92 protein-coding genes and 2 pseudogenes are annotated in these 88,045 nt (G+C 61.7%); 60 read left to right on the plus strand and 34 right to left on the minus strand.

Annotated elements, in window-relative coordinates; translation table 11 throughout:
* Positions 1 to 608: 608 nt before the first annotated feature.
* From ACVW0Y_RS17375 to ACVW0Y_RS17385, 3 genes are all read right to left on the minus strand, one after another.
* Complete coding sequence (locus ACVW0Y_RS17375) at positions 609 to 989, minus strand: hypothetical protein (protein WP_457439870.1); 381 nt, start codon at positions 987 to 989, stop codon at positions 609 to 611.
* A 113-nt stretch (positions 990 to 1,102) separates the two neighbouring features.
* Positions 1,103 to 1,483: a hypothetical protein gene (locus ACVW0Y_RS17380; protein ID WP_457439872.1), complete on the minus strand. Its 381-nt coding sequence runs from the start codon at positions 1,481 to 1,483 to the stop codon at positions 1,103 to 1,105.
* Between the two features lie 71 nt (positions 1,484 to 1,554).
* Entirely contained in the window at positions 1,555 to 1,992 is a 438-nt protein-coding gene (locus ACVW0Y_RS17385; protein ID WP_457439874.1) for a GNAT family N-acetyltransferase, read from the minus strand.
* Between the two features lie 140 nt (positions 1,993 to 2,132).
* Between ACVW0Y_RS17385 and ACVW0Y_RS17390 the strand changes: the two genes are divergently transcribed.
* Positions 2,133 to 3,008 carry a crotonase/enoyl-CoA hydratase family protein gene (locus ACVW0Y_RS17390; protein ID WP_457439876.1) on the plus strand — a complete coding sequence of 292 codons (876 nt, stop codon included), beginning with the start codon at positions 2,133 to 2,135 and terminating at the stop codon, positions 3,006 to 3,008.
* 6 nt (positions 3,009 to 3,014) lie between these two features.
* Here ACVW0Y_RS17390 and ACVW0Y_RS17395 read toward each other — a convergent pair whose 3' ends face one another.
* Positions 3,015 to 3,800 (minus strand): TOBE domain-containing protein, encoded by a 786-nt coding sequence (locus ACVW0Y_RS17395; protein WP_457439878.1) that lies wholly within the window; start codon positions 3,798 to 3,800, stop codon positions 3,015 to 3,017.
* 305 nt (positions 3,801 to 4,105) lie between these two features.
* Between ACVW0Y_RS17395 and modA the strand changes: the two genes are divergently transcribed.
* The 4 genes from modA (at position 4,106) to ACVW0Y_RS17415 (ending at position 7,017) form a co-directional block, all read left to right on the plus strand.
* Positions 4,106 to 4,861: a molybdate ABC transporter substrate-binding protein gene (gene modA, locus ACVW0Y_RS17400; RefSeq protein WP_457439880.1), complete on the plus strand. Its 756-nt coding sequence runs from the start codon at positions 4,106 to 4,108 to the stop codon at positions 4,859 to 4,861.
* A 26-nt stretch (positions 4,862 to 4,887) separates the two neighbouring features.
* Complete coding sequence (gene modB, locus ACVW0Y_RS17405) at positions 4,888 to 5,568, plus strand: molybdate ABC transporter permease subunit (protein ID WP_457439882.1); 681 nt, start codon at positions 4,888 to 4,890, stop codon at positions 5,566 to 5,568.
* A gap of 8 nt (positions 5,569 to 5,576) precedes the next feature.
* The gene (modC, locus tag ACVW0Y_RS17410) at positions 5,577 to 6,656 is read left to right on the plus strand and encodes a molybdenum ABC transporter ATP-binding protein (RefSeq protein WP_457440021.1); all 1,080 of its coding nucleotides are present in this window, start codon (positions 5,577 to 5,579) and stop codon (positions 6,654 to 6,656) included.
* 61 nt (positions 6,657 to 6,717) lie between these two features.
* On the plus strand, positions 6,718 to 7,017 hold the full coding sequence (locus ACVW0Y_RS17415; protein ID WP_457439884.1) for a hypothetical protein: 300 nt from the start codon (positions 6,718 to 6,720) through the stop codon (positions 7,015 to 7,017).
* Here ACVW0Y_RS17415 and ACVW0Y_RS17420 read toward each other — a convergent pair.
* From ACVW0Y_RS17420 to ACVW0Y_RS17430, 3 genes are all read right to left on the minus strand, one after another.
* Positions 6,999 to 7,409 (minus strand): DUF3010 family protein, encoded by a 411-nt coding sequence (locus ACVW0Y_RS17420; protein ID WP_457440023.1) that lies wholly within the window; start codon positions 7,407 to 7,409, stop codon positions 6,999 to 7,001. The genes ACVW0Y_RS17415 and ACVW0Y_RS17420 overlap by 19 nt on opposite strands.
* A 5-nt stretch (positions 7,410 to 7,414) precedes the next feature.
* A complete protein-coding gene (locus tag ACVW0Y_RS17425; protein ID WP_457439886.1) occupies positions 7,415 to 7,627 on the minus strand; it encodes a hypothetical protein in 213 nt (70 codons plus the stop codon).
* A gap of 135 nt (positions 7,628 to 7,762) precedes the next feature.
* On the minus strand, positions 7,763 to 8,464 hold the full coding sequence (locus ACVW0Y_RS17430; RefSeq protein WP_457439887.1) for a YebC/PmpR family DNA-binding transcriptional regulator: 702 nt from the start codon (positions 8,462 to 8,464) through the stop codon (positions 7,763 to 7,765).
* Positions 8,465 to 8,736: 272 nt separating this feature from the next.
* Between ACVW0Y_RS17430 and ACVW0Y_RS17435 the strand changes: the two genes are divergently transcribed.
* The 4 genes from ACVW0Y_RS17435 to ACVW0Y_RS17450 all read left to right on the plus strand — a co-directional run bounded on the left by ACVW0Y_RS17435 (position 8,737) and on the right by ACVW0Y_RS17450 (position 12,894).
* Positions 8,737 to 9,531 (plus strand): Stp1/IreP family PP2C-type Ser/Thr phosphatase, encoded by a 795-nt coding sequence (locus tag ACVW0Y_RS17435; RefSeq protein WP_457439889.1) that lies wholly within the window; start codon positions 8,737 to 8,739, stop codon positions 9,529 to 9,531.
* Between the two features lie 158 nt (positions 9,532 to 9,689).
* Positions 9,690 to 11,318, plus strand: coding sequence for a serine/threonine protein kinase (locus tag ACVW0Y_RS17440; protein ID WP_457439890.1), 1,629 nt, complete (start codon positions 9,690 to 9,692; stop codon positions 11,316 to 11,318).
* A gap of 97 nt (positions 11,319 to 11,415) precedes the next feature.
* Complete coding sequence (locus tag ACVW0Y_RS17445) at positions 11,416 to 12,264, plus strand: FHA domain-containing protein (protein WP_457439892.1); 849 nt, start codon at positions 11,416 to 11,418, stop codon at positions 12,262 to 12,264.
* Between the two features lie 216 nt (positions 12,265 to 12,480).
* Complete coding sequence (locus ACVW0Y_RS17450) at positions 12,481 to 12,894, plus strand: phage infection protein (RefSeq protein WP_457439893.1); 414 nt, start codon at positions 12,481 to 12,483, stop codon at positions 12,892 to 12,894.
* Positions 12,895 to 12,964: 70 nt separating this feature from the next.
* Here ACVW0Y_RS17450 and ACVW0Y_RS17455 read toward each other — a convergent pair whose 3' ends face one another.
* The 4 genes and pseudogenes from ACVW0Y_RS17455 to ACVW0Y_RS17470 all read right to left on the minus strand — a co-directional run bounded on the left by ACVW0Y_RS17455 (position 12,965) and on the right by ACVW0Y_RS17470 (position 15,014).
* Positions 12,965 to 13,363 (minus strand): VOC family protein, encoded by a 399-nt coding sequence (locus tag ACVW0Y_RS17455; RefSeq protein ID WP_457439895.1) that lies wholly within the window; start codon positions 13,361 to 13,363, stop codon positions 12,965 to 12,967.
* Between the two features lie 206 nt (positions 13,364 to 13,569).
* Positions 13,570 to 13,887 (minus strand): annotated as a pseudogene (locus ACVW0Y_RS17460) (DUF2025 family protein); the annotation flags it as partial.
* 263 nt (positions 13,888 to 14,150) lie between these two features.
* A complete protein-coding gene (locus ACVW0Y_RS17465) occupies positions 14,151 to 14,432 on the minus strand; it encodes a peptidylprolyl isomerase (RefSeq protein ID WP_108097253.1) in 282 nt (93 codons plus the stop codon).
* Between the two features lie 72 nt (positions 14,433 to 14,504).
* Positions 14,505 to 15,014 carry an ankyrin repeat domain-containing protein gene (locus ACVW0Y_RS17470; protein ID WP_457439897.1) on the minus strand — a complete coding sequence of 170 codons (510 nt, stop codon included), beginning with the start codon at positions 15,012 to 15,014 and terminating at the stop codon, positions 14,505 to 14,507.
* A 240-nt stretch (positions 15,015 to 15,254) separates the two neighbouring features.
* Here ACVW0Y_RS17470 and ACVW0Y_RS17475 point away from each other — a divergent pair, with 240 nt between their 5' ends.
* A complete protein-coding gene (locus tag ACVW0Y_RS17475) occupies positions 15,255 to 15,689 on the plus strand; it encodes a hypothetical protein (protein WP_457439899.1) in 435 nt (144 codons plus the stop codon).
* A gap of 253 nt (positions 15,690 to 15,942) precedes the next feature.
* Positions 15,943 to 16,296 carry a PilZ domain-containing protein gene (locus tag ACVW0Y_RS17480; RefSeq protein WP_457439901.1) on the plus strand — a complete coding sequence of 118 codons (354 nt, stop codon included), beginning with the start codon at positions 15,943 to 15,945 and terminating at the stop codon, positions 16,294 to 16,296.
* Positions 16,297 to 16,390: 94 nt separating this feature from the next.
* On the opposite strand, the gene ACVW0Y_RS17485 is transcribed toward ACVW0Y_RS17480, so the two are convergent.
* The 7 genes from ACVW0Y_RS17485 to ACVW0Y_RS17515 are packed head-to-tail and all read right to left on the minus strand — an operon-like array spanning position 16,391 to position 22,663.
* Entirely contained in the window at positions 16,391 to 18,487 is a 2,097-nt protein-coding gene (locus ACVW0Y_RS17485) for a flagellar biosynthesis protein FlhA (protein ID WP_457439903.1), read from the minus strand.
* Positions 18,488 to 18,489: 2 nt separating this feature from the next.
* Complete coding sequence (flhB, locus tag ACVW0Y_RS17490) at positions 18,490 to 19,623, minus strand: flagellar type III secretion system protein FlhB (RefSeq protein WP_457439905.1); 1,134 nt, start codon at positions 19,621 to 19,623, stop codon at positions 18,490 to 18,492.
* Positions 19,616 to 20,416, minus strand: coding sequence for a flagellar biosynthetic protein FliR (gene fliR, locus ACVW0Y_RS17495; RefSeq protein WP_457439907.1), 801 nt, complete (start codon positions 20,414 to 20,416; stop codon positions 19,616 to 19,618). The genes flhB and fliR overlap by 8 nt, the downstream gene beginning before the upstream one ends.
* 5 nt (positions 20,417 to 20,421) lie before the next feature.
* The gene (locus tag ACVW0Y_RS17500) at positions 20,422 to 20,694 is read right to left on the minus strand and encodes a flagellar biosynthetic protein FliQ (protein ID WP_108097245.1); all 273 of its coding nucleotides are present in this window, start codon (positions 20,692 to 20,694) and stop codon (positions 20,422 to 20,424) included.
* A 9-nt stretch (positions 20,695 to 20,703) separates the two neighbouring features.
* Entirely contained in the window at positions 20,704 to 21,459 is a 756-nt protein-coding gene (gene fliP, locus ACVW0Y_RS17505) for a flagellar type III secretion system pore protein FliP (RefSeq protein ID WP_457439909.1), read from the minus strand.
* Positions 21,456 to 21,827 carry a flagellar motor switch protein FliN gene (gene fliN, locus ACVW0Y_RS17510; RefSeq protein WP_457439911.1) on the minus strand — a complete coding sequence of 124 codons (372 nt, stop codon included), beginning with the start codon at positions 21,825 to 21,827 and terminating at the stop codon, positions 21,456 to 21,458. The genes fliP and fliN overlap by 4 nt, the downstream gene beginning before the upstream one ends.
* A complete protein-coding gene (locus tag ACVW0Y_RS17515; protein WP_457439913.1) occupies positions 21,824 to 22,663 on the minus strand; it encodes a FliM/FliN family flagellar motor C-terminal domain-containing protein in 840 nt (279 codons plus the stop codon). Before ACVW0Y_RS17515 ends, fliN begins: the two co-directional genes overlap by 4 nt.
* Before the next feature lie 492 nt (positions 22,664 to 23,155).
* On the opposite strand from ACVW0Y_RS17515, the gene ACVW0Y_RS17520 reads away from it, so the two are divergent.
* From ACVW0Y_RS17520 to ACVW0Y_RS17600, 17 genes are all read left to right on the plus strand, one after another.
* Complete coding sequence (locus ACVW0Y_RS17520; protein WP_457439915.1) at positions 23,156 to 24,571, plus strand: sigma 54-interacting transcriptional regulator; 1,416 nt, start codon at positions 23,156 to 23,158, stop codon at positions 24,569 to 24,571.
* A 19-nt stretch (positions 24,572 to 24,590) separates the two neighbouring features.
* Complete coding sequence (locus tag ACVW0Y_RS17525) at positions 24,591 to 24,926, plus strand: flagellar hook-basal body complex protein FliE (RefSeq protein ID WP_457439916.1); 336 nt, start codon at positions 24,591 to 24,593, stop codon at positions 24,924 to 24,926.
* 19 nt (positions 24,927 to 24,945) lie between these two features.
* Complete coding sequence (fliF, locus tag ACVW0Y_RS17530; RefSeq protein ID WP_457439918.1) at positions 24,946 to 26,640, plus strand: flagellar basal-body MS-ring/collar protein FliF; 1,695 nt, start codon at positions 24,946 to 24,948, stop codon at positions 26,638 to 26,640.
* Positions 26,615 to 27,646, plus strand: coding sequence for a FliG C-terminal domain-containing protein (locus ACVW0Y_RS17535; protein WP_457439920.1), 1,032 nt, complete (start codon positions 26,615 to 26,617; stop codon positions 27,644 to 27,646). Before fliF ends, ACVW0Y_RS17535 begins: the two co-directional genes overlap by 26 nt.
* A gap of 11 nt (positions 27,647 to 27,657) precedes the next feature.
* Complete coding sequence (gene fliH / locus ACVW0Y_RS17540) at positions 27,658 to 28,350, plus strand: flagellar assembly protein FliH (RefSeq protein WP_457439921.1); 693 nt, start codon at positions 27,658 to 27,660, stop codon at positions 28,348 to 28,350.
* A gap of 2 nt (positions 28,351 to 28,352) precedes the next feature.
* Entirely contained in the window at positions 28,353 to 29,678 is a 1,326-nt protein-coding gene (gene fliI, locus ACVW0Y_RS17545; RefSeq protein WP_457439923.1) for a flagellar protein export ATPase FliI, read from the plus strand.
* A 19-nt stretch (positions 29,679 to 29,697) separates the two neighbouring features.
* Complete coding sequence (locus ACVW0Y_RS17550) at positions 29,698 to 30,123, plus strand: flagellar export protein FliJ (protein ID WP_457439925.1); 426 nt, start codon at positions 29,698 to 29,700, stop codon at positions 30,121 to 30,123.
* Positions 30,124 to 30,215: 92 nt separating this feature from the next.
* The gene (gene flgM / locus ACVW0Y_RS17555; RefSeq protein WP_457439926.1) at positions 30,216 to 30,494 is read left to right on the plus strand and encodes a flagellar biosynthesis anti-sigma factor FlgM; all 279 of its coding nucleotides are present in this window, start codon (positions 30,216 to 30,218) and stop codon (positions 30,492 to 30,494) included.
* A complete protein-coding gene (locus ACVW0Y_RS17560; RefSeq protein ID WP_457439928.1) occupies positions 30,491 to 30,934 on the plus strand; it encodes a flagella synthesis protein FlgN in 444 nt (147 codons plus the stop codon). Before flgM ends, ACVW0Y_RS17560 begins: the two co-directional genes overlap by 4 nt.
* A gap of 372 nt (positions 30,935 to 31,306) precedes the next feature.
* Positions 31,307 to 32,611, plus strand: coding sequence for a flagellar filament capping protein FliD (gene fliD, locus ACVW0Y_RS17565; protein WP_457439930.1), 1,305 nt, complete (start codon positions 31,307 to 31,309; stop codon positions 32,609 to 32,611).
* Positions 32,608 to 33,003 carry a flagellar export chaperone FliS gene (fliS, locus tag ACVW0Y_RS17570; protein ID WP_457439932.1) on the plus strand — a complete coding sequence of 132 codons (396 nt, stop codon included), beginning with the start codon at positions 32,608 to 32,610 and terminating at the stop codon, positions 33,001 to 33,003. Before fliD ends, fliS begins: the two co-directional genes overlap by 4 nt.
* A complete protein-coding gene (locus ACVW0Y_RS17575; RefSeq protein WP_457439933.1) occupies positions 32,990 to 33,289 on the plus strand; it encodes a hypothetical protein in 300 nt (99 codons plus the stop codon). The genes fliS and ACVW0Y_RS17575 overlap by 14 nt, the downstream gene beginning before the upstream one ends.
* A gap of 3 nt (positions 33,290 to 33,292) precedes the next feature.
* On the plus strand, positions 33,293 to 34,393 hold the full coding sequence (locus ACVW0Y_RS17580) for a flagellar hook-length control protein FliK (protein ID WP_457439935.1): 1,101 nt from the start codon (positions 33,293 to 33,295) through the stop codon (positions 34,391 to 34,393).
* Positions 34,394 to 34,462: 69 nt separating this feature from the next.
* Complete coding sequence (locus ACVW0Y_RS17585) at positions 34,463 to 34,984, plus strand: flagellar basal body-associated FliL family protein (protein WP_457439936.1); 522 nt, start codon at positions 34,463 to 34,465, stop codon at positions 34,982 to 34,984.
* A gap of 6 nt (positions 34,985 to 34,990) precedes the next feature.
* The gene (locus tag ACVW0Y_RS17590) at positions 34,991 to 35,710 is read left to right on the plus strand and encodes a FliA/WhiG family RNA polymerase sigma factor (protein WP_457439938.1); all 720 of its coding nucleotides are present in this window, start codon (positions 34,991 to 34,993) and stop codon (positions 35,708 to 35,710) included.
* Positions 35,711 to 35,718: 8 nt separating this feature from the next.
* Positions 35,719 to 36,591, plus strand: a complete 873-nt coding sequence (gene motA, locus ACVW0Y_RS17595) for a flagellar motor stator protein MotA (protein WP_457439940.1) — start codon at positions 35,719 to 35,721, stop codon at positions 36,589 to 36,591.
* The gene (locus ACVW0Y_RS17600) at positions 36,588 to 37,529 is read left to right on the plus strand and encodes an OmpA family protein (RefSeq protein WP_457439942.1); all 942 of its coding nucleotides are present in this window, start codon (positions 36,588 to 36,590) and stop codon (positions 37,527 to 37,529) included. The genes motA and ACVW0Y_RS17600 overlap by 4 nt, the downstream gene beginning before the upstream one ends.
* A gap of 86 nt (positions 37,530 to 37,615) precedes the next feature.
* On the opposite strand, the gene ACVW0Y_RS17605 is transcribed toward ACVW0Y_RS17600, so the two are convergent.
* From ACVW0Y_RS17605 to flgA, 4 genes are all read right to left on the minus strand, one after another.
* Positions 37,616 to 38,068, minus strand: a complete 453-nt coding sequence (locus ACVW0Y_RS17605) for a hypothetical protein (protein WP_457439944.1) — start codon at positions 38,066 to 38,068, stop codon at positions 37,616 to 37,618.
* Positions 38,065 to 38,883, minus strand: a complete 819-nt coding sequence (locus ACVW0Y_RS17610; protein ID WP_457439946.1) for a winged helix-turn-helix domain-containing protein — start codon at positions 38,881 to 38,883, stop codon at positions 38,065 to 38,067. The genes ACVW0Y_RS17605 and ACVW0Y_RS17610 overlap by 4 nt, the downstream gene beginning before the upstream one ends.
* A gap of 271 nt (positions 38,884 to 39,154) precedes the next feature.
* Positions 39,155 to 40,063 (minus strand): lateral flagellin LafA, encoded by a 909-nt coding sequence (lafA, locus tag ACVW0Y_RS17615; RefSeq protein ID WP_457439948.1) that lies wholly within the window; start codon positions 40,061 to 40,063, stop codon positions 39,155 to 39,157.
* A 538-nt stretch (positions 40,064 to 40,601) separates the two neighbouring features.
* Positions 40,602 to 41,213: a flagellar basal body P-ring formation chaperone FlgA gene (flgA, locus tag ACVW0Y_RS17620; RefSeq protein WP_457439950.1), complete on the minus strand. Its 612-nt coding sequence runs from the start codon at positions 41,211 to 41,213 to the stop codon at positions 40,602 to 40,604.
* Between the two features lie 273 nt (positions 41,214 to 41,486).
* On the opposite strand from flgA, the gene flgB reads away from it, so the two are divergent.
* The 13 genes from flgB to ACVW0Y_RS17685 all read left to right on the plus strand — a co-directional run bounded on the left by flgB (position 41,487) and on the right by ACVW0Y_RS17685 (position 52,718).
* Complete coding sequence (gene flgB, locus ACVW0Y_RS17625; RefSeq protein ID WP_457439952.1) at positions 41,487 to 41,858, plus strand: flagellar basal body rod protein FlgB; 372 nt, start codon at positions 41,487 to 41,489, stop codon at positions 41,856 to 41,858.
* A 4-nt stretch (positions 41,859 to 41,862) separates the two neighbouring features.
* Complete coding sequence (flgC, locus tag ACVW0Y_RS17630) at positions 41,863 to 42,291, plus strand: flagellar basal body rod protein FlgC (protein ID WP_457439954.1); 429 nt, start codon at positions 41,863 to 41,865, stop codon at positions 42,289 to 42,291.
* Positions 42,291 to 42,962 carry a flagellar hook capping FlgD N-terminal domain-containing protein gene (locus ACVW0Y_RS17635; protein ID WP_457439956.1) on the plus strand — a complete coding sequence of 224 codons (672 nt, stop codon included), beginning with the start codon at positions 42,291 to 42,293 and terminating at the stop codon, positions 42,960 to 42,962. The genes flgC and ACVW0Y_RS17635 overlap by 1 nt, the downstream gene beginning before the upstream one ends.
* Positions 42,963 to 42,993: 31 nt before the next feature.
* Entirely contained in the window at positions 42,994 to 44,181 is a 1,188-nt protein-coding gene (gene flgE, locus ACVW0Y_RS17640) for a flagellar hook protein FlgE (RefSeq protein ID WP_457439958.1), read from the plus strand.
* Between the two features lie 9 nt (positions 44,182 to 44,190).
* Entirely contained in the window at positions 44,191 to 44,916 is a 726-nt protein-coding gene (locus ACVW0Y_RS17645; protein ID WP_457439960.1) for a flagellar basal body rod protein FlgF, read from the plus strand.
* A 12-nt stretch (positions 44,917 to 44,928) separates the two neighbouring features.
* Positions 44,929 to 45,714 (plus strand): flagellar basal-body rod protein FlgG, encoded by a 786-nt coding sequence (flgG, locus tag ACVW0Y_RS17650; protein ID WP_457439962.1) that lies wholly within the window; start codon positions 44,929 to 44,931, stop codon positions 45,712 to 45,714.
* A gap of 5 nt (positions 45,715 to 45,719) precedes the next feature.
* Positions 45,720 to 46,391 (plus strand): flagellar basal body L-ring protein FlgH, encoded by a 672-nt coding sequence (flgH, locus tag ACVW0Y_RS17655; protein ID WP_457439964.1) that lies wholly within the window; start codon positions 45,720 to 45,722, stop codon positions 46,389 to 46,391.
* Between the two features lie 11 nt (positions 46,392 to 46,402).
* Entirely contained in the window at positions 46,403 to 47,506 is a 1,104-nt protein-coding gene (locus ACVW0Y_RS17660; RefSeq protein ID WP_457439966.1) for a flagellar basal body P-ring protein FlgI, read from the plus strand.
* A gap of 18 nt (positions 47,507 to 47,524) precedes the next feature.
* Positions 47,525 to 48,640, plus strand: coding sequence for a lytic transglycosylase domain-containing protein (locus ACVW0Y_RS17665; RefSeq protein WP_457439968.1), 1,116 nt, complete (start codon positions 47,525 to 47,527; stop codon positions 48,638 to 48,640).
* A gap of 39 nt (positions 48,641 to 48,679) precedes the next feature.
* The gene (gene flgK, locus ACVW0Y_RS17670) at positions 48,680 to 50,044 is read left to right on the plus strand and encodes a flagellar hook-associated protein FlgK (protein ID WP_457439969.1); all 1,365 of its coding nucleotides are present in this window, start codon (positions 48,680 to 48,682) and stop codon (positions 50,042 to 50,044) included.
* 83 nt (positions 50,045 to 50,127) lie between these two features.
* Positions 50,128 to 51,042, plus strand: a complete 915-nt coding sequence (flgL, locus tag ACVW0Y_RS17675; protein WP_457439971.1) for a flagellar hook-associated protein FlgL — start codon at positions 50,128 to 50,130, stop codon at positions 51,040 to 51,042.
* A 23-nt stretch (positions 51,043 to 51,065) separates the two neighbouring features.
* A complete protein-coding gene (locus ACVW0Y_RS17680; RefSeq protein WP_457439973.1) occupies positions 51,066 to 52,106 on the plus strand; it encodes a hypothetical protein in 1,041 nt (346 codons plus the stop codon).
* A 285-nt stretch (positions 52,107 to 52,391) separates the two neighbouring features.
* A complete protein-coding gene (locus ACVW0Y_RS17685) occupies positions 52,392 to 52,718 on the plus strand; it encodes a tryptophan synthase subunit beta (protein WP_108096954.1) in 327 nt (108 codons plus the stop codon).
* A gap of 7 nt (positions 52,719 to 52,725) precedes the next feature.
* Here the strand turns inward: ACVW0Y_RS17685 and ACVW0Y_RS17690 are convergent, their stop codons facing one another.
* The 3 genes from ACVW0Y_RS17690 to ACVW0Y_RS17700 form a co-directional block, all read right to left on the minus strand.
* Entirely contained in the window at positions 52,726 to 53,874 is a 1,149-nt protein-coding gene (locus tag ACVW0Y_RS17690) for a glycerate kinase (RefSeq protein ID WP_457439975.1), read from the minus strand.
* Positions 53,875 to 54,322: 448 nt separating this feature from the next.
* Positions 54,323 to 54,910, minus strand: a complete 588-nt coding sequence (locus tag ACVW0Y_RS17695) for an MFS transporter permease (protein ID WP_457439977.1) — start codon at positions 54,908 to 54,910, stop codon at positions 54,323 to 54,325.
* 165 nt (positions 54,911 to 55,075) lie between these two features.
* Positions 55,076 to 55,381 carry a cupin domain-containing protein gene (locus ACVW0Y_RS17700; protein WP_457440025.1) on the minus strand — a complete coding sequence of 102 codons (306 nt, stop codon included), beginning with the start codon at positions 55,379 to 55,381 and terminating at the stop codon, positions 55,076 to 55,078.
* Between the two features lie 217 nt (positions 55,382 to 55,598).
* Between ACVW0Y_RS17700 and ACVW0Y_RS17705 the strand changes: the two genes are divergently transcribed.
* The 8 genes from ACVW0Y_RS17705 to ACVW0Y_RS17740 all read left to right on the plus strand — a co-directional run bounded on the left by ACVW0Y_RS17705 (position 55,599) and on the right by ACVW0Y_RS17740 (position 64,875).
* A complete protein-coding gene (locus ACVW0Y_RS17705; protein WP_457439978.1) occupies positions 55,599 to 55,913 on the plus strand; it encodes a DUF7693 family protein in 315 nt (104 codons plus the stop codon).
* 115 nt (positions 55,914 to 56,028) lie between these two features.
* Positions 56,029 to 56,538 carry a sigma-70 family RNA polymerase sigma factor gene (locus ACVW0Y_RS17710; RefSeq protein ID WP_457439980.1) on the plus strand — a complete coding sequence of 170 codons (510 nt, stop codon included), beginning with the start codon at positions 56,029 to 56,031 and terminating at the stop codon, positions 56,536 to 56,538.
* Complete coding sequence (locus ACVW0Y_RS17715) at positions 56,535 to 57,518, plus strand: FecR domain-containing protein (RefSeq protein WP_457439982.1); 984 nt, start codon at positions 56,535 to 56,537, stop codon at positions 57,516 to 57,518. The genes ACVW0Y_RS17710 and ACVW0Y_RS17715 overlap by 4 nt, the downstream gene beginning before the upstream one ends.
* Before the next feature lie 91 nt (positions 57,519 to 57,609).
* Entirely contained in the window at positions 57,610 to 59,973 is a 2,364-nt protein-coding gene (locus ACVW0Y_RS17720) for a TonB-dependent siderophore receptor (protein WP_457439984.1), read from the plus strand.
* Positions 59,970 to 60,815 carry an alpha/beta hydrolase gene (locus tag ACVW0Y_RS17725; protein WP_457439986.1) on the plus strand — a complete coding sequence of 282 codons (846 nt, stop codon included), beginning with the start codon at positions 59,970 to 59,972 and terminating at the stop codon, positions 60,813 to 60,815. The genes ACVW0Y_RS17720 and ACVW0Y_RS17725 overlap by 4 nt, the downstream gene beginning before the upstream one ends.
* A gap of 115 nt (positions 60,816 to 60,930) precedes the next feature.
* Positions 60,931 to 61,440 (plus strand): sigma-70 family RNA polymerase sigma factor, encoded by a 510-nt coding sequence (locus ACVW0Y_RS17730; RefSeq protein WP_457439987.1) that lies wholly within the window; start codon positions 60,931 to 60,933, stop codon positions 61,438 to 61,440.
* Entirely contained in the window at positions 61,440 to 62,387 is a 948-nt protein-coding gene (locus tag ACVW0Y_RS17735; protein ID WP_457439988.1) for a FecR domain-containing protein, read from the plus strand. Before ACVW0Y_RS17730 ends, ACVW0Y_RS17735 begins: the two co-directional genes overlap by 1 nt.
* 67 nt (positions 62,388 to 62,454) lie before the next feature.
* Entirely contained in the window at positions 62,455 to 64,875 is a 2,421-nt protein-coding gene (locus ACVW0Y_RS17740; RefSeq protein ID WP_457439990.1) for a TonB-dependent siderophore receptor, read from the plus strand.
* A 213-nt stretch (positions 64,876 to 65,088) separates the two neighbouring features.
* Here ACVW0Y_RS17740 and ACVW0Y_RS17745 read toward each other — a convergent pair whose 3' ends face one another.
* Positions 65,089 to 67,860, minus strand: a complete 2,772-nt coding sequence (locus ACVW0Y_RS17745) for an insulinase family protein (RefSeq protein ID WP_457439991.1) — start codon at positions 67,858 to 67,860, stop codon at positions 65,089 to 65,091.
* A 290-nt stretch (positions 67,861 to 68,150) separates the two neighbouring features.
* Between ACVW0Y_RS17745 and ACVW0Y_RS17750 the strand changes: the two genes are divergently transcribed.
* Complete coding sequence (locus ACVW0Y_RS17750) at positions 68,151 to 68,687, plus strand: AAA family ATPase (RefSeq protein WP_457439993.1); 537 nt, start codon at positions 68,151 to 68,153, stop codon at positions 68,685 to 68,687.
* Positions 68,688 to 68,802: 115 nt separating this feature from the next.
* Here the strand turns inward: ACVW0Y_RS17750 and ACVW0Y_RS17755 are convergent.
* The 5 genes and pseudogenes from ACVW0Y_RS17755 to ACVW0Y_RS17775 all read right to left on the minus strand — a co-directional run.
* Positions 68,803 to 68,889 (minus strand): annotated as a pseudogene (locus tag ACVW0Y_RS17755) (NADP oxidoreductase); the annotation flags it as partial.
* The gene (locus ACVW0Y_RS17760) at positions 68,889 to 69,440 is read right to left on the minus strand and encodes a GNAT family N-acetyltransferase (protein WP_457439995.1); all 552 of its coding nucleotides are present in this window, start codon (positions 69,438 to 69,440) and stop codon (positions 68,889 to 68,891) included. The gene ACVW0Y_RS17760 and the pseudogene ACVW0Y_RS17755, both read right to left, overlap by 1 nt.
* 93 nt (positions 69,441 to 69,533) lie before the next feature.
* Entirely contained in the window at positions 69,534 to 70,724 is a 1,191-nt protein-coding gene (locus ACVW0Y_RS17765; RefSeq protein ID WP_457439997.1) for a GGDEF domain-containing protein, read from the minus strand.
* A 185-nt stretch (positions 70,725 to 70,909) separates the two neighbouring features.
* A complete protein-coding gene (locus tag ACVW0Y_RS17770; RefSeq protein ID WP_457439999.1) occupies positions 70,910 to 72,634 on the minus strand; it encodes a hypothetical protein in 1,725 nt (574 codons plus the stop codon).
* A 325-nt stretch (positions 72,635 to 72,959) separates the two neighbouring features.
* The gene (locus tag ACVW0Y_RS17775) at positions 72,960 to 73,361 is read right to left on the minus strand and encodes a hypothetical protein (protein WP_457440001.1); all 402 of its coding nucleotides are present in this window, start codon (positions 73,359 to 73,361) and stop codon (positions 72,960 to 72,962) included.
* 414 nt (positions 73,362 to 73,775) lie between these two features.
* Between ACVW0Y_RS17775 and ACVW0Y_RS17780 the strand changes: the two genes are divergently transcribed.
* The 3 genes from ACVW0Y_RS17780 to ACVW0Y_RS17790 all read left to right on the plus strand — a co-directional run bounded on the left by ACVW0Y_RS17780 (position 73,776) and on the right by ACVW0Y_RS17790 (position 77,753).
* A complete protein-coding gene (locus ACVW0Y_RS17780; protein ID WP_457440003.1) occupies positions 73,776 to 75,113 on the plus strand; it encodes an MFS transporter in 1,338 nt (445 codons plus the stop codon).
* Between the two features lie 24 nt (positions 75,114 to 75,137).
* On the plus strand, positions 75,138 to 76,403 hold the full coding sequence (locus ACVW0Y_RS17785) for a gallate dioxygenase (protein WP_457440005.1): 1,266 nt from the start codon (positions 75,138 to 75,140) through the stop codon (positions 76,401 to 76,403).
* A 102-nt stretch (positions 76,404 to 76,505) separates the two neighbouring features.
* On the plus strand, positions 76,506 to 77,753 hold the full coding sequence (locus tag ACVW0Y_RS17790) for an OprD family porin (RefSeq protein WP_457440007.1): 1,248 nt from the start codon (positions 76,506 to 76,508) through the stop codon (positions 77,751 to 77,753).
* 21 nt (positions 77,754 to 77,774) lie between these two features.
* On the opposite strand, the gene ACVW0Y_RS17795 is transcribed toward ACVW0Y_RS17790, so the two are convergent.
* Positions 77,775 to 78,974 (minus strand): LysR family transcriptional regulator, encoded by a 1,200-nt coding sequence (locus ACVW0Y_RS17795; protein WP_457440008.1) that lies wholly within the window; start codon positions 78,972 to 78,974, stop codon positions 77,775 to 77,777.
* Positions 78,975 to 79,148: 174 nt separating this feature from the next.
* On the opposite strand from ACVW0Y_RS17795, the gene galB reads away from it, so the two are divergent.
* The 4 genes from galB to ACVW0Y_RS17815 are packed head-to-tail and all read left to right on the plus strand — an operon-like array spanning position 79,149 to position 82,604.
* Positions 79,149 to 79,892: a 4-oxalmesaconate hydratase gene (gene galB / locus ACVW0Y_RS17800; RefSeq protein WP_457440010.1), complete on the plus strand. Its 744-nt coding sequence runs from the start codon at positions 79,149 to 79,151 to the stop codon at positions 79,890 to 79,892.
* An 11-nt stretch (positions 79,893 to 79,903) separates the two neighbouring features.
* Positions 79,904 to 80,620 (plus strand): 4-carboxy-4-hydroxy-2-oxoadipate aldolase/oxaloacetate decarboxylase, encoded by a 717-nt coding sequence (locus tag ACVW0Y_RS17805; RefSeq protein ID WP_457440027.1) that lies wholly within the window; start codon positions 79,904 to 79,906, stop codon positions 80,618 to 80,620.
* A gap of 2 nt (positions 80,621 to 80,622) precedes the next feature.
* Positions 80,623 to 81,720 carry a 4-oxalomesaconate tautomerase gene (locus tag ACVW0Y_RS17810; RefSeq protein ID WP_457440012.1) on the plus strand — a complete coding sequence of 366 codons (1,098 nt, stop codon included), beginning with the start codon at positions 80,623 to 80,625 and terminating at the stop codon, positions 81,718 to 81,720.
* Complete coding sequence (locus tag ACVW0Y_RS17815; protein WP_457440014.1) at positions 81,717 to 82,604, plus strand: DUF1932 domain-containing protein; 888 nt, start codon at positions 81,717 to 81,719, stop codon at positions 82,602 to 82,604. The genes ACVW0Y_RS17810 and ACVW0Y_RS17815 overlap by 4 nt, the downstream gene beginning before the upstream one ends.
* Before the next feature lie 251 nt (positions 82,605 to 82,855).
* Here the strand turns inward: ACVW0Y_RS17815 and ACVW0Y_RS17820 are convergent, their stop codons facing one another.
* Positions 82,856 to 83,353 (minus strand): hypothetical protein, encoded by a 498-nt coding sequence (locus ACVW0Y_RS17820; protein ID WP_457440029.1) that lies wholly within the window; start codon positions 83,351 to 83,353, stop codon positions 82,856 to 82,858.
* A 238-nt stretch (positions 83,354 to 83,591) separates the two neighbouring features.
* Here ACVW0Y_RS17820 and ACVW0Y_RS17825 point away from each other — a divergent pair, with 238 nt between their 5' ends.
* A complete protein-coding gene (locus ACVW0Y_RS17825; protein WP_457440016.1) occupies positions 83,592 to 84,764 on the plus strand; it encodes a hydroxymethylglutaryl-CoA reductase in 1,173 nt (390 codons plus the stop codon).
* On the opposite strand, the gene ACVW0Y_RS17830 is transcribed toward ACVW0Y_RS17825, so the two are convergent.
* Entirely contained in the window at positions 84,730 to 85,314 is a 585-nt protein-coding gene (locus tag ACVW0Y_RS17830; protein WP_457440031.1) for a nucleotidyltransferase family protein, read from the minus strand. The two genes, ACVW0Y_RS17825 and ACVW0Y_RS17830, sit on opposite strands and share 35 nt — an antisense overlap.
* 297 nt (positions 85,315 to 85,611) lie before the next feature.
* Between ACVW0Y_RS17830 and ACVW0Y_RS17835 the strand changes: the two genes are divergently transcribed.
* Positions 85,612 to 86,916, plus strand: coding sequence for a DUF3300 domain-containing protein (locus tag ACVW0Y_RS17835; protein ID WP_457440017.1), 1,305 nt, complete (start codon positions 85,612 to 85,614; stop codon positions 86,914 to 86,916).
* A 14-nt stretch (positions 86,917 to 86,930) separates the two neighbouring features.
* On the plus strand, positions 86,931 to 87,833 hold the full coding sequence (locus ACVW0Y_RS17840) for a DUF2950 domain-containing protein (protein WP_457440019.1): 903 nt from the start codon (positions 86,931 to 86,933) through the stop codon (positions 87,831 to 87,833).
* Positions 87,834 to 88,045 lie beyond the last annotated feature (212 nt).

Consider the following 88,045-nt stretch of genomic DNA (forward strand, 5'->3'; position numbering starts at 1 on the left):
GTATTGCGCGGTAATTGTGAATATTTCGTGAAGACGCTGAATAAATTTCCCAGTCATTAGTGGGCGATCTTATTGGGCTGCACCCAGACAAACAAAAGCCCACACTCGCGGGCCCTGGCTGGATTCAACCAGGTTGAATCAAGGCTCCTGCAACAACAGCGCAGCCCCTGGCACCATGGCGGCTAGTCTCGTTGCATCCGAAATTCTGGGTCCCAGCCTGCGCTGGGACGACGGAGTTTTTACCGCCACCACCGTCGTCCCAGCGCAGGCTGGGACCTAGATTCTTGAAGCAAACTGAAACCTTCGCTGCTAATAAAACCCCAGACAAACAAAAGCTCACACTCGCGGGCCCTTGCTCGATTCAACCAAGTTGAATCAAGGCTTATGCAACAACAGCGCAGCCCCTGGCACCATGGCGGCTTGTCTTGTTGCATCCGAAATTCTGGGTCCCAGCCTGCGCTGGGACGACGGAGTTTTTACCGCCACCACCGTCGTCCCAGCGAAGGCTGGGACCCAGGCTCTTGAAGCAAACTGAAACCTTCGCTGCTAGTAAAACCCAGCCCCCAGACGAGAAAAAGCCCATCTATCCGATGGGCTTTTCCTGGGGCTTACCAGCGACCGCCGTGACCATGGCCAGGGCCATAACCATAACCCCGTGGCTCGTAATACACCGGCCGTGGGGGTGGCGGGGCGTAGTAGCGGGGGCCGTAATAACGCGGCGCTTCCACTACTACCGGTTGGTAGTACACCGGTTGGGCATACACCGGCTGCGCATATACCGGCTGTGGTGGTGGGTAGTAAGCAACGGGTGGCGGCGGTGGGGCCTGGACGTAAACCGGGGCGCGCCGCGAAGCAACCACTGCGCCGCCTACTACAGCACCGACAACTGCACCGAGCACAAAGGGTCCACCGTCTCCACCGTGGGCGGAGGCCTGGCCGGCGAGGGCCAGGCTGCCGAGCAACAGCGCAACTTTGGGCAGACTTAACATGTTGGTCTCCTGATACCCGGTGAGGTTGATGCCGGGTTATCTGTAAGACGCTCGTTACACAGTGAAGTGCCGAGGCAGGGTGTAAAGGTTATGTAAGGGGGGCAGCTCTGGCGTTAGGCCTGCACAAACTCGGCGAAGCGCACGCCAGTGCCGGTGGGCCGTACATCCTGAAACAGCGAGTCGCGGTCGGCTGACAGTTCGAGGCTGACGGTGGCGTTGCGGCTGCCTTTGTTGCGGGTGACCAGGCCGTCTTCGTGGGTGCGCAGATACAGGGTCGGTACACGCAGGTGGTGCAGTTCATCGGTGACGTGGTTGTGCATCAGCAGGTGCACCCATTCGTACTGGCCGATTTTCAGGCGGCCCACCGGGATGTCGAACCACCAGATGTTCTTGTTCAGATTGATCGTCGCGAAGTGCGTGTTGTTGACGCCGAGCACTGCGCTGCCGAGTTGTTGGTTACGGCGGGCAATGGCGGTTTTTTTGTCGATTTTCATGCTGTTCCTGACACGCAAACGGGGTGGGGCGGAAACGGCGGCCTGGGCGGCGCCGGCGCGTAGTGTAGCAGTCAGGCGGGGCCGGCCAAAGGCTGGCCATCGCGCTGCAGGGCGATCAGTGTCTTGCTGCGCTGGTAGCGCGCCAGGCGTTCGGCCAGAGCCGGCGGCAGATTACCGGCCGGAACAAAACCCAGGCGGGCATAGAAACCGAGCAGCTGCGGATGACAAAACAACCACACCGGTTGCGCCGCGTGTTCGCAGGCCTTTTGTACCAACTGGCTGGCGATCCGTTGCTGGCGCAGGGTCGGGGCTACAAACAGGCTGGTCAGCCAGCAACCGGCGCTTTGCCCAAGCGGACGCAAGCACAGGCCGGCGACGATCTCGGCGTCTTTCGCCACCCACAACTGATCGTCGGCAGTAGCGCGCATGGGCGAGTGGTGGGCGCGGTAGAACTTGTTCAGCAGTGGCCGCATAACAGCGGGCAGGGTGCCGAAGTGAAGAGGTGGCATAGGCATTCTGGGTCGAAAAAACGCCGCCATTAAATCACTTACCGCGCCAGCCTTGGCAGATTTGCCCTACTAATCGGCGGGGCGCGGCAAGGTCGGCTAGGCATGATAGGAATCCCAATGGTTTTTGCCAGGAGCGGCCCATGTCCTACAGCACCCTCAGCTATCAGGTGAACGAGCAGATTCTGACCCTGACCCTAAATCGTCCCGAGCAGTTGAATGCCTTCACGGTGGAGATGGCCCACGAGCTGATCGATGCCTTCAACCGCGCCAGTGACGATGAGGAGGTCCGCGCCATTGTCGTCACCGGTGCCGGCCGGGCGTTCTGCGCGGGCATGGATCTGTCGGTGGGCGGCAACGTGTTTGGCCTGGATGAAAGCCAGCAGCCAACCCTGCAGGACTTGCAGGAGCGCCTCGACGACCCGGCCATTCGCGACGGTGTGCGCGATACCGGCGGGCGTGTAACCCTGGCGATTTTCGAGTGCAAGAAACCGGTGATCGCGGCCATCAACGGTGCCGCGGTGGGTATCGGTGCCAGCATGACCTGCGCCATGGATATCCGCCTGGCCTCGGAGCACGCGCGGATCGGCTTTGTCTTCAACAAGATCGGCATAGTGCCGGAAGCCTGCTCCAGCTGGTTTCTGCCGCGTATCGTGGGCATTTCCCAGGCGCTGGAGTGGGTGTACAGCGGCGATATTCTCAAGCCGGAAGAAGCCCTGCAGGGACGCTTTGTCAAAGCCCTGGTGCCGGCCGACCAGTTGCTGGAAGAGGCCTACAGGATTGCCCGGCGCATCACCCAGCACAACCCGGTGGCCATCGCCCTGACGCGGCAGATGATGTACCGCAACGCCGCTCAGGCGCATCCGCTGGAGGCGCATAAGGTCGATTCCCTGGGCATGTTCTACACCAGCACCGGCGGCGGAAAGGAAGGCGTGCAGGCGTTTCTCGACAAACGTCCGGCCGACTACAGTGCGCAGTCGGCCAATGCCATGCCGAGCTTTTATCCGTGGTGGAAATAACTTCGGCTAAAAACGCCCGAGGATCATATGCGCGGCCTTGACCAAGGCCGCCACTGGTTTGTCGATGGTCAGCTCCAGGCGATCGGCCTGGGCGTTGCTCAACACGGCCACCAGGGTGGTGCCGCCGGTTAATTCCATGGCGATTTCGGTTTCCGCCGAACCCCGGGTGATCTGCCGCACTGCGCCGCGCAGCAGGTTGTCGCTGGTTTCATCACTGCGGTAGTCCACGGCCACCAACTGCACCCACGAGGCCTTGATCAACGCATACAGCGCCGCGCCTGGTTTCAGTTCCAGGCGTGCGGTGCTGTCGTGGGTGATGGAGGCGGTAAGGCGGTCGCCGGTGTTGAGCTGGAATTCCACCTGGTCGTTGACTTCGCCGTTGTGAATGGCCAGCACGGTGCCAAACAGCTGATTGCGCGCGCTGGTTTTCATCCGCAGGCGTTCCATAAATTCCAGCAAGGTGGAAACACCGGCGTCGTCGCCCAGGCGTTGCAGAAACAGCCCATGTTCCTGCTGATAGCGCTGGTAAGCGGCGATCAGCGCATGGCCGGCATCGGTCAACCGGGTGCCACCGCCGCCCTTGCCGCCGGCGCTGCGTTGCACCAGGGGGCTGCCGGAAGCACCGTTCATGGCGTCGATGGAGTCCCAGGCAAACTTGTAGCTGATACCCACCGCCTTGGCCGCCTGGCTGATCGAGCCGGTGCTCTCGATGGCGCGCAGCAGGGCGATGCGGCCTTCGCCGGCGACGTCGTTACCGTTGTGGGTGATCCAGAATTGGCCTTCGAGTTTCATGGATGGCTGTCTGCGGAAGGGACGGGCATGTTAGCAGCGGGTAGCTGGTGCAACCACAGCGTCTGCCGTGCATAACGGCATAACTTGACTTTAGGGTCAGATATTTTCAAGATGCGGCCCATCGCCGATCAGGGCAACAGTCAGATCGGTTTCCCGTGGCTTCAAGTTGGATTCAGTCCCAGTGTGCGGGCTTTTAATCGTCGTGCTGTTCGTTGTCATGCCTAGCGCTATATATTTGTAAATATAGCGAATGAGCTGGCGATCAGACTTTCCTCATCGCTACACAATCAAACAAGGAGCTGTCCATGATTCATCGCATGTCTCGCCTGGTTGTAGCCTTATCCGCCACCTTCGCCCTGAGTAGCGCCATTGCTGATGAAGTGCAGGTGGCCGTGGCAGCCAACTTCACCGCACCAATCCAGGCTCTGGCTGCTGATTTCGAGAAAGACACTGGCCACAAGCTGGTCGCCTCCTACGGTGCCACCGGCCAGTTCTATACCCAGATCAAAAATGGCGCGCCGTTCGAAGTGTTCCTGGCGGCTGACGACAGCACGCCGGCCAAGCTGGAAAGCGAAGGCGAGACGGTCAAAGGGTCGCAGTTTACTTACGCCATCGGTTCGCTGGCGCTGTGGTCGGCCAAGGAAGGTTATGTGGATGACCAAGGCGAGGTGCTGAAGACAAACGCCTTCGCCCATCTGGCTATCGCCAACCCGAAAGCCGCGCCCTATGGCCTGGCTGCCACCCAGGTGCTGGAAAAGCTCGGCCTCAGCGCTGCCGTACAACCGAAGATTGTCGAAGGCCAGAACATCACCCAGGCCCTGCAATTTATCTCCACCGGCAACGCCGAGCTGGGGTTTGTTGCGCTGTCGCAGGTGTACAAAGACGGCAAGATCACCAGCGGTTCCGCCTGGTTGGTGCCCGCCAGCCTGCATGAGCCGATCAAGCAGGACGCGGTGATCCTCAACAAAGGCCAAGACAGCGCCGCGGCCAAGGCTCTGGTGGAATACCTGCACGGTGCCAAGGCGGCGGCTGTGATTAAATCCTACGGCTACCAATTGTAAGGAATGGCTCTTGAGGAACGCTTGCGATGTCATTGACCAGCGCTGATTTCGCGGCGATCTGCTTGACCCTGCAATTGGCGTCACTGACCACCGTGCTCTTGCTGGTCATCGGCACGCCCATCGCCTGGTGGCTGGCGCGTACCCGTTCGCGGCTCAAGGGCCCGGTGGCGGCGGTAGTGGCTTTGCCGCTGGTGCTGCCACCGACGGTGATCGGCTTCTACCTGCTGATCACCCTCGGTCCCCACGGTTTTATCGGGCAGATCACCCAGAGCCTTGGCCTGGGGATCTTGCCGTTCAGTTTTGCCGGCTTAGTGGTCGGCTCGGTGTTCTACTCCATGCCCTTTGTGGTGCAGCCGATTCAGAACGCTTTCGAGGCCATCGGCGAGCGGCCGCTGGAAGTGGCGGCGACCTTGCGCGCCAGCCCCCTCGACAGTTTTTTCAGCGTGGCCCTGCCAATGGCGCGGCCAGGCTTTCTCACTGCCGCCATTCTCGGCTTCGCCCACACCATTGGTGAGTTCGGCGTGGTGCTGATGATTGGCGGCAATATCCCGGATAAAACCCGCGTGGTGTCAGTGCAGATTTTCGATCACGTCGAGGCCATGGAATACGCTCAGGCCCATTGGCTGGCCGGTGGCATGCTGGTGTTCTCCTTCGTCATTCTCTTGGTGCTGCAGGCCAAGGGCCGCACCAAGGCGCTAGTGCGATGAGCGAGGCGATGATCGAGGCGCGCTTCAAGGTCGACTATGCGGACTTTGCGCTGGACGTCGATCTGCAGATTCCCGGCCGAGGCGTCACCGCGTTGTTTGGTGATTCCGGCTCCGGCAAGACCACCTGCCTGCGCTGCATCGCCGGCCTGGAGCGAGCCAAACACGGCTATCTGCGGGTCAATGGCGAACTGTGGCAAGACAGCGCAAAAGGCTTTTTTCTGCCCACCCACCAACGTGCTTTGGGTTATGTGTTCCAGGAAGCCAGCCTGTTCGCGCACCTGTCGGTGCAGCGCAATCTGCAGTTTGGCTTCAAGCGAATTGGTGGCGCGGCACAACGGGTGAAACTGGCCCAGGCGGTGGAGCTGCTGGGTATCGGGCACCTGCTGGAGCGTATGCCGGAACATCTCTCCGGCGGCGAGCGCCAGCGCGTCGGCATTGCCCGCGCCTTGCTCACCAGCCCGCGCCTGCTGCTGATGGACGAACCCCTGGCGGCGCTCGATCACAAGCGCAAAAACGAAATCCTGCCGTACCTGGAACGCCTGCACGACGAGCTGGAAATTCCGCTGCTCTACGTCAGCCATGCGCCAGATGAAGTGGCGCGCCTGGCCGATCACCTGGTGTTGCTCGACCAAGGCCGCGCCCGTGCCAGTGGGCCGCTGGGCGAGTTGCTGGCGCGCCTGGATTTGCCTATGGCGCAGAGCGATGACGCCGGCGTGGTGCTGCAGGCGCAGGTGTGCGACTACAACGCCGACTATCAATTGCTGAGCCTGGGGTTTTCCGATACCGAACTGCGTATTCAGGTGGCCCATGGGCCGCTGGTGCAAGGCCAACAGATGCGCTTCAAAGTGCAGGCCCGGGATGTCAGCCTGGCCCTGGAAAAACCGGCGCACAGCAGCATTCTCAATGTGCTGCCGGTGACGGTGGTGGCTGAAGTGGCTGCCGAAAACCATGCCCATGTGCTGGTGCAATTGGATATGCACGGCTCGCCGCTGCTGGCGCGAATTACCCGTTTCTCCCGGGATCAGCTTGAATTGAAGGTCGGGCAGCGACTGTGGGCGCAAGTGAAGTCTGTCGCCGTATTGGCTTGATCGCTGCGCCTCACTGCCAACCTCTCGCTCAGGCGGGACATTCGAAATCGTAGGAGGGGCAATGCTGGAGCATCTCGACACCTGCCGAGCCTTGGAAGAGCAACTCTGCGCCGGCCAGCACTGGCCGCCGGAGCTACGTGCCGCGCTGCATGAGCTGTTGGAGAAAATTACCCTGGCCGGCCATGAGATCAACCTGCTGAGCCTGGGCCTGTTTCTCGCCGACTTCGTGCCTCGGCATAGCCTGGACCGCGCCGAGGAATGGCAGGAGCGGGCGGCAAAGCGCTGGTTGAGCCATAGCAAACCGCTGCTGATCGAACGCCTGGCGGACTTTTTTATTCCGGCCTACAGCAGGCCTTCGTAAGCCAGGTCGTAGGCCTTGCCCAGATCGATGGTGGTCGGTTTTTGCGCTTTGCTGTCACCGGCTTTGCGCTCGGTGGCTTTCATGGTCGCCGGGTGAGCGAAGTCCACTGGGATCAGCGCGCTTGCCAGCACCACGCCTTCCAGTAGAAAAGTGCCCGCGCCGCCAGCACCCTGGCCCGCCGTGGCACGGCGATTGAGCATCAACTTGTCGACCTTATTGGCCGTGCAAAAGCTGCTCAAGGCCCGCACAAAGGCGGCCACGTCTTCCTGCGTGGGATTTTTTGGCACGGCCAGCTTGTTGAATTTCTCCGCCACCAGGCTGTGGCTGGCGCGCGTGCCGCTCAGGGTGACGATGCGTGCTTCATTGGCCTTCAACAGCAGGCCGGCGACCACGCTACTCAACGTTTGCCCATCGAGCGGCGGGTGCCATTCGGGGCGCGGCCGGGCTTTTTATCGTGGTTGGACTTGTCCATGGGCTTGTAGCCCAGCTGGGATTTGTCCTGGGTGCCTTTGGCGAAGGCCGAGAAGGGAAAGCTGAAACCGGCTTTTTTCTCGGTAGCGTCGGTGGTGGTGTCCACGTCGCTCGGTTGTTCGGGTAGGTCGGTGCTCATGGGGGCGTCCGCAGGGAAATAGAAAGAGAGGAAACGGTATTTCCAGGGATCGCGGCACCAGCCGCTCCTACGGATTGTGCGACCGCGTAGGAGCGGCTGGTCCGGCACTCCGGTCAGCCGCGATGCTCTAAGGGCTTAGCCAGACAACCCGACGTACACATTCTGCACGTCGTCATGGTTGTCCAGGGCTTCGAGGAAGGCTTCGACTTCTTCCATCTGTGCTTCGGTCAGCGAGGTCACCGGGTTTTTCGGGCGGTAGCCGAGGCTCGCCGAGTTCACGGTAAAACCGTGTTCAGGCAGGGCGCGGCTGACGGCGTCGAGGTCGGTGGCTTCGGTGATAAACAGTGTGGCACCTTCTTCAGCCGGCTCGAAATCCTGCGCGCCGGCTTCGATGGCGGCTTCTTCCGGATCGGCAGCGCCTTCCGGGCTGGCTTCGATCAGGCCAACGTGGTCGAAGTCCCAGGTTACCGAACCGGAAGCGCCCATCTGGCCCTTGCGGAACAGCACGCGGATTTCGGCCACGGTGCGGTTGATGTTGTCGGTCAGGCATTCAATGATCACCGGCACTTGGTGCGGGGCGAAGCCTTCATAGGTGGCGGAGTGAAAGGTCACGGTGTCGCCCAACAGGCCAGCGCCTTTCTTGATCGCGCGCTCCAGGGTGTCTTTGGGCATCGAGGCCTTTTTCGACTGGTGGATGGCCAACCGCAGCTTGGGGTTCAGATCCGGGTCGGCGCCGTTGCGGGCAGCGATCATGATTTCTTTAACCAAGCGACCAAAAATCTTGCCTCTGGCGTTGGCGGCGGCTTCTTTAGGTTTGGCTTTCCACTGTGCGCCCATGCTGGCTCTCTTGCTCTGACTGGTTGGTAAGCGGTTCGTGGCGCGGTCTACAGGGCCGGTAAGGGGCTGTTAAACCGGGGCGACGAAATAAGGCTGCCGATTTTAGTCGCTCTGCCGCGCGCTGGCACCCCCTCAAATCGAGTTGCCTGTCGCACGGTCAAGGCTCGACTGTTTAACAGTTTTGCGTAAAAGCGATGACAGCGCTGTAGCAGGGTCGCATCATTCAGCGTCCTTTTACCCCCAGTCACCCCAAACCGGTCCGTCAACGGCTTATGCCCACACCTTTCGCTTCAGTCTCGCTCGGCTATGCCTCGCTCTCGGTCAGTGGCCGGGTGCGCTCGCACAACGAGGACGCGGTGCTGTGTTGCCCAGCCCTGAATCTATGGGCCGTGGCCGATGGCATGGGCGGTCACCAGCGCGGTGAGGTGGCCAGCGCCCTGGCTCTGGATACTCTGCTGGAAACGCTGCAACAGGGCGAATCCCTGGAAGGTGCCGTGCACAGCGCCAATACGGCGATCATTGCCGCCGGCGAGCAAGACCCGGATTCCGCCGGCATGGGCACCACGCTGGTGGCGGTGCGCTTTCACAATGCCCAGTTCGAGTTGGCCTGGGTCGGCGACAGCCGCGCCTATCGGGTGAGTGCCCAGGGCATTCAACAAGTCAGCCGCGACCATAGCCTGGTGCAAGACCTGGTGGACGCCGGTCAGCTCAGCGCCGAAGAGGCGCGCAACCATCCGCGGCGCAATGTGGTCACCCGCTGCCTGGGCCAGGCTGAACTGCCTCTGGAGGTCAGCCTGGTGCAAGGCACTCTGGCACCCGGGGAGTTGCTGCTGCTGTGCAGCGATGGTCTGAGCGGTGAAGTGCGCGATGAGCAGATTCAGCAGCTGTGTGCCTCGGCGGCCACTCTGGACGAGCTGGTCGAGCAGTTGATTGGCAGCGCCAACCAGGCCGGCGGGCGCGACAATATTTCCTGCATCGTGATCGGCCTCGCAGTCGTGGAACAAATCGGCGTGAATCAGCGCCCACAAAGTTTCCTCAGGAAACTTTTGAATTTGGGAAAACTCTGACAATTTGTTGGAGAATGGCCGGCTATTTCATAGGCTGGCCCCTCCGGCGCGGCGAATCTTCGCAAAGAGAGTCGCGCAATCAGCGGGCGGTACTGCCGAATAATCTTCCGCCCCACGACCTAGAGCCTGCGGGCCGATAACTACAACGACGCCTTCTTATGAATGACAGCTTGCTAGAAATTCCTGGATACCTGGTGCATGGCCGGTTGGGCAAAGGCGGCATGGCCGAGGTGTACCTGGCGACCCAGGAGTCGTTGCATCGCCAGGTGGCGATCAAGGTGCTGCTGAGCGCCGACGACGAAGCCTTCAGCAAGCGCTTTATCAAAGAGGGGCATATCGTCGCCTCCCTGCATCACCCCTCGATCATCACCATCCACGATATCGACCAGTTGCCCGACGGCCGCTACTACCTGGCCATGGAGTTCGTCGCCGGTGGTGACCTGGCCCAGCACAAAGGCGAAAAGTTCGAGGCCCAGCGTGCGCTGACCGTGGTCCGACAGATCGCCAGCGGCCTGGCCGTGGTGCATGACAAAGGCATGGTGCACCGCGATATCAAGCCGGCCAATATCCTCTTCCGCGCCGATGGCACGGCGGTGATCACCGACTTTGGCATCGCCAAGGAACTGGACCTCAACAGCGAGCTGACCCACTTCAATATTGCCGTTGGCAGCCCGGCTTACAGCAGCCCAGAACAAGCCCAGTGCGAACCCCTGGATGCGCGCAGCGATATCTACAGCCTCGGCGTGATCCTGCTGGAGATGCTTACCGGCACCAACCCGTTCAAGGGCTCCAGCTACACCCAGACGGTGATGAACCATGTGCAACTCGAGGCCCCTGAGCTGCCCGATCATCTGCGTCAGTACCAGCACTTGCTCAACCGCATGCTGGCGAAGAATCCCGAAGAGCGTTTTGCCGACTGCCATGTGCTGCTGGCCAGCCTGGCCGAACTGAATGAGCAGGATCTCGACCACACCCGCATCGCCCCGGCGATTGCCATCCATCCGAACCAGCCGCAGCGTGTGGCCAGATTGGCGAGCGTCAAGGACGCCACTGTCAAGGTGCCGAAGACGCAGCAGGGCAGGTCGAAATTGTGGATGGTCGCCCTCGGTCTGCTGCTGATCGTTGGCGGTGCTGGTCTTGGCGGCTACTACTACCAGCAGCAACAGAAGATCGCCGAGTTCCTCACCCAGGGTGAGCTGAGTCTGAACGAAGGCCAGTTGGTCGACCCACCCGAGCACAACGCCGATTACTTCTATCGTCAGGTGCTGCTGATCGACAAGAACAATACCGAGGCCCTGGATGGCCTGCAGCGGGTCTTGCAGGCGCGCATTGCCAACAGCCTGAACCTGGCGCAGAAGGCCGCCAACGAAGACAAGTTGCTACAGCCTGAAGGCGATAACGCGGTGTTCTATTACCAGCAAGTGCTGGGCTGGGCGCCGGGTAACGAGCAGGCGCTGACCGGTCTGCAGGCGGTGGCCGAACGTTTCCTCGATCTCAGCGAAGTGGCCTACGACAAGCTGCAATTCGACCAAGCCCTGCAACTGATCAAAAGCGGCCTGGAAGCCCAGCCCGACAACGAGAAATTGCTGAAAGGCCTGGATGGCCACGACGAACGCGTGCGCAATACCCAAGCGGCCATCGCCGCCCGCGCCGCAGCGAAGAAAAAAGCCGCGGCAGCGGCCGTCGCCTCGAGCCGTACCACCCCCACCAGTACCACCTCGGCAGAGCCTGGCGAAGAAAAAAATCCGAATGTAGTCAAACGCTTGTGGAATAAACTCTTTAACTAGTGGCAAAGTGATACTTCTGTTGCGCGAGGCTCCGGCGGGCCTCGCCTCAGGGATTATTCGCCTCCGCTGGCTGTCATTTCTCAAGGTCGTGCCGAACATGCTCAGGATTCATTTCAGCGACAACCGTCAGGCCCCCATCTGGTTGGTCGACGAGCGTTTCACCATCGGCCAGGACAGCCGCAACAACCTGGTACTGACCGACACCGATATCAGCCCCTTCCATGCGGAAATCCGCCAGGATCACGGCCTCTACTACCTCACCGATTGCGGCACCGCCGCCGGCACCTTCGTCAATGGCGAACGGGTGGGTGCCCGCTATCAGCTGCGCTCCGAAGACAAGGTGCGCCTGGGCGGCCTGGAGCTGACCCTGATCGACCCGGCCAAAAGCAAACCGAAAGCGGCCAACGCGCCGCGCTGGTTTCTGCAGGTGATCACCGGGGAGCAGCACCAGGGGCATAAATTCCACGTCACCGGCTCAATGACCTTCGGCCGCTCAGTGAAGTGCGAAATGTGCTTTAGCGATCTGGAACTGTCCCGTCGCCACGCCGAATTCTTCCTCAAGGACGAAGTGCTGGAGATCAAGGACCTGGCGTCCGCCAATGGTGTGTATGTCAACCACCAGAAAGTCGGCATGGCCGTACTGCAGCCCGGCGACCAGGTGCGCATGGGCTCGGTGACCCTGCTGGTGATCGGCCCGAAAGTGGAAGTTGCCCAGGCCGACGATGAAGATGCCACCCTGTTTATGCCGGTGGTAAACGTGGCCAAACCGGCAACTGCCCGACCTATTGTTCAGGCAGCCACCGTCAATCCGCTGAAAGTAGCGGCGGCCAACGCGACCCAGCAAGACGCCGTGCCCCAGGCGCGACCGGTGAACAAAGTGCTGCTTAGTGCCTTGGCTTTTGTATTGGCCATTGGTGCAGCGTTTGCGGCCAAGACCTTGCTCTGAGAGCTTGCCGTTCGGCTCAAAAACATCGCGGCATTCCGTTTAGCCGCGATGCTTTTTGCTACCGAAATTCTTTAACCTAATGATAGTTAAGCTATTTCACCGCTATCATTCCTATCGATGACAGCTATCGCGAGCGTTCACTTTTTAATCAGCTGGCGATCCGTAAGATTGGCCCCGTACTCACTTACGCCACCCCAATCTTCTGGAGCAACCATCATGAAATCTCAAGCATTCGCCGCACTGTTCGTCGCAAGCCTGTTCACCCTGCCAGCCGCTCACGCCGAAGGTGGTGCTGATCGCCAGCAAGACAAACGCATCGCTTACGAAGGTAGCTACATGGTTCTTGACCGTGTTGCCGAAGGTGGTGCAGAACACACCAACCGTGTTGCCGAAGGTGGTGCAGAACACACCAACCGTGTTGCCGAAGGTGGTGCAGAACACACCAACCGTGTTGCCGAAGGCGGTGCAGAACACACCAACCGTGTCGCCGAAGGCGGTGCAGAACACACCAACCGTGTCGCCGAAGGCGGTGCAGAACACACCAACCGTGTTGCCGAAGGTGGTGCAGAACACACCAACCGTGTTGCCGAAGGTGGTGCTGATCATCTGCAAGCTCGCACTCTGGCCTGATCCCAGGCCAGGTTGTACCTCTTTCAAAGCCCGGCACTGGCCGGGCTTTTTGTTGCCTGGCATTTCGCTCTTACGCTGCTTCGTCCTGCATGGCCACCAGCTCCCAGATATGCCCGTCCAGGTCTTCGAAGCCGTGCTGGTACATAAAGCCGTAATCCTTGGGTTCGCTAATGGTGCGCCCGCCAGCGGCCAGCGCCTTGCTCACCAGGCTATCCACCGTTTGCCGATCGGCCACCGACAGGCAGGTCAGCACTTCGCTGTGGGTCTTGGCATTGCACAGAAGCTTGGGGGTGAAACCTTGGAATTTTTCTTCGGTCAGCAGCATCGCGTAGATGTGCTCGCCAAGAATCATGCAGGTGGCGGTGTCATCGGTGTATTGCGGGTTGAAGGTAAAGCCCAGTTCGGTAAAGAAGGCGATGGCCTTGGGCAGATGCTTGACCGGCAGATTGACGAAAATATCGCGGACCATGGGGAATCACTCCTGTGCTGGCGGGTCGCTGGAAGCAGCGACTACACCCCTGGTCGAATGCCAACTCGGCAAATCGACAGGGCGCAGCCATTTATTTAGTCCAAGAGTGCTTACAGCAGGGTGGTGGTGGGTAACCGTTGGGCGTTTTCCCCATGCTTGTGGCCGTTTTTGCAGGTGCCGTTCTGGCACTCGCCATTGCAGGTTTTCTGCAACCGGCGCTCGGCGCGGATTTCCGCCAGGTCGCGGCGGCGCATATACACATGCAGGGCCGGGGCGAGGTTGAGGCGGTCGTCGATATTCTGCTCCAGCAGCAGTTGCAGGCAGTCGCGGCTGAGGGTCATCAGGTCGCCGTCGACCTGTACCCAGACAAACTCGCTGGTGGGGGTAATGCTGCTTTGCACCACGTCGAGACCGAAGGAGTCCTCGCTGAAACGCACCAGGTGCTGGCCGGTTTTGCTGTTGAAGCCGACGAAACCTTTCAGCTCGTCGGCGGCGGCGCAGATGCTTGCGGATGTGATGTTCATGCTCAACCTCATGGGCAAGAAAGCGCTGCTCCAGACGAGGGCTGCCAGCGCGGGTCGCACCGTTATACGGCGGCCCGGACGGCTCGTTCTTGCTTCAGGTCAATGGGTTCTCAATGAGAACGCCTTGCATTAAATCATTGGTCATCCGGCTCCGGCGGCGGGCTTTGTGGCCGCCATTGGCAGGGATAGGCGAGCGGGCCAGGCGAGAACAGCAGAAACAAAAACGCCCCGAGCGCATGGGCACCCGGGGCGTTGCGGCAGGATCAGTCCTGGCGGCTGGTGACTTCCAGCAGGTGGTAGCCGAACTGGGTTTTCACCGGGCCCTGCACCACGTTTACCGGGGCGCTGAATACCACGGTGTCGAACTCTTTAACCATCTGGCCCGGGCCGAAGGAGCCGAGGTTACCGCCGTCACGGCTGGACGGGCAGCTGGAGTTGTCTTTGGCCACCTGGGCGAAGTCGGCACCGCCTTCGATGGCAGCTTTCAGTTCATTGCACTTGGCTTCGGTGGAAACCAGGATATGGCGGGCGGTGGCTTTAGGCATGGCAGAACTCCTTTTAGGAAAGGTCACGAGCCTACCCGAATTGCCACCGTATTCAAGGCTGGCGCACCGGCATCAGACCGTTTGCAAGCGCTCGATGGCCAGCGGGGTATTCATCCGCAGGGCCAGGTCCAGCGCACTCAGGCCTCCCTGTTCACGGGCGTCGCGGTTGGCACCATAGGCCAGCAGCAGATCAATGGCCGTGCCCTGATTGAACATCGCCGCCATCATCAACGCGGTTTTGCCATCCGGCGTAGCGCCTTCCACATCCGCGCCCTTGCTCAGCAACAGTTCCAGCATTGGCAGGTTGCCCTTGAACACGGCACCGGCCAGCGGTGTTTGGCCGTTGTTATTGCGTAGGTCGGCATCGGCACCCTGGTCCAGCAACATGGCTACGGTGTCGAGATGGCCGTGGTAGCTGGCCAGCATCAGCAGGCTGTCGCCCTTGTGGTTGCGCAGATTGGCCGGCAGGCCCTGGCCCAGCAGCGCCTGCAACTCGGCCGTGGCACCGTTACGGGCGGCATCGAATACACGTTCGGCAAAGGCCAGGGTTTGATCATCGAGGGCGGGGGCATTGGTGGTCATGGCGGTGCTCCGTGCAAAGGCGGGTGATAGCAGACGGATCGCAGCTTAGCCGCCGATACGGGCGTCGGCTTATTGAGATTGTTGATAGTGCCGATGGGTAGTTCCCGGCGTGAATGTCCGCTGCTTATTGCACGGACGTTCCTATATAGTTGGCCGCGCTACGGATGGCACTTTGCCGGGGGTTAACCACACCTCTGGAGGGCTACCCCGTAGCCTTCTAACAATAAAAGGGACTTAACCATGCTCCAACGTTTGCTGCTCACCGCGCTTACCGTCTCGGTGTTGAGCGCCTGCACCGCCACCACTTCGCTGCGCGCCACCGACCCGGAACTGGCCCTGGCCATCAACAAAGACGCCGACGTCACCCTCGACTCGCCCGTCCACCGCACCTACGACACCACCAGTTTCGGCCAGTACCAGTTCAAAGCCAGCAAGCCCGGCATGGAACCCATGTATGGCCTGGTGCCGTTGAAATTCAACGGTGGCTACCTGACAGCCGACATCCTGCTCTTCGCCCCGGCGCTGTTCTTCAACCTGCGCGAGGTCTACCCCATCTATGAATTCGACGTGGCCCAGGGTGTGGTGCGCTACAAGAAAAACGAGAGCGACCAGTGGATGAGCTACAAGCCCAGCAGCGCAGAGGCAGAGCGGGCCAAGCAGTATTTCGTCAAGTAAAGGCTCGGGCCGACGGGCCATCTTTGGGTGGCCTGTCGGCTTTGGCACTGTTCATCTGGCAGCTCCGCTACAAAATCGAAAAATAATTCAGCGCATCCCTTAATTTCCCCACGGAGAGGGTCGTCTTCTACCCTGTGGCCTGTTGTTTCGCGCAGGCCGCCTGGGTTGTACCCCGCAGGCTGCGGGGTGTGGTCGAAGACTGCCGTTCGGTGCTGCCAGGAAGGCGGGCCGCTGGGAAATATAAGAACCAAGCATGCGCCAACACACTCGCGTCACCTTTCGCCCTGCCAACCGTATGCAGGTGCTGCTTCGCGACACCGAAGATTCGCTGGGCCTGATCGCCGATATTTCTGCCGGTGGCTTTCGGCTGATGTCGGAGCTGCCGATTCTGGTGGGCCAGGTTTATGCGATCAGCATTGAAGTGCCGATCAGCGCATCGCGCTTTCGCCGGGTGGATGTGGCGGTGGTCTGCCAATGGTCACGCAAGACCGGACGCTCGGGGCGCTTTGAGCAAGGCTTTGCGCTGGAAGCGCCCACGCAGGCCTATACCGATCTGGTGGATTCGTTGAAGGCGACGTTGGTGCTATCGAGAAGCCAGAAGGTGTAAGGCGTAGGGCGAATATCGCCATGGGCGATAGCCGCCGATACACCGATACCGAACGGCGGATATCCGCGTTGCGGATATTCGCCCTACGCCTCGTTTAACCGAGGCTTCCGAGAATATTCACCGCCACCTTCTCCGGAATCTCATTCTGCGAAAGCACATGCAGCCCCGGGCTGAACACCCGTGCATAACGCGCCAGCAACGGTCGCAATTGCGGCATCACGGTCAGAATCGGTGGGTGGCCATCCTTGCGCAGTTTTTCCTTCACCACTGGCATGGCGTTCTGCAGCTGATTGAGCAAGTTCGGCTCCACCGGAATATTGTCCAGGCTCACCGGCCCGGCCTGCTGAGCAATGCTCAACGCACTGAGCAAGGTGTTCTCCAGCGCGTTTTCCAGCACAAACACCGACAGTTCACGCCGCTCACCGGCAATGCCGCCGACAATGCTGCGGCGCAGTGCATAGCGCACGTCGGAGGCCAGTAAGATCGGGTCTTTGGTGGTTTCGCTGCCTTCGAGCAAGGTGGTGGCGATGGTGACGATATCTTTCAGCGGCACTTCTTCCAGCAGCAGTTGGCGGTACACCTTGTGTTGCTGGGTAAAGCTCAGTGCGCCTTTCAAGTGTTCAGCCAGTTTTGGTGCCTGCACTGCCAGGCGCTGCATCAGATGCTCGACGTCATCGTGTTTGAAAATATCCGGTAGGTGTTCGCGCACCACTTTGTTCAGGTGCGTGGCGATCACGCTGGCGCAGTCGATCACCTGGTAACCGAGGTTCAACGCGCGCGGTTTGTCGTTGGGCAGAATCCACACCACCTGCATGCGGTAGGCCGGATCGGTGCCGAGAATACCGTCGATTTCGCCGTAGAGTTCCGGGCCGGGAATGGCCATCAAGCGATCCGCGTGCAGCTCGGCACCGTCGATGCGTTCGCCATTGATATGGATGTTGTACTGCGCCGCCTTGAGCCGCAGGCTGTCGCGGATCTGCACTTCCGGCAGGAGGAAACCGAGGCTCTCCGACAAGGTCTGCCGCACCCCGCGCACGCGTTGCGGCAGGGGCGAGCCGGAGGCTTCGTTGACCAGTCCGACCAGCTTGTAGCCCAGAGAAATCGACAGCCGTTCCACCAGCGGAATATCTTCCCAGGCCAGGTTCTGTGTGCGCTCCTGGTCCATGGCCTTGTTGATGGCTTCGGTCTGTTCCAGGGTCGCCGCTTCCATGGGCGGCTCGTCACGGGCGACCCGCCAGGCGATAAAACCGATCAGTGCGGCGAAGCCGATAAAGGCGAGATGCGGCATGCCCGGCACCAGGCCGAGGATCAGCACAATGCCGGCCACTGTGTACAGCAGCGGTGGCGAGGCGAGCATCTGCTTGTGCACCAGGCTGGTGATTTCCGCCGACTCGTTCACCCGGGTGACGATAATCGCCGCGGCGGTGGACAACAGCAGCGCCGGAATCTGCCCGGCCAGGCCGTCACCGATGGTCAGCAAGGCGTATTGGCGGAAGGCTTCGCCGGCCGGCAGGTCGTACATCAGCACGCCAATGGCGACACCGCCGAACAGGTTGATCAGCAGAATCAGAATGCCCGCCACTGCATCGCCACGGACGAACTTCGAGGCTCCGTCCATGGCACCGTAGAAGTCGGCTTCCTTGGACACATCGGCGCGCCGCTGTTTGGCTTCGTCCTGGGTGATCAGGCCGGCGTTAAGGTCGGCATCGATGGCCATCTGTTTGCCGGGCAGGGCGTCGAGGGTGAAGCGCGCGGTCACTTCCGAGATGCGCTCGCCACCCTTGGTGATCACCATAAAGTTGATGATCATCAGGATCACGAAAACGATCATGCCGACGATAAAGTTGCCGCCGATCACCACTTCACCGAACGCCTCGATCACCTTACCGGCGGCGTCGGTGCCGGTGTGCCCGCTGAGCAATACAACCCGCGTGGAGGCCACGTTCAGGCACAGGCGCAGCAAGGTGGTGACCAGAATCACCGTCGGCAGCAGGGAGAAATCCAGCGGCCGACGTGACGATACGCTGATCAGCAGCACCAGAATCGCCAGGCCGATGTTGAAGGTGAACAACACATCCAGCAGCAGCGGTGGCAGCGGCAGAATGATCATCGCCAACACGGCCAGCACCAGCATGGGAATGGCGATACGGCCGCTGCGCAGGGTGAGGGACAGTTGCTGCAGTAGGTTCATGGTCAGACTCGGCTCAGCAATTCATCGGGGATTTCAAGGTTGCGCGCCAGTACCGGCGCGCTGCGGCGGCCCTGGCGGTGCGCCTTGAGCTGCAGGATGTAGGTCAGTACGTGGGCCACGGCCTTATACAACTGGGCCGGGATCTGTTGGTTGACCTGGGTGGTGAAGTAAATCGCCCGCGCCAGCGGCGGCGCTTCGATCACGTCCAGCTGGTGGGCCTTGGCCATCTTGCGGATATACAGCGCGGTTTCGTCCAGCCCCTTGGCCAGCACAAAGGGTGCCTGGGCCTTTTTCGGGTCGTACTTGAGCACCACGGCAAAGTGCACCGGGTTGACGATCACCACGTCGGCCTTCTTGATCACGCGGTTGATCTGGCGCTGCGCCAGTTGCCGCTGTACCTGTTTGATCCGCGCCTTGACCTCGGGGCGACCCTCCTGGGTTTTGTGCTCTTCCTTGCGCTCCTGCTTGGTCATGCGCAGCTTTTTCCGGAAGAAGAAAAACTGCAGGGGGATGTCGATCACTGCGAACAAAATGAACACCGCCATCAGCACCAAAATCAGGTCGTAGGTCATGCTGAAGGCGCTGCCGATGGCCGTTGGCAGATCGCTGCGTTGCAGGGCGATCAGCTTGGGCACGGCATGAATGATCTGCAGGTACGCCACCGTCACCAGCACGGCGATCTTGGCCAGCGACTTGAGCAGCTCCACCCAGTTCTGCATGCCGAACATACGGCCCAGCCCGGAGATCGGATTGAGCTTGCTGAGCTTGGGGCTGAAGTTTTTTGCCGAGAATACCCAGCCACCCGGCACCAGGCTGAACAGCACCACCAACACCGGGGTAAGCAGCAGCGGCAGAAGGATTTTTATAAACAGCAACAGGTTGTGGGTGAGGATCAGGTCCAGGTCATCCAGGCCCATTTCGCTGTGGCGCAGGTCCAGGTAGGCGAGGGAAAAGCTCTGGCGGATGCCTTCATAGAAATACATAGCGCTGAACTTCAGCACCACCAGGGTCACCAGCAGCGAGATGGTGGTGGAGAGGTCTTTGGAGCGGGCGCTCTGACCGTCCTGCTTGCTCTTTTTAAGCTTCTGCTGGGACGCGTCTTCGGTCTTTTCCTGGGCGCTGTTCTGCTCAGACACGGGCACCTCCGCGCAGCAGCTGGCCGATATTGTTGAGCAGGTCGCGGGACAGGTGCAGGTAACTGTCGGGCAGGTTGGGCAGGGTCAGATAGATGCACAGCAGGCCCACCAGAATCGACATCGGAAAGCCCAGGGAGAACAGGTTGAGGGTCGGCGACACGCGGTTCAGCAGGCCGAAGCAGAACTGCACCAGCACCATGCAGAACACCAGCGGCAGGGTGATCAGCACCGCCGCCGCGAGCACCCAGGACAGCGCGTAGATCACCGTTTCGAAACCGTCGTAATGCAGGCCACTGCCCACTGGCCAGTAGATAAAACTCTGGTACAGCACGCTGACTGCCAGCAGATGGCCGTCGATAGCGAAAAACAGAAAGACCAGCAGCACAAAGTACAGCTGGAACATGATCGAGGACGACGACACACCATTGATGGGGTCGTTGAACACCGCCATGCTCAGGCCCAACTGGGTGGAAACCACGTCACCGACCAGGGTGAATACGGTGAACACCAACTGCAGCGATACGCCGAGCAGAATGCCGATGGCGATCTGTTCCAGGGCGGTAAGCAGGCCTTTGGCCGACAGCGGGTCGATGCTCTCCATGGTTGGCAGCGCGGTGGCCAGCGCCAGGGTTACGGCCAGCGCCAGCAGAATGCGCACCTGCTTGGGCAAGGCTTTATGGCTGAAGATCGGTGCCATGCTGAACAGCGCCAGAATCCGGCAGAACGGCCACCAGTACACCTGCATCTGCTGCAGGTACTGGCCGGCCTGAAAGATCGATTCGCTGGCAGGCATGGCAGTCAGCCGACCATCCCGCCAGCGTTTTTGAAGGTCTGAATAAACAGGTCGCAAAGGGTGCGCACAATCCAGTGACCGGCAAACACCAGCATGCCCAGGGTGATCAACAGGCGCGGCAGAAAGCTGAGCATCTGCTCGTTGATCTGGGTGGCGGCCTGGAACACGCTGACGATCAACCCGCCAATCAGGCTCGGCACCACCAGCACGCAAACGATCAGCGCGACTATATGTACGGCGTTGGCGACGATTTCCACGGCGCTTTCAGGCGTGATCATGCTCGGCCCCTAAAACGGCTGGACGCTGGACGACAGCGTGCCCATGGTTAATGCCCAGCCATCGACCAGAACAAAGATCATCAGCTTGAACGGCAGCGAGATCATCATCGGCGACAGCATCATCATGCCCATGGCCATCAACACACTGGCCACCACCAGATCGATGACCAGGAACGGGATAAAGATCATAAAGCCCAGCTGAAAGGCGGTTTTCAGCTCACTGAGCACGAAGGAGGGCAGCAACAGGCTGAAGTCCAGGGTGCTGAGATCATCTGGCAGGGTTTCCCCGGCGAGGGCGACCATGGTGTCCAGCGCGCTCTTGCTGGTTTGCGCCAACATGAATTTCGACAGGGTGGTTTTGCCGGCTTCCAGGCCCTGGGTGAGGGTGATCTGATCCGCCTCGAACGGCACATAGGCGGTGCTGTATATCTCCTGCCACACCGGGCGCATCACCAGCATGGTCAGGCACAGGGCGATGCCGATCAGTACATTGTTCGGTGGGCTCTGCTGCAGGCCGATGGCCTGGCGCAAAAGCGCCAGTACGATGATGAAGCGGGTGAAGCAGGTCATCATCATCAGCATGGCCGGGAGAAAGCCGAGCAAGGTCATGACGATCAGAATCTGCAGCTTGACGCTGACTTCCTGGCCGTTGGCCGTGTCATTCAGGCTCAGCAGCGAAATCTCGCCCCCGGCCGCCTGTGCCGCCAATGGGCACAGGCCGGTCAGCAGCAGACCGAGCAGGGCGAGCGTGCGACCGGCTGTCATGGCTTGATGTCGCTGATGCCGTTGCCGCACAGCTCGACGATGCGCAGGCCATAGTTGCCATTCATCACCACCACCTCGGCCTTGGCAAACAGCGCGCCATTGACCTTCACATCCAGCGGTTCACCGGCCAGCTTGTCGAGCACGATCACGCTGCTGGCATCGACATCCATCAGCTCCTTCAGGGAGATCTCGGTGGACGCCACTTCCAGGGTGACATTCACCGGGATGCGGCCGAAGAAGCTCAGGTCCTGCTGCGGCAGTTGCGCGCTGTGCTCCTGGCTGTTGGTGTCGACGGCGGAGCTGGTTACGGTCAGATCGTCGTCGTTGATCAAAGACTCGAATTCGTTATCGGAAAGTTGGCCGTTCATGGGTTTTTCACACTCTCAAGCGAGGTAACAAAGAGGGAGCCGTCTTCTTCGAAGAGGGTGCCGCGGAAGAGTTTGTGCTGGTTGATGCGCACCTCGGTGTGCTCCAGCAGGCGCACCATAAGGATGTCGTTGACCTGCAGGGCGAGCACCTGGGACAGCGGCATCTGCACCGCCGCCACCACACATTCCAGACGCACCGGCAGGTGCTGAATATGCTTGGCCGGGTTGCCGGTCAGGCTGGTGCTGGCCGGGCCGCTGAGGCGCGCGGTCAGCTCGTCGACCAACTGGTTATCCAGATAAAGGAAGATCGACGACTGGCTGCCGGACAGGTGGCTGATGTATTTGAACTCGGCGACGTACTCCCACACGGCGGGGTCGAAGTCGTTTTCATGGGGGGTGAGATTGCCGAAGGTCGAACCGGACAGCAGGGCGCGGGCGAAGATCTGGGTGATATCGACACCCAGGCGATTGCGCATGCGTTGCTCGGAGGTGCTGATCGGCGGTGCCTCTTCGCTGGGCAGCCCGGTACCGCCGTAATAACACTCCAGCGCTTCGGTCAGCAGCGGCCGATCAATGGCAAAACCAACTTTGCCGTAGATCGACTTATAAATGCAGTCCGGATCAGTGGCGCGCTCTTCCAATACCTCGACCTTGGATAACTCGAGGTTGATTCGATAGTTGCGCAGAAAGTAGTCGCCAATAATACGAGGGTATTTACTGGCCACTTCTTTAATGTGCTGGGGGATCTTGTGGTAATGCCGCCCAAGCTTCTGCGGTTTTAGCCGCGTGACACTGTCCGCTGGCACGCGGTGATGAACTTTAGAATGACCAGTCATATTGATGCCGTATTCCTGGATAACCCGCAGAACCCGCTGCAAAGATTTCAGGGGGACTGATGCGTCGCTGCCGATGAGTTCGGCGGCGAAAACGCGACATAGCCGTGCTGACCCCGTGGGGACGGCTTTGGCATGGGGCGGAGTCTGGCGTGGCGAGGGCGAAAATTTAAATCAATAGAAATCAAATGCTGTTTTTGACAGGCATTGCGCCGGCTTGATTTTAATTAAGCACAAGTAATTTCGTGATTCAGGTCACGGCTGTGTAGGATTTTTCCTACGAGCTGATCTGCGACTTTCGTGCGGCGTTTATACGAGCCTGCGAGTGCCGCGAAAGTTCAAACGAACAAATAGAAAAGTTTTGTTGCTGGTGTAAAAGGCGACCCTGATTGCAGTTGTATTAAGGGGTCATGAGAAAAATATTTCGTGCTACCCGTTCACACTTGCCGGCTGGGTATAAACAGCAACAAGTGCATGAGCGACGACCACAGGTAAATGACCTTGAACAGTCTTAGCCCCGCGAAGAATTACACTGCACAAGTGCACTTCGAAGCGCCCTCGGCCGCCGGCCAAGTGGTGGTAATAGGTCATGGCGACGAAGCCAGTTATGCCCTGTTGCGTCAACAGTTGGCCCACCAGGGTTGCCGTATTCGGCGCTGCAGCAGCTTTATGGAACTGGATGCGTCGCTGCTGGCCAGTGCGCGTCTGGTGTTCGTATTTGTCAGCAGCCAGGCCGCCGCCGACCTGTATGCCCAAGCCAGCGCCTTGCTGCGCCAGGCCGGGCAGATCAGCCTGGTGCCGATCGTGGAATACGCCGACCAGGAAAAGGCCGCTGCTCTATTAGAGCTGGGCTGCGTCGATTACCTGTTGGCACCGTTCAGCGAAACCCAGGTGGCTGCCTTGTTGCGCCGCCAGGAGCACGCCAGTAATGCCGAAGAAGGCTTTGTTTCCTGCTCCCAGGCTGGCCGTCGTTTGCTGGCCATGGCCCAGCGCGTGGCGCTGACCCGCGCGCCCATTCTGATTACCGGCGAGACCGGCACCGGCAAGGAGTTGATGGCGCGTTATATCCATCGCTTCTCGACCGCCACCGGCGACGCCCCGTTTATTGCCGTCAACTGCGCCGCCATTCCGGAGCAGATGCTCGAGTCCATTCTTTTTGGTCACGAGCGCGGCGCTTTTACCGGTGCCGTCACGGCACAACCGGGCAAATTCGAACTGGCCAACGGCGGCACTCTGCTGCTGGATGAAATCGGCGAATTGCCCCTCGGCCTGCAAGCCAAGTTGCTGCGCGTGCTGCAAGAGCAGCGGGTGGAGCGCTTGGGCGGGCGCAAGGAAATTGAACTGAATGTGCGCATCGTCGCCGCCACCAACCGCGACCTGCAGGCCGAAGTGGCCGCCGGGCGCTTCCGTGCCGACCTGATGTTCCGCCTCGATGTTCTGCCGCTGCATATCAGCCCGCTGCGCGAGCGCAAAGAGGATGTGCTGCCCCTGGCGCGGCGTTTTATCCGCAAGTACGCGCCCCAGGAAAGCAGCGACAACCTGCTCACCGCCGAGGCCTGTCAGGCGCTGCTCAGCCATGACTGGCCGGGCAATGCGCGGGAACTGGAAAACACCCTGCAACGCGCCCTGGTGCTGCGCAATGGTCTGTTTATTCAGCCGCGCGACCTGGGTTTGAGCATCGACACCCTGCCGATTGCCGAGCCGCTGTTGGCCATTCTGCCTCCCGGCGAAGGTGGCAAGGCGGCGCTGCGTGCCAGTGGCAAGTGGGCCGAGTACCAGCATGTGATCGACACCATCCGCCGTTGCGGCGGGCATAAAACCCGTGCCGCCGAATGCCTCGGCATGACCACCCGCGCGTTGCGCTATCGCCTCAATGCCATGCGTGAGCAGGGCGTGCAGGTGCCTGTTTAACAGTTCAGGGAGAAACAGCATGAGTGCCATCAATACGGTTCAACAGGGCTTGCTCAGCCAGCTCAATCAGCTCAGTCAGATTGCCGGAGGTGAGGCAATCAAGCCGGCCATGCAGTTGCCTGGAACCCTCCAGCAACCCGCTATCGGTGCCTCGTTCGAGCAGGCGCTGCGCGCCGTGGATGCCGACCAGGTGAAAGCCAGTGAATCGATGGCCGCCGTGGACAGCGGCGAAAGCGAAAACCTGGTGGGTGCCATGATCGACAGCCAGAAAGCCAGCCTGTCCTTCACCGCCTTGCTGCAGGTGCGCAACAAGCTCAGCGGTGCTTTCGACGACATCATGAGAATGCCCCTTTAACGGGGTGGGATAAGCCAACGTGCTAGCGCAAATCAAAAGCCGGCTACCAGCCAATTTCAAACTCGATCCACGCCTCTCGCTACTGGGCATGGCCGCACTGGCGGCGGTGATTGCTGTGGCCGTGGTCTACTCGCTGTGGCGTGACAACGATTCCTTCCGCCCGCTGTACGGCACCGGCGAAGGCTTTCCCGCCGCCGAAGCCATGCAGGTGCTGGATGCCGAGGCCTTGCCTTATCACCTGCACCCGCAGAGCGGGCAGATTCTGGTGCGTGAGCAGGACCTGGCGCGGGCGCGCATGCTGCTCGCCGCCAAGGGCGTGAAGGTGGCGGTACCCGCCGGTTACGAACTGTTCGATAAAGAGGAGCCATTGGGCACCAGCCAGTTCGTTCAGGACGTGCGCCTGAAACGCAGCCTGGAAGGCGAACTGGCGAAAACCGTCATGGCCCTCAAAGGTATCGAACAGGCCCGTGTGCACCTGGCCCTGGAAGAAAGCAGCTCCTTTGTGGTCAGCCACCGCGCGCCGGCCAAGGCCTCGGTGATGCTGCAGCTGGACCCTGGCTACAAACTCAAGCCGGAGCAGGTGGCGGCCATCGTCAACCTGGTGGCGGCCAGCGTGCCGCAGCTCAAACCCGAAGATGTCAGCGTGGTCGACCAGCACGGTGCTTTGCTGTCCCGCGGTATCGGCGCCTGGAGCGGGCCGTCGCAGAACTGGGAAGTGGTCGACGACTACCAGCAGAAAGCCGTGGCCAACATCGAGCAGGTGCTGGCACCGATTCTCGGTAACGACAACTACCGCATCAGCGTGGCGGCCGATATCGACTTCAGCCAGAAGGAAGAAACCTTCCAGGCCTATGGCGAGGCACCGCGTCTGCGCAGTGAAGTGTTGCGCGAGGAAACCACCCTCGACCAGCTGGCCCTCGGCGTGCCCGGTTCCCTGAGCAACCGTCCGGCTCCGACGCCGCCAGCCAATCCGCCGGCCGCTACCGACCCCAAGGCGGCAAACACCGCCGAAGCGCTGAAAACCGAAAACAAGGCGGCCACCTCGACGCGCAACGAAAGCACCCGCAACAACGACTTCGACCAGAGCGTCACCCATATCAAGTACCCGGCCTTCGCCCTGCGTCAGCAGAGCGTGGCGGTGGTGCTGAATGCTGCCAACGCCCCTGAAGGCGGCTGGACCGACAAGGCCCGTGGCGATCTGGAAGCAATGATCAAAAGCGCCGTCGGCTTCAACGAAAAACGCGGCGATAGCGTCACCCTCAGCGTGTTCCCCTTCACTCAGGGCGAGCTGACCCCGACTGAAGACCTGCCGTGGTGGGAGAAGGACTCGGTACTGGCGCTGATCAAGTTGGGTGTGTTCGGCCTGATCAGCCTGCTGCTGTTGCTGATGGTGGTGCGCCCCGTGGTGCGCAACCTGACCCAGCGCAGCCAGCTGCCGGCCTTGCCGCAAGCCATCGACGCTGATCTGGCGGCGGCCAAGGAGGCCGAGCGCCGCTTGCACCTCAGCCCCACCCAGCGTGGCGAAGAGATACCTGGCATGAACATTCTCGGCGAGCTCAATCCGCTCTCGGAAATTCGCCTGCCGGCACCGGGCTCCGGCCTGGAAATGCAGGTGGAACATTTGCAGATGCTGGCGCAAAACGACCCCGAGCGCGTCTCGGAAGTGATCAAACACTGGATAGGCCGAAATGACCGAGATCTCAAACCCGCCTAAACCGCGTGCTGCCACCCGTGCGATCAATTCCATGGAGCAGGCGGCGATTCTGATGCTGAGCATGGGCGACGATATTTCCGCCGGGGTGCTCAAGCACCTGACCCGTGAGGAAATCATCGGCATCAGCCAGGCCATGGCGCGCTTGTCGAACATCAAGCAGCCGATGGTTTCCGATGTGATCGGGCGCTTTTTCGAAGACTACAAAGAGCAGAGCAGCATCAAGGGTGCCTCGCGCAACTACCTCTCGGGCATGCTCGGCAAGGCATTGGGTAGCGACATTACCCGCAACCTGCTGGACAGCATCTACGGCGAAGAGATTCGCGCCAAGATGGCCAAGATGGAGTGGATCGACCCGCGCCAGTTCGCCGCCCTGATCGCCAAGGAACATGCGCAGATGCAGGCGGTGTTTCTCGCCTTTCTGCCGCCGGGCATGGCCACCGATGTGCTCGAGTGCATGCCGGTCGACCGTCAGGATGAGCTGCTGTACCGCATCGCCAACCTGAGCGAAGTGAATAGCGATGTGATCGCCGAGCTGGAACAGTTGATCGACCGCAGCCTCAGCGTGTTGTCCACCCAGGGCTCGCAAGTGCGGGGAGTGAAGCAGGCGGCGGACATCATGAACCGCTTCAAGGGCGACCGGAACCAGATGTTCGAACTGCTGCGTGCGCATAACGAAGGCCTGGTGACGCGCATCGAAGACGAGATGTACGACTTTTTCATCCTCTCGCGGCAGAACCAGGACGTGCTTCAGGTGCTGCTGGAAACCATCCCTCTGGAAGAGTGGGTGGTCGCCCTCAAAGGCGCCGAGCCAGCGCTGGTCAAAGCCATTCAGGGTGCCTTGCCCAAGCGCCAGGCCCAGCAGATGGAATCCATCAGCCGCCGTCAGGGCCCGGTGCCGCTAAGCCGTGTCGAGCAGGTGCGCAAAGACATCATGGCCGTGGTGCGGGAAATGTCTGCCGAAGGCGAGCTGCAAGTGCAGCTGTTCCGTGAGGCCACCGTCGAATGAGGCCGCCACTGATGAACGTCAAAGTGCTCAAGGCCGACGCCCGCAGCTGGCGGCCGTTCCGCTTTCCGCCGCGCTGCAACGTGCTGCCGGCCGGCAACTGGAGTGGCGACCCGGCGCAAGTGCAGCGGGCGGTGGCCGATGGTTTTCAGCAGGGCCTGGAAAAGGGCTATCTGGAGGGTCTGCAACAAGGTCAGGACGCCGGGCAGCGTGAAGGCTTTGAGCTGGGGCGACAGGACGGTTTGCGCAATGGTCGTGAAGAGGGCCGCAATGACGGCCGTCAGGCTTTCGATGCTGCTGCGCGACCCCTGGATGTCGTGGCTGCCGAGTTCCGCCGCTTTGCCCAGGACTTCGAGCGCTCGCGCCAACAGCAGTTGCTTGAGCTGGTGGAAAAGGTCGCCAAGCAGGTGATCCGCTGCGAGTTGACCCTGCACCCGACCCAACTCCTAAGCCTGGCCGAAGAAGCCCTGGCGGCGATGCCGGGCGAGCAGGGCGAGGTACAGATTCTGCTTAACCCGGAAGAATGTGCGCGAATCAAGGAACTGGCCCCCGAGCGCATCAGTGCCTGGCGCCTGATTCCCGATGAGCGCCTGGGGCTGGGCGAGTGCCGGGTGATCACCGCCCAGGCCGAAGCCGATATCGGCTGCCAGCAGCGCCTGGACAGCTGCATGGAAACCCTCGCTGAACATGTGCAGAGCGAGGGCTGAACATGGCCCTGGGCGAAGCCTTCAAACTCGACGCAGCCCTGCGCTCGCTGGACTCGGTGCAGCTGGCCAAAGTCAGCGGCCGTCTGGTGCGGGTGTCGGGCATGCTCCTGGAAAGCCTCGGCTGCCGGCGCATGACCGGCCAGCGCTGCATGGTCGAACAAGCCGACGGCAGCCTGCTGGAAGCCCAGGTGGTGGGCTTCAACCGCGATATCACCTACCTGATGCCATTCAAGAAACCCATGGGCCTGACTGCCGGCTCGCGGGTATTTCCCGCCGAAGAAGAAACCGCCCTGCGGATCGATGAGTCCTGGCTGGGGCGGGTTGTCAATGGCCTCGGTGAACCGCTGGATGAACTGGGCAAACTCACTGGGCGCGATCCGCTGCCCACCGAATTGCCACGGGTCAATCCGCTCAAGCGTCGCCCGGTCACCGAAGCCCTGGATGTCGGCGTGCGGGCCATCAATGCCTTGCTCACCGTTGGCAAAGGTCAGCGTGTCGGCCTGTTCGCCGGCAGCGGCGTGGGCAAAAGCGTGCTGCTCGGCATGATCACCCGGCAGACCAAGGCCGATGTGGTGGTGGTGGGTTTGATCGGCGAGCGTGGCCGCGAGGTGCAGGAATTTATCCTTCACGCTTTGGGCGAGGAGGGCCTGCGCAAGGCCGTGGTGGTGGTGGCCCCGGCCAATGAATCACCGCTGATGCGCCTCAAGGCCGCCGAGCTGTGCCATAGCATCGCCGCCTACTTTCGCGACCAGGGCAACGATGTCTTGCTGCTGGTGGATTCCCTTACCCGTTACGCCATGGCCCAGCGCGAAATCGCCCTGGCCCTGGGCGAGCCGCCAGCCACCAAAGGTTATCCGCCGTCGGTATTCGGCATGCTCCCGGAACTGGTGGAAAGCGCCGGCAATGGTGCCGATGCCCGTGGCAGTCTGAGCGCGCTGTACACCGTATTGGCCGAGGGCGATGACCAGCAGGACCCGATTGTCGACTGCGCCCGCGCCATTCTCGATGGCCATATTGTGTTGTCGCGACGTCTGGCCGATGTCGGCCATTACCCGGCCATCGATATCAGCGCCTCGGTGAGTCGCTGCATGACCCAGGTCAGCGCGCTGCCGCAGCAACGTGCGGCGCGTAATTTCAAAGAGTTCTACAGCACCTTTGAAAAGATCAAAGAGCTGATTCCTCTGGGTGGTTACACCCCGGGCATGGACAGCAAAACCGATCGCTCGGTGCAACTGGCCCCCGCCCTGGAGCGCTTTCTGCGCCAGGAAGTGGGCGAGGGCAGCGAGCTGGGCGTGAGCATCGCCACCTTGCAGAGCATCCTCAAGTAGCCATGGGGCCTGAACCGCTATGAAGCAACAGATCGATGTACTCGCGCGCCTGGCCAGTTTGCGTGGCAGCAAGGTGCAGGAAGTGATGGGCCGGGTGAACTACCAGCGCAACCTGTGCCAGCGCTACCGCAACAACATCACCGGGCTCAGCCGCCTGTGCGGTTTCAGTGTGCCGGTGACCACCTCGTTGCAATGCAGCAACCAGCAGCAGTACAAAGCCACACTGTTCAAGATGCTCGAACTGCAGCGCCGCGAGCTGGGCGTGGCGGAAGAGTTTCTCGGGCGTATTCAGGCCGACCTGCTGCGCGCCATGCGCAATGAAAAGGTCATCATCCAGCTGATCGACAGCAAGATGAGCCAGTGGCAAGACCTGCTGGCGCGCCAGGAGCAGAAAATCCAGGATGGGCTGGCGGCGCAGGCGTGGTGGCGGGCGCAAGTTTCGTAATTCAAGTTTTATAAAAAAACCTACAGATCGATTTAAGTGGTGCCTGCAAACGGTCGCCTGTTGCTCTGTAACCACCTTTGTTGGACGCAATCATGGAAATTACTCGGCAGTTCAAGCCCGTCGTCGCCACCCAGAGCGAAGCCCCCGTTGTGGCTTCCGGCAAGGCGGCGCAAAAGAAAACCGTCAGCACCCAGGCCGGCAGCGACAGCCTGCCCCTGGAGCAGCTGCAGGACGCCCTCGGCAGCTTGCCGGAAATCGATATGGACAAGGTCCAGCAGATCAAGGCCGCCCTGCAACGTGGCGAAATCAACCTGGATCTGGGTGCCCTGTCGCGCAGCATGCTGGCCTATCACAGCGGCAGTGATACGTGAGCGATAAACGCGAACAACTGCTGAGCCTGATCGAGGGCGATATTCAGCAGGACTGCGCCGACTACCTGCGCCTGCGCGGCCTGATGCAGGAGCTCTACGAGTTTCTGCTGAGCCGCGATATGCCGCGCATTGATGTGATCAACCAGCAGGTCAGCGCCCTGGTTGAAGACACCCGCCTGCGCGCCGAACGCCGCAGCAAAGCCCTTGGCGCTTTGCGTTTACAGGCCGATGCCGCCGGCATGTACCGCCTGTTCGAACTCTACCCCGGCACCCGCCGCACCCAGCTGCAACAGTACTGGAGCGAGCTGGGGCAACTCACCAGCCAGTGCCAGCGCCTCAACCAGCGCAACGGCCAGCTGCTGGCCATGCACAACGACATCCTTACCCAGCTGCTCAGTCAGCAAGGCGAAAGCGGGCTTTACGGCCAGCAAACGTATTGACGTCGGGGTTGGCGAATCGGCAGATATCGCCGATGGCGATATTCGCCCTACATACCCAAAACATCGCGGCTGAAGCCGCTCCCACAGCGGAAATCCGATCCCTTGTGGGAGCGGCTTCAGCCGCGATTGGCCGGACCTGAAAACACCGTTCTGCGCCGCAAACCCAGCTTAATAAATCCCTCTCAACAGTCGCCTGTTTTACCCCGTGGGTCTGTGTGCGATCCCTAGGCGGAAACGGGCTTTCCCCGTAGTCGTCAACGTCGCCCAGGCGGAAGTTTTTCTTCTCCATTAATTCTGGCTAATTCTATGTAAATCAATGATTTATAGGGTTGGCATTGAACTTGCTCAATGGAATTCAGAGGGGTACTAAACATGGCAATTGATTCCGACTACGTGCAACAGATGGCAACGCAACTGGCTCAGTACGACGTCCAGGCCGGGCAGGCGCGCGCCAAACGCAGCGAGACCAAATACAACGCCGAGTTGAAGGCGGTCGGCGATCTGAAAACCGCCCTGAGTACCTTTGCCTCCGCCGCCAAGGCGCTGAAGAGCACCAGCAGCAGCGCCGACAGCATGCTGATCAACAGCGCCAAGTTCAGTACCGAAGGCGTGGCCACGGCCAGCGTCGGTGCCAGCGCGGTGAGCGGCAGTTATGAATTCTTCGTCAAGCAGTTGGCCAGCAAGGACCAGGTGGCCTTGCAAGGGCTGACCGATGCCGACCTGGGCAGCGGCAGCCTGACCTTTGGCCAGGGCGGCGAAACCTTTTCCGTGGACATGAGCAGCATCACCACCCTCGATGGCCTGGCCACGGCGATCAACAACGCCAGCGATAACACCGGCCTGAAAGCCACCCTGGTGCGCAGCAATGGCCAGGTGAACCTGGTGCTGACCAGCGACAAAACCGGTGCCGATCAGGCCATCAGCGTCTCCAGCGACAACACCGCGGTGCAAACCTCGATCGATGCGCGCAAGCAGCTGTCCACCGCCAAGGACGCCATCGTCTATCTGGGCGGCGAGGGCGGGGTGGAGCTGACCAACAGCAGCAACACTTTCGATGCCGCCATCACCGGCGTGAGCCTGACCTTCAACAAGGTCACCGGCCCCGACGACGAGCTGCTCACCGTGGATATCGGCCAGGACGTCTCGGCCACCAAAGACAAACTGCAAAAGTTTATCGATGCCTTCAACACCCTGATGACCAGCATCGGCTCGCTCACCGCCAGCGGCAGCGACACCAGCGCCCGTGGTGCCCTGGCCGGCGATGCCAGCGTGTTGGCGATCAAGTCGGTGGTCAACAACCTGGTGCGCACCAGCTTTGGCGACACCTCGCTGATCAACTTCGGCGTCAGCTCCAACAACAGCGGCAAGTTGACCCTGGACGCCAAGGCTTTCGAAAAGGCCATCGCCGCCGACCCGGACGGCTTCGAAACCCTGTTCACCGGCAAGGGCAATCTGCTCGACAGCCTGGACAGCTCGCTCAAGGTCTACACCAGCAGCTCCAACGGCCTGCTCACCTCGCGGGTCGACAGCCTCAATGAAAAGCTGAGCAAGATCAACGATGACTACGACACCTTGCAGGTGCGTTACGACAGCTCGTACAGCCGCTACCTCAAGCAGTACACCAACCTCATGCAAGTCATGACCTCCATGGAACAAACCAGCAGCCTGTTCGTATGAATACCTACAACCTGAACGACGGATACGACAGCTACCGCTCGGTAGACCTGGAAGCCAAAGCGGCTTCCGCTTCGCCCTACGAGCTGGTGCTGATGCTGTTCGACGGCCTGCTCGACGAGCTGGCCCGTGCCCGGGGGCATATCGAAGGCAAGCGCTACCAGCAAAAAGGTCGCTCGCTGGAGAAGTGCCTGAACATCCTCAATGGCCTCAACGGTGCCCTCGATTACGAGCAGGGCGGCGAGCTGGTGCATGGCCTGGCGCGCCTCTACGACTACTGCATCTACAAGGTTTCCGACGTCAGCGTGAGCCTGTCGCTCGCCGATCTCGATGAAGTGGTGCGTCTGCTCGGCGTGCTGCGCGAGGGTTGGGAGGGTGTCAGTGCCTCGCGTTGAACGTCTGCACCTGCTGCATGAGCGCTTGCAGCAGGTGCTGCTGGCTCGTGACTGGCTGGCCCTCGGTGAAGTGGACGCCGCCATTCGCCAAGAACTGCGCCGCGAGGTGCCGCCAAGCCTGGAGCGCCAGCGCTTGCAACAGCAGCTCAAACAGCTGCATGGCCAGGCCTACCAGGCCTGCGCCGCCGAATGTGAGCGGGTGCGCCAGCTGATGCTGTCGCACCTGGAATACGCCGAAGGGCGCTCGGCTTACGAGCGCGTCGAACTGCTGCAAAACCGGAGTTAACTCGTGCTGCAACTGATCAACACGCCTGCTGCCCAAGGCACCTTGCCGGGTGATGAAGCCATTGCGCCGCAAGCCCAGGCCGGCAATCGCCCGCCAGCAACCGGCGAAGGTTTTGTGCTCGACGCCGAGGCGCTGTTGGCGACCGCCGTGCCGAGCAGCGCAGCCTTGCCCGCCGAGGTCACGCCGGTGCCGGCCGAGTCCGCCGAGCTGCTCGACGGCCTAAGTCAGTTGCCCCTGGACCCGAGCCTGCAACAACAGGAATTGAGCGCCGAACAGTGGCTGCTGAGCATGCTCGGCCAACGTATGACCACTGTGCAGGCGCGTGATGGTGAAGCGGTGCAAGGCGCACAGCAGCCACAGACCGAGGCCATCCGCAGCCAGGAAATGGCCGCGCCGACTCAGGCTCCGCAGCCTGACCTGGGTACCAAGTTGGCGCTGCTCCCCAGCAGCATCACCACAACGCCCGTACATGGCACCAAGCAGGACAGTGACAGCGATGCCCTGACCGCCTTGCTCGCCACCCTGGCCGCTGGTGCGGAGCAAGCGCCCGCTACCGACGTCACCGGCACCGATGCCAGCAGTACCAGTGCGGTGAGCGCCTTGGCGACCAGCAGCCCGGCAACCACTCCCAATGCCGCGGCGCAGGAGCTCACTCAGACGCCGCAACTGGAGCGCCATCTGAAGCTGCAGACGCCGGAAGCCAAGTGGGGTGAGCAGATGTTGGTGGCGCTGCGCGACAACGTCGAGCTGCAACTGCAGCAGAAAGTGCAGAGCGCCACCATCCGCCTCGATCCGCCGGAGCTGGGCAGCATGGAGATTCTCCTCAGCCACGAATCCGGGCGGCTCACCGTGCAGATCTCGGCGGCCAACAGCGACGTGGCGCGCTTGCTCAACAACACCAGTGAACGCCTGCGCCAGGAACTGGTGGGGCAGAACTTCCTGCAGGTAAACGTGCAGGTGTCGTCCGACAGCTCTGGCCAGCAAAGCCAGCAACAGGCCCGTCAGCGCTTGCCGGTGGAGGAACAAATTCTTGCCGCCACGCCAGCGCCTGAGCAGGAGCAACGCCAGGGCAAACGCGGCGACGACATTCTGGTCACCGTTTAAGCCCACCCACAGCGGCTGTGCGCCTTGGGCGCGGGGCCTTTTTCAGAACAACTGGATAGCGAGTTTTTTATGGCAGTGCCACGGGTCATTCTCATCATGCTGGTCCTCAATATGTTCGTCGTCGTGGGCGGCGTAGTGACCAACTACCTGCTGCTCAAACCGCTGCTGCATGGCGGTACGACGATAGCGAGCAGCGCGCCGGCAGCAACCGGCGCTACGGCCGGTGAAGAAACCGCCGCCCAGGCCCTGGCTGGCACGGAGCCGCCTGGCGAGCCGGGCGAGTTCACCTTCTTCCCGGTGCAGAAGGTTATCGTCAGCCTGCGTGGCGGCGAGCGTGAGCATTACTTTGTCCTCGACCTGGTGTTGCAGGCCGACGCCGATGCCGACCCGAAGAAGCTCGAACAGGCTGACCCCATGGTGCGCAGTTCCGCCGTGGCCTTTCTGTCGGCGATGAAGTTCGATGAGCTGCGCAACCTGACAATCCCAGCGCTGCAAGCCCAACTGGAAACCGCGCTGTTGGCGGATTTCGCCAGCCGTAAAGTCGTCGCGCCGTTCCAGCATGTGCTGGTCAGCAAGATGCTCGTGCAGTAAGCCGCCATGCATGCCATCGACTACGCCGCCCAGCCCACGCCCCGCGCCCTGTTCGCCCCAGGTGCCGAACAGCGTTGGGTGCGCCAGTACCTGCCGCTGGTCAAACGCATCGTCAGCCAGCTGTCGTTGCAGGCCAGCCAGGCCATGGACCGTGAAGACATGGAGCAGATCGGTTTGATGGGCCTGCTCGAATGCCTGCGCCGTTACGGTGAGCCGGACGAGCAGTTCGGCCGCTTTGCTGCCTTGCGCATTCGCGGCGCGATTCTCGATGAGCTGCGCCGCCTCGACTGGCGTCCACGCCAGGTGCGCCAGCAGGTGCACAAGGTGCGCGACAGCATCCGCGCCCTGGCTCGACGCTTGGGCCGGGTGCCGAGCGAAGAAGAGGTTCTGGCTGACACCGGTTTGTCGGCCAAGGCCTACCAGGACTTTCTCTGCGCCGACGCCAGCGAGGCCATCGAAAGCCTCGACGAACTGCTGCAGAACGGCCATGACCAGGCCACCGCCGGCTTCGAAGAACGCCTGCAGAAAGAGCGCCTGCTGGAGCAGGCCCTCGGTGCCTTGAACGAGCGCGAGCGGCTGATCCTGACGCTGTATTACCAGCACGAGCTCAGCCTCAAAGAGATCGCGCTGGTGCTGGACCTGACTGACGCCCGCGTGTGCCAGTTGAGCAAACAGGCACTGGCCAAGGCCTGCCGATTTTTAACCGATAAACCCCAAGGTGCTTAGGTGCAGTTATGCAGAAATTAATCGGAGCACTGATCATCGTCGGCTGCGTACTGGGCGGCTACACCATGGCCCATGGCGTGTTGTCGATGCTCTGGCAACCGGCCGAGATGCTGATCATCCTCGGCGCCGGCATCGGTACCCTGGTGGTGGCCAACCCCAAGGAAGTGCTGCATGAAATGTGTGTGCAGCTTAAAGCCGTGTGCGTGTACAAACGCCGCGGTGAGGAGTTTCAGCGCCAGCTGCTGATGATGCTTTATGAGCTGCTGGAGATGGTCGATGCCGGTGGCCTGAAGGTGCTCGATGCGCATATCGAAGAGCCCGAGCAAAGCGAGCTGTTTGCCAAGTACCCGCTGATTCGCGAAGAAAAAAATCTGATGGCGTTTATCGCCGACAACTTCCGCCTGATGGCCATGGGCAAGATCAGCGCCCACGAGCTGGAAGGTTTTCTCGAGCAGGAACTGGAAGCCATGGAGCACGCCCTGCTGCAACCGGCGCGCTCGCTGCACAAGGTCGGTGAAGCCATGCCCGGTTTCGGCATCCTGGCGGCGATCATGGGTATCGTCATCACCATGGGCAATATCGGTGGTTCGGTGGCTGAAGTCGGTGCCCACGTGGCGGCCGCACTGGTGGGGACCTTTCTTGGCATCTTCTGTTGCTACTGCCTGATGGACCCGCTTTCCAACGCCATGACCCAACGGATCAAAACCGAACTCTCGGCCCTCGAGTGCGTGCGTACCACCCTGGTCGCCCATGTCGCCGGCAAGCCGACCCTGTTGGCCGTGGACGCCGGGCGCAAGCTGATCGAGCAGGACGTCAAACCGGCGTTCAAACAGCTGGAAACCTGGGTGACCCAGTACGAGGAAGAAAGGGACGCCGCATGAACAAGCGCGCCGGTGGTAACAAAGACCGCGAGATCATCATCAAGCGGCGCAGTCGCAAGGGTCATGAAGAGGCCCATGGCGGTGCCTGGAAGGTGGCATTTGCGGACTTCACCATGGCCATGATGGCGCTGTTTATGGTGCTGTGGATCGTGCAGCCGCAAAGCCATATGGAAAACCCGGCATCCGGTGAGCTGGAAGCCAACCCGCTGGTGGATGGCGGCGCCGGGGTGTTCGACGGCACCAGCAAAACCCCCATCGAGCTGGACGGCATGCCGATGCCGGCCAAACCGGAAGTGCTGGCCCAGGGCAGCGGCCAGGCCAGTGGCTCCAAGACTGACGAAACGGAGCAGTCCGAGGCCGATGGCCACGCGCCCAAGCATTACCAGTCCACTGCCGACTTGCAGGAACTGGCAGCGCTGATTCGTGAGGTGTCCGGCAAGGTCGATGCCCTGGCCAATATCGAAGTCAACGTAGTGCCCCAGGGCCTGCGCATTCTGATCAAGGACGACCAGAACCGCTTTATGTTCGAGCGTGGCAGCGCCACCCTCAACCCGCATTTCAAAGGGCTGCTGGTGGCACTCTCCGGGGTTTTGGCCAAGGTCGACAACAAGCTGATTCTCAGCGGCCACACCGACGCTGTGCCCTATCGCCAGCGCAACGGCTACGACAACTGGAACCTCTCCGGCGACCGCGCCTTGCGAGCGCGCAATGTGCTAGTGGAGGCGGGGATGCCGGCGAGCAATGTGCTGCAGGTGGCGGCGCAGGCCGACGTGATGCCGCTACGCGCCGACGACCCCAAGGACGGTGCCAACCGCCGTATTGAAGTGCTGCTGCTCACCGACAGCGCGGAGAGTTTGTACCGGCAGTTGTTCGGCGAGAGTTATGCGCGGGTGAAGTTTTCCCAGCAGGGTGCCGAGTTCGAGGGTGGGAGGCTGTAGGGCGAATATCGCCTCCGGCGATATCCGCCGTTGCGATTTACGTTGGGACACGGCGGATATCCGCTACGAGGTGGTGTGCCTAGCGGTTAATCCGCGCAATAAAGCTGCCGCGTTTCCACCGCGAAATAGCACTTACCAATCGGCCGCAAATTGATCACCGAATCCACTTCGCCGCCATACATCAGGTTGAACAACAGGTCGTTGTCGATACTGCCGGAGGCATCCAGGGCGGTGGCTTTGCCTTTTTCCACCCGCAGGCGCATGCGGTTGAGAAAGCCGGATTCGACGATCCCGGAGGTTTCCATAATGCTCTGGCCCTGGCGGGTCATGGCATAGAAACGCCCGTCCTTGATCAGCAGGGTGTGGTTGACCTCGATTTTGTGGCCATCGCGCAGGATCACGTCGCCGCTGGAGCTATAGCGGCCGTTGAATTCATTGCTGGATTTGAAGTTCACGCACACCACCAGCAGCGCCAACAATGCACCGGCCGCCAGAAGCGCGCCGCCCAGATACCAGCGGCAAGTCGTGCTCGGGGTCATTGCAGGCAGCTCCGCAGGTGCTCATCTTGCACGTTCTTCAACTGCGCACGATTGATCATCATCCAGCGGGTGGTATCAGGCTGCACGCAGAGCAACTCAAAAAAGCCGGCATTGGCACCCAGACGAAACTGCACCGGCTGCTTCACCAGCGCAGCCAGGCGCTCGCTCAACTCGGCCGTATCGTGCTGCAGCAGCTCCAGCGTTTGCGGCGTGGGGGCGGCATAGACGAAATGTTTGTTGCCGATATTCTGCTCGGCCACCAGCACCTGCGACTGAAACAGCTCGTGGTAGATATAGCCGAACCCGATCAGTGCGAGAGTCGCCAAGGTGGCCGCTGCGGCCATCAGGGTCGCCACACGTTGTTGGTTCTGGGTGCGGTTGGCGCGGCGCGGTAACGGCAATAACGGAAAAAAACCGGGAGCGGGCAGGTCGGCGGCATCGTTGAGGTTGACCAGGAACTTCGGACTCAGCATGTAGCCGCGGCGGGGCAGGGTCTGGATGATTTCGCGTTTCTTCTCATCCCCCAGCACCTGACGCAGGGAGTAGATCTGCTGGTTGAGGCTGCCCTGGCCAACGATGCGGTCAGTCCAGGCATAGGCCAGCAACTCATCGCGGCCCACCACTTCGCCAGGCACCAGCAGCAGTCGCTCAAGCAAGCGGCTGCCGGAGAAACCCAGATCGATCTTTTCCTCCGCACCGTCACGGCTGAGCACCAACTGGTAGCGCTCAGGGTGAAAGTGCGCCGGGCATCCGTCCGAGCGCCCGGTACGGATCACCGACGTGGCTGGAACCTCTTGGGTTCCCACGCGCGGCATGGTTTCACTCATTGTCATATGTGCCTGCAAGGACCCGGGTTGCTTTGCGCGAGCGTGTTCATCCGGCTACAAAAAAATACAAAGTCGTCGGCATTCTGGCGTCAATAAAAGGCCGCATCAAGGACTGTGTCGGAAAATTCTTACAAGTTGGCTAGTTATATAGGCCATAACCAGCGTTTTGAGCAGTCCCCGAGTGCCGGAAAAAAGCGCCACCAACGACAAACGCCCCGAACCAGTCGGGGCGTTGCTATCGCGGGGTATTGCGCAGGCCTTAGCCCAGCAGGGACATAACCATGCCTGGCATCTGACCGGCTTGCTTGAGCATCGAGATACCCGATTGCAGCAGCATGCTGTTTTTGGTCATGGTGGCGGACTCGGAAGCGAAGTCGGCGTCCATGATGGTGCCGCGAGCCACGTCGGTGTTGTCTTTCATGTTGGCCAGGTTGTTGGCGGTGTGGTTCAGACGGTTGATGTTGGCACCGAACTGAGCACGCAGGGAGCCGATGTCGTCCAGAGCGTCGCTGAGGGTAGTGATCATGCTGTTGGCAGCGGAGCCGTCAGTGCCAGCGATTTCTGTGCCCGGGGTGGTGCTGTCCGGAGTAGCGTACTGAGCCGACAGGCCATCCAGAGCGGTGGTCAGGTCGGTCAGCGGGGTGCTTACGTCCAGGGTCAGTTTTTCGTCAGCGCTGGCACCGATCTGGAAGTCCAGGGCAGCGGAGAACTTACCTGCCGAACCGTCGGTTACCGCAGAGGCACCGCCGTCGGAGAACAGGCCTTCACCGGCGAATTTGGTGTTCTTGATGACGTTGCCCAGTTCCTGACCCAGTTGGTCGTACTCGGCTTGCATGGCGTCACGGTCATCGGAGCTGGCAGTGGCGTTCGCCGATTGGGTGGCGAGGTCTTTCATGCGCTGAACGATGTCGGTCATTTCGCTGAGTGCACCTTCGGAGGTTTGCAGCAGCGAGACGGCGTCGTTGGTGTTGCGGGTGGCTACGGCCATGCCGCGGGATTGGGCGCTCAGACGGGTAGCGATCTGCAGGCCGGCAGCGTCGTCTGCGGCGCTGTTTACACGGTAGCCAGTGCCCAGACGTTGTTGGTTGGTGGACAGTGCGCTGTTGGTTTTGCCCAGGTTGGTTTGAGTGACCAGAGCGGAGTAGTTGGTGTGAATCGACAGAGCCATGATGGTAATCCTTCGAGCTAGTGGGCTTGAGTGAAGCTGGCTGTGATCGCCTGCTGAAAAGGTAAGGCGACAGGTCGATTGGCTGGATTAAGGGGGAATTGAATTTTCTTTTTTTTGCAGGGGGAATGGGCGCTTGTTCTTGTGGAAGTCTTCATCGGCGCGTGGGCTTGGCGTTTGGTTTCGCGCCTTATGCGCTAGTTTCTTGAATGTCGTCTGTCTGCGAAATTCTGGACCTCAGCCGGCGCTGCGGTCCGACGATTCGGGATGACGGTGTTCGGGACAAAAACCTCCGTCATCCCGGCGCAGGCTGGGGTCCAGGCGCAAAGATAAAAAGCAAACGTAGTGCGGCTTGCGATCCACCCGCCCCATTGGCGCAGCGGCGGGCCAAGGTTGTGGCAAGCCGTTTTGGGTGGTCCGGCAATCCGGCGACTGCTAAAAAGTGACTCGCGCGTAAGGCGCGAAACAAAACGCCCAGCGCACGCGATAACGAAGAACACCGCCGAACTCAACGCAACCACAGAGCCGACAAGCACTCGCCTCAGCGAAACGTACTACTCACCACCCCCGCCTCAATCACCTTGCCCTCAATCACCTTCTCACTACCCAGATTCCTCACCTTGATCACCTCGCCCAACTGCCCATTCCCCAACGCCTCACCCACCGCGCGGGCCTGAATCCCATCCTGGCTGGCACGAATCTCCACCTGTTGCCCACGCTTGACCAACACCGCGCCGGCGAGCAAGGCAGGGCTCAGCATCTGCCCTTCACGGATCCGCCGTTTGGCGCTCAACCCCGCCACCTGCTCCACCTGGTTGAAATAGCCCCGACTCGCCTTGGCGATATTCACCGGCTGCAGCTTTAGATCCTCAGCCGCAATGCTCTGCCCACGCTCCAGCGGCACGCTGGCAAACACCACGGCAACGAACACGGTGGCCTGGCTGACGGCGTTGATTTTCCACGCTGGCGTATCCGCGCAATTGAGGACAAAACGCTGCCGCGCCAGCGGCGAGGGATCGTCGCCTGTGCGTTTCACTGCCAGGGGTTGTGAGCAGGCCTGGGCGGGCAGGGCGGTGGGTAGTTCGTGTTGCAGTTGTACCTGCGGGTTCTGCCAGCCTTGTTGTTTGGCCAATGGCGCAATCAGCTGTTGCATCTGTTGGCTCAGGGCCGTTTCCAGTTGCTGGCGCACGGCGTCGCTGGCATGGCCGGCGGCACTGCCAAGGGTCAGACCCAGCAGGAGGAAGCAGGCGGAAAAGGCGTTTCCGCATCGACGCGTCAGGCGTGCTGAAAGCGGAAGTTGAGCGCCTTTATTGCTTCTGATGTTTTTTGAATTATTCAATTAAATCAGCCAGATACAGTTGTTTTAGCAGCCCGGCACGGTTCGTGCTCTAGCCCAATCAGCAAAATATGCCGAGAGGGTTGGCTAATGAGTATACGGGTTGAAGAAGCACTGGGCGTGCACGTACGTGCCCTCGATTTACGCATGCAGCGTAGCGAAATTCTCGCGGCCAACCTGGCCAACGAGGACACCCCTGGCTTCAAGGCGCGGGATATCGATTTCGCCGGCGAGATGTCGCGGCTGAACAGCCCGTTCAGCTCGCAACTGACGGCCAGCACCAACAGCGCCGCCAGCGAGTTGATGTACCGCGTGCCCACCCAGCCTTCCCAGGATGGCAACTCGGTGGAGCTCAGCGTCGAGCAGGCGGAGTTCTCGCGCAACTCGATGGATTTCCAGACCAGCCTGACCTTTCTCAGCATGAATTTCCGCGGCCTTAAACAAGCCATCGAAGGACGTTAAGCCCATGGCATTCGATTCGATCTACCGCATCGCCGGCTCGGCGATGAATGCGCAAACCGTGCGCCTGAATACCGTGGCCTCGAACCTGGCCAACGCCGACTCCGCTGCCACCAGCGCCAAGGATGTGTACCAGGCGCGTAAGCCGATGTTTGCCGCGGTGTACGAAAACGGTGAGCTGAGCCGCAATGCCGGGATGGGCGGTGCCCATGTTCAGGTGATGGATGTGGTGCAGTCCGGGCGAGACCCGCAGCGCCGTTACGAGCCAGGCAACCCGCTGGCTGACCGTGACGGCTATGTGTTCTACCCCGACGTCAACGAGATTGAAGAGATGACCGACATGATGTCGGCCTCGCGCAGTTTCGAAACCAACGTTGAAGTGCTCAATCGAGTGAAAAGCATGCAGCAGGGTCTGCTGAAACTGGGAGATGCCTGATGGCTAGCGTGAGTTCAACCAGCAACACCAGCACCAATGGCAGCGACACCGCACTGCCATCCCAGGCGGTGAACCTCAATGACGTATCCGAGCTGCAGAACAACTTCATCAGCCTGATGGTCGCCCAGGTGCAGTACCAGGACCCGACCAACCCGGTGGACAGTTCGCAGTTCATCAATCAGTACTCGGCCCTGTCGCAGGTGCAGAGTCTGGAGAACCTCAACACCATCCAGAAAAACAGCCTGGTGCTCTCCGACAACCTGCAGAACCTTACGGCTGCCGGTCTGGTCGGGCAGCAGGTGATGGTCTCGGCGGATAGCGTGCAGCTCGACGGTGTGGCCCTGAGTGGTCAGGCCCAGCTTGAGCACAACTCGTCCACCACCACCTTGCAGCTGACCAACGCCAACGGTGTGGTCACTGAAGTGCAGTTGGGCCCGCAGGACGCCGGTTTGATGAACTTCAACATCGATCCCGAGGCCCTCGGGCTGCCCGCCGGCAAGTACGAGGTGGCGATCAAAACCAGCAGCGGCGAGATCCCCAAAGTGGAAATCGGCGGGGTGGTCAGCAATGTGCGGGTCAGCAGTGAAGGCCCGGTGCTGGAGGTGCAAGGCATTGGTTCGGTGCCGTTCTACAACATCGTTGAATTTGGCGCCGGCACCCGCTCGGCCTGATCCGTTTCCATTCCAGACAAGGTGATCCTTTATGAGCTTCAACATTGCCCTGACCGGCCTCAACGCCGTTAGCGACCAACTCGACACCGTCAGCAACAACATCGCCAACGTCGGCACCGTCGGTTTCAAATCCTCGCGCACTGAGTTCGGCAGCGTGTATGCCGACAGCCAGGCCATGGGTGTGGAAGTGCTCGGCAACACGCAGAGCATCAGCCTCGGTGGTTCGCTGACCTCCACCAGCCGCAGCCTTGATCTGGCAATTTCCGGCGGTGGTTTTTTCGTGGTGAAAAGCACCACCGGCGAGCAGCAGTACACCCGCGCCGGGGTGTTCGGCACGGACACTGCCAACTATGTGGTGAACAGCTCCGGCCAGCGTCTGCAGGGCTACCCCACTGATGCCGACGGCAATCTGCTCAATGGCACCATCAGCGACCTGCAGCTGAAAACCGGCAGCCTGCCGGCCAAGGCTACCGACAGCCTGAGTTTTGTCGCCAACCTGGATGCCGATGAAGCGGTGCCGGCCACCGCCTTCGACGTGGCCGACGCCGCCACTTACAACTCCACTTACACCACCAAGGTGTTCGACTCCCAGGGCAAGGAACACACCCTGACCCAGTACTTTGTGAAGACCGCTGACAACAGCTGGACCAGTCACAACTTTGTCGACGGCAGCGCCTCGGGCAACACCAACATGACCTTCGACTCGGCCGGCATGCTCACCGCCCCGGCGACCCCGGTTACCGTCAATGCCACCGGCCTGGCAGGCGGCGTCGACCCGCTGGCGATTGCCGTGGACTTCACCGGCACCACCCAGTACGGCTCCGACTTCGCCGTGACCACCAACAAGGCCAGCGGTTACGCCTCGGGTGAGAAGACCGGCATTGCGGTGGATGAGGGCGGCAAGATCTACGTCAACTACAGCAACGGCGAACGCATGCTGCAGGGCCAGGTGGTGCTGGCCAACTTCGCCAACGCCGAAGGCCTGAAAAACGTCAGCGGCACCGCCTGGACCGAAACCAGCAACTCCGGTGCCGCGCTGATTGGTGCCCCGGGTGTGGGGCAGTTCGGTTCGGTGATCACCGGCGCGCTGGAAGGCTCCAACGTCGACCTCACTGCGCAACTGGTGACCCTGATGGAAGGCCAGCGCAACTACCAGGCCAACACCAAGGTGCTGACCACCGACAAAGAACTCAATCAAGTGCTGTTCAGCGCAATCTGAGGTTGATCCATGGACCGTTTGGGCTACACCGCGATGACTGCCGCCAGCCGCACCATGAGTGCCCTGGGCGTGCGCGCGAACAACCTGGCCAACGTCAACACTCCCGGTTTTCGCGCCGATATGGAACGCGCCGAAACCGTCGATGTGCAGGGCTATGGCTATGACAGCCGGCACCTGGCGATGCCGCAAAGCAGCGGGGTCAACATGACCTCGGGAACCCTGGCCGCCACCGGCCGCGATCTGGATTTCGCCATTCGTGGCGCCGGCATGATCGCCGTGCAGGATGGCACCGCTGAGGCCTATACCCGGCAGGGCAACATGCTGGTGGACGAGCAGGGCCGGTTGACCATCGGCGGCCGTCAGGTGCTGGGCGAGGGCGGGCCGATTGTGCTGCCGGAGTACGACAGCGTGGCCATCGGCAGTGACGGCACGGTGTCGATCATGCCCCGTGGTGATTTCGTGATGGCCGAGGTGGACCGCATCAAGCTGGTGGATGCGCAGCCCGCCGAGCTGGTGAAAAACCAGGCCGGTCTGCTGATTCGCAAGGATGGCCAACCGGCTGAAGCCAGCGAGGACGTGCGTCTGGTCAGCGGCCATCTGGAAACCAGCAACGTGTCGGCCATCGACCAGTTGACCGCGACCATGAGCCTGAACCGCCTGTTTGAAACCCAGGTAAAGATGATGAAAGCCGCCGAGGACTTGTCCGAGGCCGGCACCCGCTTGATTCGCGGCTAAAGGAAGAACGTTATGAGCACTGCACTGTGGGTTAGCAAAACCGGTCTGGCCGCCCAAGACACCGCCCTATCGGCCGTGGCCAACAACCTAGCGAACGTGAACACCACTGGCTTCAAAAGCGACCGCGTGGTGTTCGAGGATCTGTTTTATTCCATCGACCTGCAGCCTGGTGCCCAGGCCGACCAGGTCAATACCGTACCCTCCGGCATCCAGCTCGGTAGCGGTGTGCGGGTGGCCGGTACGCAGAAAGTGTTTACCGAAGGCAGCATGCAGACCACCGGGCAGCCGATGGACCTGGCGATTGTCGGCCGCGGTTTTCTGCAGGTGGAAGCGCCCAACGGCGACACCTACTACACCGAAAACGGTCAGTTGCAGCTGAACGCCGAAGGCATGGTGGTCAACTCCCAGGGCCTGCCCTTGGTGCCGGCTATTGAAGTGCCGACCGGCAGCAGCAGTTTCACCGTGGGTAGCGACGGCATCGTCACCGCGATTCTGCCGGGCGACACCACCCCCAGCGAGTTGGGCCAGATCACCCTGGTCAACTTCACCAACCCGGCTGGCCTCGAAGCCCTGGGTGGCAACCTGTACAAGGAAACCGTCGCCAGTGGCGAGCCGGTGGAAGGCGTACCGGGCGAAGAAGGCCTGGGCACCCTCAAGCAGGGCGTGCTGGAAGGCTCCAACGTGCAGGTGGTGGAGGCGATGGTCAATATGATCGCCATCCAGCGCGCCTACGAGGCCAACGCCAAGGTGCTGGACGCCGCGTCCGGTATGCAGCAATTTCTTAACCAGACCGTCTGACCGCCATGAAAATCACGCTGATGATGTGCGCCCTTGCCGCCACCCTGCTTCTGGGTGGCTGCGCCAGTTTCAAGGAAATGCTCCCCGACGAGGATTCCAGCGCCTACCAACCGCTGAACCTGGACTACAGCCTGCCGCCCACCACCGGCGGCGGCTTGTTTCGCAGCGGCTACGGCGGTGCCTTGACCCAGGATCAACGGGCGCTGCGCATTGGCGACATCCTCACCGTGGTTTTGGAGGAGGTCACCCAATCGAGCAAAAGTGCCGGCACCAGCTTTGGCAAGGGAGCCAGCCTGGCCGTGGGTATTCCCACCGTGCTGGGGAAAACCTACGACAAGCTGGAAAGCTCTGCCGATGCCTCGCGGGATTTCGATGGCTCGGCGAAAAGCTCGCAGCAGAATTCCCTGCGTGGCTCGATTGCGGTGACCGTGCACAGCGTGCTGCCCAACGGCACCTTGCTGGTCAAAGGCGAGAAAAACCTGCGCCTGAACCAGGGCGAAGAATTTATTCGCCTGACCGGTCTGGTGCGGGTGGATGACATCAACCGCTTCAACCAGGTGTCGTCGCAGAACATCGCCAACGCCAATATTTCCTATGCCGGCCGTGGCCTGCTCAATGACAGCAATTCGGCCGGTTGGCTGACGCGCTTCTTCACTTCTCCGATCTTCCCGCTGTGAGGACGTTTTCCATGCGCTTGCCGCCGTTTTTGTTGTTGGCTCTGGCGCTGCTCGGCGTCAGTCCCGTGGCCTCGGCTGTGCCGCTGCTGGATCTGGTGGATGTCGAAGGCATTCGCGGCAACCAGTTGATTGGTTATGGCCTGGTGGTGGGGCTGGACGGTACCGGGGATAAAAACCAGGTGAAGTTCACCAGCCAGTCGGTGGCCAACATGATCAAACAGTTCGGCATCAACCTGCCGGCCAATGTCGATCCGAAGCTGAAGAACGTTGCCGCTGTGACCGTTACCGCCACTGTGCCGCCGTCCTATAGCCCGGGGCAGACCGTGGATATCACCGTCGCCTCCCTGGGCGATGCGAAAAGCCTGCGCGGCGGCCAGTTGCTGATGACCCCGCTGCGCGGTGTGGATGGCGAAACCTATGCCCTGGCCCAGGGCAGTCTGGTGATTGGCGGCCTCAATGCCACCGGCCAGAGTGGCTCCAGTGTGGCGATCAACAGCGCCAACGGCGGCCGCGTACCCAATGGTGCCACCATCGAACGGATGATCCCCAGCGACTTCACCAGCCGCCCGGACATCATGCTCAACCTGCGCACCCCGAGCTTTCAGACTGCGGCGAAAATCGTCACGGCGTTGGGCCGGGTATTTGGCCCGGGTGTGGCCAATGCCCTGGACGGCACCAAGATCAGCCTGCGCGCCCCGGCTGCCGGCAACCAGCGCACCAGCTTTATGGCGCTGCTGGAAACCGTGGAAGTGGAAGAGGGCCGTGAACGGCCGAAAGTGGTGTTCAACAGCCGCACCGGCACCGTGGTCGTCGGGCAGGGCGTGCGGGTAAAAGCCGCTGCCGTGGCCCATGGCACCCTGACCGTGACCATCAGCGAGAACCCCCAGGTCAGCCAGCCCAACTCGTTCTCCCAGGGGCAGACCGCCGTGACGCCGCAGTCCGATGTGTCGGTGACCCAGGACAAGAACGCCATGTTCAAGTGGCCGGAGGGTGCCAGCCTGGAAAGCATCATCAACACCGTCAACAGCCTGGGCGCGACCCCGGACGACGTGATGAGCATTCTGCAAGCCCTGGAACAGGCCGGTGCCTTGAATGCCGAATTGATTGTGATCTGACTGTGAGCGCCGTGTGATATGAGCATTGTTTCCCTCCCCACCGCGATCAATAACGCCCGCAGCGTCAATGCGCCGGGCAGTGACCCGCGCCAGCAGTTACAGGCCGCCAGCGAGCAGTTCGAAGCGCTGTTTCTGCAGCAGATCCTCAAGCAGATGCGCAAGGCCGGTGATGTGCTGTCGGCGGGCAACCCCATGCGCAGCCGCGAGCTGGACACCATGCGCGATTTCTACGACGAAGCCATGGCCGAACACCTGGCCAGCAGCAAGCAAACCGGCATCAGCGACATGCTGGTCAAGCAATTGGCCGGCAGCGTCACTGCGCCCATGACCCTCACTGCCGCGCAGCAGGCCGCCCGTTCGGCCGAGCTGCCACGCAGCAATATTCAGCCCCAGCAACCCCTGGCCAACAGCTGGGAGCGTGGTGTGGCCGCGGTGAATCAGGTGTGGCAGCGCGGCACGGCGGCGCTGGGCAGTCTGGTCGACAGCCTGATCGACCATGAGTCGGCCGGCGATATCGCGGCTGTTTCAACCAAGGGTGCCCGTGGCTTGATGCAGCTGATGCCCGGCACCGCCCGTGACATGGCGGCCAAGCTCGGCCTGGAGTTCAGCGAAGAACGCCTGACCCGCGATGGCGAGTACAACAAGACCCTGGGCGTGGCCTACCTGAAGGACATGCTCGAGCGTTACGACGGCCACCAGGCGCTGGCGGTGGCGGCCTACAACGCCGGCCCCGGCAAGGTCGATGAGTGGTTGAAAAAGAATGGCGACCCGCGCACCGGGCAGATCGGCACCGAGGCCTGGGTGCAGCGCATTCCCTACGAGGAAACCCGCAACTACACCCGCAGCATTCTGCAGGACCTGCAACAGCAACGCCTGCGTGGCGAAGCCCATGCGCCGCAGCCGGCGCGCGCCAGCCTGGATGAGCGTCTGCAAGTGGGTGAGTTGCTCGGTATGGCGGCCAACCGCACGGTCAATTTCGGCGATAAATCGGACTCGCGTACCGACGAATTTAAGCCGGCTGCCGAAGCGGTCGCCTTGGATCAGAGAGTGGCGGATTTTCCCAGCCAGCGGCCGTTGCACCAATCGCTGTCGGCGGCCTTCGCCCAGTCCATTCGAACGGCTTCCAGTAGTTAACGAGCGGCCCGTGTTTAAAGAACCAAAAGGAAACCTGTCGTGACCAATTTGACCCAGATCGCCTACAGCGGTGTGCGCGCCTCGCAGATCGGCCTGTCGGTTACCGGGCAGAACACCGCCAACGTCAACACCCCCGGTTTCAGTCGCCTGAATGCGGTGATGAGTTCGGTGTCCGGGTACGGCAGCCTGAGTGGCGGCGGCGTGGAGGTCACCAGCATCCGCCGGATTTCCGATGACTTCCTTAACCAGCAGCTGTGGCGCGCCACCACCTCGCAGAACTACTACAGCACTTCGCAGCAGTATCTGACCTCGCTGGAAGGGCTGATGTCTGGCGATGGTTCGAGCATCAGTGTGGGCCTGGACAACTTTTTCGCCGCCGTCAGCGAGGCCAGCGCCACGCCCGACTCGGTTGCCTTGCGCCAGCAGATCATCGCCGAGGCCGGCAACCTGGCGCAGCGCTTCAATACCCTGGGCAGCAACCTGCACACCCAGTTGATGTCGTTGCAGGAACAGCGCGGTTCGATGGTTACCGAGATCAATGGCCTGACCAGCAACATCGCCCTGCTGAACAAAAAGATCATCGCCGCTGAAGCCGGCGGCGTGGATTCGGCGACCCTCAAGGATCAGCGTGAAAGCCTGGTCAGCGAGCTCAGCCAATACGCCAGCGTGCGTACCAACACCGCCGCCGATGGTTCGCTGGCGGTGTCCCTGGCCAATGGTCAACCGCTGGTGGCCAGCACCTCGGCGGCGCAGCTCAGCGTCAGCCTGACGCCCACCGGCGAGCAGCAGATCGGCCTGGCGTTTGCCGGCACCACCTTTTCCCTTAGCCAGGAAGACCTCGGTGGCTCCTTAGGCGCGCTGTACGACACCGAGTACCAGGTATTGCGTCCGAACCAGGATGCCTTGGGCGATATGGCCGAGCAGTTCGCGCAGATGGTCAACGACACCCTGGCCAGCGGCTACGACCTCAATGGCAATGCCGGTCAGGCCCTGCTGGTGTTCACCCCGGGCAGCAGCTCGAACATGCTCAGCCTCAGCGGTATCAAGGCGGCAGATCTGGCGCTGTCCGACAGTGCCGGTGAAACCGGCAACAACGGCACGCTGCTGGAGCTGTTGGAGCTGCGCAACCAGACCATCACCGTCAACGGCAATCAGGTCAGCGTCAACGATGCCTATGCCGGCCTGATCGGCGACATCGCCAGCGTCAGCCGGCAGAACGAGGCTGATCTGACCACGGCGAAAACCGTTACCAGCCAGGCCCAGACCCAGCGCGACAGTGTCAGCGCGGTGAACCTGGATGAAGAGGCGGTGAACCTGATGAGCTACCAGCAGGCCTACCAGGCCAATATGAAAGTCATCAGCACCGCCAAGGATTTGTTCGACACCATGTTGGCGGCGTTTTAAGTCGCTGCAGGTTTTGTGAAACGGCGGATATCGCCACAGGCGATATCCGCCCTACGTCCGATTCGATAGACGAGAACTGCCCCATGCGCATCACCAACTCGCAGACCGCCGCCACCATGCTCACTTCGATGAATCGCAATTCGTCGGAGATGGCCGAGCTGATGCAGAAAATGTCCGACGGTACGCGGATTCTCAAACCTTCGGACGACCCCATCGCCAGCGTGCGGCTGCTGCGGATCCAGCGCGCCGAGGCAAGCCTGACCCAGTACGGCAAGAACATCACCAATGTCTCGAGCAACCTGTCGATTCAGGAAACCAACCTGCAGTCGACCTCCGACACCATGCTCGAAGTACGTGACCTGCTACTGTGGGCGGCCAACGGTTCGAACACCTCGGCCGATCTGAATGCCATGGCCAGCGAGTTGAGCAGCCTGGAAAGTACGGTGCTCAGCTACCTCAATGTGCGTGACGAAGAAGGCCGCTACCTGTTCTCCGGCACCCTGACCGATCGCCCGGCCGTGGCCTACGACAGCGCCACCCAAACCTACAGCGCCAACGGCAACGACAAAACCCGCCAGGCGGCGGTGGCCAATGGCGTGCTGGTGCAGGAAAACGTGGCGATTGCCGGGGTGTTCGGCACCGGCATGGACTTTCTCAATAACCTGCACAGCGTGGTCAACCTGCTCAAGGACCCGGCGCTGGACAGCACCGATCCGGCCACCGTGCAGCAGATTCGCGATGCCATCACCCAGCTCGACACTGCCCATGGCGGCGTGTTGACCAGCATCACCGAACTGGGCGGGCGGCAGAACACCCTGACCCTGCTGGATAACAGCAACCAGGATGTATCGCTGGTCAACAACCAGATCGATGGCGAACTGGCGGGGCTGGACTATGCCGGCGCGAGCATCGATCTACAGAACTACAAACTGGCCTTGCAGGCGACGCAGAAGACCTACCTGACGGTCAACGATCTGTCGCTGTTCGACCTCCTGTAACGCCTGCCTTAGCGAGATCCGTCATGAAGGTTGAAAAGCCGTTAACGGCGATTGCCGCCCTCGATCCCCAGGAACGCCGCCAGGCGGTCCTGCGTGATGCGCCGCTGCCGACCGCCAGCAAGGCCGAGCCGCCAGCGAGCCAGACGCAGACCAGCGAGCGGACGCGGGGCAAGGGCGCGAGTTTCAACCTGCAACTCAATCAGCAGCTGTCCTCGATGCAGTCGGCGGAAAGCTATCTGGATGAACTGAGCAGCCGCCTGCGCCAGCTGAAGATCAACCTCAGCCGCGAGCTCAGTTCCGCCCAGGGTGCCGACAAGCAAGGCCTGCAGCAGGCCATGCAGCAGGTCAACCAACTGCTGGCCGAACGCGCCGAGCGCTCCGGCGCCACCCTGGACAGTACGCTCAAGCTGCGCCTCAACGAGCCACTGCGCAGTCGCTTCAGCCTCAGTGGTCTGGATTCACTGGCCGCCGTGCAGGAGTCGGGCAAGGAAACCTTGCTGTTCAGCGCCGGCCGGCAGTCGTCCGAACCCATCGCCGTGGTGCTTGATGACGATATGAGCGGCGAGCAGGTGCTGCGCCGCTTCAACGTCAGCCTCGGGCAGGTGGGTGTACGTGCCGAGCTGGGGCAGGGCGGCGAATTGAAGTTCTCGGCGCGGGAAAGCGACTGGCAAACCCTCAAGCCGCAACTGGCGGTGCAGGGTGAAGGCAAGTTGTTTGCCAAAGGCAGCTACCAGCCGGTGCAGAGTCAGGACGACCAGCTGTTCAACTTTCCTGCCGAAGTCAGCGCCGACAGCCAGCGCGAACTGCGCCGGGTACTGGATTCGGTAGTGGCGGCGCTGGACAAGGTCGGCGCGATCCGCGATCAGCTCAGCCACCGCCAACAGGAAATCCGCGATTTCCTTGCGCGGCAAGCCAACAACGATGAAAAACAATGGGCTGCCGACTACGCCGGTTCCGCCTTCAATCTGGTCAATCGCTCGCCGGCCAGCTATGCGGCGGTGACCCAGACCGTGGTTGCGCAAGCCAATATCAGCCGCTTTGCCGTGGTCAGCCTGCTGTCCTGAAAGCGCTTTCTTGCAGTTTCCTGCCTGGGGGGAGGTATGTTCCACCGACTGTGCGCATGCCTGCGCCGCCTTGCCTTTTGTTATGGGCTGGGGCAAAAAGGTCCGACCGAACGGTCAGTTTTTGCCAGGGATGTACATCCCTGGGACATTCCGCGCCGCATTGGGCTGATACCAGGCAACCTGGGTTTTCTTCTGGCGCTCTCTCGGATTATGCTCACCGCCATTGCGGTTCGTGCGTATCAATTCTGTCTGGCGCCGCGCAGTGTATTTCACAGAGAGGCCACCATGGTTTACATCCAGCGCGACGAACACGGAAAGCTCCTGCGCGTGGAGCAAGAGCCGTTCCCCGAAATGAGCGCCAGCATGGCGGTGGAAAGCGAAGAGCTACGCAACTGGCTGAATACCAAGCTCGAAGTGCAGGCCAAGTTGGAGATTCTCAAAGAGTCGGACTGGAGCCTGGTGCGGGTATTGGAAGACGTGGTCAGCGTGCTGGTGGAAAAAGGCCTGATCAGCTACACCGATCTGCCCCTGCCAGCCCGCCAGAAGCTTGACCAGCGCGCCATTGCCCGTGCCGATCTGGAAGGTATTTCCGATCACCCTGAGCTTGAATAAGCCGCGCTCAGCGGCTTTTCAGCAGACTGCCCAGCCTTAGCAACCGCGTAATATCGCCGGCCCGTTCGCGCAGTAGCGCAGGGGCCTGTTGGCAGGCCTCTTCCAGCGTCATCGGCCCGGCAGCCAGGGAAAAGGCGGCATCAATGCCTGCCTCGTATAGCTTGGCGTAACCCTCGCCCAGCGTCCCCGCTACCACCACCACTGGCAGATTGAACTGCTTGGCCAGCCGCGCCACGCCCAGGGGCGTTTTGCCGCACAGGGTCTGGGCATCGAAGCGACCTTCGCCGGTAACCACCAGATCGGCACCTTGCATCTTTTCCGCCAGCCCGGTGAGCTCGGCCACCACTTCGACGCCAGGTCGGAAGGTGGCGTTGAGAAAGGCCTTGGCGGCAAAACCTATCCCACCGGCCGCGCCTGCGCCCGGTTCGTCACGGCGATCACTGCCCAGCACCACGGCGGCCACATCGGCGAAGTGGCCGAGGGCGGCATCCAGCTGCTCGATCTGCGCGGGGCTCGCGCCTTTCTGTTTGCCGAAGGTGAAAGACGCGCCATGCGGGCCGCACAGCGGGTTGTCGACATCGGCGGCGACTTCCACCTGGACAGCGGCCAGACGTGGGTCGAGGCCCTTGCTGTCGAGAATGGTCAGCACCGACAGCGGCAAGCCGCCGGGGCCGATGGCGTGGCCGCCGGCATCCAGCAGTTTCACCCCCAGAGCCTGCAACATACCGGCACCGCCATCATTGGTGGCACTGCCGCCGATGGTCAGAATGATTTTCTGCGCGCCGGCATCCAGGGCCGCCAGCAGCAGTTCCCCGGTGCCCCGGGTGGAGCTGAAACGGGCGTCGCGCAGTTCCACGGGCACCAGCTGCAGGCCGCTGGCTTCGGCCATTTCGATGATCGCTGTGCGTGACTGTGGCAGCCAGCCCCAGCGCGCTTTTACCGGTTGCCCCAGCGGGCCGCTGACCAGGCTGCTGCGCGCTTCGCCCTGAAGGGCGGCGAGAATCGCATCCACCGTGCCTTCGCCACCGTCGGCCATCGGGCACTGCAGCAGCTGCGCATCCGGCCATACGTCCTGGAACCCCAACGCCAGGGCGGCCGCGGCTTCGGCGGCAGCCAGGCTGTCTTTGAAGGAGTCGGGGGCAATGACGATTTTCATAAGGGGCTCCGGGGCGAAAGAACGCCCATGCTGGCACGCTTTGTAGCCGCCTCGCTTTGGCCGGACTCACAAGGCGGCGGGGTTCGGTTGGTGCAGTCGGACAAATTTTCCGCCCATGGATGTAATCGAAGTGTCGCTGATAGTCCTCGGCATTGCGGATCAAATGTTCCCAATAGCGTGCCTGCCAATACCGCGCTGACTGCGCCGCTGTTGCACTGGGGTTCGAGGTTCGGTCACTTAACGTCACCGTAAAGAAGCACGTGCCTCCCGGCACCCAAATTCGTCGATCGTTAGGCATTGCAGGGGCCAGGCATCCACTGAGTCAGAGGAGTTTGGCGATTGCCTTCTGCTAGACCCCCCGTTGGTATCGGTCTGACGTGAGCTTGGGGTTTGTGCCGCAAATGGCGGATATCGCCTGTGGCGATATCCGCCCTACGGTCACGCTGGCCTACTTATCCAGCCCCAGTGCAATGATCACCGTACCCAGGGCAGTCAGTGCCCAGAACAATGCACCCACCAGGATCCAGCCGATATTGGCACCGGAGTAGGTGCTGTTGCTCTTGCCTTGTGGATCCAGGCTGGCCAGGTTGGCCTGACGTTGAATCGCCACCATCGGCTGAAGGCTGGCCGCCAGCAGGAAAAGGGGCAAGGCTACGGATAGCAGCAAGGGGCTTTCGCTAGTGGTGAACACAAACACCAGCAGGCTGATAACGCTGAACAATACAAACCAGTTCGCTGCACCGCTGTACCGCCACGCCGGTTGCTGCTGTGCCTGTAGCCGCTTGGAGATCAGTGCGCACAGGCTATGGGTGTAAAACGTCATCAGCACCGAGCGGGCTATCGGCCAGATGGGCTTCGCTATTTCCGCCCGTTGGCTATCCCAGTGGCGGTACATCCAATACAGCATGTACATGCCCATGGTGAGCAGATACATCACGCAGAGCTTGCCAATCGAGGTCACGAAAAACGCCTGGCCATGCTCGCTGACCGGTTGTTCCGTCAGCGCCGCTTCCGGGGTTTTGTAGAGGTTTTCCATCGTCACTCCTTGATTGCCCGCTTTAATAACCAGCGATACCTTGCCTGCCAGTGGTGCTTGTTTCCAGCTTTAATACGCAGTCTTGCGCCGGGTCTACAGAAATACAAAGCCCCGCACAGGGCGGGGCTTTGTGGGCATCAGCGATAGGGCGATGGGGCCAGGACCTCAGGCAAAAACGAAATATTTGCGCACCGTTTCCACCACTTCCCAAGTGCCTTTCATCCCCGGCTCCACCACAAAGATATCGCCGGCGCGCAGATGAATCGGCTCCATGCCATCGGGGGTGATTACGCAATAGCCTTCCTGGAAATGGCAGTACTCCCACTTCACATACTCCACCCGCCATGTGCCAGGGGTGCAGATCCAGGTGCCCATGATCTTGCTGCCATCTTCCGAGGTATAGGCATTCAGGTTGACGGTATGTGGGTCACCGCCAATGCGCTGCCACTTGCAGGCATCGACCACAGGCATAGGTTGGGTATCGCGCAGAACGGTGATCGGTTGGTTGGCCACGGATAGCTCCAGCTGGCGGGGAATGGGCCACCACCATAGAGCGCGGGGGAGTAGGGCAGTTGTCTGGGGGAGACATGGGGGTGTCTGTCTGCGCTGTGGGCAACGTGGTAGCGTGCTGCCGGCCGAGTCGAGCGCCGATAAGGCCTGATCATCAACTCCAGAGGCCACGGCAAGAATGTCAGTCACTCCCCTCAGCGCCCGCGAGGTTTACCAACTGCTCAAGGACATCGCCCTTGGTGAGCGGGAAATAAGCCGCAGCGGTGCGCAACGCTGGAACGCAAGCTATTGCGGCAGCTTGCCGGTGTGGGTCGATGGTTGGCAGCTAAGCGTGTTTTTCGAGGCGGGCGAATTGGGCTACTGCGCCGAGTGCGTGGCCTCGGATGGGCGCGTTGGCAGTGTGGATAGCTGGGGGCGCTATGGCACCGACCCCATTCAGTTGCTTAGTCGCTGGGAGCGCGAGCAGCTTGAGCGCAAGCTGCAGGCACTGTGACTCACAGCAGAAAGCGCGGTCTCGCGCCGACGAATACCTACCGCCCCTGTTGCAAATGCCCAGTCATACGTTAAGAATGCGAACTATTGCTAATTACTAATATTGTGCATTTCGCATGTCAGACCTGCGCCTCACCCCTCAAGACCCCTTTCACATTCTCTACGCGGAAAATCACCGCTGGTTGCAGGGATGGTTATTGCGGCGTCTGGGCTCCCATGCCGATGCGGCGGATCTGGCGCAAGACACCTTTTTACGCACGCTGAAGTCGCAACAAGTCGCCTTTATCGAGGAGCCCCGCGCGTTTCTGTGTGTAGTGGCCAAGCGGGTGCTCTGTTCGTTCTGGCGGCGCAATGAGCTAGAACGCGCCTATCTGGAAGCGATTGCCGGCATGCCCGAGGCGGTGGTGCCGTCGGAGGAAGAGTTCGCTTTGCTGCGCGAAGCGGTGGCGGCCATCGATGCGCTGCTCAACGACTTGCCCGCCAAGATCCGCCATGCCTTTCTGCTCAACCGTCTGGAAGGCCTGACCCACCAGCAGATCGCCGAGCAACTCGAGGTGTCGCTGGCCACGGTGGAGCGCTGGATCAAACGCGCGGTCACCCAATGCTATCTGGCCAGCCTGCGATGAATGCCGAACAGCCGCGCCTGAGCCCGGCCGTCAAAGCCGCTATCGACTGGATGGTATTTCTCGATTCCGGCCGCGCCCATCCCGCCGATCAACATGCCTTCAGTGCCTGGCTGGCCGCCGATGGCGAGCATCGACGCGCCTGGGAAAGCGTGGCCGGTGCGCTGCGCACGCCATTTCAACAATTGGCTGACGCCCAGCGCCAGTTGCCTGGCAGCGTGCAAGCTACGGCGCAGGTGTTGCGCGGCTCGGGCATTTCCCAGGAGCGGCGGCGTTTGCTGCGCGGCGGCGCGACCTTGCTGTTGCTGGCCGGTCTGCCAAGTGTGCTGACCTTGCAACGGCGTATGCCGCTGGAAGGCTTGCTCAGCGATTTCTACAGTGCCACGGGCGAGCGCAAACAGGTGCCGCTCGCCGATGGCAGCCTGCTGAGCCTCAATGCGCGAAGCACGGCCAATCTGCTGTTCAGTCGGGAGATCCGTCAGATCAGTTTGCAGCAGGGTGAGTTGAGTCTGCAGGCAGTCGCCGATCCCCAGCGGCCGTTCGAGGTGCTCACCGCGCAAGGGCGGATCAGCACCCTGGGCGCGCGTTTTGTGGTGCGCCAACTGCCGGGGCAAACCCTGGTCAGCGTGCAGGAAAACAGCGTGCAGGTAGTCGACCAGCGCGGTCGCAGCGGGCTGGTCAGCAGTGGCCAGACCCTGCGTTGGAGCGCCGACCAAGCGTTTTCGGTGGTGGCCAGCCGGGCTCGTGAAGACGCCTGGCTCGATGGTCTTCTGGATGTCGACGATGAGTCGCTGGGCGCTGTGATCGACGCCTTGCGGCCATACCGCTATGGGCTGCTGCGGGTTTCGCCGGCGGCGGCCCGTCTGCGGGTGTTCGGGGTTTTTCCGCTGGATGACAGCGACCGCACATTGCAGTCCCTGGCCCAGGTGCTGCCGATCAGCGTCGAACAATACGGGCCGGTAACCCTGGTCGATCTGGCCTGAATAAAAGAATTTAAAAATCAGTGAGGGGTTTTTAAATCTCGCGCGACATAGCAGGCAGTTCCCTTTACTTCCTGCAAGGAAAAACCCTCCCATGCGTTCCCATTCACCTCGCGCTGCCCGTCTGGCCCTGGCCGTTGCCTTGGCATTCGCTGGCGGCCTGACCAGCCTGTGCCCGCTTATTGCCAACGCCGAAGAAACCCAGCAGCGCTACGACCTCGACGCCGTGCCGCTGGAGCAGGCCCTGCGGCAGATCGCCCGGCAGAGCGGGCGTAGCATTGTCGCCGACCCGGCGCTGGTGCGTGGTCGCAACAGCGCCGCCGTGCATGGCCAGTTCAGCGCTGAAGCCGCCGCCCGGCAGGCCTTGAGTGGCAGCGGCCTGTCGCTGCGTATCACTGACAACGGCACCCTGACTGTGGAGCAGATTGTCGAAAGCGGCGAGGCTCTGGAACTCAGCCCCACCAGCATCAACGCCGATGCCATGCAGAGTGCCTTTGGCCCGGTGCCCGGCTACTTCGCCAGCAACGCCAGCAGTGCGACGAAAACCGACAAGCCGATTCTGGAAACTGCGCAGAGCATCAGTGTGGTGACGGCCGAGCAGATCGCCGACCGCAAGGTTGATCGCGTCGAAGATGCGGTGGCCTACAGCTCCGGCGTGCGTGTAGGTGCTTCGGGCCTGGACCCGCGTTTCGACATGATCAGCATCCGTGGCTTTACCACCACCGAGAGCGCCGACTTTCTCGATGGTCTGCGTCAGCCCGGCAGTGGCTGGCTGGCCTTGCCTTCCATCGAGGCCTATAGCCTGGAGCGCATCGAAGTGCTGAAGGGGCCGTCGTCGGTGCTGTACGGGCAGATCAGCCCGGGCGGCATGGTCAACCGGGTCAGCAAACGGCCGAGCCTGCTGGCGAAGAATCAGGTGGAAGTGCAGGGCGGCAACTACGACCACAAGCAGGGCCAGTTCGATATAGGCGGCAAGCTGGATGACGACGGCGATGTGCTGTTTCGCGCCGTCGGCCTGTACCGCGATGCTGAATACTCCATCGAGCAGATGGACAACAACGCCCGCTTGCTGGCGCCGTCTCTGACTTGGCAGATCGACCCCGACACCAGCCTGACCCTGCTGGCCCAGTACGAAGAGCGGCAAACTGCCGGCTCGCCCATGGTCTACAACGACAACGGCCACCTGACCAATTTCTGGCCCGGCGATGAAGCCTTCGACAAGCTCGAACAGCGCAAGTGGACGGTCGGCTATGAGTTCGAACACAGCTTCAACGACACCTTCAGCCTGCAGCAGAATCTGCGCTACGGGCAGCTGGATACCACCAACCAATACCTGGATTTCGTCGCCAATGCCGACGGCCATACCTTCGACCGCACCGCCGCTGGCAGCTACGAGGATATGTCCTCGTTGTCCACCGACACCCGGCTGGTCAGCCGTTTCGCCACCGGCGAACTGCAGCACACCCTGCTGACCGGGCTGGACTACGCCTGGGTCGACACCGCGCTGGAGTATGCCTACGGCGACGCGCCATCGATTGACCGCAACGCGCCGGATCACCACCAATACGTGGCGCGCCCCAGCAACGTGCTGGTGGACCGCGACGGCCTGGAGTTTCGCAGCGGCCTGTATGTGCAGGACCTGATCGAGATCGACCAGTGGCGCCTGTCCGCCGGCCTGCGTCGCGACTGGGTGCATGTGCGCTACGACGACAACCTCAGTGACAACAGCGCCAACACCAAGACCAGCGACTCCGATACCACCGGCTCGGTGGGCGTGCTCTATCTGTTCGATAACGGCGTGGCACCCTATGTCAGCTACTCGACGTCGTTCCTGCCCGAGAGCGGCACCGACGCCAGCGGCACGCCGTTCAAGCCCACCGAAGGCGAACAGTACGAGGTGGGGATCAAGTACCAAGCGCCAGGCAGCAGCACCCTGCTGACCGCCTCGTTGTACCACCTGACCCAGCAGAATGTGGTGACCCGCGACCCGGTCGATCCGCTGAACAGCCTGCAGACCGGCGAGCAGGTTTCCCGTGGCCTGGAGCTGGAAGCAGTGTCCGACCTCACCGAGCGTCTGCGCCTGAACGCCAGCTACAGCTACAACGACCCCGAGGTCACTAAAAGCAACGATGGCAACGAAGGCAAGGACCCCAAGGATGTCCCGCACCATCTGGCCTCGCTGTGGCTGGATTACAACCTGCCCTTCGGCCTCGGCTTCGGTGCCGGCGCGCGCTACACCGGTAGCACCTACGGCGACAATATGAACACCATCAAGAACGAGGACTACACCCTGTTCGACGCCGGCGTGCACTATGACTTCGACGGCGGTCTGGACGGCGTACGTCTGGCGCTGAACTCGCGCAACCTCACTGACCGGCGCTATATCAATTGCCAGGATGGCTATTGCTACCGCGGCGAAGCGCGCAGTGTGGTCACCAGCCTGAGCTACAGCTGGTGATCGCCCTGAATCGGATTCGCCGCGCCGTTCTGGTTCTGGGGGCGTTGCTGCTGGGCAGCGCCCAGGCCGACCCGGTGACCCTGGACGGCACCGAGCAATGGCAGATGCAAAGCGCCGAAGGGCGCGAATACCGGATCATGGTCAGCCTGCCGGAGGGCGATGTGCCCTATACCGGCGGCTATCCGGTGATCTATGTGGTGGATGGCAATGCCTTGTTCCCGGCGCTGCATGCGGCCAAGCGCGCTCAGGAGCGTTTCCAGGGCGCAATCGTGGTTGCCATCGGCTACCCCAGCGACACGCCCTATGACTTCAATCGCCGCGCCTTCGACCTGTCGCCGCCGCAACCGGCCGAACGCAACGATCCGCCGCAGGGTGGCCAGGACCTGTTTCTCGACTTTATCGAAAAACGCCTGATGCCCAAGGTCAACGCGCGCTTCAAGGTCGATCAGGACCAGCGCAGTCTGGTGGGCTGGTCCTTTGGCGGCATGTTCGGCATCTACACCTTGTTCACCCGCCCGGCGCTGTTTCAGCATGTGGTCGCGGTCAGCCCGAGCCTGTGGTGGCATGACCGCTACCTGCTGGAGCCGGAGCGCGCCTTCACCAAGCTGGCGCATGCCGGCAAGCTCGACCTTACCCACAGCAGCCTGACCCTGTTCGCGGGTGATCGGGAAATGCCCCAGGAAATCCAGGACGTCCGCGCCCTCAAATTGCGCCTGGACAATCTCTCGCAATACGGCCTGCGCAGCGACGTGCAGATCGAAGCGGGGGAGGACCATATGTCGGTGCCATTCCGGGTGCCGACCAAGGTGCTGGAGGAGCTGCTGACGACCCGGCGGTTTTGAGCTGGCGGCAACCGGTTGAAGAGCGGTGTGCGGCTCAACGGATAAATGACTTGGTATGAGGCTTTATCTTAAATAGAATAAATTCTCATTTGCTTTGTGGGCAGACCTTCTCGTCATGGTTGAAGCCGCTATACCCCCGGATCACAGCCTGAGCGCGCTGTACCGCGAGCATCGCAGTTGGTTGGAGAACTGGCTGCGGCGTCGCGTCGGCAATGCCTGGGATGCGGCGGACCTGAGCCAGGATACCTTTCTGCGGGTGCTTGCCAGCGCCCAGCCGCTCGCCGAATTGCGCGAGCCGCGGGCCTATCTGCTGACGGTGGGCAAGCGCTTGTTGAGCAACTTCCACAGCCGCCGCAGTCTGGAACAGGCCTACCTGGAAGCCTTGGCGCAGTTGCCGGAAGACAGCGTGCCGTCAGCGGAACAGCGCTGGCTGCTGCTGGAAACCCTGCAGGCGTTGGACGAACTGCTGGATGGCTTGCCCGCCCTGGTGCGTCGTGCGTTTCTCCTCAGCCAGTTGCATGGCCTTGGTTATCGCCAGATTGCCGAGCGCCTCGAGGTATCTGAGCGCACGGTAAAACGCTATATGGCCCAAGCCTACGAACACTGCTTGTTGGTGGAACTCTGATGGGCTCGCCAGCAACCGGCGAAGCGCTCGAAGTGGCCCGCACGGCGGCCCGCTGGCTGGCGCTGCTGGAGTCCGGTGCCGCCACCGAAGACGACCATCGGCGTCTGCAGCACTGGCGTAACAGCAGTAGCAGCCACGAACACACCTGGCAGAAAGCCCAGCTGTTGCGCCAGCGTTTTTCCGGCTTGCCGGCCGACCTGGCGCTGGCCACCCTCGATCGTCCGGACCTGGCCCGTCGCGCGGTGCTCAAGCGTGCCCTCGGGGTTGCCGCCCTGGTGCCCGCCACCTGGCTGGTGGGCCGGCAGTTGCCGGTGGACGCCTGGACCGCCGACCTGCAAACCGCCACCGGCGAACGCCGCCAGTTGACCCTCGCCGACGGCAGCGCCCTGCAGCTGAACACCAACACCGCGGTAAATATCGACCTGATCGCGCGCCGGCTGACCCTGGTGCGTGGCGAACTCGCGCTCAGTGTGCCGGGTAGCCAGGCGCTGACTATTCAAATGCCCTATGGCCAGGTCGGCGTGACTCAGAGTGAAGTGTGCGTGCGCGTTAATGAGCGCGACTGCCGCATCTCGGTGTTCAGCGGTGTGGCGCGCGTGCAACCCCTGCACGGCCCGGAACTGCTGCTGCGCGAAGGCCAGCAAGTCAGCCTGCAGGCAACTGGCAATGGACCGCTACAGGCCTTTGACGTGGCCCAGCCTGGTTGGCGCCAGGGCGTGCTGGTGGCGGAGAACCAGCCCCTGGGCGAGTTCCTGCGCGAGCTGAGTCGGTTTCGCCCGGGCCTGCTGCGCTGGGCACCCGAACTTGACGGCTTGCGAGTGACCGGCAGCTTCCGGCTCGACAACACCGATAGCGTGCTGGCGCTACTGGCGGCCAGCCTGCCGGTGGAAGTGGTGTCCCGCACGCGTTATTGGGTCACCCTGGTGGCGCGAAAAAATATCGCATGAGGCTGTCCCTTTTTTTCACCTCGCCTGTCATTCCAGGTAAGTGAACAGAAATCGAGAGCCTTCTTCCATGTCCGCAGCCTTGCCTCGTCGTTTGAACCGAACGCGTTTTACCTTGCGCCCGTTGTCGCACCTGGGCCTTGTCCTGACCCTGAGCAGCCCGCTATTCAGCTCGGCCAGCTGGGCCGACGATGCCCGCCGCAGCTATGAGGTGTCTGCCGGCACCCTGAGCAGCGCCTTGACCCGCTTCGCCAGCCAGGCGGGGGTCAATTTATCGGTGGATCCGGCTTTGGTCAGCGGCCGCAGCAGCGACGGTCTGTCCGGCACCTACGGGGTGGAAGAAGGCTTTGCCCGCCTGCTGCAAGGCAGCGGTCTGCGCCTGCAATCGGCAGGCGAGGGTGCCTATACGCTGGTGCCGGTGCCAGGGGATTCCGCGGCCCTGGAACTGGCCCCCACCAGCATCACCGGCGGCTACCTCAGTAGCGACGGTGAGCGCTACGCCGGCGGCCAGGTCGCCCGCCGCGGTTCCCTGGGCCTGCTGGGCTCGCGGGACTTTATGGACACCCCGTTCAGCATCACCACCTACACCAGCGAGGCGGTGAAGAACCAACAGGCCCGCACCCTCAACGACCTGGTGGCCAGCGACCCGTCGGTGCGTGCCACCAACCCGGCGGGTGGCCGCTTCGAGCAATTCACCATCCGCGGCTTCAGCCTGTTCAACACCGATGTCGCCTACAACGGTCTTTACGGTGTGTTGCCGACCTATTCCATCGATATGGAAATGGCCGACCGGGTCGACGTGATCAAAGGCCCCAGCCAATTGATCAACGGCATCTCGCCGCGCGGCAGCGTGGGCGGTGGCATCAACGTGATTCCCAAGCGCGCGGGCGAGCAACCGCTGACCGAATTCACCGGCAGCTACGCCTCGGACAGCCAGGTGGGCGGCGCTGTGGATATCGCCCGGCGCTTCGGTGACGAAAACCAGTACGGCCTGCGTTTCAACGGCGTGAAGCAATCCGGCGATACCGAGTGGGATCAGCAGAGCGTCGACCGCGAAATGGCCGTATTGGGGCTGGACTTCCACGGTGAGCGCCTGCGCCTGTCGACCGATATCGGCCATACCGAGCGCGACACCGATGCCCCTCAGGAGCGCGTGTTGATCGGTGCCAACGCCAAGGTGCCGGACGCCGACGACGTGCGCCACAACTACGCACAAGCCTGGAGCAAGGCGCGCACCAACGACACCTTCGGCACCGTCAACGCCGAGTACGACCTCAGCGATGCGTTGATGGCCTATGGTGCCGTCGGCGCCCGCGAGAGCAACCACGACTTTCTCCGCCACAACGTATCCATCACCAACAACGCGGGTGACTTCAGCGTGCAGCCGCGTGACTTCACCCGCGACGAATCGGTCCGCACTGCCATGGCCGGTCTGCGCAACTGGTTCAGCACCGGCCCGGTCAGCCACGAAGTGAACCTGGCGGCCAGCTATTTCTATATGGACTTCACCAACGGCGGTGCCCGTTACGCCGCCGCGCCGAGCAACCTCTACGACCCGGTGGCCACCCCGACACCGCGCAACCCGACGCGCATCGATTCCGAGGTGTACACCGAAAACCGCTTTAGCGGCGTGGCGCTGTCCGACACCCTGGGCTTCTTCGATGATCGCCTGCAGCTGACCCTCGGTGCGCGCTGGCAGCGGGTCAAGGTCGATGACTGGACCGACGACGTCAAAGGTGACACCGCCTATGACGAAGAAAAGGTTTCGCCCTCGGGCGGCATCCTCTACAAGGTCACCGACCAGCTGTCGCTGTATGCCAACTACATGGAAGGCCTGAGCCAAGGCAAAATCGCCCCCTCGACCTCGATCAACTCCGACGAAATCTTCCCGCCCTTTATCAGCCGGCAAGTTGAAGTCGGTGCCAAATATGACCTGGGCAATATCGCCTTCACCGCCGCTGCCTTCCGCATCAAACAGCCAGCCTACGAAACCAACAGCACCTCGCGGGTCTTCGGCCCGAATGGCAAGCGGGAAAACAAAGGCATCGAGCTGAGCCTGTTCGGCGAGCCGCTGGAAGGTTTCCGCCTACTCGGCGGCCTGATGTACATCGACAGCAAACTGGGCGGCACCGTGGGCGGCATCTCCGACGGCAACCGCGCCCCGGCCACTCCGGAATACAACGTCAACCTGGGTGCCGAATGGGACGTACCGACGGTCTCGGGCCTGACCCTGACCACCCGCGGCATTCACTCCAGCTCGCAATTCCTCGACCAGGCCAACAGCAAACAAATCGACGGCTGGGAACGCTACGACGTCGGCGCGCGCTACGCCTTCAAAGCCTCGGACAAAGACATCGCCCTGCGGGTTGGCGTCGAGAACGTGCTCAACGACCGCTACTGGATTTCCTCCGGTGCCTCGGATGACAGCGAACCAGGGCTGAGCCTGTCGACCCCGAGAACCTATCTGGTGTCGGCTACCCTTGGGTTTTGACTGAACTAAGCGTCCTTACCATCAACAGCTCGCGGCTAAAGCCCCTTCCACAATGAATCGCTATTCCAAGGGGCTTTAGCCGCGAGTTTTTTGCCAATTGAACAGCCGCCACAAAAAAACCTCCGCTACAACGCCCTGCAAATTGCGGCCTGGCAGCTTGTGTGAAAGGTTCGCCGTTGGAGCAGCAGTCCCGTAACTGCGTAGCGAGCCTCCTCATTTCGTGGTGCTCGCTGCAGCATTCCCAGCCACTTTGGTGCCCTGAACCGCCATCTCTGGTGCCAACAGCTCGGTCGGGGTGCGTTTGAAATCGGCCAGCGTAGCCGCGACACCCGGGTCGGCCGCCACCCATAACTTTGGCGTCGCTCGCATCTGCTTCCAGGCGGCCTGGACCTGTTCGGGGGTACGTTCGGCCAGCATCTGCGCCAAGCGCTCCCGTGCACCAAAGGTGAAGTCGCGGGCTTTGATATCCGCCCAGTAGCGACCGGCCATGGCGTCGGCGTTCTCTTCTCGGGCTCGCACATTGGCCACCAGTGCCTTGCTCGCTGCCGCCAGATTCTGCTTATCCAGGCCTTGGATCAGGACGTCCATTTCCTGCAAGAAAGTCTGGGTGCGCGCACGCAGTACCTCGCTGGAATACTCGTGGGACTGCACGACAAAACTCAGCGATGACAATCCGCTATTCCAACCAGCCGATGCCCCCACCGCATAGCCCAGCTGCTGCTCGGTGCGCAGCGACTGGTAGTAGCGGCCCTTGACCAACTGCGCCAACAACAGCGTGTCCGCGCGGGCTTCTGGGGTTTGCTGCGGGTGCGGCCAGTAGAGCTGCATGCTGTGGTCTTTGCTTCCCGTTTGCTGGTGCAGTACTGGGAGGTCAGCCGTTAGCGTGCGAGGCGGGAGCAGGGGGACGGCGGTGGCGGCGAGGGTCGGATGCAGGTGCTCCGTCAACAATTGCCCAACCTGTTGAACATCTTCAGATGCCAGGTTGCCCACGGCCAGGGCGCGAACATGCAACTGCTTGAGCCATTCACCGCGCCATTTCTCCAAGGCCGGCAGGTTGATCTGGTCCAATGCGGCCAATTGTTCGGTTGGCAACCAAGCGGTCGGGTAGATAGCCACTGCCAGCGCTTCGCCGACATTTCGCATCGGCGATTTACCTTCCTGGCGCTGCAAGCTTTGTTTCAGTCGGGTGGCAACACGTTGGTATTCAGCTGGGCTGATTGGCCGGCGCACAACGCCATCGAGGAGTTCACCGAGCAGCATGGGCTGACGTTGGCGTAAGCCGCTCAACTCGATCCATAGACCGTTCTGCGCCGCTGTTAGCTCCGCGCCCAGGCCGGCCAACGCAGCCTGTTGCGCCGCTGGTGCCAGCACCTCCTGTAGCCAACTGGAGAACAACCGCAGCTTGATTTGTTCCGCCGGGCTGGCTGCTGCTGGGCTTTGTAGCTCTACTTTCCATACCGCTTTGGGCGACTCAAATTGATGCTCGGGCCGGTACCAGATCTGCAGCCCGGTGCTATCCACCGCCAGCGAGGGCGTGGTTGCTGTCACGTCCAGCACACGTAGATCGTCGGCGATAAAGCGATTCGGCCCGGCCAGTGCAAGCCCCTGCAGCGGCGCTGCGTCCGGCCAGTGTTCGATGGCTTGGAAGCGGTAAGGCCCGGCGAACCATTTGGAATTCTTGTCGGTTACCGCATCAGGAGAGATCCACACCCTGAGCAGCTTATCGGGCGTCATTGCATCGAGTATTTCAGTGGCTCGCGCCACGTCGAAATGTTCCATGCGGTAGGGGCCGTAGAGCCAATCCTGGGTCGGGTACTTTCTGGCATTGGAAGCAATCTGGCGTACATGCGTCTGCGGCTCGTCTGGGCGCTTTTGCTCGAAGCGTTGCCGGGTCAGGGCTGCCACTTCCTGGTACCGCCAACTTTGCAGACCGTTCTTGCGGATCGCGTCCAGATAAGCAAATACGCTGGCCTGGATCCGCGCGAAATCGGGGGTCTGACCGGTAGGCACGCTCACGGAAATGCTCACTACGCTCTCGTTTGCCCGCGAACTGACCAGGCCAGCGTGGACGTTTTGCCCCAGCCCGGCCTGGTTCAGGCGCTGTTGCAAGCCGTCCGGGCCCTTGTTGGTCAGCAGTCTGAACAGGAAGGGCAAGGTGTTGTTGCTAAGGTCCGAAGGGTCGTTGCGTACCACGAACTGGAAGGAGAGTTCGTTGTTCGGTTTTACCGATTTGATCTGCAGTTCGGCCGGGAAAAGACCGGGCCGCGTGATCGACTGGTCCATAGGGGGGATCGGTAGGTGTCGGTCGGTCATCAAGGCAAAGCTGTCGTTGACGAAGCCTTGCAGTTCGTCCAGCGATTGCGGACCGCTGACCACCAGCTTCATCAGGTTGGCACTGTAGTAGCGCTGGTAGAACTCGCTCACCCGTTGGCGCAGCACCTGCGGGTCGCCGCCCAGGGTCGTCAGGTTACCCATGTTGAACTGCGCTATCGGGTGTGCGGGGTTAACGATTTCCCCGAGCACGTCAAACAGCCGGAACCTGTCGTCATCCATGCGCATCCGGTACTCGGCCTCCACGGCATGGCGCTCGCGGTCCACGTAACTCACATCGAACAGCGGTACGGCCAGGGTGGCGCTCAAACGCTGCAACGCTTCGCCCAGCGCTGCCCCGGGAACTCGGAAGTAATAGTTGGTGAAGTCGAAGTCTGTGTTGGCATTGAAGCTACCGCCTACCTTGGTCATAAAGGTGGAATAGCCGTTCGGGTCCGGGTAGCGCTCGCTACCGAGGAACACCATATGCTCGGTAAAGTGCGCCAGCCCTGGAATATCTGCCGGGTTTTGTGCACTACCAGCCTGCACGGTGAGGTTGGCGGCGGCATGGGTTGCCCCGGCATCGTGCACCAGCATGACGTCCATATTGTTGGGCAGACGCAGTGCGCGGTACTGGTTATGGTCTTTGGGGTAGGTGATCAACTCCGCGCTCAAGGCGGCAGAAATCCCGGCACACGGGAGCAGTAGCGCAACAGTACATAGCGTGCGCAATACAGCAGGCAGCGGCATGGTCGAGTCCTTTCGTTAGTTGTCCAGCTCGTCAGATTTTTTGCAAGGCAAAGTTGGTGCCATTTGCGCGGCGCTTTGCCCTTTGTCGAGCTTCGGCGGCGAGGCTATCGAAACTACGTGACAGAACGTCTAGTAGCGTCTACGACGGCGTTTTCCTCGTTGACAGGCAAGCAGAAGTCGGCACAATCGCCGGCCATTTTTCAGGAGCGAGCCCCATGCAACGGATTGTGATTCTGGGCAACGCCGGCAGCGGCAAATCCACCCTTGCCCGCGCGTTGGGGCAGCGTCTTGGCCTGCCCGTGGTGCACCTGGACAAACTGTTCTGGCAGCCCGGTTGGGTGGAGCCCGACGCCGAGCAGTTTCGCCAGCGCGTTCGTGAGGCGGTGGCTACCGACGCCTGGGTATGCGAGGGCAACTATGCCCGGCGCACCTTCGACCTGCGCCTGCCCCGGGCCGACCTGGTGATCTGGCTCGATACGCCGCGGCGGACCTGTTTGCGCCGCGTGCTGGTGCGCAGTGCATTAAATCGTCCACGCCCCGACCTGCCTCCCGGCTGCAGCGAAAAACTCGACCGTGCGTTCCTGACGTTTCTGAAATTCGTTTGGCAGTTCGATCAGGGTTACCGGGCTGGGATCGACGCCGTACGCATGGCGGTAAACCCACAGGTGCCTACCCTGCATCTGCGCGATGCCCGAGCGGTTGCGGCGTTTTTGCAGCAGCTGTCTTTGCCCGACGACGCTTGCCGAGGCTAGCCCGCCAGCAAACTCACACGCCAACTCCGGTTGGCGGATCGCGAGACGGGCTACGGCCGCTTTAGCGGTGCCAGGACCCTTCGGGCATGCCGCTATACCGATCGGTCGCGACCTGGGGCAGGTGCTCGGCGAGCAGGCGGCCGGTGCTGGTCTGGAACTGGTCGAGCACGGCGATATGGCCGTCGCGGTCGGGGTAATAGTTCATCGTGAGGCGTCCCGTTGCCAGCCCTGTTCCAGCACCCCGAACTGCAGCAGATCATGAAATACCCCGTCCTTGAAAAACGCCTGCTTGCTAACCCCTTCATGCAGCAGGCCGGCTTTTTCCAACACCCGCGCCGAGGCACCGTTCACGGCCATGCAGGCGGTGTGCACGCGATGCAGATTCAGGGTAGTGAAGGCAAAGCCGATCACCTGCCGCACGGCTTCGGTGGTGTAGCCATGGTTGCGGTAGGGCGCGCCCATCCAATAGCCGAGGTGCCCGCTGCGGTGGCGTGGCGAAGGGCGCAGGTTGATCACGCCGATCAGCTCGTCGCTGTGCAGGTGGATACCGAAGACCAGATTTTCCCCGCGCTCGGTGCTCAGTGCCGAGCGTTCGATAAAGTCGAGGGCGGCGGCCAGGGTGTAGGGCGACGGCAGGCCCGCCGTATAAGCCGCTACCAAGGGGTCGTTGCCCAGCTCTGCCAGGCGTTCGCCGTGCTTCGGGTGCAAGGGTTCAAGGCGCAGGCGCGATGAGGTCAGGGTGGGCTGGCGCATGCAGAAACTCCGGGGCTGCAGGTTAATCGTCAGGTGTTTGGTGTTGCCTATGCCGAGCCGCGACCCGCAGGTGCCGTGTTCAGTGTGCAGCGGTTACGCCGTTGCCAACGCCTGCGGCCGCACCACCACAGTATTGCGGCCGCAGGCTTTGGCGGCATACAGGGCTTGGTCGGCGAGCACATAGGCGTGCTCGAAGCTGCTGCCTTCCTCGATGCGTACCAGCCCGGCGCTGATGCTGATGTTGCGCCCATCGGCGGCGACCACCTGGGCAGTCTCGCGCCGCAAGCGCTCGACAACTTCCTGGGCAACGGCCAGATCGCAGCCATAGAACAGCACGGCAAACTCATCGCCACCCAGGCGTCCGGCGATATCGCCCTGGCGAATGGTGCTTTTCACCAGACTGGCGAAGCGTTCCAGAATCGAGTCGCCTTCGGGGTGTCCGAGCTGGTCGTTGATGCCTTTGAATTCGTCCATATCACAGAGCATCAGACACACCGGCGCACGGACCTTATGGGCCAGCTCGATGCGCTGTTTGCAGGATGCTTCGAAGTGCGCGCGCGAGTACAGGTCGGTAAGCGAGTCGACATTGGCGCGCTGCTCCAGCTCGGCCTGGGCTCGTTTGAAGCCACTTTCAACCCGGCCATGCAACAACAGCAGCATCGCGCAGATACGCAGCACGGCGGCAATCACCGTGGCGATCATCAGCACCGAGAGCAAGCCACGGTCGGGCGGCAGGTGCATATCCATCATCGGCACGGTTTTGCCCAGGCGATAGAGCGTCACCAGCAACACCACCAGTGCGCTGATCAGCATGATGCGAATCGGTAGCCGCGGTGCCTGCTTGCCAATACCAAGCAGGAACCCCAGAAACAGCACAACCTGCAGCGCGGTGCCGAGCGAAAACACCACGGCCCGTGTGGCGAAATCCGCACTCGCCAGGGCAGCAACCACCAGGGCCGCGAAAGCGCCAGCCGCCACCATCCAGCGCAGCCACATGGCGCTCAGCACGGGTTGGCCGAACCAGGTGCGCAACCCCGCTTCGATCAACGGCAAGGCAGCGAAAAAAGTGATATTGGCGCCGATCAGCAGCGGTGCCTGGGGAGCGATGGCGTAAGCGATCAGGAGAAAATTGCCCAGGGTCAGTGCGACTTCATTGTTCACCCACCAGCCGAAGCCGCTGCTATGGCTCGACGAACGCCAGAACAGCCCAAGCAGGAATGCCAGCATCACATGGATGAGGGTGGAAAAAATCAGCACACTGGGTAAATCAAGCGCAAAAGCCATGCTTACTACTGCCTGTTGGTGCTACTGCCAGTGGGTACTGCTAGCGGATGACGCGGCTGCCAGAGGTGGGCCTGCAATAGAGTGCCAAGCCCAAGTGACAGCTCGTCATTCGCAGCGCCGGTAGCGCGCGGCAACTCTAGCCGATATTCCCGGAGGTGCCCATTGGCGGCTATCGAGCCGGTCGTTCAGCTATCGTCCTGGACCATGGCGCGTAACAGACCGGCCGCGCGCTTCTGGTTTTTCAACGACAGAATGTTGTCGTACAGCAGAATCATATTGGTGCAGACCCGCCCAGGCTGGGTGGCAAATTTTGTCGGGTTGGACACTACCGCCTCTGCACCGCTATCCATGGCCGTCATGGTGCTCACCACCGTCTGCAGTTCTGCCGCGTAGGTAGTCAGCGGCAGCGTCTCGACCGGGCTGGTAGCGGTCTCCTTGATCAACTCGGTCAGTGCCGCCAGGTCTTCGCTGGTCAGCTCTTGGGGCAGCGCGGCGATCAGGTCACCCTTGGGTGTTTGGTTGTCCAGGCCCAGGTAGGTCATGCAGTAACTGGGATTGGTGCGGTTGAAAAATTTCAGCTCGGCGATCTGCGAACGCCAATAGCGCAGCAGCACCTGATCTGGCGCATGGGGCATGTAGTGGGGCAGCAGCGCGTCGGCGATCAGCGTCTGCATTTGTTCCTGGATTTCGCCCATGGAACGTCCGTTTTGCACACCCTCGAGCAGGACCTTTTGCAGTTTGCCGTAGGCCACCTTGTCGTAGGTGGCGAGGGTTTGATAAAGCGGGGTTTTCAGCAGCATCTGCTCGACCACCTCGGCATCCTGCCATTGCGAGAGGCCCGACAGCGCGAAGTGCCGGGAGTCGACCACCGCGGTGATGATGTGCTGCTTCTTCAGCTCGTTTGGCGCGGGATACCAGATTTCCTCTGGACTGGTGTTGATCGCCTGCTCAACGAACGCATGGCTGGCACCGACCCCATACAGCGCCTTCTTGAAACTGGCATTCAGGTTGAGGCTATTGCTGCCCTTGACGCCGTTTACCGAGGCGCTGTGGAAACCGATCTTGCCCTGTTCACCGATATAGCGCTCGCGGCCGGCCAGAAAGGCAACGGCGCAGGCGCTGGCGCATTGGGTGCGGGTGTAGGTAATCAGCTGGCGCTGGGCAATGATCCTGGCCAGCTTGTCGCCCTCGCTAACGCGGCCGCCGATACTGTTCAGGTGAATCACCCGCACCGCCGGGGCACCGTCGAGCATCTTGCGCACGGCCTCGGCGGTGCCAACCGGAATGCCGCCGGCCAGCTCCAGCTCGGTGTTGTTGCGCAGCAGACGCAGCGAATACGGCGGGATGTCGTCGGTGCCGCGAATCAGGTTGAGGCTGTCGCGAATGATCGGAATGCCATCGCCGACAAAACTGGCGAGCAGGCGCAGCGCGGCGATGCCCACCATCAAGGCGGCTACTACCGACCAGAACTTTTTGCCGCCCCGCGCGACATGGTAAGACGCCGAGCGCAGCACCCCGACGATCTGCCAGATCGACAACAGCAGGCAAAAACCATAGAAGCTCAGGTTCAGGCTGCCCAGCGTCGCAGCGCTGAGATCCTGCGCTTCGACAACGCTGCGAAAAGCAACGGCGAAAGCCAGGGTGATGGCCGTGATCAGAGTGCCGCAGACCCAGTAGGCAATCCCCAGCGAATAGTCACCGCGCCAGTGCCTGGCGATAAAGTTGCGCGCCCTGGGGCGGTTGGCTTTCAACGGAGGTGAGGCGGGCGCGGAATCGGGCTCTGGCTCGAGCGTCCATTGCTCGCTGATCCCGGCCTTTGCCAGGGCGTTCGAGTGGCCGCAATTGCTACAGAAGGTGGAGTCAGCCGCACGCTCTGCGGCGCACTGGGTGCAATGGAAAGTCCCTTTCACATGTTTCTCCTGAGCCTTGTTTGCGTCGGCCTGGCTTTCCAATCGCCACTAACCTGCGCCTCTTCGCCGCCCCATCGTTTGCCCAGAGGCGAGCGCAAACGCCGCGTGTGCCGCCGATGCTAGCGCAAATAACTGTGTTCTCGAAGAGCGCGCGGCAAAAACCCATCCTTACTGATGCGCCGCTGGCAGGGGGATAGCGAGGTGCTCAAGGTCGGCAGCCAGGCGCACGGGGCAAGCTGATTCGGAACGCGCTATGGAGTCTTGGGCGGGTAGCCCGCTGGCTCGATACGGCCGCCGAGAACGTCCGTATCGAGGCCGCCAGCAATCAGATAAACGCTTGTCGGGCGATGCCACGGGGCAGGCGATTTTTGCCAGGCAGCTGCGCCAGGCGCTGTTGCCATTCGGCACGTGAGCTCTGGGTGGCGGCGGCGTTACTTACTGCAACAGAAGCCTTGGCAGCTGGCGCTTGTGCAACAGGCAGTTGCTTGGCAGGCGCTTGTTCCATCGGCGCTTGCTCAACAGGTGCTTGCGCGGCCTTCGCAGCTTTGGCCGCGGCGCGCAGCTCGGCGAGGCTGGGCGTCTTGCGTACCGGCTCGGCAGCATCTTTCTCAACGGTGCGCAGGCACAGCTTGCATGAAACCTGGGTGACATCCTGAGTGCTGGTCAGGCTCGCGCCTGTGCGTCCGCATGCAACATTCTCCTGGGACGCCAAGTAGTGAATGGCCAACGTATTGTCTCCTCATTTACGGGCGGCGGATTTTACACGCTGATTTGCCCGGGGCGGCACTAATACCTGTGCAAAAGTCTTTGTTATCAAGCTTTTGCCGATGAGCTGCAGGTGGCTGGTGGGCGTCCGCAACGGCTGCCAAGAGCCTGCAGCCCGCTGCTCAAGGTGGTCGGGTTTGTCTTCAGTGGTGTCGTCTACGGAGATGGCTCTTTCAGCCACGTTCTGGTCTTTGCACTCATTTGCCCCGATAAGAAAAAACGATACCTGTTTAAGGATTTCCCAGAGGCCGCCCAGAAGCCCCAGGGGATAGAGTCTTCCTCCACCGCTCAGCGGCGAGGTGATTCCTGCAGGTCATCATGTTTTTCGAAGGCATGCGGGAATTTTCACCATTACAAAAACAAAAGGTGAATGCGAATGCTCAGTCAACCGGTCGATGTAAAACAGTGGATCGACAAACAGCCGATCACCCGCTTTCAGTGGCTGATCCTGTGTCTGTGTTTTCTGGTGGTGATGTTCGATGGTTTCGATGTGGCGGTGATGGGCTTTATTGCCCCATCGCTGATGCAGGAGTGGGGTCTGTCCCGTGCCGCGTTTGGTCCGGTGATGAGTGCCGGCATGGTGGGCCTGGCCATCGGTGCGCTGACCGCCGGCCCCTATGCAGATCGTTTAGGCCGCAAGAAAGTGCTGCTGATCGCGGTGTCGGCCTTCAGTGTGCTGAGCCTGGGTTGCGCCTTTGCCCGCAGCCCCTATGAGTTGGGTGGCCTGCGCTTACTTATCGGTATCGCCCTGGGTGCGGCGTTGCCACAGTGCACCACGCTGTTGTCCGAATACCTGCCGGAGCGTAATCGCTCGCTGCTGATCACCATCATGTTCACCGGCTTCAACCTGGGCTCGGGTGGCGGCGGTTTTATGGCTGCCTGGCTGATTCCCAACTATGGCTGGCAAGCGGTGCTGATCGCTGGTGGTGTGTTGCCGCTGCTGTTACTGCCGTTTCTGTGGTTGCTGCTGCCTGAGTCGGCGCGCTTTATGGCGGCGCGTAATGCCCCGGCTGCGGTGATTGCCAAAGCCCTGAACAAGATGGGCGGCAGCTTTAGCGCCGCTACTCAGTTCACCGTCAGTGAGCCGGTGGTGCAAGGCAAGGCACCGGTCAGCATGTTGTTCACCGAACGTTATCGCCTTGGCACTGTGGCGCTGTGGCTGACCTATTTCATGGGCCTGCTGGTGATCTACCTGACCATGGGCTGGCTGCCGACCCTGCTGCGCGACGGCGGGCTGTCGATCGAGAAGGCTGCGACCTTCACCGGCCTGTTCCAGATTGGCGGCACCGTGGGTGCCATTGTGGTGGGCTGGATCATGGACCGGCGCAACCCCAACCGCGTGATCGCCTCGTCCTATGCCCTGGGCGGTCTGTTTATCGTGCTGCTGGGCGCGTTCAGTCTGGAGTCCAGCCTGTTTGCCCTAGTGGTGGTGGCTGCGGGCTTCTGCATGAGCGGTGCACAAACCGGTTTGAACGCCTTTGCGCCGGGTTACTACCCGACCGATTTCCGCGCCACGGGGGTGAGCTGGATGCTGGGCATTGGCCGCTTCGGGGCGATCTTCGGTTCGCTGATTGGCGGCGCGATTCTAAGCTTGGGCTTGAGCCTGCCGCTGCTGTTCGCGGTACTGGGTGTGCCGGCCTTTATTGCGGCGCTGGCGATTCTGGCCAACGGCATCGCCCGCCGCCGCGCCAACCCTGTGCTGGTCACGCCGTAACTTTCACTTATTCAGGAACACCCCATGGCACGCATTATTGGTGGCCTTGCTGTCTCCCATACACCGACCATCGGCTTCGCCGTCGACCACGACAAGCAGCAGGAAGCGGCCTGGGCGCCGATCTTCCAGAGCTTCGAGCCGATCAAGTTGTGGTTGCAGGAAAAGCAGCCGGATGTGCTGTTCTACATCTTCAACGACCATGTGACCTCGTTCTTCTTCGATCACTACGGGGCGTTTTCCCTGGGGGTGGATGAGCGCTACGAAGTGGCCGACGAAGGCGGCAATCCTCGCGACCTGCCGGCTGTAGGCGGCCATGCGGCGTTGTCCCGGCATATTGGCGAAAGCCTGATGGCGGATGAGTTCGATATGAGTTTCTTCCGCGACAAGCCGCTGGACCATGGCTTTTTCTCGCCGATGTCGGCTTTGCTGCCGTGCGCGCCCGAGTGGCCGGTGCAGATCGTGCCGCTGCAGGTGGGGGTGTTGCAGTTCCCGATTCCCAGCGCCAAGCGTTGCTACAAGCTGGGCCAGGCGCTGCGTCGGGCAATCGAGAGCTATCCCGAAGACCTGAAGGTGGCCATCGTCGCCACCGGTGGCGTGTCCCATCAGGTGCATGGCGAACGCTGCGGGTTCAATAACCCGCAGTGGGATGCCGAATTTATCGAGCTGCTGGTCAATGACCCCGAGCGCCTCACCCAGCTGACTCACGCCGAATACGCCAGCCTCGGTGGCATGGAAGGTTCGGAGGTGATCACCTGGCTGATCATGCGCGGTGCCTTGTCGGCCTGCGTCGACAAACTGCACCACGGCTACTACCTGCCATCCATGACCGGTATCGCCACGTTGTTGCTGGAAAATCGCGATCAACCGGTACCGGTGGATATCAATGCGCGGCATCTTCAGCACATGGGCCACCAACTGGCGGGCATCGAAAAGCTGCAGGGCACCTATCCCTTCACCCTCCAGCGCAGTGCCAAGGGTTACCGGCTGAACAAGTTCCTCCATCGCATGATCGAGCCGGCCTGGCGTACGCGTTTTCTCGCCGAGCCCGAAGCGATGTTTGCGCAAACCGGGTTGAGCGAGGAGGAGTGCGACCTGCTGCGCCGCCGTGATTGGCGCGGGCTGATTCAGTACGGGGCAATTTTCTTCGTGCTGGAAAAGCTCGCCGCAGTAGTCGGCGTGCCCAACCTGGTGGTGTATGCCGCCATGCGCGGGCAAAGCCTGGAAGACTTTATGCAGACCCGTAACCAGCAAGTGCTGTACTCGGTCGCCGGTAAAGCGCCGAGCTGCTAGCCAACCCCCAACCGACCCCGCAACACCTGACCCGCCAGTTGCCCTTCAGCCAGGGCGACCGGCAACGCTTTGCCCAAAAAAATAAAACGGAGAACAACAACAATGAAAAACGCCTCTGACCGTCGTCTGCTCATCGCTCTGACCCTGGCCACCGGCTTTCCCCTGCAGGCCCTGGCCGCCGGCTTTATCGACGACAGCACCAGCACCCTGACCCTGCGTAACTTTTACCTCAACCGCAACTTTGTCGGCGACACCAGCCAGGGCAAAGCCGAGGAGTGGACGCAGAGCCAGATCTGGGATTTCAAATCCGGTTTTACCCAGGGCACTGTGGGCTTTGGTGTCGATGCCCTGGGCTTGTACAGCCTCAAGCTCGACGGCGGTCGCGGCACCGCCAACACCCAATTGCTGCCCGTACACGACGGCGGCAAACCGGCCGATGACTTTGGTCGTCTGGCGGTTGCCGGCAAGGCGCGAATTTCGAAAACCGAGCTGAAGGTGGGCGAGTGGAGTGCGGTGTTGCCGATCCTGCGTTCGGATGACGGCCGCTCCTTGCCACAAACCTTTCAAGGCGCGCAGATCACCTCGCGGGAGCTCGACGGGCTGACCCTGTATGGCGGCCAGATGCAAGGCAACAGCCCGCGAAATGACGCGAGCATGGAAGATATGTCGCTGTTCAACCGCAGCGCCTACAAGTCGGACCGCTTCAACTTTGCTGGCGGCGAATACCGCTTCAATGGTGACCGCACGCTGGTCGGCTTGTGGTCCGCCGAGCTGGAAGACATCTACCAGCAGCAGTACCTGCAACTGCAGCATTCCCAGCCAGTGGGCGACTTTGTTCTGGGTGCCAACCTCGGCTACTTCTGGGGTAAGGAAGATGGCAGCGCATTGGCCGGTGATCTGGATAACCGCACCTTCTCCGGCATGTTCTCGGCCAAATACGGCGGCAGCACCTTTTACCTCGGCCTGCAGAAAGTCATGGGCGATGACGAGTGGTTCCGGGTCAACGGCACCAGCGGTGCCACCCTGGCCAACGACAGCTACAACTCCAGCTACGAAAGCGCCCGGGAGCACTCCTGGCAGGTGCGTCACGACTATGACTTCGCCGCTTTTGGCGTGCCTGGCCTGACCCTGATGAACCGCTATATCTCCGGCGACAACGTGCACAACAGCAGCACCGACGACGGCAGTGAGTGGGGCCGTGAAAGCGAGCTGGCGTACACCGTGCAGAGCGGCACCTTGAAGAGCTTCAACGTCAAATGGCGCAACTCCAGCATTCGCCGCGACTGGGGCAGCACCAACAGCTTTGACGAAAACCGCCTGATCATCAGCTATCCGTTCAAGCTGCTGTGACGCGTGCTGACAGCAAGCGGCTCAAGCGTTGGGCCGCTCGCTGATCACCTGGCGAATGGTCTGCATCAGCGCCTCGGCGACGGGCGAGTGCAGGCTGGCGCTGCGGTAGGTCATGCCGATGGCGCGGGTGGTGCGCTTGAGCTGCACCGGGAGCACACACAGGTCTCCAGAGGCGATTTCCAGTTCCAACTGGTGGGTGGACACCACGGCCAGCATGTCCGAGCGCATCAGCAGGCCACGAATGATTGCCAGGTCACCGCTTTCCACCACCGGCCAGGGCGGTGCCATGCCGGATTCGGCAAACCGCGTATCGAGCATTTGCCGCGCTGGCGAACCGGCGCGCGGCAGCACCCAGCGGGCGTTGGTCAACTCCTCGCGGCCCAGGGCGACGCTGCGCAGCGGGTGGTCGTGGCGGGCCAGTACCACCATGTCTTCCGTCAGCAGCGGCTCGCCGGTGAGGTCGCTGGCGTAGCTGGCCGAACGCAGCGCGCCGAACACGAAATCGATATCGCCGGTGCGCAGCTCGGTGGCCAGCAAGTCGAACGGACTTTCATTGGTGATCACCTGGATGCCGGGGTGTTGCAGGGTCAGCCGCGCGATGGCTTCCGGCAGAATGCTGGTGCGGCCCAGGGGCAGCGCGCCGACATGCACCACGCCTGTGAGCGCGCCGCGCATGGCGCTGATATCGGTCTCCATATGGCGCAGCTCGTTGAGGGCGCGGCGAATCGGAAAGACGATTTCCTGGCTCGCCCGGGTGGGCTGCAAACCACGCGGTGTGCGCTCGAACAGCGGCACGGCGCAACCGCCTTCAAGCACCTTCAGCGCGGAGCTGATGGCCGGCTGGCTGAGGCCGAAATGGCTGGCCACGGTTTGCATATGGCGGGTTTCGCAGAGTTTCACGAACACCTGCAGGCGGCGGGTCTGGAACAGGTACAACGGCTCGACCCTGCTGGTGCCCAGCAGCGCAGGCACACCGGCCAGCTCATTGAGCACCCGCAGGGCGCGGGGCAACACCCGTTCACCGTAATTGGTCAGGCGCATGCCGTTGGCGTGGCGTTCGAACAGCGGCACATTGAAGCGTGCTTCCAGTTCGGAGATCGCCCGGGTAACCACCGACTGCGCACGAAACAGCGCCTCGGAGGCCTTCGACACACTGCCCAGTTGCGCCACGCGAACAAAGGCGCGCACCTGCATCAGGTTGATCAACTCATCCGTCGACATTGCAGCAGCTACCTCGGCAAACCTTGTGGTGGCGCGACTATGAGCGTCGAAGGTGCAGCGCGCAATAAGAAAAAAGCATGCCCGCAACAACTGAACGCATTACTCGCCCGCGCGCCCCGATGAGATTCTTCGCCGCAACCCGGAATGGGAAAAATGCCGCAGGAGTTCCGCGCAATGACTGACCAAAAACAACAGCAAAAAGCCGCGCTGATTGTCAGCGCCCACTCAGCCGATTTCGTCTGGCGCGCCGGCGGTGCCATTGCCTTGCACGCTCAACAGGGCTATGCGGTGCATATCGTTTGCCTGTCCTTTGGCGAGCGCGGCGAGTCCGCCAAGCTGTGGCGCAAAGGCGAGATGAGCGAAGAAAAAGTCAAAGCCGCCCGCCGCCAGGAAGCTTCGGCTGCTGCCGAAATTCTCGGTGCCTCGGTGGAGTTCTTTGATATCGGCGATTACCCGATGCGCGCCGACAAGGACACCCTGTTCCGCCTGGCCGATGTATTCCGCCGCGTGCAGCCGGAATTTGCGCTCAGCCACTCGCTGAAAGACCCCTACAACTACGACCATCCGCTGGCCATGAACCTGACCCAGGAGGCGCGCATCATCGCCCAGGCGGAAGGCTACCGACCGGGCGAAAAGATCGTCGGCGCACCGCCGGTGTACAGCTTCGAACCGCACCAGCCGGAGCAATGCGAATGGCGCCCGGATGTGCTGCTGGATATCACCGAGGTGTGGGAGAAAAAGTACGCCGCCATCCAGTGCATGGCCGGCCAGGAACACCTGTGGGAGTACTACACCCGCGTGGCCTTGCAGCGCGGCGTGCAAGCCAAGCGCAATGTCGGCATCGCCTCCACCCGTAACATCGTGTACGCCGAGGGCTACCAGAGCATCTTCCCGCGTGTGACGGAGAACCTGGCATGAGTGGCTCGGGCATAAGCACATTGATTGGTGCCACCGGCCTGGTGGTGCGCAATATCCCCCGCGCCGATGCCGGTCTGATCGACCAGCTGGGCCGCTATGGCGTCGCCACCGTGCACGAAGCCCAGGGCCGCAAAGGCCTGTTGGGCACTGCGCTGCGGCCGATTCAGCAGGGCGTGGGCATCAGTGGTTCGGCGGTGACCGTGCTGGTCGCCCCCGGCGATAACTGGATGTTCCATGTCGCCGTCGAGCAGTGTCAGCCAGGCGATGTTCTGCTGGTGGCACCGAGCTCGCCGTGTACCGATGGCTACTTCGGCGACCTGCTCGCCACCTCGCTGAAGGCCCGCGGCGTGCGCGGCCTGGTGATCGACGCCGGTATCCGCGACAGCCAGACCCTGCGGGATATGGGCTTTGCCGTGTGGTCCAGCGCCATCAACGCCCAAGGCACGGTGAAAGAAGTATTGGGTTCGGTGAACCTGCCGCTGCTGTGTGGCGGGCAACTGATCAACCCGGGCGATGTGATTGTTGCCGACGACGACGGCGTGGTGGTGGTTCGGCACAACGAGGTGCCGCAGGTAGCCGAAGCCACGCGCAAACGCGCCGATCTTGAAGAGCAGAAACGCCTGCGTCTGGCCAACGGCGAGCTCGGTCTGGATATCTACAACATGCGCGAACGTCTGGCGCAGAAGGGCCTGCGTTATATCGACAGCCTGGACGAGCTGGATCGCTGACCATGAGCCAAACCCGTATCCCCTGTCTGCTGATGCGTGGCGGCACCTCCAAGGGTGCCTATTTTCTCGCCAGCGATCTGCCCAGCGAGCCGGTCCTGCGTGATCAGGTGCTGCTGGCTGCCATGGGCTCGCCGGACAAACGCCAGATCGATGGCATTGGCGGTGCCGACTCGCTGACCAGCAAGGTCGCCATCATTCAGCAATCCAGCCGCGCCGATGCCGATGTCGATTACCTGTTTGCCCAGGTGCTGGTGGATGAAGCGCGTGTGGACTACGGGCAGAACTGCGGCAATATCCTCGCCGGCGTCGGGCCCTTTGCTATTGAGCGCGGCCTGGTGCCGGTGGCAGGCGCGAGCACCGCGGTGCGGATTTTTATGCAGAACACCGGGCAGATTGCCGTCGCCCAGGTGCCCACCGAGAACGGTGCCGTGCGCTACAGCGGAGCGGCACGTATCGACGGGGTGCCCGGCACTGCGGCGCCCCTGATGATCGCCTTCGACGACGTGGCCGGTTCCAGCTGCGGTGCGCTGCTGCCCACCGGCAACCTGATCGAGCGCTTCGACGGCATCGAAGTGACCTGCATCGACAACGGCATGCCGGTGGTGCTGCTGCGCGCCGAAGACCTGGGCCGCAGCGGTTACGAAAGCCATGAACAGCTGGATGCCGATGTCGAGTTGAAGGCGCGGCTGGAGTCCATTCGTCTGCAAGCCGGACCGCGGATGAACCTTGGCAATGTCAGCCAGCGCAATGTGCCGAAGATGTGCCTGGTATCGGCACCCCGCAACGGTGGCAGCCTCAACACCCGCTCGTTTATTCCCCATCGTTGCCACTCGGCGATTGGCGTGTTCGGTGCGCTGAGTGCGGCCACCGCGTGCCTGCTGCCTGGCACTGTGGCCAGCTCGGTGGCGCGCCTCGGCGCGGGCGAGGTGCAGCGTTTGTCGGTGGAACACCCGACTGGCGAGTTCACTGTGGAAATTACCCTGCGCAATGGCGAGATCGTCAGTAGCGCGCTGATGCGCACCGCCCGCTTATTGTTCGACGGCGTGGTCTGCGTGCCGACCCTGATCTTCAACGGCACCACGCCAGGAGCCTTGCTATGAAGCTGCAACACGTCACCTTGATCGGCTTCGGCGAAGCCGGCGGCATTCTTGGCCATGACCTGGTGGCCCGCGGGGTGCAGGTGCATGCCTATGACCATGCTATTCACCACCCGGCGCGCCGCGAGCAGTTGCTGGCCAAGGCAGGGCAGGCCGATGTGCAACTGTTCGACTCGGCAGCTGCGGCCGTGGCCCACGCACAATTGGTGATCAGCGCCGTGACAGCGGCCAGTGCCTTGCAGGTGGCCCGCGATATCACGCCCTATCTGCACTGCGGCCAGGTGTTTATGGATATCAACTCGGTGGCGCCGGCGACCAAACAGGCCGCCGCCGAGGCCCTCGAAGTCGTTGGCGTGGCGTATCTGGATGCCGCCGTGATGGCACCCGTGCCACCCAAGCGCATCGCCACGCCGATGCTATTGGGCGGCAGCCGGGCGCTGGAGTGGCAGGCGCTGCTGGCTGGTGTGGGCTTTGACAGCAAGGTGGTGGGTGCCGAAGTAGGCGTGGCATCGGCGATCAAGATGTGTCGCAGCATCATGATCAAGGGCCTGGAAGCCTTGACCACCGAGTGCCTGAGCACGGCCCGTCAATACGCTGCCGAGGCCTTGGTGCTGGACTCCCTGCACCGCAGCTTTCCCTCCATGGGTTGGGATGCGCAGCAGCCGCATTACCTGATCAGCCGCGTGGCTGAACATGGCCTGCGCCGCGCCGAGGAAATGCTTGAAGTCGCCAAGACAGTCGCCGACGTCGGCCTGCAGCCGAGCATGAGCACCGCCATCGCCCATACTCAACGAGCCTTGGTGGATGCCATGGCGGCGGGTGGTATCAGCTACCGCGAGCCCTTTATCTGGCAGGCGCTGGTGGATCAGTTGTACCCCTCTTATTAAGGAATTCTTGACCCCATACGCACCCCGGCAGCGCTGATGGAGCCGCACCGACACAGCTATTCCCTGCGGACATAGCCATGAAATAACAGGATAAGGGCTGAGGGCAGGGCGCTCGTAGAATCGGCCGATGCGCTGCGGCGCTGTCGGTTCGTGCGGCTCGCCCTTGTCTTCGTCTTCGCATGGACGAGCGCCCACGCCTTGCCTGACCGCCACCCGGCTGGCGGCTTGGCTATCAGGGGCCGCTGGTTCTGTTACGCCCGGGCACCCGGAGTGCCGCGGGCGTTCTTTTTCTGCAGGATGATCGAGGCTTCGTCGTAGGCCTTCTGGAACACGGCACCGCCGATCCATTCCACGGCGCTGTCTTCATCTTCATCGTGGAAGATCCCGCGGTAGGTGATCAGCAAGCCCATCATAAAGTCGGTGGCGGCGTCTGCCGCTTCCTCGGCGACCACCAGCTCCAGCACCGGGTATTGCAGAAACACCAAACACATCGCCACCAAACTGATGCCTTCGCCGACTTTCATTGCCTGGAACAGATCGTCGAAGTGCGCCGGGTCGAAACCGTTCTCTTCGATGTCCTTGAAGTCGAAGGTGCTCAGGTCGATCTCGACGTCATCGAAGGGTTCGTCGATCAGCGGATTGGCCAGCAGCGGATGAATGACATTGGCCTTGGCCTTGCCCGAGCGGTTCTGCTTGGCCTTGGTTTTGGCCCGCTGGGCGCGTTTTTGCTGTTTGTCTGCAGAGGCCATGGCGGCGGGTTCCTTGTGCGGAGCAGCCATATGCATGGCTCGGGGTAATCAGGCTGACATTGTATGCAGTCTTGCCGGGCTCGTCGGCTCAAGCCGACGGATTTATTTGCGAAGCACAGATTGACGCGCTGGATCACCTGATTGGCGTGGTCGGGCATGCCGGCGCTGTTGCCCTTGGGCACACTCGGGTGACGGATTTTCACCTAGGCTGATTCGACCGACGATGCAGGAGAGCATGATGTCCAGAGGCACCCCGATTCCCCGTGACAAGGCCAACGACTACTCCAACGAGCAAGCCCGCGTTCGCCGCGATTTTATCCAGGCGCAAACCGGTGCCTCGCTGGAGACGGTCGGCAAATACGCCATCGACCCCGAAGTAACGCGCGGCAATATCGAGAACTTTATCGGCGTGGTGCAAATGCCCTTGGGCCTGGCCGGTCCGCTGCGCATCGAGGGTGAGCATGCGCGTGGCGACTTCTATATCCCCATGGCCACCACCGAAGGCACGCTACTGGCCAGTTACAGCCGCGGCATGCGCGCCATCAGCGCCTCGGGCGGGGTGAAGACCACGGTGGTCAAACACTCCATGCAGCGCGCCCCGGTGTTCCTCTTTGCGGATGCCTTGCAGGCCCGTGAGTTCGGTGCCTGGCTGGTGCGTGAGTTCGAGACCATCAAGGCCGTCAGCGAAACCACCACCCGCAGCGGCAAGCTGTTCGAGATCGAGCAGTACCCGGTGGCCAATATGCTCTACACCCGGTTCTGCTACACCACCGGCGATGCCGCCGGGCAGAACATGACCAGCAGGGCCACCTACGCCGCCTGCGAATGGATCAAGGCCAACCACCCCCTGCAGCCGCGCTACATCCTGTCCGGTGCCATCGATACCGATAAGAAACACTCGGCGATGAACATGATCCAGACCCGTGGCAAACGGGTGATCGCCGAGTTCACCCTCAAGCGCGACGTGGCCCATGAGCTGCTGCGCGTTGATCCCGCCAACCTCTACCGCTACCGGCAGATCGCCGCGGTCGGTGCCATGCAGGCCGGTTCGGCCTACAGCGGCGCGCATTCGGCAAACGGCCTGGCCGCGGTGTATATCGCCACCGGCCAGGATGCCGCCAACGTTGCCGAATCCCACGGCGGCATCACCTACGGGCAGCTCCTGGATAACGGTGACTACTACTGGTCGGTGACCCTGCCGGCGGTGATCTGCGCCACCCACGGCGGCGGCACCAGCTTGCCCACCCAGCGCGAGTGCCTGGAAATGCTCGACTGCTACGGCACCGGCAAGGCCGACAAACTGGCGGAGATCATTGCCGCAGTGGTGCTGGCCGGCGATGTCTCCCTGACCTCGGCAATCCTGGCCGGGGATTGGGTCAGCAGCCATGAGGCGCTGGGGCGCAATCGCTGAGGGGGATTTCGCAAACCGTCAGCTGCGGCCAGAGGCTCAGCCAGTTTTTCGTGCGAACCCGTTCGAGAAAAACTGGCCGCTTCTCGCCTGCAAAGTGCGCCGTGGGGCGGACCAGCAGATTGAACAGATCGTCCAGACCATAAGGTGCTGCCACCTCGATGGTGCCCGCCGCATCCAGTCTTGCCGCCACAGCAGTGGCCGTTTCCGGCCAGAACGCCATGGCAGCGGTTGCCGATGTGTAGGGGCGGTCGGCGTTGCGCGTATGCATGCGCGCCTGGTTTTTTACCGACCAGTTGAATGAGCTGTCCAGGCCGTTCAAGCTCGCTTCGAGATCAGCATCCACCTGCGTCAGCGCCCCGTACCAGATGACATCAATGTCGGGGAGCGGCGTCGCCGTGCGCCGTTGATGCAGATGGTCCCACACCGCACTGCGGACAAAACCGGCCGCCACCCAGCAATCCGGCAGACCCAGCTCACGCACCAGGCGCAGCACGCGCATCCGCATCGGGTCGGCAGCCAGCAGGGTTTGCAGGTGGAGGAGGTGTTGCATGGTGACGGCTCCGGTGTTTTTCATCAGGTGCGATGAATTGCTGCACAGCCCAGGGGCGAGGTCCGCGTCCAGCCGGTAGGGCAAGTAAACCCTTTCGCCCACCTCATTTCCTGCACGGTACGCGATGCTGTGCTAGACAGATCTAGCCCATTGCTCAATTCATTCATCTGCCCTGACTAGAACAAACAGGGTGCGCTGTGCCTAACACAGTGATCACACCTACCTCGCAGGGTGCCAGCGCGCCCTACGGGGCCAACACGCGTCACCGACCCGGCTGTATGACACAGGAGAATCGTCATGTATGTCCTTCGCGGCATCCCGATCTGGTCGTTACTGCTCATGTTGTCTGCCATGCCGTTGTCGATATGGGCTGCCGAGCCCGCCGCTCCAGCCGCCACAGAACAGGTGTTCAGCGCCCAGGAACTGGATCAGATGCTCGCGCCCCTGGCCCTGTACCCCGATGCCCTGCTGGCGCAGGTGCTGATGGCCGCCACCTATCCCGGCGATGTCGCCGATGCCGCCGCCTGGTCCAAGGCCAATCCCAAGGCCACCGGGGACGATGCGGTGCGCCAGGTGGCCAGCCAACCCTGGGACCCCAGTGTGCAATCGCTGGTGGCATTTCCGGCGGTGCTGGACATCCTCGGCCAGGACCCTGCCTGGGTGCAGCGGGTTGGCGATGCCTTTCTGGCCAAGCCTGACGCGGTGATGGACTCGGTACAGCGCCTGCGCCGGCAGGCCAAGGAAGCCGGCAACCTCGAGTCCAACGATAAACAGAAAGTCAGCGAACAACCGGCGACAAGCGCCACCTCATCCAGCACCCAGACCATCATCATCGAGTCTGCCGACCCGCAGGTGATCTACGTGCCCACCTACAACCCGACGGTGGTCTATGGCACCTGGCCGTATCCCTCTTATCCGCCGGTGTATTACCCACCGCCCCCCAGCTACTACCTGGGTGGCGCGGTGGCCGCCGGTATCGGTTTTGCCGTTGGCGTGGCGGTTATCGACTCGATATGGGGCGACTGCGATTGGGACAATGGCGACGTCGATATCGACGTAGACCGCTACAACACCATCAACGACAACCGCCAACTGAACGTCCAGGACAAAACCTGGAAGCACAACCCGGAGCACCGCGACGGTGTGCCCTACCGTGATAACGCCAGCCGCGAACAGTACGGCCAGCGTCTGGCCAATGGCGACCAGCGCGAAGCCCTGCGCGGCCGTGACACGGCCCGTACCGCCGATCGCGACCGCGCGCGGCAGAGCCTGGAAAAGCGTGGTTTCGAAAGCCCGGCGACCAACAACCGCCAGGCGCGTGACCGCGCGCAGACAGCGGATCGCAATATGCGCAGCGCTGACAACAGCCAACGCCGCGAGCAACAGCGTGCACCACAGCGTGAACAACCGCGCGCGAAACCCCAAAACACCCGCGACAACGCTTTCGCCGGGGCCCGTACGCCAGATCGCGAGCGCGCCAACCAACAACGAGGGCAAGCCAGCCAGGCCGCGGCCCGCCGACCTCAATCGGCGCGTACCAGCGGGCAGACTGTCAGTCGCCCGGCGGCATCCTCTTCCCGCGGTGGCGCCCGGCGGCGCTGACAAGGAGCATGGCCATGAATGCAGTGATGCGCTTTGCGCTGATTACCCTGCTGGTGCTACCGGTTTCGGTCGTGCACGCCCAGCAGTATTTCGAAAATCCACAGGCCGCCACCGAGGCATTTGTCGCTGCCCTGGGCACCACCCAAGCCGACGAAAAACGCCTGGCCGCGCTGCTCGGCGACGACTGGCGAAACTATATCCCGCTGGTGGGCGTAGAGCGTGAAGACGTCGAAGCCTTCCTTGTGCTGTACCGGCAAAAGCACGAAATACGCAACCAGGCCGCGGGCTACTCATTGCTGACAGTGGGCGAGCAGGGCTGGGAGCTGCCGTTGCCACTGGTGCACGGCAAGCACGGCTGGAGCTTCGACGCCAAGGTCGGCGTGCCGCTTATTCGCCAGCGGCGTATCGGCCGCAACGAAGCGGACACCCTGCAGGCCGTACGCGCCTACCACGATGCGCAGATGGACTACGCCGAAGTGGACCGCGACGGCGATGGCGTCCTCGAATACGCGCAGAACTTCGTCAGCAGCGATGGCCAGCACGATGGCCTGTACTGGCCCGAGCAGGACGGTGAGCCGGCCAGCCCCCTGGGCCCGCTATTCGTCGATGGCCTTCCCAACGGCGGCTGGCACGGCTACCACTACCGCATCCTCACCGCCCAGGGCCCCTCGGCACCCGGCGGTGCCTACGACTACCGGCTGGGCAACAACATGAGCCGCGGCTTTGCCCTGATCGCCTGGCCGGTGACTTACGGCGACAGCGGGGTGATGAGTTTTATGATCAGCCATGACGGCATCGTCTTCGAAAAAGACCTGGGTGCCGACGGAGCCAAACAGGCCCTGGCCATGACCCACTTCGACCCCGATAGCAGTTGGCAGCCAGTGAGCGAAGCGGAGGGGGCGGACGGCGGCCAATGAGGGGGGAGGGTAATCGAGTGGCTGCGCCGGCAGGTTGGTGTCGAATGGGGCAGGCTTTTTCCCTACTCTAAATGTCCGCTTCCGGCCAGAAGCGGACAGTGATTCAACAAATAAATCTGAACCACCCCCGATTTCTCGGACAGTTTAATTACGCACTTCATTCATGGCACTGAACTCCAGCGGTGTACGGTATCCCAGGGCGCTGTGTATCC

The organism is Pseudomonas sp. TE3786 (assembly GCF_054057335.1).

Coding starts and splice junctions, on each gene's coding strand:
- ACVW0Y_RS17385 (WP_457439874.1), bottom strand. CDS start 1,992: ATGCCACCTCTTCACTTCGGCACCCTGCCCGCTGTTATGCGGCCACTG.
- ACVW0Y_RS17690 (WP_457439975.1), bottom strand. CDS start 53,874: ATGAAAATCGTCATTGCCCCCGACTCCTTCAAAGACAGCCTGGCTGCC.
- ACVW0Y_RS17605 (WP_457439944.1), bottom strand. CDS start 38,068: ATGACCCCGAGCACGACTTGCCGCTGGTATCTGGGCGGCGCGCTTCTG.
- ACVW0Y_RS17445 (WP_457439892.1), top strand. CDS start 11,416: ATGCTCAGGATTCATTTCAGCGACAACCGTCAGGCCCCCATCTGGTTG.
- ACVW0Y_RS17415 (WP_457439884.1), top strand. CDS start 6,718: ATGCTGGAGCATCTCGACACCTGCCGAGCCTTGGAAGAGCAACTCTGC.
- ACVW0Y_RS17435 (WP_457439889.1), top strand. CDS start 8,737: ATGCCCACACCTTTCGCTTCAGTCTCGCTCGGCTATGCCTCGCTCTCG.
- ACVW0Y_RS17730 (WP_457439987.1), top strand. CDS start 60,931: ATGGTTGAAGCCGCTATACCCCCGGATCACAGCCTGAGCGCGCTGTAC.
- fliR (WP_457439907.1), bottom strand. CDS start 20,416: ATGCCTGCCAGCGAATCGATCTTTCAGGCCGGCCAGTACCTGCAGCAG.
- ACVW0Y_RS17520 (WP_457439915.1), top strand. CDS start 23,156: ATGACCTTGAACAGTCTTAGCCCCGCGAAGAATTACACTGCACAAGTG.
- flgA (WP_457439950.1), bottom strand. CDS start 41,213: ATGCAACAGCTGATTGCGCCATTGGCCAAACAACAAGGCTGGCAGAAC.
- ACVW0Y_RS17440 (WP_457439890.1), top strand. CDS start 9,690: ATGAATGACAGCTTGCTAGAAATTCCTGGATACCTGGTGCATGGCCGG.
- ACVW0Y_RS17760 (WP_457439995.1), bottom strand. CDS start 69,440: ATGCGCCAGCCCACCCTGACCTCATCGCGCCTGCGCCTTGAACCCTTG.
- ACVW0Y_RS17785 (WP_457440005.1), top strand. CDS start 75,138: ATGGCACGCATTATTGGTGGCCTTGCTGTCTCCCATACACCGACCATC.
- ACVW0Y_RS17820 (WP_457440029.1), bottom strand. CDS start 83,353: ATGGCCTCTGCAGACAAACAGCAAAAACGCGCCCAGCGGGCCAAAACC.
- fliS (WP_457439932.1), top strand. CDS start 32,608: ATGAATACCTACAACCTGAACGACGGATACGACAGCTACCGCTCGGTA.
- ACVW0Y_RS17665 (WP_457439968.1), top strand. CDS start 47,525: ATGAGCATTGTTTCCCTCCCCACCGCGATCAATAACGCCCGCAGCGTC.
- ACVW0Y_RS17380 (WP_457439872.1), bottom strand. CDS start 1,483: ATGAAAATCGACAAAAAAACCGCCATTGCCCGCCGTAACCAACAACTC.
- flgG (WP_457439962.1), top strand. CDS start 44,929: ATGAGCACTGCACTGTGGGTTAGCAAAACCGGTCTGGCCGCCCAAGAC.
- ACVW0Y_RS17735 (WP_457439988.1), top strand. CDS start 61,440: ATGGGCTCGCCAGCAACCGGCGAAGCGCTCGAAGTGGCCCGCACGGCG.
- ACVW0Y_RS17475 (WP_457439899.1), top strand. CDS start 15,255: ATGCTCCAACGTTTGCTGCTCACCGCGCTTACCGTCTCGGTGTTGAGC.
- modB (WP_457439882.1), top strand. CDS start 4,888: ATGTCATTGACCAGCGCTGATTTCGCGGCGATCTGCTTGACCCTGCAA.
- ACVW0Y_RS17765 (WP_457439997.1), bottom strand. CDS start 70,724: ATGGCTTTTGCGCTTGATTTACCCAGTGTGCTGATTTTTTCCACCCTC.
- ACVW0Y_RS17645 (WP_457439960.1), top strand. CDS start 44,191: ATGGACCGTTTGGGCTACACCGCGATGACTGCCGCCAGCCGCACCATG.
- ACVW0Y_RS17600 (WP_457439942.1), top strand. CDS start 36,588: ATGAACAAGCGCGCCGGTGGTAACAAAGACCGCGAGATCATCATCAAG.
- modA (WP_457439880.1), top strand. CDS start 4,106: ATGATTCATCGCATGTCTCGCCTGGTTGTAGCCTTATCCGCCACCTTC.
- ACVW0Y_RS17465 (WP_108097253.1), bottom strand. CDS start 14,432: ATGCCTAAAGCCACCGCCCGCCATATCCTGGTTTCCACCGAAGCCAAG.
- ACVW0Y_RS17390 (WP_457439876.1), top strand. CDS start 2,133: ATGTCCTACAGCACCCTCAGCTATCAGGTGAACGAGCAGATTCTGACC.
- ACVW0Y_RS17590 (WP_457439938.1), top strand. CDS start 34,991: ATGCATGCCATCGACTACGCCGCCCAGCCCACGCCCCGCGCCCTGTTC.
- ACVW0Y_RS17585 (WP_457439936.1), top strand. CDS start 34,463: ATGGCAGTGCCACGGGTCATTCTCATCATGCTGGTCCTCAATATGTTC.
- lafA (WP_457439948.1), bottom strand. CDS start 40,063: ATGGCTCTGTCGATTCACACCAACTACTCCGCTCTGGTCACTCAAACC.
- flgM (WP_457439926.1), top strand. CDS start 30,216: ATGGAAATTACTCGGCAGTTCAAGCCCGTCGTCGCCACCCAGAGCGAA.
- ACVW0Y_RS17840 (WP_457440019.1), top strand. CDS start 86,931: ATGAATGCAGTGATGCGCTTTGCGCTGATTACCCTGCTGGTGCTACCG.
- motA (WP_457439940.1), top strand. CDS start 35,719: ATGCAGAAATTAATCGGAGCACTGATCATCGTCGGCTGCGTACTGGGC.
- ACVW0Y_RS17750 (WP_457439993.1), top strand. CDS start 68,151: ATGCAACGGATTGTGATTCTGGGCAACGCCGGCAGCGGCAAATCCACC.
- ACVW0Y_RS17450 (WP_457439893.1), top strand. CDS start 12,481: ATGAAATCTCAAGCATTCGCCGCACTGTTCGTCGCAAGCCTGTTCACC.
- ACVW0Y_RS17610 (WP_457439946.1), bottom strand. CDS start 38,883: ATGCCGCGCGTGGGAACCCAAGAGGTTCCAGCCACGTCGGTGATCCGT.
- flgB (WP_457439952.1), top strand. CDS start 41,487: ATGAGTATACGGGTTGAAGAAGCACTGGGCGTGCACGTACGTGCCCTC.
- flgL (WP_457439971.1), top strand. CDS start 50,128: ATGCGCATCACCAACTCGCAGACCGCCGCCACCATGCTCACTTCGATG.
- fliI (WP_457439923.1), top strand. CDS start 28,353: ATGGCCCTGGGCGAAGCCTTCAAACTCGACGCAGCCCTGCGCTCGCTG.
- ACVW0Y_RS17695 (WP_457439977.1), bottom strand. CDS start 54,910: ATGGAAAACCTCTACAAAACCCCGGAAGCGGCGCTGACGGAACAACCG.
- ACVW0Y_RS17550 (WP_457439925.1), top strand. CDS start 29,698: ATGAAGCAACAGATCGATGTACTCGCGCGCCTGGCCAGTTTGCGTGGC.
- ACVW0Y_RS17430 (WP_457439887.1), bottom strand. CDS start 8,464: ATGGGCGCACAGTGGAAAGCCAAACCTAAAGAAGCCGCCGCCAACGCC.
- ACVW0Y_RS17455 (WP_457439895.1), bottom strand. CDS start 13,363: ATGGTCCGCGATATTTTCGTCAATCTGCCGGTCAAGCATCTGCCCAAG.
- ACVW0Y_RS17710 (WP_457439980.1), top strand. CDS start 56,029: ATGTCAGACCTGCGCCTCACCCCTCAAGACCCCTTTCACATTCTCTAC.
- ACVW0Y_RS17700 (WP_457440025.1), bottom strand. CDS start 55,381: ATGCCTGTGGTCGATGCCTGCAAGTGGCAGCGCATTGGCGGTGACCCA.
- ACVW0Y_RS17395 (WP_457439878.1), bottom strand. CDS start 3,800: ATGAAACTCGAAGGCCAATTCTGGATCACCCACAACGGTAACGACGTC.
- ACVW0Y_RS17525 (WP_457439916.1), top strand. CDS start 24,591: ATGAGTGCCATCAATACGGTTCAACAGGGCTTGCTCAGCCAGCTCAAT.
- ACVW0Y_RS17835 (WP_457440017.1), top strand. CDS start 85,612: ATGTATGTCCTTCGCGGCATCCCGATCTGGTCGTTACTGCTCATGTTG.
- ACVW0Y_RS17825 (WP_457440016.1), top strand. CDS start 83,592: ATGTCCAGAGGCACCCCGATTCCCCGTGACAAGGCCAACGACTACTCC.
- ACVW0Y_RS17635 (WP_457439956.1), top strand. CDS start 42,291: ATGGCTAGCGTGAGTTCAACCAGCAACACCAGCACCAATGGCAGCGAC.
- modC (WP_457440021.1), top strand. CDS start 5,577: ATGATCGAGGCGCGCTTCAAGGTCGACTATGCGGACTTTGCGCTGGAC.
- ACVW0Y_RS17685 (WP_108096954.1), top strand. CDS start 52,392: ATGGTTTACATCCAGCGCGACGAACACGGAAAGCTCCTGCGCGTGGAG.
- ACVW0Y_RS17780 (WP_457440003.1), top strand. CDS start 73,776: ATGCTCAGTCAACCGGTCGATGTAAAACAGTGGATCGACAAACAGCCG.
- flgH (WP_457439964.1), top strand. CDS start 45,720: ATGAAAATCACGCTGATGATGTGCGCCCTTGCCGCCACCCTGCTTCTG.
- flgE (WP_457439958.1), top strand. CDS start 42,994: ATGAGCTTCAACATTGCCCTGACCGGCCTCAACGCCGTTAGCGACCAA.
- ACVW0Y_RS17815 (WP_457440014.1), top strand. CDS start 81,717: ATGAAGCTGCAACACGTCACCTTGATCGGCTTCGGCGAAGCCGGCGGC.
- ACVW0Y_RS17375 (WP_457439870.1), bottom strand. CDS start 989: ATGTTAAGTCTGCCCAAAGTTGCGCTGTTGCTCGGCAGCCTGGCCCTC.
- ACVW0Y_RS17470 (WP_457439897.1), bottom strand. CDS start 15,014: ATGACCACCAATGCCCCCGCCCTCGATGATCAAACCCTGGCCTTTGCC.
- ACVW0Y_RS17830 (WP_457440031.1), bottom strand. CDS start 85,314: ATGCAACACCTCCTCCACCTGCAAACCCTGCTGGCTGCCGACCCGATG.
- ACVW0Y_RS17425 (WP_457439886.1), bottom strand. CDS start 7,627: ATGAGCACCGACCTACCCGAACAACCGAGCGACGTGGACACCACCACC.
- ACVW0Y_RS17500 (WP_108097245.1), bottom strand. CDS start 20,694: ATGATCACGCCTGAAAGCGCCGTGGAAATCGTCGCCAACGCCGTACAT.
- flgC (WP_457439954.1), top strand. CDS start 41,863: ATGGCATTCGATTCGATCTACCGCATCGCCGGCTCGGCGATGAATGCG.
- ACVW0Y_RS17795 (WP_457440008.1), bottom strand. CDS start 78,974: ATGTCGACGGATGAGTTGATCAACCTGATGCAGGTGCGCGCCTTTGTT.
- ACVW0Y_RS17705 (WP_457439978.1), top strand. CDS start 55,599: ATGTCAGTCACTCCCCTCAGCGCCCGCGAGGTTTACCAACTGCTCAAG.
- ACVW0Y_RS17660 (WP_457439966.1), top strand. CDS start 46,403: ATGCGCTTGCCGCCGTTTTTGTTGTTGGCTCTGGCGCTGCTCGGCGTC.
- fliD (WP_457439930.1), top strand. CDS start 31,307: ATGGCAATTGATTCCGACTACGTGCAACAGATGGCAACGCAACTGGCT.
- ACVW0Y_RS17485 (WP_457439903.1), bottom strand. CDS start 18,487: ATGAACCTACTGCAGCAACTGTCCCTCACCCTGCGCAGCGGCCGTATC.
- ACVW0Y_RS17515 (WP_457439913.1), bottom strand. CDS start 22,663: ATGACTGGTCATTCTAAAGTTCATCACCGCGTGCCAGCGGACAGTGTC.
- ACVW0Y_RS17810 (WP_457440012.1), top strand. CDS start 80,623: ATGAGCCAAACCCGTATCCCCTGTCTGCTGATGCGTGGCGGCACCTCC.
- ACVW0Y_RS17535 (WP_457439920.1), top strand. CDS start 26,615: ATGACCGAGATCTCAAACCCGCCTAAACCGCGTGCTGCCACCCGTGCG.
- ACVW0Y_RS17790 (WP_457440007.1), top strand. CDS start 76,506: ATGAAAAACGCCTCTGACCGTCGTCTGCTCATCGCTCTGACCCTGGCC.
- ACVW0Y_RS17720 (WP_457439984.1), top strand. CDS start 57,610: ATGCGTTCCCATTCACCTCGCGCTGCCCGTCTGGCCCTGGCCGTTGCC.
- ACVW0Y_RS17480 (WP_457439901.1), top strand. CDS start 15,943: ATGCGCCAACACACTCGCGTCACCTTTCGCCCTGCCAACCGTATGCAG.
- ACVW0Y_RS17680 (WP_457439973.1), top strand. CDS start 51,066: ATGAAGGTTGAAAAGCCGTTAACGGCGATTGCCGCCCTCGATCCCCAG.
- fliN (WP_457439911.1), bottom strand. CDS start 21,827: ATGAACGGCCAACTTTCCGATAACGAATTCGAGTCTTTGATCAACGAC.
- fliH (WP_457439921.1), top strand. CDS start 27,658: ATGAACGTCAAAGTGCTCAAGGCCGACGCCCGCAGCTGGCGGCCGTTC.
- ACVW0Y_RS17715 (WP_457439982.1), top strand. CDS start 56,535: ATGAATGCCGAACAGCCGCGCCTGAGCCCGGCCGTCAAAGCCGCTATC.
- galB (WP_457440010.1), top strand. CDS start 79,149: ATGACTGACCAAAAACAACAGCAAAAAGCCGCGCTGATTGTCAGCGCC.
- fliP (WP_457439909.1), bottom strand. CDS start 21,459: ATGACAGCCGGTCGCACGCTCGCCCTGCTCGGTCTGCTGCTGACCGGC.
- ACVW0Y_RS17740 (WP_457439990.1), top strand. CDS start 62,455: ATGTCCGCAGCCTTGCCTCGTCGTTTGAACCGAACGCGTTTTACCTTG.